Source organism: Candidatus Aquicultor sp. (assembly GCA_036504445.1).
In the GTDB taxonomy this organism is placed as follows: domain Bacteria; phylum Actinomycetota; class Aquicultoria; order Aquicultorales; family Aquicultoraceae; genus DASXVE01.
In genome coordinates this window covers 1-115343 of the sequence record DASXVE010000012.1, presented here as the reverse complement: position 1 = coordinate 115343, position 115343 = coordinate 1, and the positions used below count along the sequence as shown (strand labels likewise).

Below are 115343 nucleotides of genomic sequence, written 5' to 3'. Positions count from 1 at the left end.
TGACGATATCTTCGCTCTTTAGGTTAACCTCGGCCGGGCTACCGGCACCTTCGATAATAACCAGATCATATGTTGTCCGCAAGCGGTGTAACGATTCCTCAACGATGGCAATAAGGTCGGTCTTCTCCCGGTAATACTCGCGGGCGGATAGCGTTTTATATACCTTACCTCGAACAATCACCTGCGAGCGTTGTTTATCGGTTGGTTTTAGTAGAATCGGATTCATGTCGACGGTCGGCTCAATGCGCGCCGCGTCGGCTTGGAGGGCTTGAGCCCGCCCAATTTCATCCCCGTCGAGTGTCGCAAATGAGTTAAGCGCCATATTCTGGCTCTTAAACGGAGCGACCCGGACACCTTTGCCGGCAAAAATACGGCAGAGCGCAGCGACAAGCAAGCTCTTCCCGGAATCTGATGATGTTCCCTGAACCATCAATGTTTTCGCCAACATTTATACGGTCTCCTCTGTGGCGCTACGTAACCGCTTTGCTAGGTCATAAGCCTAACGGTTGATATATCGCCCTCTAAGCACCGGGCTCACGCACCGCGACTAAAAGCATCTACATAATAGCGCTCACTGCATTCTCTTATATAAGCACTTAGATAATAGGTGTTCGCAGCGACTTGATGTCTACCGGGATACCCGCAACGGTAAAGAGCACTTTGTCCGCCACTTCCGCGACTTGCTGATTCACTTTGCCGAGTAGATCGCGGTATCGCCTGCCGGATGGATACTCCGGTACAATTCCCATGCCGACTTCGTTGGTTACAATGACCACTGTCTTGCCTGATTCTTTCGCCATGTGCGCAACGTTCGCCGCCTCGTCAATTATTTCATCATCATTGGCGGTCTGAATCATGCGGCGCGCTACATACACCGTTAGACAGTCGATGATTACGGCCTCACTGTCTTTGAATGCGGCGGCTAAAGCCTGTTCGAGCAGTTCGTCGACTTCATACGTTACCCAGCCGCCGGACCGGGATTCACGGTGTTTGCGGATACGTTCAATCATTTCTGCATCAACCGCTTCAGCTGTAGCAACGTATGCAACCCTGCCGTATTGCCGTACTATTTCTTCGGCTAGAACGCTTTTTCCGCTTCGCGCTCCGCCCACGAATAAGATAAGCTTCGATGATGTTTGCCTTGCTGCTTTCTGCTGCTGCACCACGCCTCCACGCCTAAAACAAAAAAACCTTAGCCTACGCTAAGGTCGACGAACTCTTGATCCGCGAAGGCTCCATGTCAAGGCAGGTCTCCTGGCTTACGGTTCATAGCCCTCCCGCGCCTTCCCACATCGTCTGCGGTGGCATGAGCGGGCGGCTCCCCGTTTACAGTGGCGGGCCCGCGCCGGATTCGCACCGGCTTCCCTATTCTCCGCTAATAAAGCGGCACCCCGACTATATCTTTTATTCCCTTGATTATATGTTGAAACGTAAAGGCAACATATTGAATAAGGGTAATCCTACTAAGCTCATCATAACACGGTTTCGGAAGGCCACCAAGCTGAGGCAAATGCGCTATAATCAATAATTATGGAAGAACGTCTACAGAAATTTTTGGCTCGCGCGGGCGTAAGTTCGCGCAGACACGCCGAACAGCTAATCACAGACGGAAGAGTCAAGGTAAACGGGCACGTGGTAACAGAGCTCGGCACCAAAGTCGACCCGGTAAACGATGTCGTTGAGGTCGACAACAAGCGCATTCTTCCGAAAGAAGAAAAACTCTATATTATACTCAACAAACCGTCCGGCTTTATCACAAGCGTTACCGACCCGTACGGGCGCCCGACCGTTATCGAGCTTCTAGGCGGTATTCAAGATAGGGTGTTTCCTGTCGGTCGTCTTGACCTCGATACCGAAGGCTTGCTACTCCTAACAAACGACGGTGAGCTGGCATTCCGCTTGACCCACCCGCGCTACAAAGTTAAGAAAAAATACATAACCGAAGTCATGGGACATCCGCCGGATGACCTGCTCAATAATCTACGCAAGGGCATCATGCTCGAGGACGGCATGACCGCCCCCGCAGAAATCAAAGTCTTGCGAGAAACGAAATCCTCGACGCTGCTCGAGACAACCATATCCGAAGGTAAAAAACGCCAGATACGAAGAATGTTTGAAGCTATTGGCCATTCGGTAATCTTCTTAAAGCGCATCGCAGTCGACAATATTGTTTTAAACAAGCTCCCTCTTGGTGATTTCAGACATCTTACCGATAAAGAAATTGATATGTTATATAAATCCGTACGCTTGAAGTAATGAAAGGTATACGTACAGCAAGCGGATAGTGTATAATCGCAGCATTAGACATGGAATGAGGGGCTGTTTATGTACTTTCGGGTTGCCGACTGGCTAAAGGCGATCTTATTCGCAATAGCAATCGTACTTCTTTACATCTTAGCGGGAACAATCGCCCATACTATCCTATTGTTCGTAGCGGCCGGTTTTATCGTTTTTATTATTCATCCACTTGTCGCATTTCTTGCTAACCGGGGGATGAAACGAATTCTCGCAATTCTCATCACGTATCTCTTGTTCTTTGGGATTCTCGCTCTTATCAGCGTAATTCTCGCGCCGACCGTGGCGGCTGAGATAACAGCGTTCATTAGAAACTTCCCAGGTTACATCCGTATTCTTAGCCGGGAAACACAGTTTATTCAGTCTCAGCTTCGAGGCATTACGTTCCTGCGCCAGTTCGCCATAAACCCCGATACAATTTTAGGGCAGCTTTCGGGAATCGTGACGTCCCAGGTTAGAAACGTCTTCACTATAATTCCTTCGGTCATTACTTTTGTAACCGACGTAGTGCTCGTCTTTATCCTGTCACTCTATTTTCTAATCTACCTGCCTAATATGGATAAGTCATTAAGAGTACATCTTCATAAAGACCTGGTGCCCGTATATGATCGTTTCCTGGTCGCCATGGAAAGCGCGTTTGCGCGCTATCTCTTCGGACAGTTCATCTTTATGGCGACAATCGGTTTGTTTTTCGGAATAGGTATGTGGATCGTCGACTTGCCATACCCGGCGCTGTTCGGCGTATGGGCGGGCCTGACGGAAATCATTCCGGTCCTAGGACCGGTCTTAGGGGCAATACCTGCGATTATCGTCGCGCTTACTATCAAGCCTATCTTAGCCCTCTATGTGGCAATAGTTTTCATAATAATCCAGCAACTTGAAAACAATGTACTCGCGCCGGTAGTGCTCGGTGGCACGGTAGGCCTCAATCCTTTAATTATATTCTTTGGCATCATTGCGGGCGGCGAACTCGGCGGAATTGTCGGGATATTTCTGGCAGTGCCGGTTCTGGTGTTCGTCTCGAATATCTTGCGCTTCATACGCGACAACTTTAAGTACGAGCGCGTTCCCGATGGGCTGGATAGAATATCGATTAAGAAGTATCCTAAGGAACAATCCAAGCCGGCGGCAAAGGCTTAAGCGTTTTACTCTAAGACGGCGCTGGAGCGAAGGTTTTCCTCTATCTGCTTTCTGATCTCATCATCCGGGATAAACTCGTCGAGCGGCGGCAGCTCTGATATGCTGCGCATCCCAAACGATTCCAAGAAGCGAGCGGTTGTACCGTAGAGAATCGCCTGCCCGGGCCCTTCTTGCCGGCCCGTCTCTTTTATCAGGTCTCTATTGATCAACGTATTAACGACGCCGTCCGAGTTTACGCCTCGGATTGCGGCGATCTCGGCCCTGGTCACAGGCTGCTTATATGCAATAATCGAGAGACATTCGAGCGCCGCTTGCGTAAGACGCCGATGATCGTATGACAGGATAAGCTTTTCGACATAGGGCGCATATGCGGGATGGCTATAGAACCGATATCCACCGGCAACCTCGCGCAGCTGGAACCCGCGCTCGGCTCTGCGGTACTCTTTTGCCAGCTCGTCGACGATGTCCTTAACCTCTGCATCAGGTATATCAATGATGCTAGCCATTATTTCTATCGATAACGGTTGATCGCTTATGAATAGCATGGCCTCGACGATGCTTCTCAACCTTAGTTTCAAGTCGCTCACACTACCACCCCTGCTTTGTCGTTTACTATAATCACTATCTCGCCGAACGTCTCGTCTTGGCCAAGCGTAACGACGCCGCGCTTGTATAGCTCGAGGACGGCCAAAAACATTGTAATAAGCTCGACCTTTTCGCCGCACTCATTAGTGAGGTCTTTAAAGCTTTTCATCCGAACACCGGTGAGCCCCTTCTCGATTTTCTCGGCATATTCATCGACGCTCAGCGGCTTCGGCGTGATATGATCGGCCTGCATGAGGTTAATGACCTTGCGTTCGTTGATGGCCATAAACAGCTTTCGCATGCGCTCTTTCGATATGCCGGATAAGAAATCGGGGACGAGATTGTCGAACTGCTCTTCAAGACCGGCTTCCCGTATAAAATACTTGCTCTCGGCATCGTAGCGTGCCGCCAGCTCACCGGATACGTTTTTAAATTTCTTGTATTCGATAAGCCGTGCGATAAGAATCTCGCGCGCCTCCTGTGGTGTGTACTCGTTATCATCGAAGGAATCATCGTCTTTCTTGGGGAGAAGACTGGCTGCTTTTAGGTCGAGCAGCGTTGCCGCCATCAGGAGAAATTCCGTGCCCACCTCGAGGTCGAATTCTTGCATTTGATCGACATAATCAAGGTATTCCCTTGTTATGGCAGCAATAGATACCTCGTAGATATCGAGCTTTTGCCGTGATATTAGATTGAGCAGCAGATCAAAAGGGCCTTCAAATACTTCGAGTTTGACCTGATACGCCATAGGGTTCCCGTCCCTTACTACAATCGGTTCTTTAACTTATTAACCGCTAATCGTTCTCTACCGTGACTTTATCTTCATAAAGGTTGAGCATGGAGCGCACATCTCGTATGGTCGAGCGGCAGATCGGGCGTACCTGATGCAGGCCTTCCCGCAGCACCGCGTCAACGATGCCCGGTTCTTTTTCAATTTCCGCCCGGCGTTCTCTAAAGTCCGCGAGCGACTCGATGATTCTATCTGCCAGCTTGCGCTTGCAGGCCATGCAGCCCCAGGCTGCTTCGCGGCAGTTGGTCTCGATCTCCTCGAGCTCTGCCGGCCTCATATATACCTGTTCTGTCGGATAGACGACGAGGCAGTGCTCGGGACTGCCCGGGTCGGTCTTTTTTTGCCGTGCCGGGTCGGTGACCATCTGATTTACTTTATTGCGGATGACATCCGGTTCATCCGAGAGATAAATTGCGTTGTCGTAGCTCTTGCTCATCTTGCGACCGTCTATGCCGAGCAGGCGCTTTACCGGTGATAATAGTGACTGCGGCTCATCAAAGTATTCTCCGTAGAGATAATTGAACCTGCGGACGATTTCCCTGCCGAGCTCGAGATGCGGCAGCTGGTCTTCACCTACCGGTACGACATTGCCCTTCGGCAAAATAATATCGGCGGTCTGCAGTACCGGATAGCTCAGAAAGCCAGCGGTCGCTATATCTTTGCTGGTAATCTCGGCTAGCATCTCTTTATACGTTGGATTTCGCTCGAGCCACGAAGTCGGCGTGATCATTGTAAGGTACACGAAGAGTTCGGCTACTTCAGGGATATCCGACTGCTTATATATGTAACACTTCTTAGGGTCTAAGCCGACCGCAAGCCAGTCGATGACCATTTCACGAGTATCGGTAGCAATGCCGCCGACCTCATCATACTTGGTCGTAAGTGCGTGCCAATCGGCTACGAAGAACAGGCACTCGTATTCGTCCTGCAGTTTAACCCAGTTTTGTAATGTTCCAAAATAATGCCCGAGGTGCAACCTGCCGGTCGGCCGCTGCCCGCTTACTACTCGTTTAGCCAATGAACACCAAACTCCTTACCTTATATAGCTATAGGCCTGGCATGGCCAGGCCGTTTCTACTTTCTTCGCTAATTATACAGTAAAAAGTGAGCGCGGGGTATTATGAATCAGTCCTGCTATATGCCGACGTATGCAAAATTTACGGGTGTGTCTACGGGTTATCCAGTACCACGGTGTACCGATGACGGCAACTTCCTGATTACAAACCAACCTCGATTGTCTAGAAAATGCTGGGTACCGGTAACGGCGCGTACATGAACGGCATCAGATAGTTGATTGGCACATTGATAAAGGCAAGACTATTCGGGATCATAAATACCAGCACAAGCAAGATCAAAAAGCCGTACTGCTCGAACTTGTACCACCCTTGTTGCATACTCTCGGGCAACAGGTACGGAATGATCTTTGAGCCATCAAGCGGCGGAATCGGCAACAGATTAAATATGCCGAGCGCAACATTAATCATGACGATTACGTCTATCAGTGTCGCAACATATGGCGCCGTGAAAACTCCGCCGAGTAATAGCAGTTTGGCGACGATAAACGCGGCTATGAAGTTGGCGATAGGCCCCGCAACACCGACGATTACCATATCCCGGCGCGGATTTCTGAAACGGTACGGGTTGACCGGTACCGGTTTCGCCCATCCAAACGGTAAAAAGATGATGGCCAGGGTGCCAAAGGGGTCAAGGTGCTTGATCGGATTAAACGTAAGCCTCCCCTGCTCCTTCGCAGTCGTATCGCCGAGCCGGTACGCGACATACCCGTGCATGAACTCATGCACCGTAAGACACAGCAGAAGCGCAGGCAATTTATATAACAATGTGAATAACAGCATATTAGGATCTAACAACCCCAATTATTATTCCAACTCCTTAGAAAGCTGATTAATACGATTTACTACAAATTTCTTTTCTTCTTCCGGCGTTTCAACCTTACCGTCGAGCTTAGCCGCCAAAAGATCTTTCAATACGATATTATACATCGGCGAGGGCGCGAATCCCATCTCGCGAAGGACTCTTCCGTCTATGGATAATTTCACACCCCGCAAGCTCGATAGATAGTAGCGTATCCGCCTTTTTATCCTCTTATCGGCCGTTAAAGCGTATGTATAAGCCAGTGCATCTGCCGACAGCGGGTGCAATAGCCTGTAGAGTTCGCTGTTCTTTATACTTGCTCTCTGCTCCAGCGTACGCACCGCATTGGGAACATCGAGCGCAAGCTCGACTAAGCGTGTCTTATCAAGTTTCTTAAACTTCATGCGTTCGGACCACGCATTGAGCTGCCGATCATCGAGGTTCCTTAAGAGCGCGGCGAGATATAACATCGGTTTTTGCACTTTATGAGCGAAATAGTGATCGAGCTCTATTATGGCCTTCTCTATGCGTGTAAACAGTAGCTCTAGGCTGGCGTCGATGGTGATGTTGGTGTCGAGAATCTTCAACGCCCCAAGCTCGTTTAGCCTTTTAAGCACTCTAAAGGGTTGCTCTTCCGCGAGAATCAGCATCAGCTCGTAGCGAAGCCGTGTCTCGGACAGATGCCCGATAAGGTCCATCTCGATTGCTTTTTTGAGTAAATCCTCGGTCTCCGGGTCGAGCTTAAAGCCGAAGCGCTGCTCAAAACGCACTCCCCTGAATATGCGCGTCGGGTCTTCAACAAAACTCAGGTTGTGCAGGATACGGATTTTCGCGCTTTTCAGATCACGCTGGCCGTTGAAGAAATCGAGAAGCGTGCCGTAATCGTGCGCATTTAGGCTGACAGCCATGGCGTTAATGCTGAAATCGCGCCGTGCAAGGTCTTGTCTAATAGATGTCGGCTCAACCTGTGGCAGTGCCGCGGGCTTCTCGTAGAACTCCGCGCGCGCGGAAGCGAAGTCGATCTTAAACCCGTCTTCCATGACGGCGACAGCGGTGCCGAATTTCTGATGCGGCCGTATGCGCGCTTTAAAAGCATCGGCGATGATCTTGGCAAACTCTATTGCATCTCCCTCGACTACGATGTCTACATCAAGGTTGCGGTAATTGAGAAGTAAGTCGCGAACTATGCCGCCGACCAGGAAGATCGAGTACCCGGTTTCATCCGCCAGGTCGCCGATTTCGCGTAGCAGCGCCTGCACGTCGCCTGGTAAAAGGTCTTTGATGCGTTGCGCGATCTCGCCCCGCGTGTAATGGGGCTTCACCGCTGGAAACGCACTCGATTTGCTAAAATAATCCGACCCGCCGAGCGCTTTTAAAACATCGCTTCTGCTGATAATGCCGATGACTCGGCCATCATCCACAACCGGAACACGCCCCATATCTTCATCGCTAAGCAAGCGCTGCACATCGGGCAGCGGTGTCTCGGGTGATATCGGCTCGATTCTTCGAACCATAAACCCTTTAACCGGTGCATGGCTTAAGCCGTGGTGCGCCGCTTTATCAATTTCACGCCTGCCGATAAGCCCAACCAACTTGCCGCCCTCGACAACCGGAAGGCCGCTGACGCCGTAGCGCATCATTAGCTTATTCGCTTCTTTTATCGTAACGTCCGCATCCACGGTTCTAACCGGCGTCGACATGATCTCGCGTGCGACGGGCGGCTTTTCCACCTGCTCATGAATTGCATCGATAAGCATCCGTTCGACCGTCTCAAGGTCTTTGTCTTTCATGCTCGCCGAGGAAGCTTGGGCATGCCCGCCGCCCCCCATAGCTTCAAGGATAACCCCGACGTCAACGTTGTCGGTACGGCTGCGCCCGATTATGAATACTCGATCTTCCTGCTCGAGAAGGGCGAAAACCACATCGACGTTTTCGATATCAGCGACTTTACTGACAACGACCGAGCCACCCTCCACATATTCCGGAACTTCGGCGTTGGTAAGCATTACCGGCGTTCCGTAAACATCGATAATCCGCGCCGCGTGAATTAAGCGGTCGAAGAGCGCATGTTGCTCGGGGGTAAGCGCCGGGTTTAAGAAACGGTGGATTACCTCGACGCTTGCATGATTCGCCATCGCAAATGCGAGCTCCTCTGCGTCTTCATAGGTTGTGGTTTTAAAGGTGAGCGAGCCGGTATCCTCATGAATTCCCAGTGCAAACAAAGTCGCTTCAAACGGGGTAATCGGGATACCTTTATCCTTGATGATCTTTGTTAAGATTGTTGTCGTTGCGCCGACATTCTCGGAAAAGTCCCTGGTGATCGGCACGTCTTCGGGTGTCGGCGGGTGGTGGTCGAACGTAAATACCTCCACGCCGGGCTTGTATGCGATCTCCTGCAGCTCGCCGATTCTGCGGCCGATTTTCGTGTCGACAATAATCAACCGGGAGACGGCTTTTTTATCGATAAATCTGATATCGAAGGTTTCTATGATGTCGTCATGAAGAGCTAAAAACTCGCGGACGTTCCTATTCTGCGCCCCCGGCAGCACTATTTTAGCATCCGGGTATATCTTCTTTGCCGCTACCGCCGAAGCGAACGAATCGAAATCCGCGTTTACGTGACAGGTGATAATTTCCACGTTTACTTCTCTGCCCTGCACTCCGCGAGTTCTTGAGCGCTGCACTTGCGCCTATACGGGCAGGTAAAGAGATCGGTGCTGAGATATTTTTCACCGCCGTCGGCCAGAATGACCGCGATGGTTCCGCTATCCATAAGCCGCGCTTGATTGAGCGCCTCGGCCATGACCGCGCCTGATGATACGCCGCAGAGCAACCCCTCTTCCCTGGCGAGATCTTTGGTGGTATCGTACGCATCATCATCGCTGATGTTTACTTTTTCGTCGAGCATTTCCATGTCGAAGATCGGCGGTACATAGCCCTCGCTGAGATTCCTAAGCCCCTGGATCTTATGAACCGGGTACGGCTCAACGCCGATAATCTTAGTGCCCGGGCTGTCCTCCGTAAAGCGGCGGGAGAATCCCATAAGCGTTCCGCCGGTTCCTATCCCGGCAATAAACACATCGATCGGTTTGACCTGTTCGAGCAGCTCTTTTGCGGTGGTCTCATAGTGTGCAAGCGGGTTGTTGGGGTTCGCGAACTGGTTGATCATGAAATACTTTGGATCTTCGGCAAGCCTATTAGCCATCTCTATTGCGCCCGGCATCCCTTTGCACCCATCGGTTAAAAGCAACTCCGCTCCGAATGCGGTAAGGATTTGGCGCCGCTCCAGGCTCATCGTTTCAGGCATGACAATCTGCAGGTGATATCCCTTTATAGCACAAACCAGCGCGAGTCCAATGCCGGTATTACCGCTCGTTGCCTCGAGCACGATGCTTTTCGGGGTAAGTTTACCGCTTTCCTCCGCTTTTTCAATCATATACTTGGCGACACGATCTTTAATCGAGCCCCCGGGGTTAAAACTCTCAAGCTTGGCGTATATCTTTACATTTTTATTTTGATTAAGCCGTTTTATCTCTACAACGGGCGTGTTTCCAATTAGATCGAGAAGACCATTGCTCATTTATAACTCCTACTGCGTACCTGCGCCATTATATGTATTATCGTCAATTTAGCAGCACCTTTTACGTAATAATATCACAAATGGTCGAGGGAACCGCGTACGCTGTGGAGCCCAACTGAAATGCATTCTGGATTATTTCTCTCGCCTCGTTGAACTTTCGCGCATCGCTGCTATGCATTTGCGCTATCGGGTCGCCGGCATGCACGAAATCGCCGACCTTGTGCGTGATAATAATGCCTGCTCCGTAATCGATGTCGTCGCCGAGCTTCTCACGACCGGCTCCGAGTATGTGCGCGGCCTTCCCTATCATTTCGGCGTTTATACGGTGAACATACCCATCCCCCATCGCTTCTACATCTTCAACGAAGCGCGCGTGCGGCAACACGCCTCTCGGGTTCTCGATAACGCTCGCATCACCGCCTTGCACTTCGATAAGCTGCTCGAACTTCTGAAGAACCCTGCCGCTTTCAAGCGCGCCGCTCAAAATTCCAACAGCTTCCTTCGTTGATGATGCGGCACCCGCCCCAACCATAAGATACGAACCGAGCGTCACGGTTAAATCGAGCACATCGGCCGGGCCGAAGTCTCTCATAGCATCAATGGCTTCTTCGACTTCGAGCGAATTCCCCACCGTGCTTCCGAGCGGTTGGTCCATATTGCTAATAACGGCGACCACTTTCTTTCCGAACTTCCGCCCGATAGCGACAAGCTCCTCGGCAAGACGCTTAGCATCGGCGACCGTCTTCATGAAAGCCCCGGAGCCGGCTTTTACGTCGAGCACGATTACGTCGGCGCCGCCGGCGATTTTCTTGCACATGACACTGCTTGCTATGAGTGGGATGCTTGGCACCGTTGCGGTAACGTCTCGAAGCGCATACATCTTTTTATCGGCGGGGCAGATTTCTTTCGTCTGCCCGATAATCGCAACGCCGATGTTGTTGACCTGGTCGACGAATTGTTGCTCCGTAAGATTAACGTTAAACCCCGGAATCGACCCGAGCTTATCGAGCGTTCCGCCGGTGTGGCCGAGCGCGCGCCCCGACATCTTCGCCACTTTTAGACCGACGGCAGCCATCATCGGCGCCAGAATCAGGGTGACCTTGTCACCGACACCGCCGGTGCTGTGTTTATCGACTTTTATGCCTTGAATCGCACTCAAGTCGACCGTGTCGCCGCTTTTGACCATCGCCTGTGTTAGGTAGAATGTCTCGTCCGGCGTCATACCGTTGAGATATGCCGCCATCAGGAAAGCAGCCATCTGGTAATCAGCTACGTCACCCGCAGTAAATCCGTACACCAATTGGTCTATCTCAGCCGGCGAGAGCGAGCCGCCGTCACGTTTTTTCGCCAGAATATCTACGACTCTCATACCATCCTCCACATGCGTGCTGTGTTACCGGTCATCTCTGATTCACGCACTTATTCCACCGTCTTCGCCTACATTACTACGCATCTACCCGCAACTTATCCACTTCTACCAGCGAAGCCCACGCACTCCCGCCGCATTTCGTCTTCTATTTGTATTCTGTCTATCAGCCGTTTTTCCTCTCACGGATTAGAGCATATAAATACTAAGCGTTCTATAGCCGCCCATAATACTACATAAGCTTTATTGTAACCGCGGACGCATTCTGGTACGGTAAACGTGAGATATTATGGCTATTAATCTCTTTTCTTCCGCAAAATCGAAAATAGCTAACCCTGGAGGCGGATCTCAAGGCCCGAAGCGTGGTATAAACCGTGCGCTTATCGTCGTCATTGCCCTGGCTTTAACGCTGGCGCTTTTTGAAATCGTCGAGCGTACTGTCATTACGCCTGTCTCAAATCTTGCGGAAGACACCTCAACGGCGACAACCGTAGACGCAGCAACAAACACAAGTGCCAGTACCGGCACCCAGGCACAAAGCGGTAATAATCTTTCTAAGATTGTCGCCGCCACAAAATATGCCTCATTTAAGGCGCGAATTACCACCCAAACCGGGTTTAACGGGGTGTGGACGCAGAGCGGCGGAAGCTACCGTTTTGAAAACCCCTCAAAACAAAAGGTCATGATTTTTAGCGCTCCAAAGCACGTGATCTGGATTATCGACACACCGAGCAAATCGGCGGCACAAAGCATCGTCGCAACGGCAACCGCAACATCGTTCGCCGACTTGAGCGCGATGTTTTTTGTCGGTGCTTTTTCCGATACCGCCACGACGGGCACAAAACAGCTTGATGAGATGTTCCCGCCCGACGCGCCCGGCACCAGGCTGACGTTTAACAAACAAGGGCTGCCCACCCTTTGGGAAGGCGAGCGAGAGGGTCGCAAGAGCTTTATGCGCTGGGACTATGTCCAGACCGGTAACATTTCACCTTCCGAATTTGAACTTGGTAAAGGAATCATTGTAGCCGGAAGCGCAAAATAGAACGAGGATGAGATGCATGAGGAATTCGACGCAGTGCAGGATATAGAAATAGGTCGTGAGCTCTTCGGCTATAAGAGAGACGACGTGGATAAGCTGCTCGCCGTACTCTACCGCGACATGCGCCGTCTCACCGATGACCGTGCAAAAGCACGCGAAGAACTCGCTGAAACCCTCGACAAGCTTGCCTCATATGTTGAAATATCGGACGAGCTCGAGGAACAAATCAATTTAATCACGCAAAATTCGAGCGGCAATGGGCACATGGAAAACGGCGCGGCGGCAATCTCGAACGGCGCAAGCGTTATTATCCCGGAGAAGCTGGGTGAGCTTACCTCGATCGACGGTATTATCGCCGCTTGGGTGTTTAATGGTGACGGTAACGTTATCTCGAGCGTCGCAAATGTCGACATCGATCTTGCAACCGCAATGCGCCGGCTCATGGATAAAAACGGGTGGACATATACGATCGCACAACAGCTTGAGTGCGATGATTTGAAGTTCGCGCTCGTTGAGCTTAACGGTTACCTTATCTTACTCGATGTGCTCGATGAGTCGTTTTTTCTTGGGGCAATCGTCGCGACGGGCGTACCTCTCGGTATTGCGTTCGGCTCTATGCGGCGTATCGGCGCGGCTATAGCCGAAGAGATTTAAACGACCTAAACAGCGTCCCCCGCAACGAAAGTGAGTTAAATATCACCATCGCCGCACTCGCAGCCATGAATACCGCAGCGGCTTCCGGCCTAATAAACACTTGATAACTTGGATAGAACACCCCTGTTGCAACGATCAGTACTATGATGTTGTATACGACGGCCCAGTAGCTGTTTTCCCGTATCTTACTCTCAACCTTCTTACCGGTGAGGAATGTATCGCTCAACTGCACCAGGTCGTTGTTGATGATCTCGATATCGCCCGCTCTCATATCGGTAGCCGTGCCAACACCGGTAACAATACCGATATCAGCCTGTTTTAACGTCGATGAATCTTTTGTGCCGCGGGTTACTACGGCCACGAACTTGCCGCGCTGCTGAAGTTCTTTGATGGTCTGGGCTTTTGCCGAGGGCAGCACTTCTGCGTATACCTCATCCAGCGCGAGTCTCTCCGCTATCGACTGAGCGGTATGCTTGTCGTCGCCCGTCAGCAATACGATAGTCAAACCCATCGAATGAAGCTCCTTAACCGTGTCGCGTGCACGGGCTGCAAGCGTTTGCTCAATTCCTAATATCCCTTCGATGCGATCGTCTACGGCCACGTAGACGACGGTTTTGCCCTGCTCGGCGAATTCTCGTGCACGCTCCTCTACGGCAAATATATTGATGCCCCGGTCCACCATGAGACGCCTGTTCCCAAGCATTACTCTTCGCGTCTCGACTGTTCCCATCGCCCCGCAACCCGTAACAATAGCGAATTCTTCCGGGACAGGAATCGACCGCCCTACCCCTTGTTGCGCAGCGGTGATAATCGCGTCAGCATACGGGATCTGTCCGGCTTTAGCAAGACTGGCCGCCAACCTGATAAAGCCCGGCTCGGTTAGCTTCCCGACATGATAGACGTCGGACACCCGGGGCTCGCCTTCGATTAACGATGCAACCTCGTCGAAAACAACCGTCTTGGTATGAGTAAGCCGTTCAACGGTGGCGGCGTCTTTAATCAGGATACCGTGACGCGCGGCAAAACCGGTGCTGAGAGATACTACGAGCGGTATAGTGAGGCTGAGCGCTTCGGGGCTTGCCGCCACAAGAATCGCTACCGCAATAATAAGAGCGAACGATAAACCGCCTGCAAGCGCGGTGTCCCAGATGATAAATGCAAACACCGCCAGCACAATCACCATCAGGGTAAAATATGAGATTGCGGTTTCCATAAACTCCTGCTCTTGGGGTTGCGAGCGCTGCGCTGCATCGGCCGCATTAACCACACGTGCAAGGAGCGTGTCCTGGCCGACCCTAGTGGCTTCCATCCTGAATTCGCCGTCGATGCAACGGCTTCCGGCAAGCACCTCGTCACCGTTTTTAACAACCGCCGATCCGGTTTTTCCGGTTATCGGTAACCACTCGATCGCGGCTTCTCCCTCGGTTACAACACCGTCTACGGGTGCCCTTTCCCCGGCACGCACAAGCGCGACGTCACCCGGGTACACTTTCTGGGCAGGCTCGGTTACGATGTCCTCGCCCCTCACGACATCGGCCATTGCAGGAAGCTCGTCGAGCAGTGATATTGTTGAGCCGGTTATCTGTCTCCACGCCACAAATTTCATCCACTGTGCAAGGAGCGAAAACGTTAAAATGAGGGTCGCCGCGTAAAATAGATTTGCGCCGGCAAAGAAAAATATCGAGCCGATGCTGAACAGGTATAGGGTCGCTACCGCAAGCGACGTCAAAATCGACGCGTCGATTTTGCTTTTTGCCAGCGACTGCCAGGTTGTTCTAAAGAAGTAGATGCCCCCGAATATGAGCGCTATCGTCGCCAGTAACAGATGGACGTAGACATCGGGAATCGGCAGTCTAATTCTGAAACCGAGCATGCGCTCGCTTATCGGTGAGTCGAGAATAATCAGCATCGATGTTACAAGGGTCACCAGAAAAGCGTTTCGCAGTGTCTTAATTATCGCCGTAAGGTTTAACGCTCGATCGACCCGCAGTTCATACACCGATTCTAAAGTCGGGACCGATGAGTTGCCGGAGCCCTTTATGATGTAATTATCTTGTGCTTCTTCGATATATGACCGCTTTTTCTGCATAAACATCCCTGCAAACGATTATTACTATAACTGCACTAGCACTATAGTAATCCAGAGTTAATCCCACTTGCAATCGACATGCTATTTGCTGTTTTACTGGAGTTTTACCCTATTTTAAGACGGTCTAATTTGCCCTCCTGAGAGGCGCATATTTATGCACCTTCATAGTTTCTGTTTTCAGAATAAGGGTAAAACATTCTTACTAATGGGAAGGAGCTTTTATCCATCATGACGCGAGATGAATTTATAGATACTATCATGGAACAGGCGTCGCTGAGCAAGGAAGACGCACAGCGTATTACTGTCGCTATACTTCACACGCTTCGTTCCCAATTAAGTAAAAATGAAATCCGTGATGTTTACGATACGCTTCCCGAAGATATCGACCGTTTTTGGGAAGGCGGCTGGATGCAGCGGGTTATGTCTTGGTTGCAAGGCCTCCGGTATTTGGATAGAGAAGACTTTATTGAGCAGGTCCGCGAAGCTGCTGATGTGAAGACAAGCGCTGAAGCCCAGCGTCTTGCCGACGTAGTGTTTTCCACGCTGAAACGAGCGATCCCGTCAAAAGAGGTCGAGCACATATCGCACGATCTACCGGAAGATATACAGCAGCTCTGGAATGCCGCCTAAACAAGCTCGCCCTTAAAGCTGCTTCCATAAACGGGCGCATCGAAACCGAGCAGGTCGGCGACAGTTTTACCGATGTCGGCAAATGTTCGCCTGGTGTCGAGGCTTCGGGGGTTTTTCAGCATGCGCCCGTACACAAGCAGCGGCGCGTATTCCCTTGAATGATCGGTGCTCGGCGTCGTCGGGTCACAACCGTGATCGGCGGTAATTATAAGGATGTCACCATCCGAGAGCTGAGCCAATATCTCGGGTAACCGGGTATCAGCCGCTTCAAGCCCGTGCGCGTACCCTTCCGCATCGTTGCGGTGGCCCCACAGCGAATCAAAATCGACCAGGTTGGTAAAGATAATGCCCTGTTCTTGTTTATCCATAGCAATCAGCGTTTCATCAACGCCGTGCATGTTGTTCTCGGTGTGAACGGCTGCATTAATTCCTTGACCGGCGAATATCTCGCTGATCTTGCCGACACCGTAAACGGAATACCCTGCCTCTTGCGCGTAATCGAGCACCGTTTTCGAAGGCGGTTTCAACGAGAAATCTCTTCTGCGATGCGTTCGTTTAAAACCGCCCGGCTCGCCGATAAACGGCCTGGCGATAACACGACCGACCGCGTGCGGACCCTGTAGGATATCCCGGGCAATTTGGCACATGCGATACAGTTCTTCGACCGGAATGACCTCTTCATGCGCAGCAATTTGAAAGACGCTATCGGCTGAGGTGTAGACAATCGGTTTTCCCGTCTTCATATGCTCGGGACCCAGCTCCTCGATAATCGCGGTACCGGATGCCGGTTTATTTCCGAGGGTGCCCCGCCCTATCGTTTTCTCGAACGGTTCAAGAACGTCCGGCGGGAAACCGTGCGGATATGTTGGAAACGCACGCTCGAGCACTATGCCCATCATCTCCCAGTGACCGGTGGTTGTGTCTTTGCCCACCGACAGCTCGGCCATTTTGCCGAAATATGCATCCGGGTTTGTCGTGGGCGGCACGCCTTCAACGCCGATTATATTACCTAACCCCATACGACCGAGATTCGGAAGGCTAAGCCCGCCAACCGCGCGCGCCGTATTGCCAAGCGTATTGCTGCCCTCATCACCATAACAAGCGGCATCAGGCAGTTCTCCAACGCCCACGCTATCTAAAACAATAATTATCGCCCGTCGTATGTCCGGCATAATTTTCCCTTACCTTTTCAACCTCAACACGCCTGACTTCAGGTGCTTGTTTACATATTCTTACGCGCTTTCGGGTGCGTCGTCTCGTATACGGCCCGTAGCTTATCTTTTGTCACATGCGTGTAAATCTGTGTGGTTGATATATCGGCATGCCCGAGCAGTTCCTGAACGGCCCGCAGGTCAGCCCCGTTTGCAAGCATGTGCGTCGCAAATGAATGCCGGAGAATGTGCGGGTAAATCTCCTCGATTTGCGCCATTTTTGCGTACTTCTTGACGATCTTCCAGCAGCCGACCCTGCTCAATCGATTACCCTGCATATTCAGAAGCAATGCCGCAGGCCTAAAAGGCCCTGAAAGCTTTGACCGCGACTTATTGATATACTCAGTGAGCGCTTCAGACACGTAGCTGCCAAGCGGAATTATCCGCTCTTTCGACCCCTTCCCGAAGCACCGGACAAAGCCATGGCGCAGGCTCACGTCCTCGATATCAAGAGCGGTTAATTCCGATACACGCAAACCGCAGCTATACAGCAGCTCGAGGATCGCCCGGTCGCGAATCGCGCCCTCGCCCATCCCCTGGGGTTGCTCCAGTAATGTTCCTATTTGCTCAACCGAGAGCACTTCCGGGAGTTTTCTCGTAGTCTTCGGCGTTTTAATATCGGCGGTCGGCAGCTTGTCGGTTATACCCTCTCGTACCAGGTATTTGTGGAATGATTTTACCGACGCAAGCTTGCGGGCTACCGTAGCACCGCTGTATTCCGTACGAAGAGCGGTAAGGTATGTGAGCACATGCTCGTAGGTAACGAATTTCGGTGATGAAACGCCGACTTTGGTAACAAGGTAATCGACATAACCGTTGAGGTCATGGCTGTATGCCGCTTTCGTGTTATCCGAAAGCCCCTTTTCTATTGCTATGTAATCTAAAAATTCGGATACGAGTATATCCATAGAACTTCCACGTATTGTTCTGTTTATTTATCCGTAAAAATTAGTGCATACCGTATCGGGTGATCCAGGCGACTTGCTACTTACTGCGCAATACTGCCGACCCGTTGCGCCGCCATTAGAATCGCGGTCAACGTTTTGGCGTCACTTATTTCCCCCTGTGCGACCATCGACAAGGCATCTTTAAGCGGGATAACTTCGAGCTCCATGCCTTCCTCGCCGGGCTCACGCTCGTGCTCGCCCACTTCTATATCATCGCTAAAGTAGAGATAAAACTTCTCATTTGTAAAACCGGCGGAAGTATAAAACTCCGCTAGTTTTTCAATGCGCTTTGCCGTATAGCCTGTCTCTTCTTTTAGCTCCCGTATGGCGCACTCCACCGGGTTCTCAAGCTCTTTTAGCAAACCGGCCGGTATCTCCAGCAGCATATCTTCAATCGGATGGCGGTACTGGCGTACCAGGACAACCTCTTGCTGGTCGGTGAGCGCGACAACCCCGACGGCATCCAGGTGGCGTACCACTTCGCGTTCGTATTCTTGCCCGGTAGGCGTTTGTACCGTATCAACGTAAAGGCTGATAATATAGCCTTCGTAGATCAGTTTTGATTGAAGGACACTGAAACTATCTCCCATTATCATCCTCCGCTATACCGGCCGCATATATTGCCGCCGCACCTGCAGCCATAAAGAATTCCGGTTCATCTTCAACTGTCCGGCCCATGGTCGTAGGAGCTAAGCCGCGCTTTTTAAGTATATCAAGCGTGAGCCCCGCATCGATACGCTCAACCCGGTGCAGAGGCTCGAGACCCGATTCGCTTAATTGTCGTTGTATGGTTACTTCTCTTTCGCCTGTCATCGTAGGGATGGTGACCGCCGATGGCGACATCGCGGCAAGCGTGAGCGCGGTTATTGTATGGTGGCTGATCCCATAGTGCCGCTCACGCATGTCTTGAAAGCTTATTCTTGGTATCGCGACCGCTCTGCCCTTAAGGCTGTTGACCGCATTGATTATCTGCCCCTGTTCGATGCCGGTAAAACCAAGCCTGGTATTACTGCCGACGATACCGGGCCCCATAGCCACTATCGCCACATCAGCCCGTGCGGCATGCCGTGCCGCCGCCAGCGCGCTATAGATGTTTATAGCCTCGATATCGCCGCCGAACGCATGGCCGGCGGTTATTGTCATATCTATGAGTCTGCTTTGCTTAAGCTCGGCTACAATGTTGCTTAACGCAAGCGGCAGCGCAGCCCCGTCAGTCATGATATATGCAACCTTAAGCTCCGGCCGCAGCTCTTTTAGTACCGCGGCTGCCGCAGGTAACTGGCTGTGAAGAGTGCCGATAATGACGGGCATCTCGTCGATGCTTACAACCTGCTTAAGAGCATTATAGTAGGGGCTTGATTCTTCTTCGGCGGCGCGGCACTTAAGCTGCATAGGCGTGTAGCGCAGTTTCATTATGTGCCCGCCGGTGCCACTAACGAGAGACTCTTTGGCAAGATTCCATACGACGAAGTGATATCCGCCGGTGCCGAGGTCTAAATCAACCGCAGTCGTGTTAACAACCACCTCGTCGCCCGAATTTATGTCGCCTAAAAGTGATGTGTAGCAAATTGCTTTTGCTTTTAAGCCCTCAATATCAACGACAACCTCGGCATAACCGGGCCGCGTTCGTATAATTTCGGTAACCGTTCCCGTTCTAAACGTTATCATGTAAACCCCGCATTATTCAGGTCGCGCCAATTCAATAAGAAGCCTTGATAAGTTTACAAGCTCACTCACTGCAACGTGCTCCTGGTTGCTGTGCACGTTCATAAAACCGACGCCTAAATTAACGGCGTTAAGACCCTTCTTGCTAAACACGTTGGCATCACTTCCGCCACCGCTCTTTATGAGGTTCGGTGTGAGCCCTAGCCTCTCAACCGCTGCGACCGAGCGCTTAATGATCGGCGCTTCCGGTGCTGCATAATACCCGTCATACGGCCGGATACGCCTGATTTTTACGTCGGCGCCCACTTCCTCAGCGCCTTGTGCAAAGCACTGCACCATTGAATGTATCTGTGTCTCGAATTTCTTAAGATCGTTGCTGCGGCATTCGGCAAACATGCGACAGCGCTCCGGTACGATATTGCCCGCCCTGCCGCCTTCGATAGTGCCGACGTTTGCCGTCGTTTCATCATCAATACGCCCGAGCTTCAAGCAACTTATGGCTTTTGCGGCGGCGGCAATTGCATTGATGCCGTTCTCGGGGTCGACGCCGGCGTGAGCGGATTTACCGATAAACTCAACCTCGAACGATTCTTGATACGGCGCACTGAGAACTATCGTCCCGACCGAGCCGTTCGAATCGAGAACGTATGTGTAATTGATGTATTTATCACTAATGTCGAGCTCTTTTGCCCCTTGTAGACCGATTTCTTCGGCAATGGTGAAAACGAGATGAACCGGCCCGTGCGGAAACGCTTTCTCCGACATGAGCGTGAGAACTTCAAGCATTGCGGCGCACCCGGCCTTGTCGTCTGCGCCCAGAATGGTATCACCGCGGCTGCCGATAATGCCGTCTTCTACAACCGGTTCAATACCGTTGGACGGCTCGACGGTGTCCATGTGCGCTGAAAACATCACGCACGGTCCTTCCGCGGTTGCCGGCACTGTAACTATTAGGTTACCGGCGTCACCGCCTCTGCGCTCGCCGGCGTTATCCTCGAATACTATGTAGCCGAGTGATTCGGCATATCCTTTAATGTAATCGGCTACTTGTCGCTCTTGGTAGCTGGGGCTGTAGATCTTCACCAGATTCTCGAACAACCGCACTACGCGACCCTCATCAACCATTTCTATAGACCTCCAGCCGTCTTTGAAAGTAAAAGTGGAACCGTCAGGTTCCACTAGATTTCTTTATTCAAATAATTTATGTAAGGTACCGACACGTTCGCGCGCCAGGTTATACTCCAGCGCGGCATGTATAAAATCCCTGAACAGTGGGTGCGGCCTCGTCGGGCGCGATTTGAATTCGGGATGGAACTGTGTGCCGACGAACCACGAGTGGTCCTTTATTTCAACTATCTCAACGAGATGCCCGTTCGGCGAGCGTCCGCTTATCGTCAAGCCCGCTTTAACCAGCTGATCGACATAGTCGTTATTGACTTCGTAACGATGGCGGTGCCGCTCTTCGATCTCTTTGCATCCATACGCCTCTTTTGCAAACGTGCCGTCTTGCAGCTTACACGGGTATGCTCCAAGCCGCATTGTGCCGCCCATATCCTCGACGTCTTTTTGCTCGGGCAGTAAATCGATGACCGGATATGGGGTTTCGGGATCGAATTCGGAACTGTTGGCGTTCGCGAGACCGACCACATTGCGAGCGAACTCTACCACCGCGCATTGAAGACCTAAGCATACGCCAAAGAACGGGATATTATTCTCTCGGGCGACTTTTATCGCGTGTATCTTGCCTTCGATGCCCCGTATGCCAAATCCGCCGGGCACCAGAATGCCATCTACCCCTGCGAGCTGGCGTTCGACCTCTTCCTGGCTCACTGTCTCCGCGTCAACCCACACTATCTCAACATCGCTATTGTTATAGTAACCGCCGTGTTTCAGCGCCTCGACAACGCTTAAGTATGCGTCGGGCAGCTGCACGTATTTTCCGACAAGGCCGATCTTGATCTTGTTCTCGACCCGCCTGATGCGATCGACCAAACCGTGCCACTCGGTCAAATCGGTTTGACCGTTCTTCAGGTTTAAATGCTCGACAACGATATCATCAAGCCCTTCCTCGTGCATGTTCAATGGAATGATGTATAGATTAGCGGCGTCCAGCGCCGTGATAACGCTCGATGGTTCGATATCGCAGAACAGGCCTATCTTGCGCTTTACCGAGACATCAATCGGGCGGTCTGTTCGCGCTACGATAATATCCGGCTGAATGCCGATGCTTCGAAGCTCTTTAACGCTATGCTGCGTGGGCTTGGTCTTAAGCTCTGACGAGCTTGGTAAATATGGAATCAATGTGACGTGTATATAAAGGACATTCTCTTTGCCGACGTCTTTCTTGAATTGCCGAATTGCTTCGAGGAAGGGGAGGCTCTCGATATCGCCGACCGTGCCGCCGACTTCGGTAATGACGATGTGCTTCTCGTCATCGGTTGCTAAATTCAATATTCGTTGTATTATCTCGTTAGTAACGTGCGGAATGACCTGCACGGTACCGCCAAGGAACTCACCCCGGCGCTCTTTCGTAATGATCGACCAGTAAATTTGGCCCGCGGTTACGTTACTGTCGCGTCCTAGATTCTCGTCGATAAAGCGCTCATAATGGCCGAGGTCTAAATCGGTCTCGGTGCCATCGTCGGTAACGAAGACCTCTCCATGTTGAAATGGGCTCATCGTGCCCGGGTCAACGTTAAGGTACGGATCGAGCTTCTGAATCGTGACCTTGAAACCCCTGGCCTTCAATAACCGGCCGAGTGTGGCCGCCGTTATTCCTTTCCCCAGCGACGACACAACGCCGCCGGTAACAAATATGTGTTTAGCCAATCATCTCTCCCCTTTATGTCCCTTTACTTCCTTCAAAAGTCTACTATATTAAGCTATTGCTGTCATAAACATTTATGACAGCAAAACAGTTTACTTTGCCGTTAGCATGCGGCTCATCGAATTCATGCTCAAAAAGATCATGCCGTGATAAGAATTCAAAATCGCTCGCAAGCTCATCTTTGGTAAAAAAGTGCAAATACTTCTAAAGCTGTTCTATCTTCAGGCTTTAGCAAATGGCAGATATTCGATGCGAACGTAACATCAAAACCAGAGTTGTGCAGATCCTTGAAATCCTGGCACCGAAATACTGCTCGTGCGGTACCGGATGTGGCGCTGGCTGCTTCTTCAGCTATTGCAATAACTGTTTCAGAGGTATCAATCCCTACTACTTCATACCCAAGTTCATCTGCCAGATAAAACGAATCTCGGCCGTAACCACAGCCGATGTCCAAAAGATTTTGATATGCGGTTATTCTAGCGGTTCCAGCGTGTCGCTTAAATCGCGAAGCCGCTATCTTAGCAAGCTCGCTACGATCATCGCCCCATATAAGATTTTCGCTCTTATATGCTTCGTCCCAATCCATAAACCCGCCACGTTTTTATACAACTTTTGAATTTTAACACGGATCGAGCTGAAAAGCGATGCCGTTTCGCCAACCGAAGGCTATTCGACCATCAGCATGCATTACTAAACGCTATTCAACCCGCCGGCCTATGTTATCGAGCGCCCGCAGAAACCCCACACGCTCAACAATTGCGCTAATAGAGTATTTTTCAGTAAGCAGCTGCAGCAGAACGAGCACGACGATCAGCGGCAGTTTAACATTCCAATCGAATGCGGCGGCAGCACAAAAGCCGATCATAGCGCCTAAAATATTCGAGCCGGTATCGCCGAGCATAATCTCTTCTCTAAGATCGGCCGCTATAAGAACCAGGGCAACTCCGATCATCGCCGCCGATATGGTCCCAAGAGAACTTCCCCCCACGAACAGGATAAGCAGCTGCAGCGGAATATATGCCTTGAGCGCACGACCGGGGCGCAGATCAAGCAAGTTGAGAGCGTTAACAAAGAGCGAAATGAGAATAGCGTTGCCGAGTATGTTTACAATGCCGCCCGACAGAAGCGACGAAACCACAACCGCCGTCGCCGGTATTCCGATAGCCTTCAAGCCGCCCGTCGTCAGTTTGCCTTTAACAAGCGCACCGATATGCCCTTTAAAGCCGGACGATTCGCGGTTGCCAAACGCATCATCGATAAGCCCAAAAAAGCCGGCACCGATAATAAGAAGCGAAGTCATCACTGCAAACTCAGGACCTATAATAAACCCATCCGGCACGACAATGCCGAATTGCGATGCCAGTAGTGACGCGAATACAGCGATCACCATCAGGAACAGCCAGGACACGATAATAAGAAGCCCGAGCATATTCACCACTTCAACACCGCGAAAATTCGTCTTTACAGCACCCGCCCCCCGTAGCATTTCTTTGAGCGGCTTAAGCAGAACAATACTTATGATTGCGGCCGTTACCGCATGCAAAATTACCCAGAGGTAGAATAATACGGTCATCATTTGGAATGATACTGCTCCCATAACATAAGATAGATAACAGTTGGAATCATATATGACATCATTATCGCCGGTATGAGAATCCCCGAGTCTTCAAACGCAAAGCCGATAATGCCGCCTATAAGTGACGCGGTTATAGCGGCTGATATGCCCTTGTGGTCGGCGAGCAAACGCCGCAAGACGCCGACCGGTTTGAACCATAGAAACGTAATAACGCAAATTGTAATCAGCAAGAAGTACGACCACGTGCTGTACCGCAAAATCATTAAGTTTGTCGAGAGCTTTCGGTTCACCACGATAAAGAACGCGGCTGGGCCACCGTCCATTACCGATAGTACGAACTTGCCCATGTGCGTGATACCGCCGTTAAGCACGTCGTAGGCAAGAAAGCCGCCTAACGTTATAACGACTGCGGCCGCCGCAATGACAATGCTTCTCGCCTTTGCTTGAGACTTTAATGCGTGATAAATAATCACCGAGAAGGCAGCAACCGCAGCGATAATGCCTCCTGCGTTAGCACCGACCGTCGGGAACCCGATGATATATGTGAGCGCAAGCGATATCACCGCAATAATTCCTACCATCCATTTAGTCCATTCTTTCTCAAGCATCACGCCGAAGAGCAGCACCGCGTTTGCGATGAGTATCGGGTACGCTTCGTTTCCGATACCGAAGAAGCGATTGCCGCGAATCGTATCGTAGCCGAAAATACTGTTGATAAACGACGGTGAGCCCAGGCACACATCGATTGTGAGCACAATGAGCGTAAGCGCCGCTACGCCGATGATAGGCTGCAGTTTATTTCTCCTAAACAGAACCAGCAGCGTTGCAAACGCCGCCGACACAACCACCGTTAGCAATGTAACCAGCGGCCCCTGGCTTGCAAGGTGCTCGATTTTCGTCGTGTAAAACGAGAACAACGGGAAGCTCATAGTCGTAAATATAAGCACCTCAAGCACCGTCGCCGAAAGCTTGTTGAGGATTTTTCTATATGCGAGCACGAGCGCTGCAAGAACATACAATATAACCTGGATATAAATATATGCGAGAATCGCCGTGCGACGGGTATCTTTTACCCCGACCGAACTTTTATTGAAATCGTCAAGGCTCTGCGGCGTTACGGATTCCGACCCGGCCCTCATAACGGCACCCGCCATCTTTTCGGTCTTTTGCAGGCCGAGTACAGTAAGCACCGTGGGGGCGATATCAAGCGTCGTCACAAGGCTGGTACGCTTCGTCGTATCGCTTGTAAGGCTGCCTGCGCCAAAACCGGGACCGTGTACGATGATCGGCGTCATTTGCTCGAGCGAGCTTTTTAAGGGCAGCTTTGAGGAGCCCGGCGGCGAGAGAGCGGCGATAATAAACGTCGTATTCTCCCCTGCCGCTTCCATGGCTTGTTTGATAAACCTACCGCCCGTGTATATCGCGCGCATGCGCTGCAACCCTGCCTGCTTATCGAACGCGTAGTTACTATACCAATCGGCGCGAACAGTATCGCCCAAATCGACTACCACGAAATCAGCTTCCTTAAGCGCCGCACCAAAAAGCGTTAAGAGCTTTTTCTGATCGGTTCTCAACCCGAACGGGTATTTCTTATCTTTCTTTAGGATATCTTTTCCGACATCGCCGTAATCAACAATGCCGTTACTATCCATTGCGATCGTTACTGCTTCACGATTATAGCTGCCCGGCTCATATTGTAGTGAGGTGTCCGCATTACCGATAACTGCTGTCTTTTTGCCGGAAGTTTTAATCGCATCTCCAAGTTGACCGGCAAAAAAATCTTGCAGTCCGTTATCGTTATCCCGCACAATCGATGCTATGCCGACTTCAAGCACTTGCCCGGCTTTCGCAGTTTTGCCCGTGCGCAAGCGATAGGCGTCTTTCGCCTGCTCATCTCCGTACGCCTCGGTTGCATTAAACTCCTCGAAACTGGTCGATGCACCGTCCGCACGTATGCCCGCACCGACGCTTAATGCGTTTCGCGGGCGCGATGACGCTTTAAACGCGCGGTTATTTAACAGGCCGATTGCGCCGTTTTTTATAAGCCCATTTATAGTTGGGTCGTTCGCATTTATAATATCCGACCAGGTAATGTTATCCATTAGGATGAAAACTACTTTTCCATCGGATTGTTGCGGAGTTGCGGCGAGAATCATTTGAGGTGCTAGCAACACTGATAGCAATACTACGACAATAACTACTGCGAGCTTTCGCTGCATCGATAACCTCCGAGACATCACGCTCGATATGGGAACTGAGCACATGGATACATGATAAACGTGCTTCTCACTACAGTCAAACCGGCTCTATGCCCCCGCGCTAACTCTTGCTTTTTGCACAACAATAAAGACGAAGTTGGCCGCGCCTAACGCAAGAAGCGGCACTACCGGCATTATGTAGCGGAAAACCACGTGGGTAAGAAGCGGGACAGCCAACAGAGCCACTGCAAACCAGGCAACAAGTATACGGTCGTATCGCCTTCTCGACCCCATGAAAAGCCCGGCGATCCCGAGAACGGTAAGCGTCAGATAGCTTATCCCGATGAAGACTTGCGGGTCGCTTATATCGTCAAAATTTCTTGGAAAACCAAGGAGCTTGCGCGGGCGATTGCCGATCTTATAAAGGATCTCCGCCCTCGTCAGATGCAGCAAGTTATACTTGGCTTCTTGGGAACAAAGATGGCTTAGCTGTACCTCGTTCATGTTTGGGTGCTCATTCCTGAACTTTATCTGCAATAGGCTGAGCGAGTACCCCTTATCCTCAAGCGAACCCCACCACAGCGTCGCCGGCCCGGTTGTCGTACCGAACATTACCTCGTGAAATGTCACATAATTTCGGACGACCCACGGCCCCAAAATGAGCATGGTTCCCACCAGAAACATACCTACGGTTTTCGCCATCCACGAGTACCCGTTTTCCTTATAGCGAAGCCACCAGATAGGCAAGAGGATTACCGGGAGCACGAAGACCACCTGACGGCATAAGTAGGTGATACCGAACAACACGCCGGTGCCGGCCAGCGCCCACAATGACGGTTTGTCTTTCTTTAAAATCACGACAATCGCAATTAAAAGAAGCGCCTGAAGAAATATGTACAGCGTTTCCGACATTAATCGAAAACCGTAATAAATAAGCTGGGGCGATACTGCCACAATGAAAGCAGCCCCCGCACCCCGCAATCGGCCGTACATTCGCGAGCCAAGCATGAAGACAGCAATTGCCGTGAGTATTCCGAGGATCATATTTGAAGCCTGTGCAACCTCAACCGCAGAACCGAATACATAATGCACGGCAACCAGATAAAATGGGTACGTTGGGCCGTAAAACGCCGTTTGTTGGCCGGTTCGGGCGATCATGTGGTCGGTGCCGATATAGCCCTTACCGGCAAGCAGGTCTTTCGCCAAGTTCTCATACATTAGCGAATCGGTCGACGTCCCGAGGACATTCCTGCCTTCGCCCTGGTGCCAGGCGCCAATTCGTAGCAATGCACCGAATATCAATGCGACAATGACTATAATTGCCGCTGCATCAAGTTCCTTAAGCCGGTTTCTGATCCAATCCATAGTGTAAGGTTACGCCATTTCTCAATAATTTTGCTATATCATTCGGCTAGAGACACTTCTTTATTCCCTCGAGCGATTGTCATAGCTCATGATACCGATTTTTAACCGTATGATGTAGGATAATTATCCCATTTCCCGTATTGCTTAATCAAATTACCCATTTGTTATGTTATTTCGACCAATAATAGCAATAAAAAAGCCGGTTAACTAGATTCCATTTTCACTAGTTACCGGTTTATTCGGTTAGTTTCGATTGGTATTTTGCGCCTATCCAGCAACCTCAAGATAAAGTGACTGCGTCGGCTTGATCATATTCTCAACTGAAAATCTTCCTGAGATAAGCTTCTGGCCTGCACTCGCTTTTGCGTTTGCCTTGTCGGCGTCGGATAACAGGCCGCTAACGGCCTTTACGATTGCATCTGCATCCCCCGGCTTCACAAACTCAACACTATCCTCGGAAACGACTTCGCGCACGCCCGGCGTATCCGAGATAACAACCGGCTTTATGCTGGCAAGAGCTTCAAGCAGAGCGAGCGGCAATTCCGTTGAGATATTCGGTATAACCACAACGTTCAGGCTTTTCAAAATATGCGCTACGTCTCGCCTGAAACCTAAGAAGTGCGCGTTCTTAGCAATACCGAGAGATGCCGCTTTCTCTTTAAGATTATCGAGTTCATCGCCATCGCCTGCGACGATAAAATGCATTTCGGGATCATCTTTTTGCAGCTTGGCTGCCGCGTCTAAAAATACATCAATACCGCTTCCGGGCGTCAGCTCGGTTACCGTGCCGATCATCTTATGATCTTTAGTAACCTCAAGCTCCCTAAAGAGATGCTCGGTATCGAGTGTGTCGCCGAAACGCTCTATCTCGATACCATTATATATCAGCCTAACTTCGTTAAGCGGTTCGACTTGTTTTCTGATGTCCTCGGAGATTGCAATTATGCGGTCGGGCGTGGTTAAAACCTTGTCATGCTGAATTCCGAATAAACCCTTCTTTTTTGAAGTATCCTCTGCGGTATGAACGGTGGAAACATGTTTTACTTCCAACGCTTTCGCAAGGTGTGTACCAACAAAGCACGCCTGGTCGCCATGAGTGTGCACAAGATTTACCTTACGTTCTTCGAGGAATTGCTGGATCTGTTTGACAATACCTCCGACATTAAGTTTAGTCGCCGTTGAAATGCCGGGAATTACAATATACTCGACGTCGAGATCTTTAATATGCTCAGCGATGTACGTATCGTCTGAGGTAACCAGGTACGGTTTGTACCGAGCCCGGTTAAGGTACTTCAGGAGGACGAGGACATGTTGTTTTACGCTACTCATACTTGAATCAACAATGTATAGGACCCCTCGTTCGATCACTAGCATTACCCCCCCGTAACATTGCGAATTAAGCGCGTCATTATCATATTATGTATCGGCAACCGTCCTTCTAAAGATTACACGTAAAATATCTAAAAATTGCCGGCCACGGTGCATAAAACCTGCAAAATTGCGGCCGGTTTCACGATGCGTCATATTGACCGGCACTTCAACAACACGACAACCCTGTTTTAGGATATCGATGCTTAAGCCTACTTCGAGCCCATAGCCCGATTCAAACTCTAATCCTTTTAAATAACCGGTCTTAACCGCGCGCTGCCCGGATAGCGGCTCGGCCATTTCCACGCCGGTAAACCGCTTAATAGCCCACCGTCCGAGTCCTTTCGCCAGGCCGATGCCGCCCTTTGTTTGCGGCTTTGGAAAATCTGCAATCGCCATATCGGCGACACCGCGCACTACGGGGTCCAGAATTTTTTGCGCTTCGGCCGCGCATTCGCCAAGGTCACCGTCAAGAAATAAGGTTACGTCATCGGTTAGATCGGCAACCGCTTTCTGTAGAGCCTTTCCTTTACCGGCATTTTTCGATAAGCGCAGCACCTCCGCGCCTGCTTGCTGCGCTACCTGGCTCGTGGCATCCGCTGAACCGTCATCGACAACCAAAACCCTGGTTACCGACGGAATGGCGCGCGCCGCGCGCACCGTCGCGTCTATCCTGTCGGCCTCGTTATATGCTGCTATAACGGCTATTACGCTCGTATGATTCGTGGTTTCCATATGGTTTTGCTTCACCTCGAAAATAAAGGACCCAGAAGCTGGACCCTTTATCGTTTCGTTATTTATTCGTGTATCAGGCCTTTTAAGACGACGGCATAAGCTGCCCGGCGGTTTTCTTAGAGCCGAAGTTGCCATCGGTCCCTGCCAGCGTAAAGATCGTCGAGATAATTCCCATTGGCTGGTCGACATTATCTACGGTAGGAATACCGGCCGTCTGATAGGACTTCACGTACGATTTCTCGCAATCCGATGCCTCGACACCGCTAACCCGTATCTTTACAGCTTTAAGCTGCAGAATGATCGGCAGATCGATCTTCATCGGGTCGCGCGCCACGTCCGACCCACCAACCAGGACGGCCTTCGTGATCGGCTTCATCGGCGATACCACAACGAGGTCGCCGGTGATAAACCCGATTGTCTTTAGTTGCTGCAAATACGGCGCTCTCGGTTTAAGAGTCGTTGTGCTTGTAATAGATGTTGCCGTTGTCGTATTAACCGTAAGCTCATCAACCATTTTCTTAATAAGCAGGTCTTGGGCATTTTCTGCGTTTAAATCGGTAGAGAAATACGGCTTCATCTGAGTTATTATCTGGTCTGTGATTTTAAAATCCGGTACGAGCTTGATGCTGCTGGCCGTAGCCCCGGCTTTCCTAATGCTACTCAACATGCCGGACACCACTTCGTCTCCCGCCGAACCGGTCACGATAACCGCGACGTTGTCACCGGCTAACCTGTCTTTAACGGTGAGAGGAATAATCTGATCGGCAAATTGACGCTGGGTACTCACTTCATCCTTTAACGTTCTGTTTTCCGTTCTAAGCTCGTCAAAATTTTGTTCGATTTTTTTAACCAGCGCCTGCTGCTGGTCGATAAGCAAGCCTTTGTCAACTATAACCGTGCCGAGCAGAATACCGATTGCCAGTGCTAAAAACACTCCAACCAGTGACGCTATGTGATAGCGCATGTCAAACATAGATTTCTCCTAAAGTCCCAGACTGAGTTTTATTTGAACTATAAACAAACGGATAGACTGTCGTATCGGCGGAGCAGCCATCACTATCGCTATAATAGCGCTCATCGCGGCTAAAAGTAAAACGATTAGATGGCTGATTTTTACGGACGACCTGTAGAGTTTGTTTACACCTTTTGCATCGACAAGTTTGCTGCCGACCTTAAGACGTACGAGAAATGTACTCGACATGCCTTTGCGCCCTTTGTCCAGAAATTCTACAAGATTGGCGTGCGTACCCAGGGCGACGATGAGGTCCGCCCCTTTCTCATAGGCTAAAATCATTGCTATATCTTCGCTGGTACCGGCCGACTCGAAGACGAGCGACGGCAAGATCATCTTTTCGAGCCGCGACAACCCCGGAGCTTTCCCACCGGGATATGCGTGTACGATAAGCTCTGCGCCGCAGCGAAGCGTTTCGTCAACGACGCTGTCCATGTCGCCGATAATGATATCCGGCGTGTAACCCTCTTCTACGAGCGCGTCGGCGCCCCCGTCGACGCCGATAAGGATAGGCTTCATCTCGTGGATATAACCGCGAAGCGCCTTCAAATCGGCTTTGTAATCGTAGCCGCGAACGACGATGAGAACGTGACGGCCTTCAAAATTGATGCGCGTTCTGGGAACGTTTGAGCCGTCGAGAATAAGTTCCTTTTCTTTCTGTATATATTCGAGCGTGTTAACCGCGAACTTCTCAATTTCCACGCCTATGCGATCATTGGCTTTGGCCATCTCTTGCTGTAAGAACGCATGGGTGAGCTTTGTGCCGCTGCCGACCGTGCGGTCGCCTTCGTATATCTGGTCGCCTTTTACCGTGATCTGTTCGCCCTCTTTTACGATTTCGAATATCTCAGCGCCCACATTATCAACCAGGTGAATACCGGCGTCACAGAGAATTATCGGACCCGCGTTAGGATATGTGCCCGAAGTAAAGCAGCTTGCGTTTATTACCACCTCAACGCCGGTTTCGGCAAGCGCTTCGGCGGTTACGCGATCGAGGTCCTCATGATCAATAATTGCGATATCGCCTTGTTTAAGGCGTTTCACAAGTTTCTTGGTTCTCTTGTCAAGTTTAGCTTTGCCTTCGTAAAACATACTTCCAGCCTTCTTAACACGTTCCTCTTTGTTATTCTTGCGATCTTGGCGATATTTGTGACCCTTACGTAACAGCTTCGAGCGCTTCCCGCCCCGAAGTATATCCTCATCTACGCTGTCATCGAGGAGCCAAGGCCCAGCGCTATCGGTGTTTTTCTCTGTTCGCTCGCCCGTCATTGTTCCAGATCCTTTCACTACTACTATACACTACGTATCTGAAATCTTTGAGCCAGAGTTTCGCTTTGTTTACTGTTGTATCCTATCTCATCCACGGCAATTTGGCGAACCCAAAACTGCAATATTCACTATAAATTCACAATTAGTCTTGGATGTCGATGGATGTCGGATTTACTTGGATGTGTACGTGGTCTTCTGGTTCGGGTAAATATTTGATTACCTGGCTTTGTATCTCAGGCAACGGCCGCATTGAAGCTATCGGTGTTTTTCTATGAATTACTTTCTGGCCTGCCGCTACCGCTACATTCTTGATGTGTATTATCGCTACATGTAGGTTTGGGAAACCGTCGGGTTGAATTTCGACACGATAATCCGTGACTTTGCCATATAAACAATACGTGCAGACTTTTGTTACGACGCCATCCACCGGGCTTAAAACCTCCGCATTCGGCTTCAAGACTATGTCCATGGCCGATGTGGCCGAGCTTCCACGCGCCCGAGTGTTCATCACAAAAAGTACCGGTACCAGGGAATTAATAACCGCATTGCGCACGGTTGTCGTGCTTTCGTTATCGAAGAACTTAATTGCGGGATTAATCACTTCCGCGTCTTGGCGTTCCGCCTCATGAAACCCAACGGCAATAACATCGCCGATTTTAGCAGGCAGCGATAGGCTAAGGCCGGTATCGGCAACACTGGCAAAGCGCTCGTATATCCTTTGATTCTCATGCGCCGCCAGTTCGGACGCACTCGCGTTTTTACTATGATGTGATATCCACGGTATACTAAATTCACTAACCGCATAACAGGTAAGACCGATCGAGAACAGGAAGAGTATGACAAGGGCTGCGTGTTTCATTCTTAAAAGCCGTAGTGTTCGCTGTTGCTCGCGTTTTTCTCTGATCCGTTGAGCTGCAGTTGCTTCCGCCGAGGATATGCCGGGGCTTAGACCTTTTAATTCGAAATCTTTACCATGTGTCGATTCATGCTCGTTAGTTAACTGTTCCATGCACCGTCCCACGTTTGCTCTTACTTGCTTTACTCAGTAATTCTTCCGCATGTTTAAGGGAAACATCCGACTCAGCGTTTCCGCTTAAGAGCCGCGCCATTTCATCGATGCGGTCGCGATCGAGAAGCTCACCGATTTCGGTAACCGTACGGCTGCCTTTCTCGCTTTTTACGACATTAAAGTGCCGGTCCGCATAGCTTGCGATTTGAGGCAGGTGAGTTACGGCGATGACTTGATGTTTGCGCGCGAGCACAGCCATCTTCTGTCCGACGGCCATTGCCGTTTTTCCGCCGATCCCGACATCAACCTCATCGAATATCAGCGTTGATACCTCATCCGCATCGGCTAATACGATTTTTAGCGCCAGCATTATGCGGGAGATTTCCCCACCGGATGCGATCTTAATAAGCGGTTTAACAGGCTCGCCTTTGTTAGCCGAAACCATGAATTCTATCTTATCGATTCCGGTACTGTAGAGGCGGTACCACCCGCCATCGACAAGCAAGCCCTCGCTGTCCTGTTCCCTGATACATAATACCTCAAATTGCGCATTTGGCATATTCAATTCAGCAAGTTCTCTCTTAACTTCAGCCGAGAACGCTTTAGCGAATTGCTTCCTCGCATTACTCTGGCAAAATGCGATACGTGCAAGTTCTTTTTCTTTTTGGGATATTTCGGCCTGCAGTGCTTCTTTGCGCTCTTCCGATGTATCGCAGAGCGCCATTTCAGCCGCCGCTTGGTCCCTATAACGCAGAATATCTTCAATCGTCGCGCCGTATTTGCGTTTTAACAGCGATAGAAGCGCCAAGCAGTCCTCGACTTCCTGCAACCGGCCCGGTGGAAAATCAAGAGTGGTGCCGTAGTCTCGTAAACCCGCCACGCAGTCTTCAACTTCGATCAATAAACTATCCAGGCGCCCGGTTATTTCATCGAGCGGTGTATCGATTCCCGAGACATGTTTTAGTTCTGCGGCTGCCTGCGCTATCAGTTCGGTTGCGGACATGCTTTCGCCGGACTCATCGAGCGTAACGGCCGCACCGGCGACTGCCGTGTAAAGCTTCTCGGCGTTGCGCAGTATATCGCGTTCGTGCGTAAGCTCTTCATCCTCGTTCGGCGAAAGATCGGCGCTATCGATCTCACCAATCTGAAACTGTAGCAAGTCTTTTTTGCCGAGCAGCTCTCGCTCGGCGCCTTTCAGGTGCGCAAGACCATCTTTGAGCTGCTTGAACCGCTTGCTTTGATCTATAAATGCTTCTCTGAGCTGCAAAAGTTCGGCGCCGCCGTATTTATCGAGAAAATCAATGTGAGAGGATATTTTGAAAAGCGATTGATGCTCGTGCTGCCCGTGCAGGTCGATCAGGCGTTTCCCGATCTCCTGAACCTTTGCCAGCGTGACCATGCGGTCGTTAATGTAGCACTTGTTCTTGCCATCTGCGGAAATAATTCTGCGGATAATAATGTGCTCGTCTTCATCATCAAAGAGGTCGGCTACGGTCTCGTCTTCGCGCATTTTCTTAGGTACCGAGAATACGCCCTCGACTTCGGCCTTGGTGCAGTCCCGGCGAATGAGCGAGGTGCCGGCGCGTCCGCCGAGCAGTAGATTTACCGCCCCAACGACAACCGTCTTGCCGGCTCCGGTTTCGCCGGTCAAAACGTTTAAGCCGTCGCCAAAGACGGCTTTTGCTTTATCTATAAGCGCCAGATTGCTAATATACAGCTCTTGCAGCATCCCGTTCACCTAACGCAGCCATGTGTCCCACACGCGAAGTTTGTCTTTGAAAAGCGTGTAGAAGCTTCTCTCTTTAAGCCGTGCTAAAATTGCCTTTTGCGGAGCCTTGGCAATGGTAATTTCATCGATTATCGAATTAAAAACAGCAAACCCATCGACACCGACCTGTACCTCTACTTTTTTACCCAGCTCAATGCGTATCGTATCGGTGCTTCCTAAAACAAGCGTCCTGCCGAAAAGCGAGTGCGGGTTTATCGGTGCAAGCAGTATCAATTCCTGGCCCGGCGATACAATCGGTCCACCGGCGGAAAACGAAAATGCGGTCGAGCCTGTCGGTGTTGCAAATATGAGGCCGTCCGAGGTATACCTGCTGAAGAATTCTTCGTTAATGTATGTATCAATTTCGATCATGTGCTGGAAGCGGCCCCGTTCGATTGCGAGCTCATTGAGAGCGAGATATTCTAGCTGGTAATCGCCCGCCTTCAGCACACATTGAAGCATCATCCGTTCATCAAGCATGAAATCACCTGCAATGATGCGCTCCATCGCCGGGTACATCTCATTAAGTTCGACCTCAGATAAAAAGCCGACACGACCAAGATTGACGCCGATTACGGGGACTGCGGCGCCCCGAAGCAGGCGTACGCCTCGAAGAATCGTGCCGTCTCCACCGAGACAGACCACGATGTCGCTCTGTCGAAAAGCGCTCTCATCGACTCCCAAATCGGAGCGATCGAGCTTTATCGCGTCTTCGTCTTTCATAATGACGCGCACGCTTCGCTCGCCCAGCCACTGCGCCAACTCAAGCGCCACAACGGGTACATTAGGCTTCTCGATATTCGGAACGACCGCTATTGTTCGAACCGCTTTATTTGTCGAATTTTCCATATAGACCCAATCTGGCAAGTTACAACGTTTCTATTATACGGCAACTCATCACTTTTAATATACCCCGACCGTCACGCGAAACCATGGCGATATATTATAAGCGAATCGTGCCGTGCTTGGTATTTACGGTGCCGCATGTAACGCGGCATGCGCTTCGTCTACAACCCCGGAAATGGTCTCGGCTTTTTCTGATTCCGGGATGCCCTCCCCGGTGCCGCTCAGGTAAACCAAAAATTCTATATTTCCCTCCGGTCCTTTGACTGGTGAATACGTTAATCCTTTAACCACCAAGCTGTGTTTCGTGTAGTAATCCCATAGCTCGGCAAGCACATCTTTGTGGATATCCGGGTCTCGTACAACACCCTTTTTACCCACACGCTCACGCCCCGCCTCGAATTGCGGCTTTATCAAGGCGATAATTTCGCCTTCCGGTCGCAGCAGCTGCAAAACATTATCGAAGATCTTTTCATGGGAGATAAACGATACGTCAATAGTAATGATATCTGCAAGATAGGGTACATTTTCAGGGGTAACATGGCGTATATTCGTGCGCTCCATAACCGTAACGCGCGGGTCTTGCCGGAGCGACCAGGCAAGTTGCCCGTAGCCGACGTCGATTGCGGTGACCGCTTTGGTGCCGTGCCGTAACAAGCAATCGGTAAAACCGCCGGTAGAAGCACCGATGTCTATTGCGTGCTTTCCTTCGGTGGGAATATTAAACGAATGGAGAGCTTTCTCAAGTTTTAAGCCGCCTCGGGAGACATACGATGCAGCTTCGACAACATTGATGTGGCTGTGGTCGTCGACAAGGCTGGCGGGTTTTGTGATCGGCTTGCCATCCGCAAATACTTTACCCTCGCTTATCAGACGTTGTGCCTGCTCACGGCTGCTCGCTATACCGACTTCCACGAGGTATACATCGGCTCGTTTCCGTGTCATGTTATCGTTCGACCACAGACGCTTTTTTGCCCGGTGTACGTTTTTCGACAAGGCTTGGACGCGTTTTCGGTGGCCTGATGTCATCGAGCTTACGGTTAACACTGTAGGCGATGCCGTTAGAATCAAGGCCGACTTCTGCCAGGAGGCGTTTAATCGACCCGTGCGATATAAACCTATCGGGCAGACCAAGTCTTAGGACGGGTGTGCTCTCGCCCTGCTCGGCAGCAGCTTCAAGCACGGCAGACCCAAAACCGCCCATGAGTGAATTTTCCTCAACGGTTACAATAAGATAGTGGTTTTTCAGAGCCCACCGCAGTATCTCGGCGTCAAGCGGTTTAATATAGCGCATATTTACAACCGATGCTGAGATGCCGCGCTCTTCGAGCAGCTGGGCTGCGTCGAGCGATGATTGTACCATACGGCCTACGGCCAGCAGACAGACATCGGAACCCTTAACCAGTATTTCTGCTTGTCCTTCCGGGATGACCCGGTACTCACCGGACATATCAACGCCAAGCCCCTTGTCTCTCGGGTAGCGGATAGCGACCGGCTTTTTCATTGCAAGCGCGGTATGAAGCATGTGACGCAGCTCGTCTTCATCCTTCGGCGCCATCACGACCAGGCCTGGAATGCTACGTAGGTATGACAAATCAAAGGCACCGTGATGCGTCGGCCCATCTTCGCCAACGATACCGGCGCGGTCGATTGCGAAGACGACGGGTAAATCTTGCAGCACAACGTCTTGTATGATCTGATCAAACGCGCGCTGTAGGAACGTCGAATATATCGCAACTACCGGGCGATAGCCCTCAATCGCAAGGCCGGCGGCAAACGTAACCGCGTGCTGCTCGGCGATTCCCACATCATAAAAGCGCTCGGGGAATTCACTTGCAAATCCGTTGAGCCCGGTACCGCTCGACATTGCTGCTGTAATTGCTATTATCTTGTCGTTTTCCTTCGCAAGATCGACAAGGGTTCTGCCAAAAATCTCGGTATAGGTCGGAAGGGCACTCGATGCTTTCACTTCACCGGTATGCCGTACAAATGGCGCGATTCCGTGCCATTTTTCCGGGCGTTCAACCGCGGGCGCATACCCGAGACCTTTCTTGGTTACCACATGAAGCAAGACCGGGCCATCGACCTGTTTGGCAATCGTAAGGTTTTGCTCCAGCTCACGTATATCATGGCCATCGATTGGGCCCATATAAGTAAAACCGAGCTCTTCGAATAACATACCCGGCACAAGCAACGCTTTTACGCTTTCTTTTACGTGCATTCCTATGTCATACACCAGCTCGCCGATAGCGGGCAGTTTCTTAATTCTCTGTTCGATCTCTTTACGCAGCTTGGCGTGCCCTGGGTCGAGCCTGACCTGCGCGAGATAGGTCGACATAGCACCGACGTTAGGCGATATCGACATTTCGTTGTCATTGAGAACAACTATAAGGCGGGTGTTTAGATGCCCTGCCTGGTTAAGCGCTTCGTACGCAATCCCTCCGGTTAGCGAGCCGTCACCTATAACCGCGACGATATGCTCGTCGCCGCCCCGTATATTCCTCGCCTCCGCCATGCCGAGGGCAACGCTAATCGAGTTGCTGGCATGACCGGCATCGAAGAAATCATGCTCGCTTTCGCTCTTCTTTGGAAATCCCGCAAGGCCGCCATATTGCCTGAGCGTTGAGAGCGCCTCGTTCCTACCGGTTAAGATTTTATGGGTATATGCTTGATGGCCGACATCCCAGATTATCTTGTCCTTTGGGCTGTCCAGCAAGCGGTGGAGCGCTAGCGTAAGCTCGACCACACCGAGACTTGAAGCCAGATGCCCACCGGTTTCCGCTACGGTCTCGACCAGGCGGTTACGCAGTTCACCGGCCAGCTCGGCCAGCTCGCCATAGGATAACTGCTTTATATCGTTAGGACTTTTAACAGTATTTAATAACTTATACTCCATAGCGCTTACTTCCTTTGTTGCCTGCTGTTATAACCAATGTTACTCTGCTTCTCATCCCAAATACCAATGTTGCGATTTATCGCACACTTTTTCCATTCTACACGTTTCTAAAAAATTTATTAACAAACTTATGCGACTCAACCTTCCGCGGCTAAAACTGCCGCTCGCACACAAAATCGGCAAGATCCGCCAAGACGGACGTATCGCCGGATAGACCTTCAAGCGCCTTCTTTGCGCTGTTCACTGTCTCATTTGCCATCTCCCGTGCGACCTCTAGGCCGTAAATCTCGGGGAACGTCGCTTTCTCTTTGCGCTCGTCGCTCCCTACCGACTTACCCAAAACGGCTGTGTCCCCAACCACATCCAAAATGTCATCGGTTATCTGAAACGCCAAACCAAGATTACGAGCATAACGCGTCAGACTCTCAAGCTCAGCCTCGTTTGCCCCTCCAAGAATACCTCCGCAACGCACCGAAGCGGTAATAAGCTCACCGGTCTTCTTCTCGTGGATATAGCTGAGCGTATCGGTATCGATCGCCGCTCCTTCGGAGATTATATCGACGACCTGACCGCCGACCATGCCGGCCGCGCCGGCAGCCGAAGCCAGCTCACGAATTACACGCACGATTCTTTCTGCGGTATCGGCCCGTTGCGAACTACTGATAAGATTGAACGCCTCAGTGTTCAAAGCGTCTCCCGCCAGAATCGCCATATTCTCGCCGTACACTTTATGACATGTTGGTTTACTACGGCGCAAATCATCATTATCGAGAGCGGGTAAATCGTCGTGGATGAGTGAATAGGTGTGGATATATTCGAGCGCGCACGCTGTCGGCAATACATCCTCGGCCGCTAAGCCGAAAATACGAGCGCTCTCAATTACGAGAATACCCCGGAAGCGTTTTCCTCCTGAAAAAAGGCTGTAGCTCATCGGCTCAGACAATTGCGGTGGATAATTGGTGCCTGAAAAGTAGCGCTCAAGGCCGCCTTCAACGATTCTCCGGGTTTTTTCAGGATACCTACTCGGCACCTACATCGTCCCCTGATGCCTCATCATATTCCTGGGGAAGCCATGCGGTATAGTCGATTTGCTGGTTGCAGACAGATGCAAGACGGACGCTTTCCTCGAGCAGATCGAGTGAATCCTCAAGGCTTACGTCTTTTCTTCGCACTTGTTCTGCAATCTCTTCGAGGCGATTGAGTGCTTGATCAAACGATGCTGTTTCCAACCTTTACCACCTACTTATACTTCAACTATTGGCTCTGTTCTAATAGTAGTCGTGAGCTGTTTGCTACACTTCTTTCTCATGCCCAGCCTCTTTAAGCTCTGTAGCTATGCGACCGAGAATCCCGTTAACGAACTTGCTTGATTCTTCCATGCCATAGGTTTTTGCGAGTTCAACGGCTTCATTTATGGATACGCTAAACGGTATATCCTTTTTATACAGCAGCTCGAATAGGCCGATACGCATAATATTCCGGTCAACCAGCGGCATGCGCTCAAGTGCCCAATTATCCGTATGCTCGCTAATGAGCTTATCAATCCGTTCTTTGTGCACTTCAACGCCCTCGACAAGCTCCATAGTAAATTCACTCGGCTCTTCGCCTCGTGCGAGGCGCCTGTTTCGCACAATCTCGTCTATTGGGCGGCCGGTTATCTCATTTTCATATAGAATTTCAAGCGCGTCTTTCCGCGCTTTTCTGCGTTCCGACATCATCGGTTATTCGTTCAACACCCATCTAGAAATGAAGTTCGTGTATACTTCCCCTTTCTTAAAGAAGGCGTTATCAAGTACCTTCAAATGAAAGGGAATCGTCGTTGCCGGACCCATAATTACAAACTCTTCCAAAGCCCTTCTGCCCCTATTGATAGCTTCATCTCTATCTTTCCCTAATACAATCAATTTTGCGAGCAACGAGTCATAATAGTTAGGCACATCATAGCCTGTATAGAGGTGGCTGTCGACCCTGACACCGGGCCCGCCTGGGGGATTGAACAGTTCGACTTTACCGCCTGCGGGCATAAAATCCCGCGACGGATCTTCGGCATTGATTCTAAACTCAATCGCGTGCCCGAGCCGCTTTACATCATCTTGTGTAATATCAAGCTTTTCTCCGGCAGCGATACGGATTTGCTCTTTGATAATATCGATGCCGGTGACCATCTCGGTCACCGGGTGCTCAACCTGTACCCTGGTGTTCATTTCCATAAAGTAGTAGCGCCCGTCCGGCTCGACCAGAAATTCTATCGTTCCCGCATTGACGTAGCCGACCGATTTCGCGGCACGAACCGCAACCTCGCCCATTTCTTTACGCGTTTCTTCGCTTATTGACGGAGACGGCGATTCCTCTATGAGCTTCTGATGACGGCGCTGGATCGAGCAATCGCGGTCGCCCAGATGGATTACGTTGCCGTGCGCGTCGGCCAAAATCTGAAACTCGACGTGACGCGGTTCCTGTACGTATTTTTCCATGTATACATCGTCGTTTCCGAAAGCCGCTTTGGCTTCCGATTGTGCCATCTGCAAGAACTTTATGAGTTCTTTCTTGTTTTGCGCGATACGCATACCGCGCCCTCCGCCGCCGGCAGACGCCTTAATGATGACCGGATAACCGATTTCCTCGGCCGCCGCAAGCGCTTCTTTATGATCGGTTACCGAGCCGCTTGTGCCCGGCGTAACCGGCACATTTGCCGCCGTCATTCTGCGACGCGCCTCCGATTTATGGCCCATCGATTCAATCGCCTCGGCCGGAGGGCCGATGAACGTGATGTGGCACGATTTGCAGATATCGGCAAACTGCGGGTTTTCCGCTAAAAAGCCGTAGCCGGGATGAATGGCTTCAGCGCCGGTTACTTCCGCCGCGCTGATAATATTTGGGATATTTAGATAGCTGCGGTTGCTTTGCGCAGGACCGACGCATACCGCTTCATCGGCAAGTTTCGTATGCAGCGCTTCCGCATCAGCCTCCGAATATATCGCAACGGTCGCTATGTCGAGCTCTTTGCATGCCCTGATTACGCGAACCGCAATTTCGCCTCTGTTGGCTATCAAGACCTTCTTAAACAATGCGTTTCTCCTATAAAAGCTTGGATAACTGCTTATGCTGCCGGTTCGTATACAAACAAGAGCTGTCCGTATTCTACCGGATGACCGTTTTCGACGCAGATCTCACGAATAACGCCGCCTTCTTCGGCAGCAATTTCATTCATGAGCTTCATAGCCTCGACGATGCAGAGCGTCTGACCTTCGCTCACCTCATCGCCGACCTGAACAAACGGATCTGCATCCGGTGACGTCGAGCGATAGAACGTTCCGACCATCGGTGCGGTGACTTTCTTCCAGTGGGAAGGATAATTATCTTTTGGCGCGGCTTCAGCCTGCGTAGCTCCACCATTACCGGTAACCATTGCCGTTGACTCCGCTGCAAGAACGCCGCCTTTGCGAACGGATATCTTAACGCCCTCTTCCTCAACGGTTACTTCTGAAACACCGCTTTCTTCAACGAGCTTTATCAGCTCTCTAACTTGGTTCACATCCATATATCCGTCCTCCTTGACGGCCCGAATTTCTTCACTCATCATAAATACGGCTTTCTCTGCGCCTTCAATGTGGGCCTCCAAGTACTTGCGAGCTTCGTTCGGGAACAGCGCATATGTCAACACGTCTTCTTCGTTTCTTGCGAGATCGCCGATTTGTTTTGCGTAATCTTCGAACGTTTCAGTAATTAGATCGGCAGGCCTGCATGTAAGCGGCTTGTCACCGCCGAGTATTTTCGTCTGAATTTCCTTATCAATCGCGCCGGGAGCACGCCCGTAGAGACCTTTCACGTACTGCTTCATTTCATCGGGAATAATCGCCCAGCGCTTGCCTGTTAGAACGTTGAGCACGGCCTGGGTGCCGACAATCTGGCTCATCGGTGTGACCAGCGGCGGATAACCAACCTCGGCGCGCACACGCGGGATCTCCTCCAGCACTTCATTAAGACGGTCGAGCGCCTTCTGCTGCTCGAGCTGGCTGTGAAGGTTGGATATCATTCCTCCCGGTACCTGATGCGAAAAGACCCTCATATGGGTCAGGCTGGTAACGCCTCGCTGGAAGCCCCGCTCGGCGCGGACTTTCTCCCAATACTCGGCGATCTCATAGAGATCTTCCAGTTCAAATCCGGTATCGTACGGCGTCTCTTTAAGCGCCGCCACGATCATCTCGACCGCAGGTTGCGAATTACCGAATGCCAGTGGAACGGTCGCCGTATCGATGATATCAACACCCGCCTCAATCGCCTTGAGATAATTCATCGGGGCCATACCGCCGATGTAGTGGCAGTGTAGATCTATCGGCAGGTCGATCTCCTTACGGAATCGCTCGACCAGTTTAAACGTGCGATACGGGGTGAGCAAGGCCGCCATGTCCTTGATGCAAATTGAATCAACGCCCATTTCGACCATTTCAAGAGCGGTTTCCACATAGTGCTCAAGCGTGTGTACCGGGCTGATCGTATAGCAGACCGCGCCCTGAGCGTGGCCGCCCGCCTCTTTTACCGCCTCGATTGCTACTTTGACGTTCCTCGTATCGTTGAGCGCATCGAATATCCTGAAGACATGCATGCCGTTCTTTACCGAGGTGTGGACGAACCTGCGCACGATATCATCAGGGTACTGGCGGTAGCCGACAAGGTTTTGCCCGCGAAGCAGCATCTGCAACGGCGTACGCGGTGCGTGCTTCTTTATAACGCGCAACCGATCCCACGGGTTCTCATCGAGAAAACGCAGCGTGGCGTCAAATGTAGCACCGCCCCAGGTCTCGAGCGACCAATAGCCGATTTTATCGTGCTTTTCAAGGATTTTAAGCATATCATCCGTGCGCATTCGCGTCGCCCACAGCGACTGGTGCGCATCTCGTAACGTTGTATCGGTAACTTTTACTGGTCTAGCTTTCATATTTGCCTCTGCTCCTGCACTTGCTCTAAATTCTAGATTACCCCGTTTTCAAAACGGGGTAATCTTATTTATTATACTGTATTTGCGACCCTCAGTGAAGGTTTTTAATGCTTTGCTATACCCTGGTTAGGTATTCGCCGCTTCTGGTATCCACCTTAACCTTATCGCCGGTGTTGAGAAAAAGCGGCACCTGCACAATTAAGCCTGTCTCCAGCTTCGCCGGTTTTGTACCGCCGCTTGCCGTATCGCCTTTAAGTCCGGGGTCGGTTTCTATGACCTCGAGCTCGACCGCCGTCGGTAGCTCAACACCGAGCGCCTGCCCCTCATGAACTGCGATCAGGACGTTCATGTTTTCTTTGAGAAACTTCTGCTCGTACTCGAGATTCTCCGCCGGGATATTAATCTGCTCGTAGCTCTCCGTATCCATAAACACATAATCGCTACCGTCACTGTAGAGATACTGCATCGGACGCTTGTTAACGATAGCTTGCTCGAATTTCTCACCTGCTCGAAACGTCCTGTCGATAACGGCGCCTGTTTTGAAGTTCTTCAATTTCGTACGCACGAAAGCCCCACCCTTACCGGGTTTCACGTGCTGAAAATCGATAATCTGAAAGAGTGTTCCTTCCATATCCAGCGTAATGCCGTTCTTGAATTGTGCTGTCGTAATACTCATGTACTTTTAACCTCCGCTTAAAACTAAATATTATAAAACCGGGCTAAAGCGCCCGTTAAGTTAGGCTGCGTCGCCTATATTCTCGTGCATACTGAAACGCCGCTTTACTCTTGCATTGCTGCAAAACGGCGTCATAAGACACGCTTATATACATATTCTACAGTTCCAAGAGGTCTTTCGTCGAGTGGGATAATATTTTGCATCCGATTTCGGACACAATAACGAGGTCTTCAACGCGAACGCCGCCGAACCCGTTGATGTAAATCCCGGGCTCAATCGTGGTCACCATGTTGTTTTTTAAGACCATTTCGCTGTTTGGCGCCAGTGTCGGTATCTCATGAACTTCCAGACCGACGCCGTGGCCGAGACCGTGAACGAAGTTCTCTCCAAACCCTGCTTGGCTTATAATATTTCGAGCGACGGCGTCGATATCTTTGCATGCCATACCCGGGGATACCATATTAAGCGCCACGACTTGCGCCTCAAGCACTTTTGCATAGACTTCTTTTTGTCGCTCGCTCGCCTTACCGACAACCACCGTTCGCGACATATCTGAATGGTAGCCGTCCACGACCGCTCCGAAATCAAGCTTAACGAAGTCGCCCGGCTCTATTTTCTTATGCGTCGGCGTTGCATGCGGCACTGCCGAATGAACCCCCGATGCAACGATGGTTTCAAAACTCGACCGCTCAGCACCTATGCGCCGCATAAAGAAATCGAGCTCAATGGCAACCGCCATTTCGGTAACGCCCGGTTTTATGTATTCGAGAATATGATCGAACGCTCGATCACCGATCCGGGCTGCCTCCGCTATCTTTTGCAGCTCGTATTCGTCCTTTACCTCACGAATCGGCTCGACAAGGCCCGATATACCGATAAGCTCGATGCCCTCGATCTTATCGAAATCCTTTTTCAGGCGCTCGTGCTGGCGAACGGTTACATGCCCGGACTCAAACGATATTGCGGTGGCGTCTAGCTCTTGGACGACCTCGGCCAGGTGTTTGTATCCTGCTTCTGTCCAGGCAACCATTTTATCTGCAACGGCATTTTCTTCGGCTTCGGCTAGATACCTTTTATCGATTACAAGCACGCTCGTACCGGCGTCAACTATGAGGCATATACGTGCCCCCGTATACCCGCCGTTCGAACCGCACAGGTAGAAAATATTGTGCGGCTCGGTTATCAGAGCCGCATCGATGTTCCCCGCACCCATCCTGGCACGCAATTGTCTCAATCGATTATCATAATCGGGCTGCACGTTTTAGTTCTCCTACTGATTTCAACTTACTAACTCCGCATATACGAAAACGCTTAGTGTTAATATTTGCCCCGTCAATGCGTAGTGTTGACCTTTGCTTCTCCAACGCTTCCCAAGCTTCAACGCTATTATGCTCTGTGCCGGATTGCCACCGGGTCTCTACTTACTCTTGATTAACTCGGCGGCCGCCCGCATAGCGAGCACGTAGCTGTGCGAACCAAATCCGGCGATCTGACCGGTCGTTACCGATGCGATCACCGATTTATGCCGGAACTCTTCGCGCGTATAGATATTAGAGATGTGAACCTCAATTATGGGAACTCTAAGCGTTGCGAGAGCGTCGCGTACGGCAATACTATAATGTGTAAATGCTGCGGGATTGATGATGATGCAATCAAATTTACCTACTACCGCTGCCTGTATTGTATCGACAATATTTCCCTCATGGTTCGACTGGTAGAACTCGACATCCAACCCGTGCTGGTCGGCTTCCGCCTTGATCATTGCATTAATCTCATCAAGCGTGACGGTGCCGTACACCTCGACCTCACGCCTGCCAAGCAGATTTAAATTCGGGCCGTGTATTACAAGTATCTTCGCCATCGCCACCCCTTTATCTCTTTTCCAAGAACTCGCGCAGCGCCACGAGCACTACATCATCATCTATCTTCCTCAATACGGGGTTTCCAATCCCGTCGAGTAACACAAACACCAGCCCGCCCTTCTCCCGCTTCTTGTCCCGCTTCATCACCGAGTGAAGGTCTTCCGCGGTTACACCGGTAACCGCAGTTGGCAAATTATATGATTCTACCAGGCTCTCTTGTATTGATACATCATCTTCGCCCAGCATGTCTAAGCGCTGACCAAGACGCGCCGCAAACACCATGCCGACGGCAACCGCCTCGCCGTGTGAAAAACCGTACCCGGTCGTTGCTTCGATCGCATGCGCGAGCGTGTGCCCGTAGTTCAGATAGGCCCGCACGCCCCGATCGCGCTCATCGGTTTCGACTATCCGGGCTTTAATCGAACAGCAAGTGCTCACAATATCCGCAAGAACATCGTTATTCCGCGCGGTAATCTCATTTCCGCGCTCGCTTAGCATTGTAAGCAAGGGGTCGCCCGTGATGCAGGCATACTTAATAACCTCTGCCATGCCGCTCGCAAAATCGCGTTGTGTAAGTGAGGCCAGCGTCGATACATCGATATATACAAACGAGGGCTGGTAAAACGCCCCGATCATATTCTTACCCATGGAATGGTTAACGGCAACTTTACCGCCCACGCTACTGTCTACCTGGGCGAGGAGCGTAGTCGGTACCTGTATGAACGGCACCCCGCGCTGGTATGTCGCCGCAATGAAACCCGCAAGATCACCGATAACCCCGCCGCCAAGCGCGATTATTACATCGTTGCGCTCGAATCCCTCTTCAATAAGCTCGCCGTAAATACGGTTGGCGATTTCGAGCGATTTGGCCTCTTCGCCATCACGCACCAGCATGATCTCGTGCGTAATATCCTCAACCGTGAGCGACTCGCTTAACTGCTCACCATAAAAATCCCACACGGTTGCATTGGTGATTACGGCGGCTTTAACGCCGGAGAAGCGCTCCTCGAATCGCTCAACGAAACCGTGTAACGAGCGCTCACCTATATATATGGGATAGCTGCGATCCCCGAGGGAGACCTCCACAACATGTCGTATCATAGCTCTATCTCTTTACCGTGCAATTCCTCGATAATTTCCTCAACTATAGCTGCTTCACTTTTTCCGGCCGTGTCGATAACGATGTCGGCTAATTCCATATATAATGGCTCGCGCGCCTCAAGCAGTCGCTCGATTTCAGCAAGCGGGTCTTCTGCATCCAGAAGCGGACGCTGATGCCCTGTTCTGCCCACGCGCGCAAATACTTCATCCGCCGTGATTTTCAGGTATATCACAACGGCATGGTCTTTGAGCAACGCCCTGTTCTCATCTTTCAGAACCACACCGCCGCCGCACGACAAAACGATGTCGTCCTCGAACAGCGCGTTCTCGAGCGCGTGCGTTTCAATACGTCGAAACGCCTCTTCACCGCTCTCCATAAATATCTGCGACACAGTGGCGCCCGATATTCTTTCAATTAAGACATCCGTATCAACGTATGCGTATCCGAGCCGATTTGCGAGGACCGGCCCGGTGGTGCTCTTTCCCGAGCCCATAAATCCGATTAATGCTAGCCGTGCCAACCTTGTAACCTCTCAATATAGTGCTTGAAAGCAGCCTTTATATCATCAAAGGCATCGTTGCCGAATTTTTCTAGGAGTGCCGCAGCAAACTCAACCGCGACAACCGCCTCGGCGACAATGGCCGCCGCCGGAACAGCGCATACGTCGGAGCGTTCCTTTACCGCTTCAACCGGCTGTTTAGTAGCGATATCGATCGATCGAAGCGGCTGCATCAGGGTCGGAATCGGCTTCATGGCCGCCCGAATAACCACGGGCTCACCGTTTGTCATCCCGCCCTCAAGGCCGCCCGCACGATTCGTTTCGCGATAGTAACCCCGGCTCTCATTGTAAAATATCTCATCGTGGGCTTCCGAACCCGGCTTAAACGCCAACCCGAACCCCTCGCCGATTTCGACGCCTTTCATTGCCTGGATAGACATGACCGCCCTGGCGATCTTCCCATCAAGGCGGTCTTCCCACGTCGCATACCCGCCAAGTCCGGGTGGACATCCGTAAACGAGCACTTCAAACGTGCCCCCGAGCGTATCTTTTCTCTCAACGGCCTCATCGATGATCGCCATCATGCTGGCCTCGGCGTTATGGTCGAGCGTGCGAACCGGCGATGCGTCGATCGCCTCAGTATCTCCCGGCTTCGCTACGAATTCGGTATCCGCAACAACGCCGCCGATTGCCGTTACCTGGCTTACTACCTGTATCCCAAATTCTTTAAGAAGAACCTTCGCCAGCGCACCGGCGGTAACACGCGCCGCGGTCTCCCGCGCGCTTGTGCGCTCGAGGATATTTCGAACGTCATCCTGATCGGTTTTCAATACACCGCTCAAATCGGCATGACCCGGGCGCGGCTGGGTTACTTTTTCCACTTCACCCTCGGCCTCTTCTACCGACATTCTCCCGGTCCAATTCTGCCAATCACGATTTTCGATCATAACCGCCACCGGCGATCCGATCGTTTTGCCGAAACGCACGCCGCTTAGTATCTCTGCGGTGTCCTTTTCTATTTTCATGCGCCCGCCTCTGCCGTAGCCGAGCTGCCTACGTGCTAGCTCACGATTAACATCTTCAACATGTACCGTAAGCCCTGCAGGCATACCCGCAACTACCGCTATAAGCGCGCGACCATGTGATTCTCCTGCGGTTATATACCGTAACATTAACTCACCACTCCGCACTTCATAATATTTATAAAGTACCATACAGGCTTGTTTTTCGCGAATAGCCCGAGCTGCGAACGCCGGCTAAATAGTCCCGATAAGGACAAAGGCGCCTTATAAAAGGCGCCCGCTTTTACTACTAGATTAGCACTTTACAACCTTTTGCTTTGGCAAAAGTCTACTTAAGGATCTCTTCTCCCAGCTGCAGACTCAGCCTGTCGTCGCCAAAGAGCAATGTAACACTCGTATCGGCAACGTCGGTAACCTTATATGGGGATGTGCCAATTTGGTCACCGGCCTTAACCTCATATTGCGTCCCCAGATACACGACGTTCGCATAACGCGTACCGCCATGTTCCGTGATACTCTCGAGCGAGAGCACGTGAACCGTTTGCGGCACATCACCGTATACATTGCTGCCTGTTGATGTAGCGGCTCCACTACCGATTGCCGTACCGGTGTTCTCCGGAATGGGCGTAAACGGGTCGCGGTATTCGCCTACATCAATATCTTTTTGGGCGGTGCTGGTTTCAGCTGCGGCCGTATCGGTGGTTGTCACTGCCGTCTGTGTGCTCTGCTGCGATACCTGGGGTGCGGGCGCTTGTGCAACCGGCAAGGCCGTCGTTTGCTGAGGTTTCGGAAACGCGAACGTCGATACCACAACAATCACCAACAGCACGACCACCAGGATTAGTCCGGCCGCAAGCCCTTTACCTTTCGGACTTGCCAGCAACTCTTTAAATTGTTCTTTCGATGCATCCATCTTAAAATCCATCATTATCACCTGGTTAGTTGGTAACACCCGTTGCCGGCGGCGTACTGGCCTGGACATCAGAACCTGTTCCCGCTTGCCCCGGAGTGGTTGTGACCATTGCTGATGCGCTTTGCGCCGGCGGAGTAGCCGTTGAGCTGTCCGCCACTGACATTGTAAACGCCTGGACTTGCAACATTACATCTAGATTCGGATACTTGGTCGCATCGGTTTGCAACTGGATCGTATTTACCTTCATCGCCCGCGTTGCTTGCTCGATGCGGTGTAAGAAGTCTATGGTCGATGTATAGCTGCCGTTTAAAGCTAAGGCGACCTGCATTGTACTATACTCCCCGACTGAAACCGGCGGAGTTGGGTTAAGCGAAACGAGCTCGACGCCTGAGTCGTTCGCGATTCCCTGTAAATCAAGCACGAACGCCGGTAGTTCGGGCGTCGGCGGCATCGCCGTCGATATCTTTACCAGCTCAGCTTCCGCGCTTATCGCCTCATTCTTGATGCCGCTCAGCATAACCAACTGGCTTTTCGCCAGATCGATATTCTTCTCCGCCGCCACTCTTTGTTGCTCTAGATCGGCGAGCTGCACGTTTTGCGGGCTCCATGCCAGCAGGTAGAACCCTACGAGCATGAGCGCGAATGCTGCGGCCAAAACCATCATTTGCTGCTTCGTCGTAAATTTATCCATGCTTATCACTGTCCTGATCCGGTGGGCGGGTTAGGGCGCGCCGATGTTTGTGCTGTTGTCTGCGCTGCATCCTTTTTAAATGTCATCGTATTTGTAAATGTAATCCTGTTCTTATCCTTCTGCTTGCTGGACGACGTCAGCCATACCTCCGGTTGCGGCGTGATGTCAGCCAAACTGGTCAGCCACCTCGCAACGGGTTTATGACCGTCATCGGGCGAATCAAGCGTATCGGGAATCTCACCGGTAAACGTCACGCTTGCGGCATTACCGTTTAGCGATGTCAGGGTTATATCGTTCGGTGTTACAACCATGAGTTCTTCCAAAAACTTAGACCACTCGATTTTGTCGGCCAGCGCAGCCTGAGCGATCTGCTGTTTCTGCCTGATGAACTGCAGCCGTCCTTCGTATGCCCGCAGGCTTTGCGCGGCTGTGTTCATCCGCGACGCCTGGTCGTTAAGCATTGCAACCTGGTCTTGAACGGTATCGATTTGCCAGGAATAAAATGAGTAGACCGCCCCCAGCACACACGCGACTGCAATAATTGCAAGTGCTGCCAGAGCGAGATATTTTTCTTCCTTTTGCTTGGCCTTTATTTCCCTTGGTAGCAGGTTAATCGCAATATTCATCATTACTGCATCCCCCGCATTCCCAAACCAATACAGATGGCCATCGATAACTCGTCTTCCTTCACGTTTGCTATCCGCGTGCGTCGCTTAATCTGGACGCTTTTTAGCGGCTGTGCGAGTTCGACTTCCATCATCAGACTGGCCTTTAGCTGCTCAATAAAGTTGTTGAGCCTTACTCCGCCACCAGAGACAATTACTTTCTCTATTCGTCTTACGTTCGTTGATTGTGCAATATAGTAATCAAGCGAACGGCGAATCTCTGCGACAAATCGCTCCATCTCCAACTCGAGTATCCCTTGGACCTTGCTATAGTATTGTCTTATCTTCGGATCATCGCTTACCGGCTGTAACATTTTGTCGCCAACCTGTGGTAATCCTACAGCCATCTTCAGCTCTTCCGCCTCGTCAACAGATACACCAAGCTGCTCGACTATCGCGTCGGTAAAGACCCGACCGCCGGTACCGCTGATACGTGTAAAACGAGGCACGCCATCCTCAACGATGATGATGTCGGTTAATGTCGAACTTATGTTTACGAGAGCGGTTGCGCCTTTATCCTCGTCCGGTTCCCGCAAAACCCGTTCCGGTTCTGCTTCCAGAACCGCACGCGCGAATGCCAGCGATGAGATATCCACAATCACCGGTTTAAGCCCGGCGCCCTTTACTGCTGCAATAGCGTTTTCAATCATGTCCTTACGCGCTGCAGCAACGAGAACATCCATCTTCCCGCTTTGCTTGTTTGCTTCGTTATCAGTCAGAATTTGAAAATCGATAATCGCCTCTTCGACCGGGATCGGGATGTAGTCGCTGATTTGATACTGAAGAGCGCTTCTCAGCTCCGACTCGCTCATGTACGGCATCTCAATAACCCTAACAACGACCTTTTGGTTGGCAACGCCGATGACGACTCGCTTTTCAGGAATTTTGTACTCTCGCCAGAAAGCGGCAAGCGCTTTAGAGACGCCTTCAATATCGACGATTTCTCCCTCATCAATAAGGCCGTCAGCGGTTTTCATCCGCGCATAATTTACAAGGAGTGGTTTGTCGTCGGTCGGCTTTAGCTGAGCAAGTCGAAACGTGCTACTGCTAATATCGAGACCGACTGGGGCAGCCCCTCTGCCCAAAGTCAATGCGCCCACAACTAACCTCCTACATAATAAGCTTCGTATATTGCTTCGTCTTTTTGGGACGGGGCCTGGCTTGTCGAAAAATACGTAATCGACAGCCGTCTTTTTTTATCATCGGTAACTTGAGAACATACTTTAGGATTAGTTCGCTATGCTAAACCGGCAAATTTGAGGTAGCCCAACCAGAGCTGAGGGCCGATAAAAATCGTTACAATTGCGCCGGCCGCGAGGAACGGGCCGAACGGCATTGAGCTTTTAGATTCTGCCTTACCTCGGGCCATTAGCGCTGTGCCCGCCAGTGTTCCCAGGAATGTCCCGATGAATATGGCAAGAACCACGTAACCGCCCAAATAGAGCCCCATAAAGGCGGCAAGTTTGATGTCTCCCCCACCCATCGCCTCGCGCTTAAACACGAGCATTCCTAGTAACGCAACGATTAAGAGCAAGCCGCCTCCGGCAACAAAACCAAACATCGCTCGCAAGACGCCTGATCCGGCGATTAAGGGCAGCGCATCAATTTGTATGGGATAGAGGAGTAAGGCAAGTGCGCTTAAGCCGATTGACGGCAGCAAGAGCTTATCGGGAAGCGTTTTTGTGTCGTAATCGATAGCCGATAGCACCGTGAGCACCGTTACAAAAAACAGTGCGCCTGCAAGCTGCGAGCTAAGCCCAAACCGGTAGTAAACAGCCGCCCAGAGAGCGCCGGTAGTCAACTCCACCAATGGGTATCGGATGCCAATACGCCCGCGGCAGTGCCTGCACGTACCGCGAAGCAGTAAATAGCTTACAATCGGGATATTATCGTACGGCGCAATAGCGCCGCCACATGCCGGACAATGCGATCCGGGAAACATAATCGATTCACTTCTGGGGATCCTATAGGCGCAGACATTTAAAAAACTACCGATAATCGACCCGACCATGAAAAACAGAATCAACAGTATGTAGACCATAATTCTTACCTCGCCACCCGGCCCATACTGAGGTGGGCGCGCGCATCTTTATCACGCGGGTTAATCTCTCGGACGTCATCCCAGTATTTCTGCGCCAGGGGAGCCATACCCTCTTTACCGTAGAGTTCGGCCATCCTCTTATATGCAAGGATAAGCTTCGGTTCGCTATCAATCGCCGTTTCATAAAAGGAAATCGCCGTTTTTGGCTGCGATTTTTCCTCTGCCAGCTGGCCTAAAATAATACAAGCATAGTAGTTCTTGCTGTTCTCTTTGTAGGCTTTTTTAAAGTTTATCTCCGCGCTTTTCTTGTCCTTGAACTGATGCAGATATAAATATCCAAGGCCGAGATAATAATCGGCATTGTGCCTGTTTAGCGAAACCGCTCGTTTCATCAAGCGTAACGCTTCCTCGGGATTGTGACGGTCCCGGAAAATCGTGGCGAGCTGGTACGCCGCATCGGCATGCCACGGGTTGTAGCCTAGGGCCTGCTCATAACCACGTTGAGCCTCCAACAGCCTGCCCTCTTCCTGCTCATGGGTAGCCGCTAAGTATAGATTTGTAGCCGCCGTGTGGCAATAGATTGCCGTCGATAAGACTGAAATAACTATAATTGCTGCGATAAGCGCTGCTACTTTTACCCATAACATGTTATTTTTCATCCGCAACCAACCCTTTGTACGCGACTTGCGCCTTCTCGAACCCCGGAGCCAGCGAAAGAACATGCTTATATTCAGCTAACGCTTTATCCCGCTGCCCCGTCATCTCATAATATCGGCCCAGGCAAAACATGGCTTGAGAATCATTAGGGTTAATGTCGAGCGCTATATCTATCTGCGCTTTTGCCTCGGTTAAACGCCCGGTTTCCAGATAAACCGCCCCCAGCATGCCGTTTGCGATATACGAATTCGGCCGCAAGTACACCGCTTGCTTAAGATATCGTTCCGCATCTTTCAGATACATGCGGTCGAAAGCTTTACCACCATAAAGATACCCTTGTCCGAGTAGTATTAAATTCTGCTGGTCATTCGGCGACCGCTGGACGCCTCTCTCGAGATACTCGATACCTTCAAGCCAGGCCACGATATTCCCTTGCTGAGCGCCGGTATCGGTAAGCATTATCCCAAGCTCTCGATACGGTTTTGTGTCGTTCTTACTATGCGCTATTGCTGTTTTGTAGTATATTCTGGCTTGCTGCAAGTCGCCGTTTTGCTCCGCCATGCGCGCCTTCCCAAGCGCCATATCGCTTAAAAACGGGTGTACGGACGCCAACATGCCAACAATGCCCATAATGCAAACAGCGATTATAGCGGGATAACGCAGATAGCCGGACGCAGGCCTTACCGCAACCGAACCGGTTGCAAACGGCGCCGCAAGCGCCCCCAAAAAAAGCCAGAGAAACGCGGCCGGCATAATGCCGGTTACATTCGTTAAGCTCTGGATAATAAAACCGACGATACCTGCAAGCAACCCCGCCTCAACGGCCGTTCCCCCGACATTCAAAAGAATACGGTCTTTGCTTTTCAGGATAACAAACGCAACTATAAAAACGAACACCAGCAGTGCTGGAAAGCCGAGCGTTACTGCCATCTGCAGAAACGCGTTGTGCACATTATCTTGATTCTGGTCGGGAACCAGCTTTGCAAGCTCTTCGAGTTCATATTGTGGAAATACGATTCCAAGCGAATCCGGTCCAAAACCGGTTAACGGCCGATCAATAGCCATCCGGGCAGCGCTCTGCCACATCAGCAAACGTGTATTTATACTCGAAGCATCCGTAAGCGTTGTATGCATGTTAAACGCCGGTACCGCAACAGTGGTGGCGGCAAGCGCAAAAGTCAGCACGACCAACGCGACAAGCACCGGCGACAATCGCACCGCACGCGGTATTCTCAACAACGGAGCTTCTTTCGTAGGCTGCGACGCTCCTACTGAGGGCGATAATTGCACCTCACTTTGTGCCTGTCTAGCAGGCGCCAATCGTATCGCATTGGATTCTTCGCGGAAATCCGTTGTTCTGACTGCAAACACGTTCCGCTGCCGTGTTAAAACAATATACACGACCATCCCACAAAGAACGCCGATTAACGCCCCTCTACTCCCCGTTGCCAATAGGCATAGCCCAATTAAAATCGATGCCATACCGCAAAGATACCTTTCTACCTGTGACTTGCATTGCTTTACCAGTGATATTGCAACCGGCAGCATAATCGTTAGATATCCGCCAAGTGTAATGGGATTTCCAAGCGTTGCAAAGCTGCGACCGATGCCAAATGAAACATATCCCCACCGAACGGGATCGATTCCCGCCCGTTGCAATAACCCGTACAAGGACACGAGCGCCGCCGACCCAACGGCAAACGAAGCAAAACGCCGCAAATCATCCGCCGTCTTTATTACCTGACTGGCTAGAAACAACAGCGCCGCCATAATTAGATAGCTATAAAGCCCGTCATAGCGCAGATATGCGCCCTCAAGGCTTGTCGGCGTATTAATTGAAAGTGCGGTTGATATGGCGGCAAGCCCAAGAAATGCCAGGAACGGAACTTCCAGCCCGCTAAGCCTGAGCCGCCCGCCCCGGGCGAGCAGAGCTACTAAGTATACGCAGATCGCCGCTATGGTGATTGCTTTTAAAAGCAGATATTTAATGGCAAAGGCTTGATCGAGCGAGGATGGAAATACTATAAGGGGTACGATAGCTAAAACAACATACAGAAGTATCTTAAGCACCCGTTCCGCGAAACTTGACGTATTGGACGTGCCTCGCCTATTTTGATGGTGTCCTTCACTGTGCGCTTCTATAGCGGATTGCCTTATGCTCGCTTTGGTTGCCGTCACTTTATCTAACCCCTTATCTACCGTATGACTCCAACATTTCTTGTATCGGCGAATAAAGGCAAAACAAAAGGGCGACATTACTGTCGCCCTTTTGCCATAATCGGCATCCATGTGCCGGTTAGTTTACGGATAGCTGTGACCGTTCGGGCACGTGAATACTGGCGGAACTGAACCGCCACCACTCAATATCTTGTAAACGCCATTCTCGGTGGTCTTCTCCGGACAACTCGGCCACGCTTTTATATAGTCGGGCACTAAATCTGTCGTGGCCTCCGCAATCGTTGACGGATACGCATTGCCACCTGATGCTTTCCAAGTCTGGATAGCCCCGTCAAGGGTTCTCAGGTTAGCCTGGCATGTCCTTTGATAGGCACTCTGCCTTGCGGAATTAAAAACAGGAACCGCAATAGCAACCAAAATACCGATAATAAGGATAACAACCATCAACTCGATAAGGGTAAAACCCTTTTCGTTTCGGATGTTTCTCATTCTTTCACCTCCCTATTATTAGGTCCTATTCTGGTTCTGCCAACGAAAAAAGGCCCAAGCTGTGAACCTTAACGCCACAGCCTGCGCCTGCATAAGTTTTTGAAAGGATTTCTCAGTTTCACTTATACGGCAACCCGGCTGACTCCTGTGAGCCCCGTGGCTTTGCGTCCCCACCTCGCGATGGGTTTGCCTTTTTCGCTGTGAAAGACCAGTTGTAATATTAATATCGGTAGCTGGGCAAAAATCTTTAGCGCTAATATAGTAATTATTCCCAGTATATTACCAGTTATTAACTAACCTCATTGCCAAGCGAACTCGAATAATGCGACCTTTGGCCTGCACGTAGTTTTGCCTGCTTTTTACTTAATCAACGAGATAATCTGGAACATCGGCATATAGAGGCTGACGATGATGCCACCGATAAGAACACCCATGACCACGATCATGAGCGGCTCGATGATCGAGGTTAAAGCGTCAACGGTTGCCTCTACTTCACGGTCGTAGAAATCCGCGATCTTGCCGAGCATCTCGTCAAGAGCGCCGGTTTCCTCACCGATTGAGATCATCTGCACGACCATCGGCGGAAACACAGTGCCTTCCGAGAGCGGTTTGGCGATGGTTTCGCCATCCTTAATGCTCGAACGAGCGCCTCTGACGGTGTTGGCGATGACCGCATTGCCCGCGCTGTCGGCAACGATGTCGAGCGCCGAGAGAATCGGTACACCGCTCGACATAAGCGTACTTAAGGTACGGCTGAACCTTGATACGGCCATCTTCTTGGTTAACATGCCAAGAACCGGCAGGACAAGCTTAACGCTGTCTATTCTTTCCCTGCCGTTTGTGGTCTTGCCGTATAGCTTAAACAGGTAAAACAAGCCGAATAACGCCGGTATAATAATAAACCAGGCGCCATTTATAAAGTTGCTGAGCATCAGCAGTATTTTCGTGGGAAGCGGTAGCGAACCGCCCATCGTACTAAACATGTTGACGAAAATCGGCACGATAAAGGTAATAAGAACAAAGGTGATAAGAATCGAGAACGAAAACATCGCCATAGGATATGCCATCGCAGATTTAATCTTCGAACGTATGCCGGTTTCCTTCTCGAAATGCTCGGCAACACGCATCAGTACCTCGTCGAGTGCGCCGCCGGTCTCGCCCGCTTTCACCATGTTGATAAATATCGGCGGGAACGCCGCTTGGTGCTTGGCCATCGATTCGGATAACGACTTGCCCTGCTCCACGTCTTTGAGCAGCTCACCGATTATCTTGCTTAAGGCTTTGCTCTCGGTTTGATCGGATAGAACCGACAGGCACCTCGTAAGCGAGAGACCCGCGTTGATCATGGTTGCGAACTGACGGCTGAAGACGGTGAGGTCTTTTAACTTTACCCTATTGCCGAACGGCAGAGTGATTTCTTTTTGAGCGATACCCTGTTCTTTGAGGTCGATGACGATGTAGCCCATTTGGCGTAGTTTGGCGGACACCATGGTTGCATTATCGCCCTCGATTTTTCCGCTTAGCTGGTTACCTTTAAAATCCCGAACCCTGTATGTGTATGTGCTTGACATCTCTTACACCATCCGTTGGTAAAATGTTCTCTTCAATTACTATTACGCGGTTCGCCCGAGCATTTGCTCTACATCGCTCGGGTTCGACGATTTGTTAACAGCTGTTTCAAACGAGATCATGCCCCGTCGATACAGATCGCTCAGACATTGATCCATCGTTACCATGCCGTTTTTCTGACCTGTCTGCATAGCGTTATATATCTGGTGGGTTTTCGCCTCACGAATCATGGCGCGGACACCGGGTGTTGGCGCCAGAATCTCGTACGCGCAAACCCTGCCGTGGCCATCGGTAGTCGGTAAAAGTTGTTGGCAAACGATGCCTTGCAGCGTTCCTGCGAGCTGTATGCGGATTTGCTGCTGCTGATGCGGCGGGAATACGTCGATGACTCTGTCGATTGTCTGCGGCGCATCCTGGGTGTGAAGTGTCGCAAAGACCAGGTGGCCGGTTTCCGCCGCGGTAAGCGCCGCGGATATCGTTTCCATGTCGCGCATCTCGCCGACAAGAATCACGTCTGGGTCCTGGCGCAGCACGTATTTGAGCGCATTCGTGAAGGATTTGGTGTCTGAACCGACTTCCCTCTGGTTGACGATCGATTTCTTATGACGGTGCAGATACTCTATCGGGTCCTCAATCGTCATAATATGGAATGCCTTGCTTTCATTAATAATGTTGATAAGCGATGCCAGCGTAGTCGATTTACCACTACCGGTCGGGCCGGTAACAAGGATTAAACCCCTCGGCCTGCGCACCAGCATCTCAAGGGATGCCGGCAAACCCAGGTCCTCAAGCTTCTTAATATCCATAGGGATAATCCTGAAGGCCGCGCTTACACTGTTTCTCTGGTAATATGCGTTTACCCTAAAGCGTGCGTGACCGGGAAGCGAATACGAGAAATCATACTCCAAGTTTCGCTCAAGCTGCTCGCGCTGCTCTTGCGTCAGGATACTGTAGATAAGCTCCTTGGTATCCTGCGGTGTGAGCGGCGGATAATCGAGACGTACAAGCTCTCCATGAACTCGTACGGTTGGCGGCGTGGCGACCGTTATGTGCAAATCGGACGCTTTGCGCTCGAGTACTTGAATTAAAAGATCATTGATGTCCAGCACACTAAACCTCCAGTTAAACGCATAATATACTTATCTATCGGAACATTGACCTGCGAGCTTAAGGAAAAGTCGCTATACGATAACACGCATAACTTCTTCAAGCGAGGTGACGCCCTGGCGCACTTTTTCAAAGCCGTCCTGGCGCAGCGTAATCATGCCTTCCCCGATGGCGACGCGCTTGATCTCATCTGCCGTTGCTCTCTCCACGCACAGCTTTTTGAGCGTGTCGGTAAGCGGCATGATTTCGTAGATACCGACCCTTCCCTTATACCCGGTGTCGTTGCATTTTGGACAGCCGTTAGGCCGGTACAGCTTCGGCATTTTACCCTTGTCCAGCGGGAACCCGATGCGCTCGAGCCCTTCTCTGGCCGGGGTGTATTCTTCCCGGCAATCGGGACAAAGCCGGCGAGCCAGACGCTGTGCCTGCACGCACTCTATCGCCGAAGCGGTTAAAAATGGAGCGATGCCCATTTCGGTCAGCCTGCTCACCGCGCCCGGTGCGTCATTGGTGTGAAGTGTTGAGAGCACCAGGTGGCCGGTCAGTGCCGCCTCGATGGCTATCTGTGCTGTTTCTTTATCCCTCATCTCACCGACCATGACTATATCCGGCGATGAGCGGAGCATCGCTCTGAGGACGCGGGCGAATGTAAGACCCGACTTCGGATTTATCTGTACCTGGTTGATGCCGGGCAGGCGGTACTCGACCGGGTCCTCGACCGTGATAATGTTTTTCGAGCTGTTGTTGAGCACGTTAAGCGTGGCATACAGCGTTGTCGACTTACCGCTTCCGGTTGGGCCGGTAACAAGAATGGCGCCGTACGGTTTGGTAAACGCGTCTTTGAATCTATCAAAGTTATTTGGCGAAAACCCCAGGTCGTCAAGATCAAGCAAGATGCTCTCTTTGCGAAGGATCCTGAGGACGATCCGCTCGCCGTAAATCGTCGGCAAGCTGGAAACACGAAAGTCGATGACATTTCCACCGACTAAGAGATTGCAGTGCCCGTCCTGCGGCATTCTCGTCTCGGCGATATCGAGGCCGCCCATGATTTTAAAGCGCGAAACGATACCGGGTTGAATCTGTTTCGGTGAGCGCATGACCTCGTGAAGAACACCGTCGATGCGGTAGCGAATGCGCAAGTCTCGCTCTTGCGGTTCGATGTGGATATCACTTGCGCGCTCGTTGACAGCCCGCACCACGATCATGTTTACCAGCTTGATAACCGGCGCGTCTTCCGAAACTTCGCGGATATTGCCAATAGAGGCCAACTCTTTGTTATCCTTCTCAAGGCACGTCGAGGTGACCTCGTTTCTCATGACATCCGATGCTTTGTAGTAGCGATTAAGGCCCGTCTCGATATCGGAGCAGAGGGCGATTACCGGTTTTATCTCATAGCCGGTAATTATATGAAGATCGTCGAGCACGACAACGTTTGACGTATCTGATACCGCGACAACCAGCCGATTACGCTCGAAATCGATCGGCAGCACGTTATACCGGCGTGCGAAAGTCTCCGACAACACAGTTACGGCTGCCGGGTTGACCTGGTATTCGGCCAGATCAACGACATTGAAATCGCCGGCGTCGAGAAGTTCGGTGACGATTTCGGCGTCGATCATACCGTCTTCGATCAGCACTTCCGCAAGCGATTTATCACTATTTACTTTTTCTTGAGCTTCCGCCAGTTGCTCCTCCGACAGCATCCCCTTTTTATTGAGAAGCCCGGCAAGAATCTCGTCTGATTTTGCTAACATGCGATGCCTGCTGTCGTTACATCGTCACACGCGCGACCTCTTCAATTGACGTGAGGCCTATGCGTGCCTTTTCAAGCCCGTCGTCTCGAAGGCTTTTCATGCCTTCGCCACGGGCAATATTAGTTATGTCCTCGGCCGTTGACCCGGCAACGAGGAGCCGTTCGATGCTCTCAGACATCGACATAACCTCGTACAGGCCGATTCTGCCGCGATACCCTGTATTGCCGCAATGCTTACATCCGCGAGCCCTGAAAAGCTCGGTCGGCTCAGAACCATCAATCGTATAACCCGCTTCGATCAGCTGTTTTTCCGATGGAGTGAAGGCTTCGTGACAGCGAGTGCACAGTTTGCGGGCGAGCCGCTGTGCAACCACGCAATCTACAGCCGACGAAACCAAAAACGGTTCTATCCCCATCTCGACCAGGCGCGTAAGCGCAGACGGCGCGTTGTTGGTGTGAAGCGTTGAGAGAACTAAGTGGCCGGTAAGCGCCGATTCTACCGCTATAATCGCCGTTTCCTCGTCCCTTATCTCGCCGATCATGACGATATCGGGGTCCTGGCGAAGGATTGAGCGGAGCGCGCTTGCAAAACTTAAGCCGGTTTTCGTATTAACCTGGACCTGATTTATGTTCATTAACCGGTACTCTACCGGGTCTTCCACGGTAATGAGATTGCGATCGGCGCCATTTAGCATGTTAAGCACGGCATAGAGCGTCGTCGTCTTTCCGCTTCCGGTCGGGCCGGTAATGAGAATTGCCCCGTACGGTTTACTGAACGATTCTTTAAACCGCTCGAGCGATTCCGGTAGGAATCCCAGGTCGTCGAGGTTAAGCATTATGTTGTCTTTCTCTAAAACACGTAGGATGACCTGCTCGCCGTGAATGGTCGGCAACGTGGCGACACGGAAATCGATCGGTCGCTTATCGATGGTGAGGCCGAAACGACCGTCCTGAGGCAGGCGGCGCTCGGCGATATCGAGGCCGGCCATGATCTTTATCCTTGAAATCATGCCGGACTGTATTTGCTTTGGTGAGCGCATAAGCTCATGCAGAACGCCGTCGATACGGCAGCGAACCCGGATATCGTGCTCTTGCGGCTCGATGAAGATATCGCTGGAGCGGTCGCGTACGGCTTCGGTGATCAGCATGTTTACCAGCTTTACGACCGGCGCTTCTTCACCTTCGCTCTCTTCCACACGACTCACGTTCAGCCCATCCGTCTCTTCGCTTATGCTCTCGATTGCCCGCTCTACAATACTGTCATTGGTGCTGTATTTATTAATTGAGACTTGCAAATCGGTCTCGGTGATGACGACCGGTTCGATATTGTAGCCGGTCATAACATGGAGATCGTCGAGCGTGAACAGGTTTGTAGGGTCGGCCATCGCCACCACGAGGCGCTCGTTATTAAATCCTATTGGAAGGACGTTATAGCGGTGGATGTGTTCGTTGGAGAGCAACCCTACGGCTTGCATGTCGACTTCGTTCTCGGTGAGGTCGACGTAATCTAAATGCAGCTGTTTGGCGAGGTTTTTGGCTATATCTTGTTCGGAACAGTAGCCCAAATCGACAAGGCGCCGATCAACTGCACTACCTTCTGAGGTTTCTATTGCTTCAATTAGTTGGTCTTCTGTGATGATTCCCGCATCCAGCAGGAACTCACCGATCTTTCTCCGAAACATTATATGGCCGATCTCCGCTCTCTAGTTCTTCGAGCAGCGCCTGTCGCATATCTTCAACTGGGGCGGAAATCCCGGTCCAAACAAAAAAAGCAATCGCGGCCTGATGCAAAAGCATTCCGAGGCCGTTCGCTGTTCGTGCTCCTTTTTGTCGTGCTAGGCGTAATAGTGGTGTTTCTAGTGGTACATATATGAGGTCGTACACAAACTGCGATTCGTTAATAAACTCTAAAGGAACCGGTAGGAGATCTCCGCTTTCATTCATGCCTACAGGTGTTGCGTTAACGACTAGTTCTCCATGTTGAAAAATATCGGCCAGATTGTCGCTAAAAGTAAGCGTTTTAACATATATTTCCTTAATATTTGCCTGAATTTGCTCTGAAATCGCTTCCGCCTTGGCTTTTGAGCGCCCGATAATCGCGATTTCGTGCGCTCCGGCGCGCGCCAGAGCAATGGCAACAGCTTTCGCCGCGCCTCCTGTACCTAGAATAATTGCGCTTTTATCTTCCGGGCTGAACGATTCCTCTTCAAGGGATTTCAGAAACCCGTCACCGTCGGTATTGTAGCCGATCAAACGGCCTTCGCTGTTGAGAATTGTGTTGACTGCCCCCATGATGCGGGATTCTTCGGTAAGCTCATCAAGAAACGGGATAACCGTTTCTTTATGCGGCATGGTCACGTTAATGCCGTGAATATTCAGCGCTTTAACACCGGCGATTGCCGGGGCTAACTCTTCAACTCGGACGATAAACGGTAGATACCTGTAGTTTAAATCGAGCACGTCAAAGGCGCGGTTGTGCATGAGGGGCGATAGCGTGTATGTAAGCGGATAGCCGATTATGCCGGTGACGGCGGTAGTTCCGGTGATCTTGCGCATATTAGCCCACTCCCTGGCGATCCGGGCGTACGGTGCCCTCCTGCTCCATTAGGTTGCCGATGTGGTCGTTCCAGCGTTTGATGACCCGGCTCTCAAGGCGCCTGAGAAATCTGGTATGAAATGCCTCGTGGTTGCTTACCGGCACGACGAGAATCGTGCGCAGGCCAACGCGGTTTCCGCCAAAAATATCGGTAAATATCTGGTCGCCAATGACAACCGTATCGCTAATGGTAGTGCCGAGCGCTTCCATGGCCCGCCGGAAAGCCGCTTTCCGCGGTTTTGTAGCCCTCGCAACCAGCGGTAACCCTATCTGTTCGGCAATCGTTGATACGCGCTGTTTCCAGTTGTTTGAGACGATGCAGGCCTTAAAGCCTTCATTTTTAATGGTTTGCAGCCACGTCTTTAGCTCTTCGGTTGCAACCAAGCTATTGCGGGCGATGATCGTGTTGTCGAGATCAAGGATTAGGCCCTTGATACCGTGCGATTTCAGATGAGCTAAGTCAATCCTGTATATTGATTCGAAGTACTGGTCCGGATAAAGCTTCTTTAGCACGTAGTCACCTCAACATAGAGTTTAGCAATCAAGCGGCAATCAATCTACCCTTCGCCGCAGAATTGCAAATTCGGGCCACGGCGCTTCCGACGGGATACATACGCGATATCCTGCGTGCGAAACATCGACCGGCTCGAGCTGGCCCGCTTTTCCTATCTGGAACATCCCAGGTATATAATAGTCTTTTACCAGGCCGTTCGGGCTTAATATTTCTACTGGTTCGGAAATCCTGAGCCTGTTTCTAACCGATACCGTTACCATTTTCTTTTCCGCATCGTAGCCGTCCACAAGACCGACAAAATCGTGGGATTTTTCGTAACGGGCATAATCAAGTAATTCTTCTCCTTTATCTCCTTGGAAGAATCCTGTCGAATACTGCCGGTGGCTTACTTTTTCCATCTCTTCAAACCACTCCGGGTCGGGCTCGTAATTGTCCGGGTCGGCAAAGTAGCGGTCGATTGCCTGTCGATATATTTTAGTAATTGCGGCGACATAGTGCGTGCCCTTCATCCTGCCTTCAATCTTGAGGCTGCTCAGGCCGCAGCGCATAAGCTCGGGTATGCGGCCGATGAGCGCGAGATCCTTCGAGTTGAAAAAATATGTGCCGCGTTCGTCTTGCTGCACTTCGTGATATTCGCCGGGGCGCGTCTCCTCTACCAGGTGATACTTCCAGCGACAGGAGTGCGCGCAGTCGCCTCGGTTTGCGTCCCGGTCGGCAAAGAACTTACTCATCAGGCACCTGCCGGAATACGAAATACACATGGCTCCGTGGATAAACGCCTCAGTTTGAACGCCGGCGTTTTCTGATATCTCAGCCATCTCGGATGCGCTGAGCTCCCGTGCAAGCACGACGCGAGCTGCGCCCTGAGCCGCCCAGAACTCGGCGGCAGCGGTGTTGGTTGTATTCGCCTGCGTGCTGATGTGCACGCGCAAACCCGGCGCTACGCGCTTAATCGTATGCAGAACGCCTGGATCGGCGACTATAACCGCGTCGACCCCGCCATCCGCCAAATCGACGGTATACGGTTCCAGTTTTTCGAAATCGTCGTCGCGCGCAAAAATGTTGATGGTCACATAGAGCTTTTTCCCCGCTGCGTGCGTTACCGCGACCGCTTTCCGGATATCCTCGATTGAGAAATTGCTGGCTTTGGCGCGCAGGCTGAACTCACGACCGCCGATATAGACGGCATCGGCGCCGTAGGCCAGGGCGTATTCAAGCCGCTCCATGTTCCCTGCCGGGGACAAAATCTCCGGCTTTTTCATATTGTTTCGCTCCTACTTCAAAATATAAATCAGCAGCCGAGGCCTGCACCCCGGCTGCTTGCATTCTATAGCTCAAATTAGCTCGAATTCACTAATTACGGCTACTGGCTTTATTAACTCTACATAAAGGCGATGGATTACCCCATGACGGGCTGTACTGCCGTCACTCCGGGAACCATTTCCTTTAGAGTTTGCTCAACATAATGGGTCAATGTCATCTGCGACATTGGGCACCCGGCGCATGCACCCTGCAATCTGACTTGAACGATACCCTCGTCGGTAACGTCCACAAGCTCGATGTCACCACCGTCAGCCTGAAGAGCCGGCCGTATGCGTGCTAATGCTGCTTCAACTTGCTCGCGCAATCCACTCACCTCCCCGGTGACATTTTATCAGCACTATCCTATCACAGAAGACGCCATTAATACAGAATGTGTACTTTGGCTTTCGCCCATATAAAACGCTGTTACGCGACGGGCGCATACTTGCTATACTTAAACTATATATGCAAGCGTCCACCCACAAGCATAGTGCCCTCTCTAGCAAAATGCGCATATTTATGGCAATCTAGATATAGTTATAGTAATGGAAGAAGCAGCAATCATAGCATTCGGAGGCTGAACCTTGGCGCTATCTCGCGGAAAGAAATTCCTTATTGCATTCGCCGTATTTGTAGCAGTCATGGTCGGTGCGCTGGCCTGGTTTGTCAACGGCGTGACTCGCGATCTACCTAATATCGGTGATGTAAAAAGCGTGGTCAAAAACCAAACTTCCTACATTTATGCGGCCGATGGTACGCAGATAACAAAGCTTTACCATGAAAACCGTACTATTGTTCCGCTCGCGCAAATCTCACCAAACCTGCAAAAAGCGGTTATAGCAGTTGAGGATCAACGTTTTTACGAGCATAGCGGCATCGATTTGATTCGTATCGTCGGTGCGTTGGTTCGGGATATCCGCACCGGTGGAGCGTCGCAGGGCGGCTCTACCATCACCCAGCAATACGTTAAGAATGCGTACTTTAGCCCTGAAAAGACGATTGTTAGAAAGGTTCGCGAGGCTTTTTTAGCTATGGAACTCGAGCGCAATTATACGAAAGCGCAAATCCTCGAAAAGTATCTCAACACCATTTACTTTGGAAATCGTTCGTATGGAATCGAGGCGGCGAGCGAATCGTACTTCGGTGTTCCCGCAAGCAAACTCACTATCGAGCAGAGCGCTCTGCTCGCCGGCCTTATCAAGGGGCCGGAACTATACAACCCATACAAAGACCCGGTCGGTGCAATGCAGCGACGCAACCTGGTAATCGATCTCATGGCGCAACAGGGGTCGGTGAAAAAGCCGGAAGCGGAAACTATGAAAAAGCATCCGATCGTACTCGCATCGACAAAGCAGAGATATAACGGTATTGCCCCGTACTATGCCGAATGGATAAAGACCGAGCTCAAGAAACTCGGTTTTGACGAGAAAGACGTGTATTCGCAGGGGCTGAAGATTTACACGACGCTCGATACGAAACTCCAGGAATATGCGGATACATCCTGGAAGAAATATTTGCCGAGCCCGCGCGACCCGGATGTGGCGCTTGTCGCAATCGACCCGAAAACCGGTGCGGTTAAGGCGATGGTCGGCGGTAAGAACTTCAATAAGAGCAAGTTTAATAACGCGGCGCAGGGCTTAAGGCAGCCCGGGTCGTCATTTAAACCGATTACTCTAGCTGCGGGGCTAATGAACGGTGTTTCGCCGGACGACGGCTTCCAAGCGTCATCGCCGCTAACAATTCATGTGCCCGGCACGAAACCCTGGGTCGTGCACAATTACTCCGGTGAGTCCGGTTCCGGCTTTGTAAGCCTGCGAAGGGCGACGGCCATGTCGATTAACGTCGTATACGCAGGTCTCATAATGAAGGTCGGCGTGGAAAAAACCATCGAAGCTGCGAGAAAGCTTGGCATAACGAGCCCTATTAATCCGAATCCCTCCATCACGCTCGGCGGCTTGCGTCCGGGTCTTACCCCGCTGGAGATGGCATCGGCCTACTCGACGTTCGCGAATAACGGTGCACATAATCCGGCGTTCGGCGTCCAGAAAATTATTATGCCGAACGGGCAGGTAATTTACGATCATAAAGTGCAACCGAAACCGGGGGTCGATCAGGCGGTCGCCGCGCTGGTCAATGATATCCTCAAAGGTGTCGTGCAGAGCGGTACCGGCGCACGCGCCCGCATCGGCAGGCCGGTCGCCGGTAAAACCGGAACGACACAGGATTACAGAGATGCGTGGTTCGTCGGTTATACACCCGACCTTGTCGCGTCAGTCTGGGTCGGTTACCAGGCCAAGGAAGATCCGATGCGCAATGTTCACGGTATCAAGGTTGCCGGCGGTACCTTCCCGGCACAGATTTGGGCTGCTTTTATGAAGAAGGCGCTCAAAGGCGTGCCGGAGCATGACTTTCCCGACGCGCCGCCCGGCTCGTTAACGTATGTTTCGCTCTGCGACGAGAGTAACGGTATCGCAAATGAGTTCTGCCCGAAAGTAAGCAAACACGTATTCGTGCGTAAATATCGCCCGCGCAGCCTTAAAACGTGCACGCTTCATAAGGCTATTCAGGTTCCGAACCTGGTGGGTATGACGCAAGCCGATGCGATAGCCGCTCTAACCGCGGCTAAGCTTGGATCGGCAATATTTACGAAAATTGATGCAACAGTACCGCTGGCGCAGGTTATCGAGCAAAATCCTGCCGCTGAAACCGCTGTTAAAGAAGGCGCGATTATTTCGATAACGGTAAGCGGCACTACGAACAAACTACCGGCGCAAACTCCCGATACGGGCAATGGCGATGGCAATACGGCGCAGGTATCCGTACCGAATGTCGTCGGTATGACCGCGGATCAGGCTACAAATAATCTTCAGAACGAAGGATTCTTAGTATCGCAGGAATCGCAGGTAAGCGATGTGCCGGTGGGCCAGGTGATCAACCAAGACCCGTCCGGTGGATACCAAGCACAAAAAGGCGCTACCGTTAAGATTATCGTAAGCGGTACGAGTACAAGCAGTACCATTAGCAACACTACAGTTCCCAACGTTATTGGAAGAAGTGAAGCGGCCGCTCGAAATATGCTTGAATCCAGGGGTTTTATCGTTGTTATCTACAACGATACCAAGCGTCAGAGCATCCGGCGGTACGGTATGGGCATGGTTAGCAACCAGAATCCGGCAGCGCGAACGGATGCCGCTCCGGGGTCTAAAGTTATTATCTATGTGACGACACAGGGGTAAAATTGCGACGCTTGGGACTGGGATGAATAACCAAACGGTTGATAGGGCAACAGGCTAAATAGTCGTTCTTACATAGCCCTTGAAATGCCTGGATATATCTATCGTTATTTGGCCAGGACTACCTGCGCCAATCCGGTTTCCATCTACTTGCGTGAGCGGCATAATCTCCATGAGGGAATTCGTTAGGAAAAGCTCGTCAAAGCGAAACAGCTCATCCTTATGGATGCTGCGCTGGATTAATTCGTAGCCCGAATCCGCGATGACTTCGATTACAACTTCCCTGGTAACACCCGGTAGCAACCCATCTGCGACGCGAGGCGTAGAAATAACGCCATCGACTACCGCAAAGACGTTGCTGATTGAACCTTCCGTAATGTGACTGTGTTCGTTTGTGAGAAGCGCCTCGTCGCAACCAGTCGCAACCGCTTCTTTTCTTGCTAGTACCGATGCGAAATAACTCGTAGATTTGACTGTGGCGAGCAGGGTGTTCGAGCAGCGATAACCGGGCAGGGTAATCGCCGACATGCCGTTTTCGTATAGCTCCCTTTCGTAGCCGCTATACGGTGAAGCGCTAATTGCTACGGTCGCATGGTCATAAGCCGATTCGCCCCAGGACACGGTGAGTCGCACTCGTGCATCTGATAGCTTATTTACCGTAATTACTTCATTGCATACGCCTTGCAGCTCAGCCGCAGACGGAATCGAAGGAAACTCAAGGATCCGGGCGGCTGTTGTAAGCCGGTCTAAATGGCGATCTAACGCAAATATAGTACCATTGTAAGCACGCATCGTTTCAAAGAGGCCTGCGCCGTACAGAAACCCGGCGTCAAATATGCTTACCTTTGCTTCGTTGGCATCTACAAAATCGCCGTTGAGGTATATCTTCATGCATGCGCCTCTCTAATCGTCTACATCCATCCCGAGTGCTTCAAAAATCGCACGCCCTTTATCCAGCGTTTCAATATATTCCGCATCGGGGTCTGAGTCGGCCACGATACCGCCGCCAACCTGAAAATATGCTTTGTCCCCCAGAGCGGTTAACGTACGGATTACTATGTTGGTATCCATTTTACCATTTGTGCTGATATAACCGATTGAACCGGTATAGAGATTTCTGCGATGCGGCTCGAGCCCTTCGATTATCTCCATAGCCCGAATCTTCGGCGCACCGCTTATCGATCCTCCAGGAAAGCTCGCTCGCAACAGGTCCATGGCCCCGACATCCGCGCGCAGCTGCCCGACGATGGTTGAGACCAGATGGTGTACCGATTTATAGCTCTCCAAAACCATTAGCTCGGGTACACAAACGCTTCCCGTCACGCATACGCGCCCGAGGTCGTTCCGTTTTACATCGACTATCATTACATGCTCTGCGGCGTCCTTTTCACTATCTTTGAGCTCTTGTATTGATGCTTTGTTGCTGGCGGCGTCGGCGAAGCGCGGGCGGGTACCTTTTATCGGCCGCGTTTCAACATGGCGGCCGTCTACAAACATGAATCGCTCAGGTGACGAGCTTAATATGGAGAACTCTCCATATCCCAAAAATGCCGCAAACGGTGCGGGGTTGGCCGCGCGAAGGCATTTGTAAAGAGGCCAGTGGCCGGTGTGGAGGTCAACAGTAAAACGCTGGGACAGATTGACCTGGAAGATATCTCCCTCGTAGATATAGCGCTTGGCCGCCTCAATCATTTGGCGGTACTCGGTACGGGTGAAATTTGAAGAAAGGTTGGAAGCGACAGCATCAGAATTTGTGGATTGTAGCTTCCCTGTTACGCGTAGCCGTAACTCACCGTTTTCACTTGCGCCAAGAGGAATTTTTTCAATTAAGCACTGTAGCCGTGTCTTGGCCTCGCATAGGCCCTTCTTGGTACTCTTCGGTACATATGCCACGGCATAGCCTTTATGCTCAGCGTGATCGACGACAATCGCCTCTCGATAGAGTCCCAGATAGATATCCGGTATTTGCTGGTCGTCTACAGCAATATTCGGCATGCGCTCTATCTGCCGGTTCAGATCGTATCCAAAATAGCCTACGGCCCCGCCGGTGAACGGCAACGATAAACCTTCAGTATCTTCGAGGTTTTTAAGGTGACCGAACCGCTCGGTTTCTTCATCGATTACCTTGAGCGGACCATCCTTATATATCTCAGTCGTGTTTCCCCTCGTTACTTCGGTCATTCCGTTCTTCGAGCGAATAATTACGTCGGGGTTGCTTCCCATAATCGAATACCTGCCGTATCGCTCCATAACGAGCGCGCTTTCGAGCAAAAACGGCATGATATCGTTAATAAGTGCCTCAAACGTGGTGGTCGGGTCCTCTATATAATCGAGCTCTTCTACGATAATGCAGGGGGCGTATCGTCCCATCGGTTCTCCAGAAATAAAAAAGCGGGCATCCATTGGCTGGATGCCCGCGTATCGCGGCCTAGTAACATGCCAATTACCGTTCCATTAAGTTACATACACATTTACACTAATTGTGCCTGCAATACAAGTCCTAACACAGACTTAGTAATCTAGATACCTCTATTATAAAAGACTTTGCAAACTTGACTGCCAAGCATACAGAGGTTCACAATCGTCCTGCTCAGGCGTTGACTCGCTTACCTAATGATCTTCGAGATTCCCAATTCTAGGATATCTTCCGCGCCCATCGATTTGAGCTGCGGGATAAGGATATTGACGCCCGATTTCTCGACAACGGTTTCGATTGCGAGGTAATCGGTGTTGTAGAGTTGCGATACGGTCGGCTTTTTAAGAGCCGGCAGCACCGACACAACGTCATCGAGCCTTGCTTCTGGGACGTTCATGCTGATGAGAACCTTGCCGCGGGCTTCGATGACGCCGAGAAGCAAAGTCTTTATCTCTTCTATTCCCTGGCGTTTTTCCGGGTCTTCCCATGCGGCCTTATTCGCCATAAGCCTGGTCGTCGAGGTCAGTATGGTGCCGATTATTTTAAGACGATTGCGGCGAAGCGTCGAACCTGTCTCGGTCAGATCGACGACAACATCGACGAGCTCCGGCACTTTTGCCTCGGTGGCGCCGTATGAGAACAGTATCTTCACCGGTATGCCGAGCTTCTCAAAATATTGCTTGGTGACGTTGGGCAGCTCGGTACTTACGCGGCTTCCGGCTGGGATGTCCTCCGGGCGCGTAATCGGTGAGTCCTCCGGTACGGCAACGACAAGCTTGATGACGCCGGTCCCGGTTTTTGCGTACGGCATATCGGCAACCTCGATAACGTCGGCCCCTGTCTCAGTTATCCAGTCGTGGCCTGCAATTCCTAAATCAAAATATCCGTCCGCAACATATATCGGTATCTCTTGCGGGCGCAGGATCTTGACCTTGCTGATCCTCGGGTCTTTTATTGTCGGATTGTATCCGCGAGATTCTTTTTTTACCTCGAGATCGGCTTGCGCGAAGAGGAGTAACGTCTGCTCTTCGAGACTTCCTTTTGGTAAAGCGATACTTAACATGGTGCTCCCTTGTCCTTTTTGCCAGTTTCTAACGGCATAATAATTAAGCTTTCGGCAGACCTGCTGATAAGAGGCCTGAACCTAGCTATAATTGCCCGATGATTTATCAGTTTACCACATTAAAGTAACAGAGCGCTAGCCCTAAACGCGAAATGCTACCGTGCTTTCCGCCAGCGCCTTTTCTTTCTCAAGAAGCGGCTTCAAGAACATGCCCGTATATGACTTCTTGACATCCGCCACGTATTCGGGTGAACCGGCGGCGATAATCTCCCCACCGCCCTCGCCGCCTTCCGGGCCGAGATCGATAAGCCAATCGCATGTCTTGATAACGTCCAAGTTGTGCTCGATTACGAGCACGGTGTTGCCCTGGGCTACCAGCCTGTCGAGCACCATGAGCAGCTTCTCGATGTCGGCAAAATGCAGGCCGGTCGTCGGCTCATCCAGGATATAGAAGGTGCGCCCGGTTGCAATCTTACACAACTCGGCTGCAAGCTTGACGCGCTGCGCCTCGCCGCCCGAAAGCGTCGGCGCGGGTTGTCCCAGCTTAACGTAACCCAATCCCACATCGAACAACGTTTGCAGTTTGCGCTTTATCTTCGGTATATTTTCGAAATACCCTAGTGCCTCTTCGACACTCATATCGAGCACGTCGGCGATGGTTTTGCCTTTATACTTAACTTCGAGCGTCTCATTATTGTACCGCTTACCTTTGCACACCTCGCACGGGATATAGATATCCGGCAGGAAGTGCATCTCTATCTTAATCGTGCCATCGCCGTTACAGGCCTCACAGCGACCGCCTCTGATATTAAAGCTAAACCGCCCCGGCTTGTAACCGCGAACCTGCGCTTCGGGCACCTGGCTGAACAGGTTGCGGATGTCGTCGAAGAGCTTCACGTAGGTGGCCGGGTTCGACCTTGGTGTGCGCCCGATCGGCGACTGGTCGATCTCGATTGCTTTATCGAGGTATTCCAACCCCTCGATACCCTTATGCCTACCAGGCAATTCTCGTGAGCGGTAGAACTTGCGATTGAGCGCCTTCGACAGGATATCCGTTACGAGCGTGCTCTTGCCCGAGCCCGACACGCCGGTTATGCCTACAAAGAGGCCGATCGGTATCTCGGCGTCGATACCCTTCAAGTTATGTTCGGTTGCACCCTTAATCGTAAGCCATTTGCCGTTGGGTGTGCGGCGCTCGCGCGGCACTTCAATTTTCCTCTTGCCGCTTAAGAACTGACCGGTTATCGAGTGTTTGTTACGCATGATGTCTTTTATGGTACCTGTGGCGATAATCTTACCGCCGTGCTCGCCGGCATGCGGCCCGATATCGACGATATGGTCGGCCTCAAGCATCGTTTCTTCGTCGTGCTCGACAACGATAAGTGTATTGCCCAAATCGCGCAAGCGCTTCAGCGTCTGGATCAGCCTGCGATTATCACGCTGGTGCAGGCCGATACTGGGCTCGTCCAGAACGTATAGCACGCCTACCAGGCCGCTTCCGATCTGAGTCGCCAGGCGAATACGTTGCGCCTCGCCACCGGAAAGTGTCGCTGACGCCCTATTAATCGTCAGGTAATCGAGACCTACGTCGATTAAGAACTGCAGACGCTCGCGCACCTCTTTGAGGACGCGGTCGGCAATCATATGCTCGCGGTCGGTAAGCTTGACGGTTTGGATAAATTCGAGGGCCCGCTTCGATGATTTCTCACACAGCTCGTGTATGTTCAGCCCGCCGATAGTAACGCCAAGGCTCTCGGGTTTCAAGCGCGCGCCGTGGCACGCGGGGCACGGCTGCATCGACATGTACTGCTCGATTTGTGCGCGCGAATAGTCGCTCTCTGTTTCGCGATACCTGCGTGCGAGGTTGCGCAGAACGCCCTCGAACACCGCATGATACGACCTCGTTCGCCCGGTCATGCTGCGATACTTCACGTAGACCGCACGTCCATCGGTGCCCAGCAATATGGTGCGCTGGGCTTCATCCGATAGGTCCTTCCAGGGTGTATCCATATCGATGCCGAATTCCTCACAGACCGCGCGGATCATCTTGGGATAGAAATCCATGCGCGTGGAGAAAAACGGGTGAATCGCGCCTTCGTTAATGCTTAAGTTTTCATCAGGAATGACAAGCTCCGGGTCGACAACCATCATCGAGCCTAAACCTGAACACTCACGGCATGCGCCGTACGGGTTGTTAAACGAGAACATCCTCGGCTCGAGCTCCTCAAAGCTGATGCCGCAGTCGATGCAGGCAAAATGGGTGCTGAAGTCATGGCGCTCGTCTATGCCTTCGCCGGTTTCTTCGTCTATTCGGGCTCCGACGATCTGGATTGCCACAATACCATCGGAGAGCTTTACCGCCGTTTCCATAGAATCGGCGAGCCTCCGCTGAATGGTGTCTTTTATCACGAGGCGGTCGACTATGACATCGATATTGTGCCACTCTTGCTTGTCGAGTTTTATATCTTCTTCAAGGCCGTATACTTTTCCGTCAACCTGAACACGGGCGAAACCATCCTTGCGCAGACGCTCGAACAGCTCACGGTATTCACCCTTACGACGACGGACAACCGGGCTTAAGACCTGGAACTTCGTACCTTCCGGATACTTTAATACCTGCTCGACGATTTGCTGCGATGTCTGCTGGGCAATCGCTTTGCCGCACTGCGGACAATGCGGAATGCCGATTCGCGCATAGAGCAAACGCAGGTAGTCGTAGATTTCGGTGATAGTACCGACCGTCGACCTCGGGTTCTTCGATGTCGATTTCTGGTCGATACAAATGGAAGGCGAAAGCCCGTCGATGTGATCGACGTCCGGTTTGTCCATCTGACCCAAGAATTGCCTCGCGTATGCGGACAGCGACTCAACATAGCGGCGTTGGCCTTCGGCGTAGATCGTATCGATTGCCAACGATGATTTGCCCGAACCGCTCAGCCCCGTCATAACGATAATTTTGTTTCTCGGTAGCTCAAGGTTGATGTTTTTTAAGTTGTGCTCTCTAGCTCCACGTATAATGATTTTATCTTCGTGCATGTGTAGTATTTCCTGCCCTGCTTCCTAAATGTTAAATTATGTCTCTCGTTCTATATTATATCAGTTGAGGCAAATTTAGGGCACAGGTGTTCGGTTATTTTGCGCGCTGTGCCGGGCTTGCTCCCCTCTTTTAGCTAGATATGCCAACGATTCATTATATGCTAAATCAACCGGCCGCCGGGTGATGCGGTTTCAGTATCGGAATGGGGATTATGCTTGCGGTTAAGCTCTGCAGCGCCTTTGATAAGCTCATTATCCTTGGGTTGCAAGTACAGCTTCCGCGGCTTACCGGTATCGCCGATTTTTATTTTCGGATATGTTATTGTTACTTCACCGGTGCCGGTATCAATTCTGAGCTCGCCCGCTTTCTTATAGCCTTTTTTATACCAGCGAAGCGTGTATATCTTGTCTATCCATTGAGTATGACGGCCGGGGTCTGCGGTTGCAGAGAGAACGGCCTGGGTGACGCTCCAGTACATGCGCTCGCTGATATCATAGACGCTCAGCGGAACCTGCTCGTTATCATCCGGCAGAGCGGTATCCGTTGCGGTTTGAATAAATATAACACGCTCGGCAGGTTTGATGGCTTTGAAAAACTGGTCCATCTCGCGCGTCGGCGTAATCCGCCCTTCTTCGTGCTTGGCGTTAACCGTGGTTGTCGTGCTTCCGTTCGACCCATGGGGCTTGGGCACGGAAAACAGGCGGCAACCCGGGAGCACGACGAGTGCGGCAATTAAGGCAGCTAAAAGCCATAATGTTGCCTTGCGTCCATTTGTTTTCACAGTAAAATGGTTTGCATTCCACATAGAGTTCACCAATATTTCGCGCCGGCCTTATTGTTTCTTCTTTATACCCGCATTTTTGATATAGCAAGCTTATTTTTGCACAGCGAACCTATCTATAACCTTCAAGCGGTTTTCTGGTATATACACTCGTTCCCCAGGCGGCTTACTGAAGCGTTTGCCCTTAATATAGTTAACCATTACTATGCCCGATTTGCTATGGACAAAGGCTTCCGCGGCAAGAGCTCCTAGCTACAAAGCATCACATTCCTATGCTGAGTATATATATCCGGTCGTATCCTGCTGGTATTTTACCCGTCATACCAGTACAATTGTAGGCATGGACAGTCTATTTTCAACCGTAAACACCTCGCATACCCCGCTTGCCGAACGAATGCGACCGCGAACCATTAGCGAGTTTGTCGGGCAGGAACACCTGTTGGGGGAAAACGGTCTGCTCAAGAAGCTTATCGAGAGCGACCGCCTTAACTCGATCATCCTCTGGGGGCCGCCGGGGACCGGCAAAACGACAATCGCCCGCATTATTGCGACTGCGACAAAGGCATATTTTATAGAATTCTCCGCGGTAACCAGCGGTGTTGCCGATATCCGCAAAGTGGTCAAGGAGGCTACGGAGCGCAAGCAGCTCACAGGCCAGCAGACGATATTGTTTGTCGATGAGATTCACCGGTTCAACAAAGCGCAGCAAGACGCCTTTTTGCCGCATATCGAGGCAGGCACGATCATTTTGATCGGTGCCACCACCGAAAACCCTGGGTTCGAGGTAAATGCGCCTATCCTCTCGCGCTCCAGGCTTTTCAGGCTGGAACAGCTCACCGACCAGGATATAATTGAGATTCTGAAGCGAACGCTCACCGACGAAGATCGGGGTTTAGGTAAACTCGGTGTTCAAACCGACGATGGTGCGCTCGAACATATCGCAAAGAACTCTAACGGCGATGCCAGGGTTGCCCTGACTGCATTGGAAATTGCGGCAAACAGCATTGCCGGTGCAATTGAGGCTGATGTAAAAAGCGATACTGTACCTGGTGCTGGAGACAGTAAGAGCAAAGGCCCTAAAGTTACAAAGGGTAAGAAAGACGCTGTAGGTGTAAGCGCCGAAAAGACAACAGGTGCGAGCAACGGTATTGAGGATGGCGCGAGTCAACAAGCTGTACCACGAATAACGCTTGCGATAGCTGAAGACGCAATTAATAGGAAGCAACTTCAGTATGACAGGGCCGGTGATGCTCATTATGATATTATCAGCGCTTTTATTAAAAGCTTGCGCGGGAGCGACCCGGATGCCGCGGTTTATTACCTTGCGCGGATGCTTGAAAGCGGCGAAGATCCCAAATTTATCGCACGCCGCATGGTGATTTTTGCATCTGAAGATATTGGAAACGCCGATGTTCATGCGCTTCTTATAGCAATTGCTACGGTCGATGCCATTAACTTCGTCGGCATGCCCGAGGCGCGCATCAATCTCGCGCAGTGTGCAACATACCTTGCCAGCGCCCCTAAATCTAACGCTTCCTATGCGGCAATCAACGAGGCGATGCGCGATGTGCAAACCGAGCGCGTGGCCCCCGTCCCCAATCACTTGCGAAACGCACCGACGAAGCTTGCGAAAAAGCTCGGCCACGGCAAAGATTATAAGTATCCGCATAACTTCCCTGAGCACTACGTTGAGGAGAACTATCTGCCCGACAACCTAAAAGACAAGGTGTACTACCGCCCGAGCAATAATGGGTATGAAAAAACAATCAGGGAACGTTTGAACCGGCTTAGGAAGAAGCAGGTGTAGGTAAAATTAAAAGGCCCGTTGGAAAACGGGCCTTTTTTGTGTGTGATGTTCGTAATTAGCTTTGGAGCTCCCAAGCTATTACGGTAAGCCTCTGGTAAGAAGCTCATCGTTGTGGTTGTCGTACGAATTAGTATCGATTGGTCTACCAAAGCTATCAGTACCCCGTACAACTACATCCGTGTAATTACCTGCTGACGTAGCTCTCCATACAGTTGGGTTGTGGCAGTCTAAGCAGACGCTATCGAGATCATGTACGGCGAAGGCTGTCACCGGTTTTGGCCCAGTAGGTCCATCAGGATCTATTGATCTTGTTCCGCCAATACCGACCGGTGTACCGTCAAAGTTCAGACCAAAGAGGTCGTCTTTGAGCATCTTCCACCCCAACGTCCTGTGCGGCCAACTGAAGCCATCATCACCACATGTTGAGCCTGTACCAACCGATGTGAGGGTGCCGCTTGCATCATAGGTCATGGTAGCTGCAGCTGCGCTTTCCCGCCAGTTAGAATACCAGGCAATTGTGCGAGACCTCTTAAACATAAAGCTTGAATCATCGGTCAAGTCTCCAGGAACGTGCATATTATTGGGATCACCATCAATAAGCATGTTCAACGCGCCCATGGTTGTCTGCGTTTCCGCATACGTGGTTTGGCCTTGGACACCCGGGAACGTAAGATCATAACTGAGCCTATCGTGGGCGTTATCCGCGGCAAATCCGAGATTTGTGGTATATATTGCCGTTGATTTCCCACCGAGAGCTGTTGAGAAAAACGCGTAACTATGGCACCTACCACAACCGCTCGATCCCTTGTGGCAGTTTCTGCAGTGCGGTCCGAATACGTTTACATCCTCCGGATTGAACTGCATCTGCCTGCCGCAGTGGCGAGGGTTCTCATCGTGGCCGTAGCCTACATCGTAGCTGCCCTTCCAGTTGGTAGTATCGCCGACAACGTTATGGCCCTGGTTGTCACCAGATTGCATCTGGGCACGAAGCGCACGATCCTCACTGAAGAGCGGGGCTGGAACCGTCGATATACCGGTATTACCATCATGGCAGTCGGCACAGAACTCAGAGACTGTCCATACACCTGTGTGAGATGGTAATGACGCAAGGTAGGTGCGAGTGGTATATGCGGCTGTTCCGGTAGCTTCTTTAGCAATACCCATTGGGCTATTCCAATCGATAGGAATTTTATTGACAGGATACCCGTTGGTTCTATCATACTGGTGAAGCATACCCCCGGTAATCTGCCGAGTAGCCGGATCGGTATAGCCAAATACCATATCGCTGATTTCTTGACCGGCTACTATATCGGTGGTAACAATTGATCCTACTTGCCCTTCTGCATCGCCGACCTTGTAATAGTTAACCGTTTCACTATGTTCAGCGATTTCGCGGTCCGGGTTTTTAAGCAGCAACCAGCTACCCGACATGTAGAGAGGAACCGCTGATAGGTAACCGCTGGTCCATTGTCCAGTATCAATGTCCATACCCTTCTTATGGCAATCGACGCATATGACTTTGTGCCCGGGTTGGTCGCTTACGCTGTTATGTCCCGGGTTGATAATGCTGTAGTACCGTGTCTCTCCATTGTAGGCGAGCGTACTACTATAATTACCATTATCCGCCCATGCCATACCTTTTATGTTGCCTTGATTATCAAAACCCATCAGCCTTGCCGGGTTAGCATGCGGGCTATGACAGTCAAAGCACGAGAAACCACCCATGTAATAGTTAGGCGAAAACGCCGGGTAGGTATCATCAGGCGCTCTCCACTTGCCGTTGTCAATGCCGTAGCCCATAGTGTGGCCGACGTTATATTCAGTGGTATATAAATCATTGTTGTCCATCTGGATATTAAAGCCTGAGCCGGCACCGGTACCATGGCACCAGTCGCACGACTCAAACCTGGTATCGGAACGCAAGAGTTTGAATTTGCCGGCTGCACGGTGGACTGCATGGCACTCACGGCAACGGTGTGTTGAGGTGAGGTAGCCGCCGTGTGGACCCGAAATGAAGGTGTCTGGTAGATGCGTTGCGTCAACAGCATGCCCGTCTTTGCGGATTTGAGCACTGTCCACCACGTAATCCTGGGGATCATTGTAGTTATAGCCATCCACACCGTACGTATATGGGCTGTTCCAGGTACCGTATACATGTGTGCTTAAGCCATAACCATCCGAATAGACAAGGGAATCTACCTGCATACCTTGCACGTAGTCCTTGTAATCGCCGTTACCGTTCAGGTTAACCGTGCCTGATACTTTGTTGTATGTGTTGGCAACGATATTACCTTTCGTAGGATTCGGTGGATTACCGGGTAGTGTGTTGGGCTCAATCCGTGCAAAAGCGGTGCTCGACAAAGCAAGCAAGACTGCCAAAGCAACTAAAGCTATTAAGAGCTTCTTTGTCATCTGTTTCACCCCCTTTGCTGACAAACAAATTGCATCCTCTTTTTTTATGGGACAGTGCTTATAAACGATGGCATGCTAAAGCATTAACATCTACGATTTGTAACTTTTACGCATCTACTGAGCTTTCTGTTTCTTAAGGTTCGCATAACGGTTGGTGGATATTACTAAGATTATTGCGATTTGGTGCTTTGAGCCTTTTTAGCCTGCTTATACTTACTATTATCATCGTAATATTACTTTATTGTCAAGCTTTTGTAAACATTTTAGGCGCTGTATCTTGCTATGACATGTCTCTTATTCGCAAAGTAGTTTGTAACAGAACCAGGTATTGCTTATACCCTATTTTACATATTGCTAACTTGTTCTACTATGCGTCTTTGCCCTAAATATTACGAGCGGATTACCCCGGGTGGTACACCTGCAGGTCAAGGCACTCAAGATAGTGAAAGCTTTCACGATAAAATGTTTAAAATATTTCTCGTATGGTTGGCCCATCGTTATATTTTCGTGGCTCCGGTAATACATTTGCATAGTGATGCCATAAGAATTAAGGTACTATTCAGAGCAGTCGCCTAGTATATTCAAAAGAGGCTGCCGGTTATCAAATAGGCTTGAGTTTCTTTGGAGGTTAGGTTTTGAAAAAGCTTTAAGGTGGTATATATCCTTTTAAGTGCTTGGCAACCGACCGCCCGGTTGATGATCGTGATATAAAAACATATGGCACTCTGTGTAAGTATTTGAAGGAGGAATTTAATGGACGGAAAAACACTCGAAAATCTAAAACAGGCTTTTGCCGGTGAATCCCAGGCGAATAGACGTTACTTGGCGTTTGCACATAAAGCCGACGATGAGGGCTACGCCCAAGCGGCAAAGCTCTTCCGCGCGGCGGCCGATAGCGAGACAGTCCACGCGCTTAAGCACCTCAATGCAACCGGCTCTATCGGGGAAACAACGACGAACTTAAAGACGGCAATTGCCGGAGAAACATACGAGTTCGAGCAAATGTATCCGCCGATGATCGATGAAGCCGAAGCAGAAGGACAAACGGCGGCCAAGATAAGTTTTAGAAACGCAAACGTCGTCGAGAAAGAACATGCGTTGCTCTACCAGGCAATGCTTGATAATATGGAAAACCCGGAATTTGTCGATTACTATGTCTGCCAGGTATGCGGCCATGTTCACATTAACGAGGCGCCTGATAAATGCCCTGTTTGTGGTGCTGCAAAGAAAATGTTCAAGAAGATCGATTAGTAAAAGCGCAATCATAATCGGCAGCATAGCTGACCGGTTGAAGCATCCAGAGGGGGCCGTAATCGGCCCCTTTTCTTTTTAGTTTTTTTATCCGCAGTAATAGCGCGATGCATGCAATCCCAGCCCGTCTTGCATGCATACTTTCGTATCTTTCTTGCGTGCCGGAGTTTTCGATTTGAAATATCATGCCTACTGTGCGACAGTAGGCATCGATGAACGTTGAACATTACCGGCAGCTTGAATATGAGATAATTAACCTGGTTAGCACGCGCGGCCTAACCAATGCTGCGCTCGATCTCTTTCGCGAGTGCATTTGGGCATATTTTGCGGAGCACGGACGGGTGCTTCCGTGGCGCGAGACGGATGACCCTTATAAGGTTCTGGTTTCCGAGGTTATGCTGCAGCAGACGCAGGTACCGCGAGTACTCACCAAATACCGCGAATTCATCACCGCTTTCCCCGGTTTTGCCGAACTAGCCGCTGCCCCGCTTCGCGATGTGCTGCAAATCTGGCAGGGTTTGGGGTATAACCGCCGGGCAATAGCGCTCAAATCAGCCGCTGAGGCCGTAATGGAGAAGTTTAACGGCCATTTGCCCTCTGATTTTGATGCGCTCCGTTCGCTGCCCGGCATCGGCCCGGCAACCGCCGCTCAAGTCTTGGCGTTTGCCTTTAATAAAGCGGTACCCTATATCGAAACCAACATCCGGGCTGTGTATATCCACTTTTTCTTTAATGATAGAACCGACGTTAAAGACAAAGAGCTGATGCCGTTGATCGAGCACACGCTTGATACGGAGAACCCCCGTGACTGGTACTACGCGATTCTTGATTACGGGTCTATGCTTAAGAAAACGCGCGTAAATCCCAGTAGAAAAAGCGTCCATCATACCCGGCAATCCCCGTATGAGGGTTCGCACCGGCAGCTTCGTGCGAAGGCTCTGCGGGCGGTACTCGACCGCGGCAACGCGTCCTCGGCGAACGTTGCCAAGCAGCTTAAAATCGATAAGGAAAAGGCTCGACACGTGCTCGATGAGCTGGTTAAGGAAGGGTTTATTAAAGAATCAGGCGGCACGTATTCCGTAGAGTAATTAATATAGACATTCCCCTATCATTTGCGGCCGAAACTAACGCTTAGCTTGCTAATACTGCTGCTACCGGCAACACAATATTTCGACAACAAGCCATCAAATTATCTTTACTATTTTTGCATGAATTGCCTGAAAACAAAGATGCTTTGCTATACTTAAACTTATGAACGAACTTGCTGAAATGTTGCAAACTTCAAATTTCGCTGTGGCGTTTACCGGCGCCGGTATCTCTACGCTCTCGGGCATCAAAGACTTCCGAGGTAAAGACGGGCTGTACAAAGAAAAGAATGCCGACAAAATCTTCGACATCGATTATTTTTATGAAAATCCGGCATTTTACTACGGAGAGACCAAAGATATGATCTATAACCTCGACGCTAAGGAGCCGAGCCTCGTTCACACCGAACTTGCGCGGTTGGAAGCTAAGGGGATTATTAAAGCGGTCGTCACCCAAAACATAGACCTTCTACACCAGAAGGCCGGTTCGCAAAAGGTTATCGAGCTGCACGGCTCGCCGCAGGTTCATTTCTGCATATCATGCCAGCGCGAGTACGATTTTTGCGCGGTTGTTGGTAAGCTCGCCGCAGCAGATGTTCCGCTTTGCGATTCCTGCAACGGCGTGCTTAAACCCAAGATTGTCTTCTATGGTGAATCATTGCCATTCGAGGCCATAGAGGATGCCGTATCGTATATGTCGAGGGCCGATTTGGTGCTCGTTCTTGGCTCTTCCCTGGTCGTACAGCCGGCTGCATCTATGCCGCTATACGCGCTTGAAAGCGACGGCCGGCTCGTAATCGTAAACGATTTACCGACACCGCTTGATCCGTACGCCTCGCTTCGCTATGATGACCTGGCAGAAACCTTCACATTCATCAGCGAAAACATGTAATACTTTGCTGCATTACGCTGCCTCTAGGTGCTGGGCTTGCTACTTAATCACCTTGAGCTTCGGCCGTTTCACGGCGCTTATGGCATCGAGGTCTTTACGAAGCTCGAAAATCTCATCCCTCAGAAGCGCCGCTTGCTCGAAATCAAGCCGCTCTGCAGCAGAGCGCATCTCCTCTTCGATAGCCTGTATGATCGCCTCCAGCTCGCTCGGCGGCATCTTCTGAATGGTATCGCTATCATGGTGTGTCTTATACAACTTCCCGCTCTCTGCGACCGCCATTTGGATGATATCGGTAACAGCCTTACGGATTGACTGTGGCTCGATACCATGCTCGCGGTTGTACTCCATCTGCAGTTTACGGCGCCTGTTCGTTTCGTTTATCGCCCGCTTCATCGAATCGGTATAGGTATCGGCATACATGATAACTTGGCCGCTCACGTTACGAGCGGCACGCCCGATTGTCTGGATAAGCGAACGCTCGGAACGCAGGAATCCTTCCTTATCCGCATCGAGAATTGCAACCAGTGAGACCTCGGGCAGGTCAAGGCCCTCGCGCAACAGATTGATGCCGACTAGCACGTCGAACTCGCCAAGCCTCAGATCGGTTAATATCTTCACCCGCTCAAGCGTATTGATATCCGAGTGCAAGTACCGCACCTTAACGCCCATTTCCAGCAGATAATCGGTCAGGTCTTCGGACATTTTCTTGGTAAGTGTCGTAACAAGCGTTCGATCGCCTCGCTGCACGCGGTCGCGGATCTTGTCCAACAGATCGTCGATTTGCCCTTTCGTCGGCTGCACGATAACTTGAGGGTCGATAAGCCCGGTCGGTCGAATAATCTGCTCCGCTATGCGTTTTGAGTTTTCCATCTCAAAAGGACCCGGGGTCGCGCTTACAAAAACAATCTGGGGTACCTTAGCAATAAACTCTTCAAATTTTAGCGGCCGGTTATCCACCGCCGACGGCAAGCGAAAACCGAAATCGACCAGTGTCTGCTTGCGCGACCGGTCGCCGTTATACATGCCATTGAGCTGCGGTACCGTGATATGCGACTCGTCGATGAGTACTAGCAAGTTTTTCGGGAAGTAATCGATAAGCGTATCCGGCGCCTCACCCGGCGCTTTGCCTGAAAAGTGGCGCGAATAGTTCTCGATGCCGTTGCAGTAGCCGACTTCTCGAATCATCTCGAGGTCGTATTTCGTACGCTGTTCCAGACGCTGTGCCTCGAGCAATTTGCCCTGGTCGCGAAGCTCAAATAACCGTTCGTCCAGCTCGTCGGCAATAGAAATCAGTGCCCGCTCGATCTTCTCTTCGATAGTTACGAAGTGGGTCGCCGGGTATACCGACATATGATCGTGCTCGCTCAACAACTCGCCGGTCAGCGGGTCGATTGTAATAATTCGCTCGACAGTATCCCCGAAAAACTCGATACGGATCGCTATCTCATCGTATGCCGGAAAAACCTCGAGGACATCGCCCCGTACCCTGAACGTGCCGCGCGAAAAGTTGATGTCATTGCGCTGGTATTTGATCTTAACCAGTTTCTTGAGTATCTCGTCGATGTTGTAGTCCTCGCCCACCGTTAAGAATACGGTGGTCGACTTGTAATCCTCCGGAGAACCCAAGCCGTAAATGCACGAGACGGACGCTACGATTATTGCGTCTCGCCTCGTGAAAAGCGAACTCGTCGCGGCATGCCTAAGCTTATCGATCTCCTCATTGATAGAGGAATCCTTCTCGATATACGTATCAGTATGCGGGAGGTATGCTTCAGGCTGGTAGTAATCGTAGTAGCTCACGAAGTATTCGACCGCGTTAGTCGGGAAGAAATACTTAAACTCGTTGCAGAGCTGCGCGGCAAGCGTCTTGTTCGGCGCAATTATAAGCGACGGCCTGCCGATATTTTCTATAATTTTTGCCATTGTATATGTCTTGCCCGAGCCGGTAACGCCAAGCAGCGTTTGATAATCGATGCCGGCAGATACACCGTCAACGAGGGTTTTGATTGCGTTTGGCTGGTCGCCTTTAGGCTCGTAGGGGGCTTCAATCTTAAAACTACTCATAACAGTGTATTTTACGGGATTTTGCGCAAATTTGCACTTAGTAAGAGGTTGTGTGGTAGGTGATAACCTACTTTATGTGAAATGAGGGGTAAAACTAGCTGGCTCGTGAACCGCTACCACCGGGTTTAGCAGGACCTTTAGTAACTGGCTTATTGCGAGCGCTCTTGCGCTCTTTGGCCCGTTTGCGGGCTTGCTCTTCCAGCTGCTCGCGTTGTTGGCACTGCTTTTCGTGTGCTTCATAGCGATGCTGCTCTTCGGCCACGAACTTCACCAGTTTTTGCTGATCTTCCGAGCTTATCTGGCTAAATTTGATTCCAAGCTGATACTCGCGCGAAGTTGCATTTCTGACCGTACAATGGACGACTTTGCCGGCCGCGATGATTTTGTTTTGACGGCTTAACAGCTCAATCTCAATTTGTACGGTGTTTCCGAGGTGTATGGGGTTTTTCGCGTATACATTGACACCAATGCCGCTGCCGCTTATATCGTACACCTGCATGCACTTATAGCGGCTGTTACAGCGGTCGAACTGCAATCTAAGTACTATGCCGCTATCGATCTTAACCCTGGGGAAGATTCTTCGCTCGGCTTTTTGGATAGGGCCGCTTGGTGATGCCGCAACTATCTCGCCTTTCTCGCTTATGCCGATAATGCGGGCAGGGATAAGGCAGCTTCCTTCTTCGTTGGCAAGCACTATGCTGATCGGCAGGCCGACTTCACAGTTTTCGGTCAGGGGTTGGTCAATAGCCTTACAGATGATGGTCTTATCGGCCATCGCCATTGAAATCCTGTAAAGAGCGCTCGTGCCGCCAGACTCTATTTTGACCACAGTGCCGGGCCTCACGAGCTCGGCAAATTCCGGTCATATTTTACTTTCGTGCATATTGGAAGCTGCATTTGATGCTAAAGCCATAGTAATATATCCATCGTCACCTTGGCGGTTATGCTTAAGCATTAACATGTATGCTTTAACGGTTTGTTTACTATTTATCGAGGCGATTTGCGCGGGAAGACAGGTTATCAAACTCTCCGGGGTAGAGTTTTTCGTACATTTTTTGCGCGCTCTTTACTCTTACGATAAATGCGCGGGTTTCCTCGAAGGGAATATTTGCTACCATGTCGTCTATATTGCCGGTACCTCGCTCTTTCAGCCACCGATCTACGTTCTTATAACCCGAATTGTATGCTGCCAAAGCCAGTTTCTCGTTATTATATTTCGTGCTCAAGTACCTGAAATACCAGGTGCCCATGTCTATACTGGTGATCGGATCGTCTAGAGTGATTTGAGCATCCGCCTTGCCCTGCTTATTTGCAATCCACTTACCTGTCGCCGGCATGATCTGCATAAGGCCGATAGCGCCTGCACCCGATTCAGACGATGGGTTGAATTTGCTTTCGACATAAATAATGCCGCATACGAGGTACGGATCGATGGAGTACTTTTGACTCGCCTCCATTATCGATGTTTCATATTCAAGCGGATAGAGTACGCGGTCCCAGTCCAGAGGAAATGCCTTCTGAAACCAGACCAGACCTACCGTTACTAATATAATGACAATCGCAATAGCGCGTAGTAATCTCATTGCTACTTCCTAAGCCACGATGAATTCTAGTTTAATGGCAGTCTTATATCTGCCTCCACATATTACTCGCAGTGTGTGCTTGTAATGCGGCGCCATAAAGCATCAACCGCCGTCTTTAAGGTTTCGAGCGATCCATTGTTCTCAATAATAACATCCGCCTCGTGCTGAAGCGCCTCTTTATTCCCCTGCGCCTCGATTCTTGCCTCGGCCTCTTCTTTTGACAAGCCTTTTTGTAGAAGACGCTCGCACCTGATATGCCTGGTTGCCGTAACTATAACGACGAGAACACAGCGGGCATGATATCCCACCTCGATAAGAAGCGGCACATCAAGGACTACAACCTGGTCGTCACCGTATTCGGCCTCCATGCGTTGAAGCCGCCGGTCGATCTCGGTCATAACCGCCGGGTGAACGATTTTGTTAAGAGCCTCACGCTTTTGGGGATCTTCAAATACTATCTTCCCCAGTTGGCGCCGCTTTATGGCGCCGCTTTTATCAACGATGTCCTCGCCGAACCGCTCGACGATTTCACTAAAAGCGGGTTGACCGCGCTCAACCACCTCGCGGGCGATGTTATCGGCGTCGATAAGCAACGCACCCTTGTCTCTAAGAAGTGCGGCTACCGTTGATTTGCCCGATCCTATTGATCCTGTTACGCCAATGATCTTCATACTAATCAATCCGTCCATACTACCTAAACAATGGGTCCGTTAACGTAAAAGATGGGCTCTGTCTTACAGAGCCCATCTTAAAGAATACCGTAAATGGCAAAGGTTTTCACCATGCCGGCCGTAATCGGCTGTAAATTTTACGCGCTTTTTGCGCCTATTCTGCTGCTGGAGCTTTCTTTGAATGCTTCACTTTCATTTGCTGCAGAACCACTTCGAGCGAGTCCGGATCGGCGGCAACTCCATGCTCGACGATTTCAGCATCCTCTGCCACGGCTTCCTCAGCTTCCACTTCAGTGGCTTCCCCGGCAGCAGCTACTTCGGCGATATCTTCGATTGCGTCCGCAGTAGCGGCTTCTTGCTCTTCAGCTGCCACAACTAGCTCAACTGCTTCCGCCACTTCTACTGTTTCGGCTACTTCGGGCTCTTCGACTTCAGCTTCGACGAGCACCTCAGTTTCAACCTCAATGGTCACTTCGACTATTTCCTCTGCAGATACTTCTTCAACAACTTCGGCTTCAATTTTTTCCTCAACCGGAGCGTCCTGCGTCTGCTTAATGCTTAAGCTAATTCTTCTCTTATCGAGGTCGATGCCGACGATCTTGCTGTCGACCAGCTCGCCGGCCTTAACAACCTCTTCCGGCATTTCGACGTGACGATGCGAAAGCTCGGAGATATGGATAAGGCCTTCGAGGCCTTCCTCAAGCTCGATAAACGCACCAAACGGCACGATTTTGGTTACTTTGCCGTTAACAATCTTGCCGACCTCATACTTGCCTGCTTTTTCTTTCCACGGGTCTTCCTGTGTTTGGCGTAGGCCAAGTGAGATACGCTCGCGATCTAATTCAACGCTCAAAACCTGAACGTTAACATCGTCGCCGACCGCTACGACTTCAGATGGATGGTCGATGTGATTCCAGCTCAACTCGGAGATATGGATAAGACCGTCGATCCCGCCAAGGTCGACAAAGGCACCGAAATCGACGATGCTTGAAATCTTACCTGAGAGAACTGCGCCTTGAACGATTTTCTCGAGAATTTTGCCCTTCTCGTGCTTCTTCTCTTCTTCGAGAACGGCGCGGCGGGAAAGTACGACGTTGTTCCTGTTGCGGTCCATCTCGATAATCTTACACTCGAGATCTTGGCCCATAAACTGGTGAAGGTCTTTAGTGCGCTTGGTATCTACGAGAGATGCCGGTAAGAAACCCCTAAGACCGATGTCAAGAATTAAACCGCCCTTGACGACTTCAATAACGATACCTGAGATCTTTTCGCCGGATTTCGAAATTCCGTCGATTCTCTCCCAAGATTTCTCGTAATCCGCTCTCTTCTTAGAAAGAATCAGGCGTCCGTCCTTGTCTTCTTTTTGAAGGACGAGCGCCTCGATGTGGTCACCCACTTTTACAATATCATGCGGATTGGCGTCTGCCCTGATCGATAGCTCGCGTACAGGAATCGCGCCTTCCGATTTGTAGCCGATATCGACGAGCACCTCGTCTCGATCAACTTTCACGACCTCGCCGGTGACGATGTCTCCATCATCAAAGACCTTAATGGTCATGTCGTAATCTGGTACGAGCATCCCGTCCTCATTAATGGTCATGTAGCTCTCGTGCACTTCAACTGATTCTTTTTCGGACATTAATAGAAAACCTCCCAATTAGAGCGCCTCATAAAAACAAAAAATCCACCGGAGGTGGTTGCTAGTGAGCCTTTATGTGACTATGGATTCGCTCTCTCGAGCTGCGGAAAAGTCCTCCTTGGCTATCGTGCCTGCAAATTACGCTTTTCCTTTCTATCCATGCGACCGGGGCCGCTTGACTAGCAACTATGCCTCTAGATGAAACGCTCTATACTTTAATTGCTCTTATAGCTTAAGTGAAATCCTGCGATTTGGCAATGTGCATTTGCGAATTAATACTATTAGTTTACTAATTTACTTCGCATTTTTCCAGTTTATACCCATCGCAACATCAATTTTCAACTTAACATCGAGCGGATAGGCGTTTTCCATGAGTAGTCTGATGAGCTTTTCGGCGCGTTCGCGCTCGTTCTCCGGCACCTCAAAGATGAGTTCATCGTGCACCTGGAGCACCATTTTTGTCTGCAATTCTTGTTCGGCGAGCTGTTTGTCGATGCGCACCATGGCGAGCTTGATTATATCTGCCGCAGTTCCTTGCAGCGGTGCGTTAACCGCAAAGCGCTCACCCAGACTACGTAAATTATTATTAGTGCTCTTGAGCTCCGGGATGTACCTACGGCGCCCGAGAAGCGTCTCGACATAGCCGCATTTGCTCGCCTCGGCGATGGTTTTTTGAATAAATTCTTCCACTTTCGGCAAGCGCTCGAAGTAGCGGCTTATGAACTTGCGGGCATCGCCGACCGACATACCGAGGCGCTCGGAGAGGCCGAATGGGCTCATGCCGTAAAGCACGCCGAAGTTGACCACCTTTGCTATGCGGCGCATCTGCGAGGTAACCTGCTCCGGTTGAACGCCGAATACTTCAACGGCCGTGGCCTCATGGATATCGCGGTCTTCCTGAAATGCCTTTATAAGCACCGGTTCGCCGGAATAATGCGCCAAAAGCCTGAGCTCGATCTGCGAGTAATCGGCGGAAAGAAATACATCGCCCCGGTTCGTAGGGATAAACGCCTCGCGAATGCGCTGCCCCAGTTCGGTTCGCACCGGGATGTTTTGCAGGTTGGGGTTGCTGCTTGAGAGGCGTCCGGTGGTTGTTACCGTCTGGTTGAACGATGTATGAAGCCTGCCGTCATCCGGGCTGATAATCTTCGGCAAAGCATCGATATAGGTTGATTTCAGTTTGGCGAGTTCACGATAGGCGATAATCTTCTCGACGATCGGGTGCACGGTGAGGAGCCTGTTGAGCACGTTGGCGTCGGTCGAGTAGCCGGTCTTGGTTTTCTTCGACTTCGGCAACCCGAGCTTTTCAAACAGGATAAAACCCAGCTGCTGCGGTGAGTTTATATTAAACTCCTGCTCAGCGAGCGAGTATATTTCATTCTCTATGTTTTCGAGGAATAGGTCGACTTCTTTGGCAAGGTCTTCGAGGTAGTCGATATCCAGACCGACACCCTGGTGCTCCATCGTTGCAAGCACGGGAACGAGCGGCATCTCTACCTCTTCGAATAGCTTGATCTGCCTTTTCTCTTTGAGCTGCTCTTCGAGCTTGTCTTTAAGCTTGTAGCTGGCGATTGCTTCATGAGCGAAGCGGGCGCGTATATCGTCATCGGGAATGGATGCACCTAGGTGAATAGCTGCAAGCTCGGCTATCGGATAGTCAGACCGCTCAGGGTTGAGTAGATAGGCGGCGATCATCGTATCAAACGAGAAGCCTTCGGGTTTTATGCCTTCATTCCAAAATGTAAGCAGGAGCGTTTTCACATCGTGCGCGATCTTTGTTACGGCTCTGTTTTCCAGATACGGTTTGAGGGTTGATAGTGCATGGTCGAGCGCTATACCGCTCTCGTTTTGTGGTTCTAAGTCGAAAAGGCGACCTTCATTACCGGCGCTTTCATTCCTTGTGATAACGTATGCTTTATCATCAACAGCTACTGCAAAAGCTTCGATGCGCTTGTCGATGTTGCCGGTGCCGCTCGTAAGAATCGATACGGCGAACGATGTAGCGACATCAAGTTCGGCGGTAAGCTTATCGAGCGCAGCCTGATTGGTTATATCTACCGGTTCGCTCGCAAGCTGAACGCTGCTTTTTACCTCGATCTCTGGTATGCCGCGAGAGTCGGCTGATGAGCCCGTGTTACCGCACACCGCACCTTTTATACCCTTGTTTACCTGCTTTAAAAAGCGGTCAAGAAGGCTGAAGAACTCCAGATCGGAAAAGACCGCACGGATTTCCTCTTCATTCCAGTTACCGAGCAAGCACTCGTCATAATTGACTTCAATTGGAACGTCACGCTCCATCGTCGCCAGGCGTTTCGAGAGTCGCGCCTCGTCGATGTGCTCCGAGAGCATTTCGCGCCAGCGTTTGTTTTCTATTGAATCGAGGTTATCCAGGATGTTCTCAAGGTTTCCGTACTGCTGTATGAGTTTGGCCGCAGTTTTTTCGCCGATACCGGGCACGCCCGGGATGTTATCCGACGGATCTCCTTTAAGCGCAAGATAGTCGACGACCTGCTCGGGTGTGACGCCGTACTTCTCTTCGACCTTCTCGCGATCGTAAACAACGATATCGGATATACCTTTGCGGGTGGTCATGATCTTGATGTGGTCGTCGACGAGCTGGAACGCATCCCGGTCGCCGGTCACCACAAAGACTGTGTCGTCTTCCGCTTCGGCTCTTGAGGCGAGGGTGGCCAGGATATCATCCGCCTCAAATCCGTCCATCTCGAAGATGGGGATGTTAAGCGCCTTTAGGATGGACTTGACCACCGGGAACTGGCTGATAAGCTCGTTCGGAGCGGGGGCGCGGTGCGCTTTGTATTCTTCAAACTCTTCATGGCGGAACGTGGGAGCGGCCCTATCGAACGCCGCAATAACGACGTCGGGTTTTTCATCTTTTAGAAGCTTAATAAGCATACTGGTAAAGCCGTACGCTGCGTTTGTGACCTGGCCTTTTGAGTTGGTAAGCGTCGTAGGCAAGGCGAAAAAAGCCCTGTACACCAAGCTATTGCCGTCAATTAGGATAATTTTCTTTTTCAAGCGCGAGTCTGTCCTTTTCTGCGTATTATAACTAATTTTACTGTTTATCAAGGGTGAGGGCAAATTTTCAGTGGGGATGGAGTGTCCGATTCAACGGCGTTATGTGCTGGCACTGCACTCTACCTAGCATAAAATATGACTCTTATTAAAACGATCTGCTGTATTACATTGCGCGTAGTCGCTAACTTGTGTAACATGGACGTAACATTGCCGTAACTTGTTTGTAACATGCCGGAAACATGTATGTAACATATAGTCACAGAAGCCCCTTAATAAAACATACAAAGGAGTGTAAAGAATGAATCTTCAACGTCCGAATTCTAACGACGCTACGATGACGTCTAACAGGTCACGAAGCGTTGTTCCCGGTTCAGGCCTGTGTACTCGATGCGAGGATGGCTGCCGGGGAAACTGCGAGGTTTTCAAGTCCTCGTTCCGCGGTAGAGAGGTAATCTACCCGGGCCCGTACGGTATGATTACCGCCGGTGGCGACAAAGAGTATCCGGTCGATTACTCGCATCTCAATATCATGGGATACGCGTTCGGTGCCAAAGGCCTTCCTGAAGGACAAATCGGCGATCCTGACAACACGCTCTTCCCTATGGTTAACACCGAGACACAGTACGGCGTAACCAACAAAGTGAAGATGCGCATGCCGATCTTTACCGGAGCCCTTGGCTCGACCGATATCGCCCGCGTCAACTGGGAGCACTTTGCTGCTGGAACAGCTATTTCCGGAATCTCCCTCGTCTGCGGTGAGAATGTTTGCGGTATCGACCCAAATGCGGAGTTTAAAAACGGTAAAGTTGTTGAGTCTCCGGAGATGCGTCGTCGTGTGGAAATCTATAAGAAATGGAACGAAGGTTACGGTGACCTTATCGTTCAAATGAACGTTGAAGATACGCGCTTTGGTGTAGCTGAGTATGTTATGGATAAGCTCGGCGTTGAGACGATTGAGCTCAAGTGGGGACAGGGCGCCAAGTGTATCGGCGGCGAGATTAAGATCAACTCGCTTGAAAGAGCACTTGAGTTGCAGAAACGCGGCTATCTTATAACCCCCGACCCATCGATTGAGGCAAATCAGAAGGCATTTAAAGACGGGGCGATCAAACAATTTGAGCGTCACTCACGCCTCGGCTTTATCGACCAGGAAGCGTTCATGCGTGAGGTCGACCGCCTGCGTGAACTCGGTGCAAAGCGTGTCAGCTTAAAGACCGGCGCATATCCTATGCGCGAGCTTGCTATGGCGCTTAAATGGGCATCGGACGCCAAACTTGACCTCGTTACGATCGACGGCGCTCCCGGCGGTACCGGCATGAGCCCGTGGCGTATGATGGAAGAGTGGGGCGTTCCAACGTTCTACCTGCAAGCAATGACCTATGAACTCGTCGAGCGTCTCCGTGAAAACGGTGCGTTTGTTCCTGATTTAGCTATGGGCGGCGGCTTCTCAGCCGAGGACCACATATTTAAAGTCCTTGCAATGGGCGCGCCGTACTTCAAAGCGGTCTGCATGGGCCGCGCGCTTATGATTCCCGGTATGGTCGGCAAGAACATCGGCCTCTGGCTCCAGGAAGGCGCCGCAAGCCTGCCTAAGTCGGTCGCACAGTTCGGCTCGACAATGGAGGAAATTTTCGTAAGCTACGAAGAGCTTGTTGCAAAATACGGAAAAGACACGGTTAACAAGATGCCATCCGGCGCAATCGCAATCTATACTTTTGCCGACAAGCTTAAAGTCGGCTTACAGCAGCTCATGGCCGGTACCAGAAACTATTCGATACCGTCCGTCAGCCGCAGGGACCTCATGTCGCTCACCGAAGAAGCTGCGCAGATATCCGGTATACCGTACGTCATGGATGCATATCGCGAGGAAGCATTCAGAATTATCGACGGTCAGGCGTATTCCGAGATTATTGCCGATTTAGACCTCATGCTGTAGACTAGGGGTTGATCGCAGGTTCTCTTAGCGGTTCTTGGGCAACAATAAAAAAGGCACCGGATATCCGGTGCCTTTTTGTTATCTGCATAACCGTATGTTGACGTGCTTAGAGTATCTCTAAATAACGCTTTAGCTCATACTCCGTGACCTGCGCCTTATAGCTATCCCACTCAGATCTCTTATTGCGGAGCAGGTACTCGAAGACGTGCTCGCCAAGCGCTTTATGCATAAGTTCGCTCTTCTCCGCGAGCTTTATTGCTTCGTTAAGATCCTCAGGTAATGTAGTAATACCTGCGGCGCTACGCTCTTTTTCGGTCATTTCGTAGATGTTATCGCTCGCTTCGGGCGGTAGCTCGTATCCTTTCTCGATACCCTCGAGACCGGCTGCAAGCATGACCGAAAACGCGAGATACGGGTTACACGCCGGGTCGGGACTTCTCAATTCAACCCTGGTTGCAGATTCCTTGCCCGGCTTATACATCGGAACGCGCACAAGCGCGCTCCGGTTGCGGCGGCTCCAGCACAAATAAACCGGCGCTTCATAACCGGGAACCAGGCGTTTATAGCTGTTTACCCATTGGTTGAGAACAAGCGTGATCTCCGCTGCGTGCTTCAGGATACCGGCGATATACGCTTTGCCGACATCGGATAAGTGCGCCGGGTCGTGCTCGTCATAGAACGCGTTCGAATCACCCTTGAAGAGCGACTGGTGAACGTGCATACCGCTGCCGTTTTCCCCAAAGATCGGTTTCGGCATAAAGGTTGCATAGACTCCGTTTACCTGGGCGATTTCTTTTACCGCCAGACGATATGCCATTACGTTATCGGCCATAGCCAAAGCATCGGTATAGCGAAGATCGATCTCATGTTGGCTCGGGGCGACCTCATGGTGTGAATACTCGACCGTGATCCCCATACTCTCGAGCGCGAATATCGTTTCACGCCTGTACGGCGTCGCGAGATCGAGCGGTGTGAGATCGAAGTACCCGCCTTTATCAACCACCTCGGTGCCGTTTGAATCCTTAAAATAGAAGAATTCGAGCTCGGGGCCGACATACATGGTATAGCCCATAGCTGCGGCTCTATCGAGGTTCTTCTTCAATACATGGCGCGGGTCGCCATCGAACGGCGAACCGTCCGGTTGCTGTATATCGCAGATCATTCGCGCCACGTTGGTCTCCCCCGACCACGGAAGCAGGGTAAATGTGTTTGGATCCGGTTTCGCAACCATATCCGACTCTTCGATGCGGGCAAATCCTTCAATAGATGATCCGTCAAAGCCCATGCCCTCTTCAAACGCCGTTTCAAGTTCAGCCGGACTTACCGCAAAACTCTTTAGGAAGCCTAGAACATCGGTAAACCAGAACCTGATAAACTTAACGTCCTTTTCCTTTACTTGCCTCAATACATACTCTTGATCTGTTCTCACGCCCACATAACACCTCAATCACTAAGTAGTGGAAACTAGGCAACTTCTATTATGCAAGATAATCAATAGCGGGTCAAAATACTTTGAATTCTCCGTGGGCTATTTAAAGTCTGACTACTGTCCGTCGAGGATTTGTAGCTCTAAACCACTACGACTCGTGTCTTTAAAACCACAGCTTTTATAGAACTCAATCGCCGGGGCCTCGCTTTTATCCACGATCAACGTCACCTGCTTGAGCCCCTTTTCTGCTGCTATGGCTTTGATGTGCGATGTTACTTGCCGTCCGCTTCTTGGGTTTCTGTACTCGGGGGGAATATAGAGGCTTTCTATGCACCCGCACCTGCCTCCTTGAACGGCGCTAATTAACAGATGCATGATTAACATTCCTATCGTTTGCTCGCCGTCACGGATCACATAGAGAGTCGCAATATCGGGGTTCCACATTATAGATATAAGCGCTTTAGCTCGGCATTCATAGCCAAACTCTTGTTCGTTTTCAGCGTTGCTTCGCTTACTTATTATGCTAACCAAATTTCGTAAATCGTTCTTTTCCGCGGTGTCTAATCGGATGTCTGGCTGCATCTCGTATTTCCAATCGTTATGTTGCCGTGCATTGCCTTTATCTGTCTCTGCTCTAATTATGTTGCGGTGTTTAACCACATACTGTTGGTACCCCCGACGTAGTAACTTTAGTCAACAAACTGCATTTTATTATAGCATAGCGTTTGGTTTTCATACGAGTATATAGTATTAGGTTTTGCTATTAAAGCAACTTTTTGCTTCCATTTTAAGGCAAAAAGATTGGTCGACAAGTAATTATAAGTGCCTCTTATTTACCGGTTTGCAGCTATTATAAGAATCTACTATTTGTCACTCGTTTATCTTATAAGCATAGTTTATAGTATGCTTCCTCTTAATATAATATATGCTTATACTACCGGATATTAAAGCATGTAACAATAAGTAATACTAATGCAAAGAGATATTCGTGATGGGTGTTTAGATATAATACCTGGTCGCGAGAGCATCAATTTTCTTGCGGGCATCCTTTAGCTCGAAAAACAGTTCGTCTCGAGAGCCGAATTCGAAGAAGCGGGCGGTAACGTCGGCTAGTTCGGAGTTGGGTTTGAGCACATGCTCGTCGTTAATCCTTCGCAACGTGTCGATTGTCCGCATAAACGCATACGTATGGCTGAGGTAACGTTTTGCGTCGGCGTTGATTATGCCGTGTTCTGTGAGCCGATTCAGCGCAGTGGTCGTACGATGCGTTATAATATCCGGATGCTGGGAGGCATGTTTGAGCTGAAGATATTGGATTAGAAACTCGATCTCCTCAACCCCACCGGGGCCGAGCTTTATGTCGTAACCGGACGATTCTCTCGATACTTCCTGTATAATTCTACGGCGCATGGCCCGCATATCGGCACCGTTATTCTCCCCACCCCTGAGCGTTATAGCCTGCTTCTTTAATTTATTGAACGCGCGTATGAGGCTTCTGTCGCCGGCGATCGAGCGGGCTCTTAGAAGCGCCTGTATCTCCCACGGGTGAGCCGCTTTAAGGTAGTAGTTCCTGTACCCTTCAATAGTATTCACGAGAATGCCTTTTGAGCCATCGGGCCTGAGCCGCATATCGATCTCATAGACGATGCCGCGATCGGTGTATTCAGCGAGGAATTTTATGAGTTCTTCGGCTAATCGCTCGGCCTCAGGATTATCGGCGATAAATATAAGGTCGAGGTCGGAGCCGATATTCATCTCGGCGGCGCCAAATTTTCCGAGCCCGATAACAGCAAAGCCATTGTTGCCACCCAAGTGCTGCAAAACTGTGCGCACAATTGTTGATGCCTGTATGCTGAGCTTATCGGAAAGACCGTCTATGTCGAGGATCCCTTTCAGGAAGAGTAACCCCGCGCGCAACTCCTCGATTGTTTTAAACTCGCGCACTGAGGCCATGGGGTCACGGCTGTACTCGAGCATACCGGCGAGACGTTCTTTTACGGCTGCGTAGTCCATGCGGATGTCGGGATATTCGAAGATGCTCTCGAGATTATCCAAACTGAGCAGGGCGCGAGAGAAATACTTGCTGTCGGAGAAGGTTCGTATGATGATTTCTACTGTGTCCGGACGTGTGGAGAACAGGTCGATATATGACTCATGCTCGCCGACCTTTTGAATAAAAGTGGTAAACATGCTAAGCGCCCGGTCTTTGTTTTCGACTCGCAGGCTTTCATCAAGGAACATAGGGATCGATTTTCTGAGAAGCGTGCGCTCTCTGATGGTTTTCTCAAATTGCACCTGCTCGTTGAGCGCCTTGATATTATTAAGCGCCTGATCGGGATTTTTAAAGCCCTTGAACGCAAGATAGTCCCGGATCTCATTGTCGGCAAGCTCGTCCTCCAGAAATACGTCTGTTTCATGCTTGATCTCGGGGCCGCCGAGCAGCGAGTTATACATGTCGCGCACCATAAGGCGCTTGAGCTTAAGCTCGGACAAGAATTCTTTCTGACCGCCGAAGTTGAGTTTGCGAGCAACAATATCAAGCTCATCCGGTTGCGCGGGAAGCGTATGCGTTTGCAGATTATCTCTCATTTGGAGCACGTGCTCTACATGCCGCAAGAACAGATAACTCTGGGCAAGCGTGTCTACGTCCTCGTCTATGAGGAATCGTTCTTGAAGCAGCTCTTTAAGCGCGATATGGAGCTGATGCGTGCGCAAACGTTCGCGCTCTCCCCCGTAGAGAAGCTGGAATGTTTGTATGAAAAACTCGATCTCGCGGATACCGCCGTAGCCACGCTTGATATCGTTTGCGTCAAACACGGTATCGATCTTCTTTTTAAGCTCTCGGATCTCTTCTATCTCATAGAAATCCGAGGAACGGTGCCAGATAAACGGTGTGATCGCTTCGATTAAATTCCGGCCGAGAGTAATGTCGCCGGCTATAGGGCGGGCGCGTAAAAGCGCCATGCGCTCCCAGGTTTGTCCCCACGATTCGTAATACATAGCATACGCATCTTCTGAAAGCGCGAGCTCCCCTTTGCGCCCGTTCGGACGCAGGCGCAGATCTACGCGATACGCAAAGCCATTCTCGGTTTGGGCTTGCAGCAGATTGGTAAGCGTTTCGGTGAGCCGGCAATAATACTCGTGCGGCTCGATTCTGTTTACAAGCAGGCCGTTTGCCGAGATGGTGCCGGTCGAGAGACCGTCGCTTGATTTATAGACGGCCATAATGTCGATGTCGGAGCTGTAATTGAGCTCTCCGGCGCCGAGTTTGCCGAGTGCCAGTATGCAGTACGAATTGTCGTCAAGCATACCAAAGCGCTCGCGAATCATTGCGTGCGAGAGATCGAGTGCGATTTGGGCGATAGCCTCCGCAAGCTCGCTGAGCTCGAACATGCACAGACTGATATCCGTCAAGCCCATGATGTCGCGAAGTGTTATTCGCAGAAGATAGCGGTACTTGATATCGCGCACGAACTTAAGTGCGTTCTGTTTGAAGCTGTGCGGTAATGGCGTAGCGGCTTTAGGCATGCTCCCGGTGCCGGTTTGGGTGCTGCTGTTATTAACAAATCTTGGTGCGTCAGTTTTAGTGCCGCTGCCGTTTGGTGAGCCAACAAGTCGCATGATGGGTTCTGACCGCGATGATGACATGATATAGTCTCTTAGAACCGGTTGGTTCATTGCGAGCAGCGCTTCTACAAGATCGTTTGGATGTGTAAACGAATATTCGGCGAGAAACTGGCTGTACGCAAACAGCCTGGCGATGGCGCCAATACTGGATGAGTTCCTTTCAAGAACGTCAGGCGCGGATACCGCAAACCGCTCCAGGTTTTTAAACGCCCGCTCGGGGTCAGGTGTTAATTCAGCTGCTTGTTTAAGTGCTGCATCCATAATCATTTCTATCGGCACCTTAAGATAGTTGCAGAAGTATCACCTCGATATTATAGACTATGTAAGCTGGTGGTTGCGAATTGCGCATGTGAATCATCGAGTGCAATTCCGGTTATTCCATTACCGGCAGCATCATTACCGATTACTGCCTGATTTCTTATTGCCGGTTACTTCTTATCGAGCATACGAACGACCATATATGCGGCTTCGCTGCGGGTCGCAAGATTGCTCGGCCTGAACGAGCGATCTGTGTAACCGGTGATAATGCCGCCCGATGCGCATGAGTTGATGTACTCTCGTGCCCAATGCCCGTCAATGTCGGTAAGTTCGCTGGTGCCCCGCTTGAGGCTGAGAATAAGCGCAACGATTTTTGCGATTTCGGCTCTTGTTATGGTGTATTTCGGCCTGAATGTGCCGTCCGGGTAACCGGTGAGCACTCCGTGCGCTTTGGCGGTCCCGATGTAACGGAAGGCCCAGTTATCGCTGGTGCAATCTGAAAACGACGCGTGTGATGTGTCTTCGAGAGCCCAACCCATTGCAAGAACAACCATTTTTGCAAATTCGGCGCGCGTAATGTTTTGATTGGGCTTGAATGTGCCGTCGGTATAGCCGCTAATCGCCCCAATCGCTACCAGGCGTGTTGCGGCTTGTTCACATGCCGAACCGGGTGTAACATCGCGAAAAATTCTCTCACCCTTGACTGCTGTAAGCGACCCGTCCACCTGAGCTGATGTGCCGCTGTGGTCACCGCCCTTGCTCACGGCGGTGACAGTATAGGTGTATACCACACCGGCTTTTGCTGAGGCATCCTGGTATTCGGCTACAGGCAGTAGGACAGTATTGAGCCTGGCAAAGCTGGTGCTTCCCTTTAGGGCTCGGTATACGATATACCCGGCCAGATTTGCTTCGGTGTTATCATCCCACTCAAGCGATATAAGTAAATCGGTTGATGACGCCCTTAAGTTTTTTGGGGCCGCAGGCGCACTATCGAGATTGCCGGCGCTGCTACCGCCGCCACCGTTATTACCGCCTCCGTTCCCCGATGGGGGCGTTACGGGCTGTTTTCCGGTTTTAAACGTAAAGGTGTAAATGCCCCACGTCTCGTCCTGTTCATTAAGAAGCCCGCGGTAGGTGCGGCCGGCAACGTCAGCTACGGCGTTGACCGGGATAGATATAGTGTACGTGGTTTCTTCTGCGAGGTTTGCATTAGGATCGATTGCCAGTATTGCCGGATTACTTGTATCTACGGTTTTACTCGCGGACACGGCCGCCGGCTTTCCATCTGCGCCGTAATATGCAAGCGTTATCCCATTAAAGCCCCTGCCCGGAACGATTCCCTCACTGAATGTCACCCTGATCGTCGTATCAACAGCGACGCTTAAGGCTCCATTGTTTGGGCTGGTCGACATAATGTCGGGATATTTAAGGTCGACTATAAACGGGATGTTTTTTACTGTTTCGTTCCCTGCTGCGTCGGATGCAGCAAGCACAAGAGTGTGCTCTCCGTCGCTTAGCGGCCGGCCGTCAGCTGTGATGAACCCCGTATCAGGGGCAATATCACATATCCCATCAAGCGTGATCCTTGGAGTAATGAATTTTATTCCTTCGCCATCCTCATCGGTAGCTGTGTAGCTAAGCGCCGGAGAATCACTCTCCATTATGCTGCCCGATACGGGCGCCGAAACGGTAACTATGGGTGCGACTGTATCTTTCTTGATGGGCTTTTCATACGTGAAATCTTCTTCTGGGATGAGATTCCAGTTGCTGTCGGTACCGAAACCGGCCACCCCGTCGGCGGTAATCGTTCCGTCTGCCAACGATGAGACGTCGAAAATCATCGAGAACTCGCCGTTATTGGCAGTGGTGGTCTCCAGTAACGCATAACCGCTCGTGTCGCCGGCTTGATCGAACGTTTTGTCGTAAAGCGCAACATCGACGATTTCACCGGCTTCGGCTGTGCCAGTTACCTCAACCGCATTTTTGTTATTGAGATTAATCCAAGCGGGAATCGACGCAATCGCGAAGCACTGCTCTTTTGTGACATTGACGGGGCCATATACCCCACTGAAGGTCCCGAATACAGATTGGACAGATACCTGTACCGTACCCTTCTTAAGCGTGGCTGTGTTTATTGGATACGCCGTATATGTACCGTTAATATCCGCTTGAGTGGATACTTCAACGTTATGCTGAACGTTATCCACTAAAGTGATTCTTACCAGAGACATCGGCGTTGCGGTGCCCGTTACCGCAACCAAAGCCTGGGTGCTCGCGGTTATCGGATTTGTTACATAGTCGATCGTTGGATTTACCAGGAATCCGCTATCACCCATTCCAATACCAACCGGTTGGGGTGTTCCGGCCGCCATTGCGACGCCACCCAGGGCTAGCGCAAGCAATAGAAACACCCCTAGTAGAGTTAAGCGCCAAAGACCAAAGCGTCTCAACCTTACTTTCTCAATTTCTTTACCAACCAATTTTAACCCTCCTCATATGTACGGTTTACTGTGCTAAACCAGATTTGCCACCGCCATTCTTAGGCGCTTGGCCTCATGCCGTCTTTCTTGTGGCATCAGCGTTACTATCTCTTTTCTATTCCTGGTATGAATACGTAATAAACGTTTGAATATCCGGCAGAGGCAATGCTCATAGGGCGACAGAGCACTTGACGAGGAGAAAAACGTAGGAACAAATATCGCTGCGTAAGATATTTCTTGGAGCATACAAGCGGCTGAATGTAGAGTAGAGAACTTCTTGCAAAGTATTTGTTACTATAAGATTGAGCCCTATTCAAACAGCACTAAGCGACGATTGAATCATTCGCTTTTTTGCTTTAACATTCTAACTCCAAGTACTGTTGCTGTGGATGAGGTAGCCCGGATGAAAATGGTTGTAGTGATAGTTAAGAGCTTCAAACTTGATTCAGTAAAAGAGGCGCTTATCAACGCTAATATTTCAGGCCTAACCGTAAAAGAAGTTACCGGTTTTGGCAGGCAGAAAGGTCACATAGAAACCTCCCGCGGGGCGTCGAGCGAAGTCCGATTTATCCCTAAAGTGAAGATCGAACTCGCCGTGCCTGACGAGCGCGTTGATGAGGTCGTCTCGATAGTAGAAACGATAGCCCACACCGGCGAGCTCGGCGACGGCAAAATCTTTGTAAATCCTCTTGAAGAAGTCGTGCGCATCAGAACCGGTGAGCGTGGTGAGGACGCACTCTAAAGTGCTAACCTACTTCGCGGCCTGATGACATTTCTGGCAGTAAGCGGCTGTGTGGCACTCATAGCAACCTCGACCGTCTTGCTGTGCCCGCGCTATATGATTCGCCCGCCAATTGCTATCATGTGAAACCGGCTTTTTCTTATGGCAATCTTTGCAGTATTTGTCCTCGTGACAATTCATGCAGTAGTCTTTATTAAACAAAGCGGCGGTTCCGTGGTTGGTGGCGGCCCATTGCTCGTTATGTGACGTGGGCTCTTTATGGCATACAGCACACCAAGTCGGCGCGGGTTCCGTGTAATCTTTATAGCGCGAGGCGATGGTTACATGCGTTACGCCCAATCCCGAGCCAAGGATTAATACGGCCGCTATTGCTATAAGGATAGTTGTGGTACGCCGAGATAATACGCTTTTCTTATCCTTAGACGGTTTCTTTGTGTGCTTCCCCGATTGCCCTTTTGTTTGATCTTTTGATTGTTTTTGACCTTTCATTGCCAACCTTTCTAGCGCTTTAATACTGTTAACCCTAAGCCTTATTTGAAGACAAAATAAAGCCTAACAAGCATTATACGAAATTCCATGCCAAGCTTACAGATTATAGGACAAAAGCGGTCTTCTTTGACGGCTACAAAGGCGCTTTAATATGATAGTATGGTGGTTGGCGTTGACATATGGTTCAATGCACGCACTAAAACTAGATGTGCTCGCGTGAGAACCCCCTGTACGCCATACGTTTTTTACATCTTGCTGCTTGGCGGTATATATAACTATGGAACCAAAGAGTAACAATCCGATTAACGGCCTCACCGAAGCCGAAGTTAGAGAACGCATGCAACGTGGCAAGGTTAACGCCGTCAAGGAGACGACGAGCCGCTCTTACGCCGAGATTATTCGTTCTAATGTCTTTACGCTGTTTAATGCGATTCTTGGTGCACTGCTTGTTGTAATCCTTCTATTTGGCTCGATCAGAGATGCTTTGTTCGGCCTTGTTCTCGTCGCTAACACGTTGATCGGCACTATACAAGAAGTGCGGGCAAAATGGACGCTCGACCGGCTCTCGCTACTTAGCGCCCCAAAAGCCCGCGTTATCCGTGATGGGAAAAGCTTTGAGATCGCCATGAGCGATGTAGTGCTCGACGATGTGCTTGAACTAAGACCGGGCGATCAGATTGTGGTTGACGGGATAGTCTTACACTCCCAAAATCTTGAGGTTGATGAATCGCTTCTTACCGGTGAATCGCTGCCGGTTACTAAAGCCCCCGGTGATACCGTGCTATCGGGAAGTTTCGTGGTTGCCGGGACCGGCTTAATCAAGGCAAACAGAGTAGGCACCGATGCGTATGCACGAAAGCTAGCGGCCGAGGCGCGTTACTTCAGCCCGGTGCGCTCGGAGCTGCAAAACGGTATTAACACTATCCTGCGCTATGTAACGTGGATAATTATTCCTACATCGCTCGTCCTGCTGGTGAGCCAACTTCAAGCGCATATATCGTTTAGCGCCGCTGTCACTGGGTCGGCCGCCGGCATTATCGGGATGATTCCTCAGGGGCTGGTTCTTCTTACCAGCGCGGCATTTGCGGTAAGCATTATATCGCTTGGACACAGGAACGTCCTGGTACAGCAGCTACCGGCGGTCGAGGTGCTGGCGAGAGTCGATGTGTTGTGCCTTGATAAGACCGGGACAATTACCGAAGGCATCCTGTCTTTTAGTCGCTTAGAGCTATTAGATAACGGCAACGATGAAGCATGCCAAGCCCTTGGCGCTTTGGCTGCAGAAGCGGCTTATCAAAATCCTACACTGGGGGCAATTGCTGCAGCCATACCGGCACCCGGGGGCTGGCAGGAGGTGGGTTCCGTCTCCTTTTCATCCGCACGGAAATGGAGCGGTGCGAGCTTTACCGGGCACGGAACCTGGCTTCTCGGAGCTCCCGAGGTGCTGCTAAGTGGTGCTAATGTAGATGAATCCGTGCTCAACCGTGTCAACGCTCTCGCCGGAACCGGTTTGCGGGTCCTCTTGCTTGCCAAAAGCAGTGAAGCTCTTGAAGATGAGAAACTGCCGGATAATATTAAGCCGGTTGCCCTCGTTGTCCTTGAAGAAAAAGTACGCCCGGATGCTGCAGCCACCCTGCGCTATTTCGATGATCAGGGTGTCGCTATAAAGATAATCTCTGGAGATAATCCCAGCACGGTCGCTACGGTAGCCTCACGAGCAGGGCTAAACAACATTGGCGAACCGGTTGATGCCCGGCAACTCCCCTCGGATATTGCAGAGCTCGCTAGGGTATTGAATGAGCGTGTGATTTTCGGCCGCGTAACCCCTCAACAGAAGCAGCAGATGGTCAAAGCGCTTCAATCTAAGGGTCACGTGGTCGGCATGACGGGAGACGGAGTAAACGACGTGCTGGCGCTCAAAGATGCGGACCTTGGGATCGCTATGGGGTCTGGCGCACCGGCAACGAAATCGGTTGCCGAGATCGTTTTGCTTGACGGCAAATTCTCGACGCTTCCCGGCGTTGTTGCCGAGGGGCGGCGCGTTATCGCAAATATCGAGCGGGTCGCCAACCTTTTCTTGACCAAAACCGTCTACGTTACGCTCATAACTATTGCTATCGCATTGTTACTTTGGCCGTTTCCGTTTCTACCGCGACAGCTTACTTTGATCGACGCGATAACCATCGGTATTCCTGCATTTGTGCTGTCATTTGCCCCGAGCAAACAACGCTACCGGCCAGGCTTTATTAACCGTGTGCTTCATTTCGCCATACCCATAGGTCTAACGGTTGGCCTTACGGCGCTTATTTCTTACACATTGGCACGATTGTCCCCTGGCCTGAGCACCGCTCAAATGCAAACCGCCGCGACGTTAACGCTTATTATTCTCGGTCTTTGGGTGCTTACGATTGTAGTGCGGCCGCTTACCTTCTGGCGGGCTATGCTGGTTGCGTCGATGGTAGCCGCGCTCGCCGTAGTGCTCATCGTTCCAGCTATCCGCACTTTCTTAGCCCTCGAGTTTCCGTCGACGCAAGTGCTGTATCAGATATCGGCCGGGATTATAGCTGCGGGCTTTCTTATGGAGGTTGAATGGCGGTTGGTAGGCGAGTGGATAAAACAGAAAAGCCCGTCTTAGATAAGTAGCTAAGAATAGTAAAGCCGTCTTGAAACAAAAAAGGGCCGCTGCCAGCGGCCCTTTGAAGCGTCCTTTGTCATGCTTATCGCACTGAATCCTAGATATCGTAGTACATATAGAACTCATACGGATGCGGGCGGAGCCTGAGTGCATCGACTTCGTTTTCCCTCTTGTATGCGATCCATGCTTTGATAACATCTTCGCTGAAGACATTGCCCTTGAGCAGGAATTGGTAATCGGCTTCGAGTGCGTCGAGCGCCTCATCAAGACTACCCGGCATTTGCGGGATCTTTGCAAGCTCTTCCGCTGGAAGCTCGTAGAGGTCTTTCTCCATCGGCTCGCCCGGATGGATACGGTTTTCGATACCGTCAAGACCGGCCATCAGCATTGCTGAAAACGCCATGTACGGGTTGCAGCTCGGGTCTGGGAAACGAATCTCAACACGTTTCGCCTTCGGTGACGGTGAGTACATCGGGATGCGGATTGACGCCGAGCGGTTTCTTGCTGAATACGCAAGGTTAACCGGTGCCTCAAAACCCGGGACCAGCCTCTTGTATGAGTTAGTGGTCGGGTTGGTGAGCGCAGCGAGTGCTTTCGCATGTTTAACAATACCGCCGATATAGAAGAGCGCCATTTCGCTGATGCCGGCGTATTCGTTTCCGGCGAAGAGCGGTTTGCCGTCTTTCCAGAGGCTCTGGTGGGTATGCATACCACTACCGTTATCACCAAAAAGCGGCTTTGGCATAAATGTTGCGGTTCTGCCGTTCATATACGCCACGTTCTTAACGATGTACTTGAAGAGCATAAGGTCATCAGCTGTTTTCAAGAGCTCGCCGAAGCGCATGTCGATCTCGCCCTGGCCCGCCGTTGCAACTTCGTGGTGCTGTGCCTCGACATAGATGCCGCATGCTTGCATAACGGTAACCATCTCAGCACGTAGATCGTCCTGGCTATCGGTCGGTGGTACCGGGAAATATCCTTCTTTGTGGCGCGGTTTGTAGCCGAGGTTCGGCTCTTCATATGCACCGGTATTCCATGTACCCTCAATGGAATCAATCTCGTAGTAGCCCTCGTGTGAGTTCTGATCGAAACGAACGTTGTCGAAGATGAAGAACTCGGCTTCAGGGCCGACGAAACAGGTGTCGGCAACGCCGGTCGACTTCATGTAATTGACCGCTTTTCTCGCTATGTAGCGCGGGTCGCGATCGTAAGGCTCTTTGGTGATCGGGTCTGCGATATCGCAGATAAGGCTCATGGTCGGATACTTTTTGAACGGATCCATCATCGCGGTATCCGGATCGGGCAGGATGATCATGTCTGAGGCATTGATTGCTTTCCATCCCCTGATGGATGAGCCGTCAATTCCAAAGCCCGCCTCAAAGCTGTCTCCGTCGAGCTCGGCAATCGGAACCACAAAATGCTGCCAAACGCCCGGCAAGTCGATGAACTTCAGGTCCACAAAGAGAACTTCGTTCTTCTTTGCGAACTCCAATACATCTTTCGGTGTTCTACTCATGCTATTCCTCCTTAAGGACTTATATACAATTCGCCCACCCCTAATACTAAAAGTAGGCGAGCGTGCACAGCGTATATTAAGGAATATACAGGTACAATGTTACGGTTATGTTACGGATATATTAATTTCTGGGGATTTTATGAAATATTACCGCTTAAACCGGTAGCCTACGTTGCGCACCGTCTCGATGAGGGATTCATGACCGCCGAGTTTAGAGCGTAAACGCCGGACGTGGACATCGACCGTGCGCGCTCCGCCATAGTAATCGTAACCCCAGATGATACTCAAGAGCTGGTCGCGCGTGTAGACACGGCCGCGGTTTGTAATGAGGCATTTAAGGAGTTCGTATTCTTTAAATGTGAGATCAAGCGGCTCGCCGTCGATCGAAACTTCGTAGCTGTCGAAGTTGACCGTCATTCCGTCAACGGTGAGTACCTTCTCGGCTAACTCATCGACTTCTTTGGTTTCATAGCCTCCGTGCTTAATAAGCGCGAGTTTGATGCGTAGTTCGAGCTCTATTGCCGTATAAGGATTAAACATAACATCGTCTACGCGCTCCAGAACGCCGCTGCTGTCGAAGTCGCCGCCATCGATAACGACAAGAACGACCTTTTTTAGATCATCGTTGCCTAGCGTTGTCAATTCGGGGTAATCGGTGACGATGATTTCGGGGCTCTCATCATTAGTGATAAGGATGCGGTATCCAAGTGTCGCCAAATCGACTAGAAGTTTTTCTTTTAATGCGAAGTTTTTGGTTTTTACAAATACTGATTTCATCTAGCCTACCTTGCCCTTTTCGGGCTTAACCGCTATCAACATAGCAGCTTCTCTAGATTTGCGATACAGTAACCCTGCGCCGCTTCAAGTAGTGGAAACTCACTACTTTGGCCTCCCCTTTGCTTGACCGTCGCACTCGGACTGTGTCGATACTGTATTGTAACAGACTCGCATATCTAGAATAAATATCGGCAACTGTTAGTAAAGCAGAAAGACCTGTTACTAGTGTGCAGCGAGCCTTTTCTCGTTATTCTAATATGTTAGCGCCACACTTTTAATATGCGTACAAGTTGCCGTACGGGCGCTTCGACACCGCTTTAATCTTGATAAACTCGCCGGCCAGTATCTCGTCTGCATTAAGACCTACGTCTTCTGCAAACTCGGTAACGTACTTTTTGATGAGCGCGCGATCTCTGTCGTCGAGCTCGAGCACCGCTACTTCTTTGCCGAGCTTGTATTGCTCGAGTTGGCCGCGTACATAGATAACACCGTTGTGCATGCCGGTGCCGAAATAGTTACCGGCAATCTCGTCTTTACCGTTGTTGCCGGTAGGTAGGCCGAGCAGTATCAAGGTGCCGCCGGCCATGTACTCGCCGAAGAAATCCCCTGCGGTTCCGCCGATAACGACAACCGGTATTTTTTCATGATATTCCTTCATGTGGATACCGACGCGGTAGCCGACATCGCCCTTGATAAAGAGCTTGCCGCCGCGCATGCCGTATCCGAGAACATCACCGGCGTCGCCGTGGATGATGATCTTGCCCTCGTTCATCGTGTTGGCCACGTGGTCCTGAGCGTTTGCATAAACATTAATCATCGGGCCGTTCATGAAAGCGCCGAGATCGGCACCCGGAATTCCCTCGACTATTATGTTAACCGGGATATCGATTGCATCGCCGATATAGCGCTGCCCGTTTACGTTAACCAGCTTGATCTCGGTCTCGCCGTTTCTTACGGCCTCGCGGATCTTCTCGTTAAGGTCGCGGTAGTGCAATCCCTTTGCATCAATTACGAATTCTTGTGTACTGACCGGCATTACGACACACCCAACCTTTCTTTGCGCAGTTCAATTGGGAAATCGATGTAGCCGAAATCATCGGCAAGCAAGCGGTCGCGCATGTCGCTGACGTCGATTTGGTCGCGGATAAGGCCGGTAACCATGCCTGCCCTTTCAACCTTGCCGGCAAATACCGCGCCGACAACCGTGCTTCCCCTCAAGACGATCTTGCGGTAGCTGTTCTCTTCCACTTTGGTGAGGACTTCGAGATCGTCCGATTCGACATTTGACAGACCGACGGTGATGACCGGCACGCCGAAGAGCTCGATTGAGTTCATCGCCAGGCCTCCGCCGAACTCGCGGTCGACACCGGCCATGTTAAAGCCGGCGATTTTGCCCTGGATGTAGGCGTTGGGCCAAATCGGCATCACGCGCACACCGCCGTTTAGATAATCGGGGCCTTCTGCGACATCGCCTGCGGCGTAGATATCTGTGAGGTTCGTGCGCATATGGTCGTCGACGATAATTCCGCGATTTGCCTCAACGCCGCTCTCCTTAGCAAAGCCCGCGTTCGGGATAACGCCGATGGCGACAACGACCGCGTCGCAGTCGAGCGCCTTGCCGCTTTTTAGTTTTACACCGTTCGCCATCCCGGCGCTGTCGCCAATGATTTCGGCAACGGTATCTTCAGTGATAATAGTGATTCCGGCTTGCTCGAGCGCCTTCTGGACGATATTGCCCGCCTCGACATCGAGAACGGTTGCCATAACGCGATTGGCCAGCTCAACGACTGTGACTTTTACACCACGATGATGCAGACTCTCCGCTGCTTTCAAGCCGATCAAACCGGCGCCGATCACGATGACGTGCTTGAGCTCGGGTACCATTGCGTCAAGCTTCTTAGCATCATCCATTTTAATAAACGTCATAACCCCGCCGAGCCCTAACCCCTTCATCGGCGGGATGAACGGGCTTCCCCCGGTCGCAATCAGCAGCTTGCTGTAGGCGACCTCTTCACCGTTGTCGAGCTTGACCGATTTCCTGGCCCGCTCGATCTCGGTGATTTTCCTGCCAAGCATCGTGGTAACGCCGTTTCGTTCGTAGAAATCGGGCGCACGATAGCCCATCATATCTTCTTTTACCTGACCGGCGAGGTACTCCGAGATAAGCGGGCGAGAATACACTGCATACGGTTCGTCGGAGATAACGGTTATGTTGATCTCTTTATCCACTTTTCGTATGGCTTCGATAGCGCCGACGGCTGCTACCGAGTTGCCGATAATAACGTAACTCATTCCTACCTACCTCTCCTCGTAAATTAGCGCCCCGTTGGGGCAAAAATCGACGCACGCGGGCGTCTCGCGGTCAGGGCATAAATCGCACTTGGCGATTTTTCTTCTCTCAAGGTCGCGCTGGGGGGCGCCGTGGGGGCACACCAGCACACACGTCCAGCAACCGACACATTTATCTACGTTGTACACTACTGCGCCGCTCTCGTCTTTGGTGAGCGCACCGGTGATGCAGCTCTCGACGCATTCCGGCTCGTCGCAATGACGGCACTGGACGGCGAATGAGACCGGGCGCAGCTCTTCGACGAGCACCCGCGCGACCGGGCGCGGCGTCTCTTTCTTGTGCGCTTTGATTATGTTCTTAGATTTGGAATGCTCGGTCCGGCAATATACTTCACACAGCCTGCAGCCGATGCATACCTCTTCTTTCGCGTAAACTCGTTTCATATCTCCTCCACCTTTTCCTATGCCATCGGCGCGCCGGCGATCTGAATCCCAAGAACGTCCATCTCTTCCTTGGATAGACCGACTGCACGCAGGTGTAGTCTGTTTCCACGCAGTGACTCGACCGCGTTGACGCCCATGCCGCCGAGCATCTCGCTGATTTCGTGCGACCAGCCTCTGACCAAATTGTAGAGGCGCTCGGCTGCGACTTCGGGGTTGAGCCGTTTCTCGAGATACGGATCTTGCGTCGCGATACCCCAGTTGCATTTGCCGGTGTAGCACTTCTGGCAAACATGGCAGCCCATCGCAACGAGCGCCGCCGTACCGAGGTACACAGCGTCCGCGCCGAGCGCGATCGCTTTGATAACGTCGGCCGAGTTTCTGAAACCGCCCGCCGCTACGACGGATGCTCTATTGCGGATGCCTTCTTCACGCAGGCGGGTGTCGACCGCCGCAATCGCGAGCTCGATGGGGATACCAACGTTGTCCCTGATCATCGTCGGTGCGGCGCCGGTGCCGCCGCGAAAGCCGTCAATTGCGATAATGTCTGCGCCGGCGCGGGCGATACCGCTTGCGATAGCCGCAACGTTATGAACCGCCGAAATCTTGACCGATATCGGTTTCGTATATTCTGTCGCCTCTTTCAAACTGTAAATCAGCTGGCTGAGGTCTTCAATCGAGTAAATGTCGTGATGCGGAGCCGGTGAAATGGCATCCGAGCCGACCGGAATCATTCGGGTAACGGAAACCCGCTCGCCGACTTTCTCGCCCGGCAAGTGACCGCCGATACCGGGCTTTGCGCCCTGGCCGATTTTGATCTCAATCGCCGCAGCGGTATCGAGATACTCGCTGTGTACGCCGAAACGACCCGACGCGACTTGGACGATCGTGTTCGGACCATACTTATATAGGCTCTTGTTCAAGCCGCCCTCGCCGGTATTCCAGAAGGTGCCGAGCTCTTTCGATGCCATCGCAAGCGCGAGCACCACGTTGTGGCTGACCGCGCCGAACGACATCGCCGAAAAGAGAATCGGCGTCTTTAGGCGAAGGGTCGGGCGCATCTCGGTTTTAAGAACCGGCTCGCCGTTTATCCACTCCACTTCGAGACTATCCGGCTTGCTGCCGAGATAGGTGCGAAGCTCCATCGGCTCGCGGAGCGGGTCGATGGACGGGTTGGTAACCTGGCTTGCGTTGAGCAGCATGTGGTCCCAGTAAATCGGATACGGCTTCGGGTTACCCATACCGGTGAGCAAAACACCGCCGGTTTCAGCCTGTTTCCAGATGTATTTCAAGGTTTCATCCGTCCAGTTGGCGTTGCCTTTTACGTCGTGGTTGTTCTTCTTTAAGGAAAGCGCCTTGGTCGGGCACAGCGTTACGCAGCGCTGGCAGCCCGCGCAGTTCTCTTCGTTGGGCGTGTAAACTTCGCCCTCTTCGTCGAATGCATGGCACTCGAACGCGCACTGGCGGACGCACACACCGCAATCGATGCATTTATCCTTGTCGCGCTCTATCGTTATCTCGGATAGCTGGTATGTTTTAAGCGCCATTTACGCCACCGTCCCCTCTAGCTGCCGTACGGCAGCGCTATCTTTTTTTACCGGGTTTTTTAGCGTACCGATAACCGGCTCGCCGGCTTTCGGGTTCCAAATCTTATCAAGTTCCGGCGAAATCTCGCGGATGGCCGCCTCCTCGCTTGCGACATAGAGCATGTCGTCTTTGCGCGCGGCAATCATCGGGCGAAGCTTCACGCGGTCTGCCAGGGCAATCATGCCGTTGGTGTGGCCGACGATAAACGCGAACGGCCCGTTCAGCAAGATGCCGCCGTAAACCACTCGGAGCGCCTCGTAGACGTCGGCTGCCGGGTCGCCTTTTTCTTTCATGCGGTCGATCTCGTCCCAAAACGGGGCCGAGAGAACCTTGCAGGCAACTTCAACCGGCAGTTTATGTTTTCTCAAGAGAAGGTCGAACGCATAGGCGCCGACTTCGGTGTCGGTGAGCATCGTGCACTTGTAGCCGAAGCTCTCAAGGTAGCGCTTGTTGATGCCGTAGGACGAAATCTCGCCGTTGTGGACGAGCGCCCAGTCCAAAATGGTAAACGGGTGCGCGCCGCCCCACCAGCCGGGTGTGTTGGTCGGGAACCTGCCGTGACCGATCCACGTGTACGCTTCGTACTCGTCGAGACGGTAGAACCGGCCGACATCCTCAGGGTAACCAACAGCTTTGAACGCGCCCATATTCTTGCCCGACGAGAAGATAAACGCGCCCGGGATAATCGTATTGATGCGCATGACCGACTCGATGACAAAGTCTTCCTCATCGGTACAACCGTCGAGCTTGCTTGGTTTTGGTAGCACGAAGTAGCGCCAGAGGAGCGGAGCTTTGCCGACCCCGGGAACCTTCTTTGTAGGGATTTCTTCTTCGGTTTCGACATGGAACCACTCGCCGAGCAGCTCTTCCGCCTGGCTCTGTGCGTAGACATCATCATACATGATGTGGAACGCATAATAATCCTTTTTATCCGGGTAGATGCCGTATGCGGCAAAACCGCCGCCAAGGCCGTTCGAGCGATCGTGCAGGATTTCCATCGAGCGGATGATTGCTTCACCGCTCATGAGCCTGCCGTCCTCGCTCATCATGCCGGCCAAACCGCATCCGGAAATGTTTCTGCGATGTATCCGACCTTTCACACTTACCTCCTAAATTTACTCGTAAACGGCGATGTGCCAACGATATGCTTAAGCTAGCTGCGCTATCGCGATAAAGTCAGGTCGCCATTATTGCCAGTAATAAAAAACGCCAATATCCGATGTGGATATTGGCGCCATTGCCATAGTATTTAACTGTTTATTTATTATATTAAGATTGTGTTACGGTGTCAAATTTCAAACTAGACGCTCTCCACGCAAAGATACCTCACGGATGAAGCTGGCGATTATTAGTTGTTAGGCTGATAACGCACCCTTAATTTCGGTTTTTGGGCTTGAGCAACCGACTAAGACAGCACACATTGATAAGGCAATTAAAGAACTTAGTAATAGTTTTTTCACACCAGTATCCTTTCATGTTATTAAAACATCTTATCGCGTCCTACTGTTCCTTCCATTGGTTGCATTTTGTGGGATTTGCCCATAACCCGAGCCCCCGTTGACCCCGTAGGAGTTATAACTAAAAGTTGTGGATTGGCTTTTTAAGCAAAAAAGCGTACCCTTCCTTTTGAGACCAATCAAACGAAAGGAGCACGCTTTTATGTTGCATCTTACAACGAATGGATCTGATTGGCTAGAGGAAAAGAGCTTAGCAGAGATGACGCTGGATGAACTCGCACGGGAGGGCGCAAAACGAATGATCAAAGAAGCCATGAAGCTGGAGGTCGCCGAATACATCGAAGCCCTCAAGCACTTGCGCGATAGCCAAGGATGTGCGCTCGTAGTGCGAAACGGTTGCGGCAGGCCCCGTAAGGTAACAGTTGGCTCCGGTACCATAGAAGTATCGGCGCCCAGGGTGAATGACCGCAGGGAGGGCAAGAAGTTTACAAGCTCAATCCTGCCGCCGTATATGCGCCGATCCCCAAAAGTCACCGAACTGCTCCCCCTTCTCTATCTTAAGGGGCTTTCAACCGGGGACTTTACCGAGGCACTGGGCTCTCTACTTGGCGAAGATGCCGCCGGGCTCTCAGCCACCAGTATCACCAGGCTTAAAAGTATCTGGACTGAGGAGTACCGTGAGTTTAAGAAACGCGATCTCTCTGAGAAAGACTACGTCTACATCTGGGCGGACGGCGTTCACCTCTCAATTCGCTTAGATGATGAGAGGCTGTGCTTGCTTGTTATCATCGGGGTTGCCCTCGACGGCAAAAAAGAAGTCATCGCAATAGAGGACGGCTACCGCGAATCGAAGGAATCCTGGGCAAGTCTGCTTCGCGATCTTTCCCGTCACGGGATGAAACCACCGGTCTTGGCTACCGGCGACGGGGCCTTAGGGTTCTGGACGGCCATGCGCGATATATGGCCCGAAACTAAAGAGGAGCGCTGCTGGGTGCACAAAATCGCAAACGTACTCGACAAGCTCCCCAAAGGATTACAGCCAAAGGCCAAAGCAGCACTTCACGAGATGATGTATGCGCCGACCAAGGATTACTGCCTGCATGAGATGGGGCTTTTTGAGCAAGACTATGGGACAAAATATCCTAAGGCGGTCGAGTGCCTTCTCAAGGACGTGGATACGCTCACCACGCACTTTGAGTTTCCCGGTGAGCACTGGGTGCATATCCGCACCACCAACCCGATCGAGTCGACCTTTGCCACAGTGAAGCTAAGAACGAGAGTCACCAAAGGAGCCGGCTCCCGAGAGGCCGGGCTTACTATGGCGTTTAAGTTGCTCGAATCTGCCGAGAAGCGATGGTACCGTATTAGGGCACCGCATTTGGTCGCAAAAGTACGGGAGGGCG

At 51.1% G+C, this 115343-nt stretch carries 94 protein-coding genes and 2 riboswitches (1 of these 96 running past the window's edge); of the genes, 14 read left to right on the top strand and 80 right to left on the bottom strand.

Annotation, left to right across the window (positions count from 1 at the left end):
- Positions 1-448: the beginning of a cobyric acid synthase gene (locus VGK02_02410; GenBank protein ID HEY3373900.1), read on the bottom strand. 1094 nt of this gene lie to the left of the window's left edge; 448 of the gene's 1542 nt are visible here — the first part of the coding sequence; its start codon is at positions 446-448; the stop codon falls past the left edge of the window.
- Positions 449-596: 148 nt separating this feature from the next.
- The gene (gene cobU / locus VGK02_02405) at positions 597-1163 is read right to left on the bottom strand and encodes a bifunctional adenosylcobinamide kinase/adenosylcobinamide-phosphate guanylyltransferase (GenBank protein HEY3373899.1); all 567 of its coding nucleotides are present in this window, start codon (positions 1161-1163) and stop codon (positions 597-599) included.
- A gap of 63 nt (positions 1164-1226) precedes the next feature.
- A riboswitch (cobalamin riboswitch) is annotated at positions 1227-1409 on the bottom strand.
- Positions 1410-1530: 121 nt separating this feature from the next.
- On the opposite strand from cobU, the gene VGK02_02400 reads away from it, so the two are divergent.
- Together VGK02_02400 and VGK02_02395 are read left to right on the top strand one after the other, a co-directional pair.
- Positions 1531-2256: a pseudouridine synthase gene (locus VGK02_02400; protein ID HEY3373898.1), complete on the top strand. Its 726-nt coding sequence runs from the start codon at positions 1531-1533 to the stop codon at positions 2254-2256.
- A gap of 69 nt (positions 2257-2325) precedes the next feature.
- The gene (locus VGK02_02395; GenBank protein HEY3373897.1) at positions 2326-3435 is read left to right on the top strand and encodes an AI-2E family transporter; all 1110 of its coding nucleotides are present in this window, start codon (positions 2326-2328) and stop codon (positions 3433-3435) included.
- 5 nt (positions 3436-3440) lie between these two features.
- Here the strand turns inward: VGK02_02395 and scpB are convergent, their stop codons facing one another.
- From scpB to VGK02_02360, 7 genes are all read right to left on the bottom strand, one after another.
- Positions 3441-4022, bottom strand: a complete 582-nt coding sequence (gene scpB / locus VGK02_02390; protein ID HEY3373896.1) for an SMC-Scp complex subunit ScpB — start codon at positions 4020-4022, stop codon at positions 3441-3443.
- Positions 4019-4768: a segregation/condensation protein A gene (locus tag VGK02_02385; protein ID HEY3373895.1), complete on the bottom strand. Its 750-nt coding sequence runs from the start codon at positions 4766-4768 to the stop codon at positions 4019-4021. Before VGK02_02385 ends, scpB begins: the two co-directional genes overlap by 4 nt.
- Positions 4769-4814: 46 nt before the next feature.
- Positions 4815-5828, bottom strand: coding sequence for a tryptophan--tRNA ligase (gene trpS / locus VGK02_02380; protein ID HEY3373894.1), 1014 nt, complete (start codon positions 5826-5828; stop codon positions 4815-4817).
- Positions 5829-6048: 220 nt separating this feature from the next.
- A complete protein-coding gene (locus tag VGK02_02375; GenBank protein ID HEY3373893.1) occupies positions 6049-6666 on the bottom strand; it encodes a site-2 protease family protein in 618 nt (205 codons plus the stop codon).
- A 24-nt stretch (positions 6667-6690) separates the two neighbouring features.
- Positions 6691-9324 carry a CBS domain-containing protein gene (locus VGK02_02370; GenBank protein HEY3373892.1) on the bottom strand — a complete coding sequence of 878 codons (2634 nt, stop codon included), beginning with the start codon at positions 9322-9324 and terminating at the stop codon, positions 6691-6693.
- Positions 9325-9326: 2 nt separating this feature from the next.
- Positions 9327-10265, bottom strand: coding sequence for a cysteine synthase family protein (locus tag VGK02_02365; GenBank protein ID HEY3373891.1), 939 nt, complete (start codon positions 10263-10265; stop codon positions 9327-9329).
- A gap of 61 nt (positions 10266-10326) precedes the next feature.
- A complete protein-coding gene (locus VGK02_02360; GenBank protein ID HEY3373890.1) occupies positions 10327-11634 on the bottom strand; it encodes a thymidine phosphorylase in 1308 nt (435 codons plus the stop codon).
- A 286-nt stretch (positions 11635-11920) separates the two neighbouring features.
- On the opposite strand from VGK02_02360, the gene VGK02_02355 reads away from it, so the two are divergent.
- Both VGK02_02355 and VGK02_02350 read left to right on the top strand, forming a co-directional pair.
- Positions 11921-12673 carry a hypothetical protein gene (locus tag VGK02_02355; GenBank protein HEY3373889.1) on the top strand — a complete coding sequence of 251 codons (753 nt, stop codon included), beginning with the start codon at positions 11921-11923 and terminating at the stop codon, positions 12671-12673.
- A 12-nt stretch (positions 12674-12685) separates the two neighbouring features.
- Positions 12686-13324: a DivIVA domain-containing protein gene (locus VGK02_02350; GenBank protein ID HEY3373888.1), complete on the top strand. Its 639-nt coding sequence runs from the start codon at positions 12686-12688 to the stop codon at positions 13322-13324.
- Here the strand turns inward: VGK02_02350 and VGK02_02345 are convergent.
- On the bottom strand, positions 13305-15413 hold the full coding sequence (locus VGK02_02345) for a heavy metal translocating P-type ATPase (protein HEY3373887.1): 2109 nt from the start codon (positions 15411-15413) through the stop codon (positions 13305-13307). The genes VGK02_02350 and VGK02_02345 overlap by 20 nt on opposite strands.
- A gap of 228 nt (positions 15414-15641) precedes the next feature.
- Between VGK02_02345 and VGK02_02340 the strand changes: the two genes are divergently transcribed.
- Positions 15642-16043, top strand: coding sequence for a DUF2267 domain-containing protein (locus VGK02_02340; GenBank protein ID HEY3373886.1), 402 nt, complete (start codon positions 15642-15644; stop codon positions 16041-16043).
- Here the strand turns inward: VGK02_02340 and VGK02_02335 are convergent.
- The 46 genes from VGK02_02335 to VGK02_02110 all read right to left on the bottom strand — a co-directional run bounded on the left by VGK02_02335 (position 16040) and on the right by VGK02_02110 (position 65632).
- On the bottom strand, positions 16040-17215 hold the full coding sequence (locus tag VGK02_02335) for a phosphopentomutase (GenBank protein ID HEY3373885.1): 1176 nt from the start codon (positions 17213-17215) through the stop codon (positions 16040-16042). The genes VGK02_02340 and VGK02_02335 overlap by 4 nt on opposite strands.
- A gap of 50 nt (positions 17216-17265) precedes the next feature.
- Positions 17266-18162, bottom strand: coding sequence for a site-specific tyrosine recombinase XerD (gene xerD / locus VGK02_02330; GenBank protein ID HEY3373884.1), 897 nt, complete (start codon positions 18160-18162; stop codon positions 17266-17268).
- An 80-nt stretch (positions 18163-18242) separates the two neighbouring features.
- Positions 18243-18791 carry an NUDIX hydrolase gene (locus VGK02_02325; GenBank protein ID HEY3373883.1) on the bottom strand — a complete coding sequence of 183 codons (549 nt, stop codon included), beginning with the start codon at positions 18789-18791 and terminating at the stop codon, positions 18243-18245.
- Positions 18781-19869, bottom strand: coding sequence for a DUF3866 family protein (locus tag VGK02_02320; GenBank protein HEY3373882.1), 1089 nt, complete (start codon positions 19867-19869; stop codon positions 18781-18783). The genes VGK02_02325 and VGK02_02320 overlap by 11 nt, the downstream gene beginning before the upstream one ends.
- Positions 19870-19881: 12 nt before the next feature.
- Entirely contained in the window at positions 19882-20991 is a 1110-nt protein-coding gene (locus tag VGK02_02315; protein ID HEY3373881.1) for a M20/M25/M40 family metallo-hydrolase, read from the bottom strand.
- A gap of 63 nt (positions 20992-21054) precedes the next feature.
- Positions 21055-22695 (bottom strand): CTP synthase, encoded by a 1641-nt coding sequence (locus VGK02_02310; GenBank protein HEY3373880.1) that lies wholly within the window; start codon positions 22693-22695, stop codon positions 21055-21057.
- Positions 22696-22868: 173 nt separating this feature from the next.
- Positions 22869-23279 carry a methyltransferase domain-containing protein gene (locus VGK02_02305; GenBank protein ID HEY3373879.1) on the bottom strand — a complete coding sequence of 137 codons (411 nt, stop codon included), beginning with the start codon at positions 23277-23279 and terminating at the stop codon, positions 22869-22871.
- Positions 23280-23390: 111 nt separating this feature from the next.
- Complete coding sequence (locus VGK02_02300) at positions 23391-24269, bottom strand: hypothetical protein (protein ID HEY3373878.1); 879 nt, start codon at positions 24267-24269, stop codon at positions 23391-23393.
- Positions 24266-26488 carry a hypothetical protein gene (locus tag VGK02_02295; protein ID HEY3373877.1) on the bottom strand — a complete coding sequence of 741 codons (2223 nt, stop codon included), beginning with the start codon at positions 26486-26488 and terminating at the stop codon, positions 24266-24268. Before VGK02_02295 ends, VGK02_02300 begins: the two co-directional genes overlap by 4 nt.
- Positions 26489-26575: 87 nt before the next feature.
- On the bottom strand, positions 26576-27832 hold the full coding sequence (locus tag VGK02_02290; GenBank protein HEY3373876.1) for a glycosyltransferase family 39 protein: 1257 nt from the start codon (positions 27830-27832) through the stop codon (positions 26576-26578).
- Positions 27833-28099: 267 nt separating this feature from the next.
- The gene (locus VGK02_02285; GenBank protein ID HEY3373875.1) at positions 28100-29206 is read right to left on the bottom strand and encodes a glycosyltransferase family 4 protein; all 1107 of its coding nucleotides are present in this window, start codon (positions 29204-29206) and stop codon (positions 28100-28102) included.
- 42 nt (positions 29207-29248) lie between these two features.
- Complete coding sequence (locus VGK02_02280) at positions 29249-29935, bottom strand: glycosyltransferase family 2 protein (GenBank protein ID HEY3373874.1); 687 nt, start codon at positions 29933-29935, stop codon at positions 29249-29251.
- A gap of 82 nt (positions 29936-30017) precedes the next feature.
- Complete coding sequence (locus tag VGK02_02275; protein HEY3373873.1) at positions 30018-30908, bottom strand: copper transporter; 891 nt, start codon at positions 30906-30908, stop codon at positions 30018-30020.
- Between the two features lie 9 nt (positions 30909-30917).
- The gene (steA, locus tag VGK02_02270) at positions 30918-32216 is read right to left on the bottom strand and encodes a putative cytokinetic ring protein SteA (GenBank protein HEY3373872.1); all 1299 of its coding nucleotides are present in this window, start codon (positions 32214-32216) and stop codon (positions 30918-30920) included.
- A 142-nt stretch (positions 32217-32358) separates the two neighbouring features.
- Complete coding sequence (locus VGK02_02265) at positions 32359-33225, bottom strand: M23 family metallopeptidase (protein ID HEY3373871.1); 867 nt, start codon at positions 33223-33225, stop codon at positions 32359-32361.
- The gene (gene recN, locus VGK02_02260) at positions 33209-34954 is read right to left on the bottom strand and encodes a DNA repair protein RecN (GenBank protein HEY3373870.1); all 1746 of its coding nucleotides are present in this window, start codon (positions 34952-34954) and stop codon (positions 33209-33211) included. The genes VGK02_02265 and recN overlap by 17 nt, the downstream gene beginning before the upstream one ends.
- 9 nt (positions 34955-34963) lie before the next feature.
- Positions 34964-35842 carry an NAD(+)/NADH kinase gene (locus VGK02_02255; GenBank protein ID HEY3373869.1) on the bottom strand — a complete coding sequence of 293 codons (879 nt, stop codon included), beginning with the start codon at positions 35840-35842 and terminating at the stop codon, positions 34964-34966.
- A gap of 123 nt (positions 35843-35965) precedes the next feature.
- A complete protein-coding gene (locus tag VGK02_02250) occupies positions 35966-36781 on the bottom strand; it encodes a TlyA family RNA methyltransferase (GenBank protein ID HEY3373868.1) in 816 nt (271 codons plus the stop codon).
- A gap of 1 nt (position 36782) precedes the next feature.
- Positions 36783-38732, bottom strand: coding sequence for a 1-deoxy-D-xylulose-5-phosphate synthase (gene dxs, locus VGK02_02245; protein ID HEY3373867.1), 1950 nt, complete (start codon positions 38730-38732; stop codon positions 36783-36785).
- Positions 38733-38883: 151 nt separating this feature from the next.
- Entirely contained in the window at positions 38884-39762 is an 879-nt protein-coding gene (locus tag VGK02_02240; protein HEY3373866.1) for a farnesyl diphosphate synthase, read from the bottom strand.
- Entirely contained in the window at positions 39752-39961 is a 210-nt protein-coding gene (gene xseB, locus VGK02_02235; protein HEY3373865.1) for an exodeoxyribonuclease VII small subunit, read from the bottom strand. Before xseB ends, VGK02_02240 begins: the two co-directional genes overlap by 11 nt.
- A 63-nt stretch (positions 39962-40024) precedes the next feature.
- The gene (nusB, locus tag VGK02_02230) at positions 40025-40450 is read right to left on the bottom strand and encodes a transcription antitermination factor NusB (GenBank protein HEY3373864.1); all 426 of its coding nucleotides are present in this window, start codon (positions 40448-40450) and stop codon (positions 40025-40027) included.
- A 3-nt stretch (positions 40451-40453) separates the two neighbouring features.
- Positions 40454-41800 (bottom strand): acetyl-CoA carboxylase biotin carboxylase subunit, encoded by a 1347-nt coding sequence (gene accC / locus VGK02_02225; GenBank protein ID HEY3373863.1) that lies wholly within the window; start codon positions 41798-41800, stop codon positions 40454-40456.
- Between the two features lie 32 nt (positions 41801-41832).
- Positions 41833-43671, bottom strand: a complete 1839-nt coding sequence (accB, locus tag VGK02_02220; GenBank protein HEY3373862.1) for an acetyl-CoA carboxylase biotin carboxyl carrier protein — start codon at positions 43669-43671, stop codon at positions 41833-41835.
- 115 nt (positions 43672-43786) lie between these two features.
- A complete protein-coding gene (gene efp, locus VGK02_02215) occupies positions 43787-44347 on the bottom strand; it encodes an elongation factor P (protein HEY3373861.1) in 561 nt (186 codons plus the stop codon).
- 157 nt (positions 44348-44504) lie between these two features.
- Positions 44505-45605: a Xaa-Pro peptidase family protein gene (locus VGK02_02210; GenBank protein ID HEY3373860.1), complete on the bottom strand. Its 1101-nt coding sequence runs from the start codon at positions 45603-45605 to the stop codon at positions 44505-44507.
- A 159-nt stretch (positions 45606-45764) separates the two neighbouring features.
- Positions 45765-46208 carry a type II 3-dehydroquinate dehydratase gene (gene aroQ / locus VGK02_02205; GenBank protein ID HEY3373859.1) on the bottom strand — a complete coding sequence of 148 codons (444 nt, stop codon included), beginning with the start codon at positions 46206-46208 and terminating at the stop codon, positions 45765-45767.
- Between the two features lie 10 nt (positions 46209-46218).
- On the bottom strand, positions 46219-47310 hold the full coding sequence (gene aroB / locus VGK02_02200; protein ID HEY3373858.1) for a 3-dehydroquinate synthase: 1092 nt from the start codon (positions 47308-47310) through the stop codon (positions 46219-46221).
- Entirely contained in the window at positions 47307-47831 is a 525-nt protein-coding gene (locus tag VGK02_02195; GenBank protein ID HEY3373857.1) for a shikimate kinase, read from the bottom strand. Before VGK02_02195 ends, aroB begins: the two co-directional genes overlap by 4 nt.
- Entirely contained in the window at positions 47819-48982 is a 1164-nt protein-coding gene (aroC, locus tag VGK02_02190) for a chorismate synthase (protein HEY3373856.1), read from the bottom strand. Before aroC ends, VGK02_02195 begins: the two co-directional genes overlap by 13 nt.
- Before the next feature lie 178 nt (positions 48983-49160).
- The gene (locus VGK02_02185) at positions 49161-49757 is read right to left on the bottom strand and encodes a hypothetical protein (protein HEY3373855.1); all 597 of its coding nucleotides are present in this window, start codon (positions 49755-49757) and stop codon (positions 49161-49163) included.
- 13 nt (positions 49758-49770) lie between these two features.
- Positions 49771-50436: a type 4a pilus biogenesis protein PilO gene (gene pilO / locus VGK02_02180; GenBank protein HEY3373854.1), complete on the bottom strand. Its 666-nt coding sequence runs from the start codon at positions 50434-50436 to the stop codon at positions 49771-49773.
- A gap of 5 nt (positions 50437-50441) precedes the next feature.
- Positions 50442-51065 carry a hypothetical protein gene (locus VGK02_02175; GenBank protein ID HEY3373853.1) on the bottom strand — a complete coding sequence of 208 codons (624 nt, stop codon included), beginning with the start codon at positions 51063-51065 and terminating at the stop codon, positions 50442-50444.
- Positions 51065-52201, bottom strand: a complete 1137-nt coding sequence (gene pilM, locus VGK02_02170; protein ID HEY3373852.1) for a type IV pilus assembly protein PilM — start codon at positions 52199-52201, stop codon at positions 51065-51067. The genes VGK02_02175 and pilM overlap by 1 nt, the downstream gene beginning before the upstream one ends.
- 137 nt (positions 52202-52338) lie before the next feature.
- Positions 52339-53142, bottom strand: a complete 804-nt coding sequence (locus VGK02_02165; protein HEY3373851.1) for a prepilin peptidase — start codon at positions 53140-53142, stop codon at positions 52339-52341.
- Positions 53143-53147: 5 nt separating this feature from the next.
- Positions 53148-53801, bottom strand: coding sequence for a tetratricopeptide repeat protein (locus VGK02_02160; GenBank protein ID HEY3373850.1), 654 nt, complete (start codon positions 53799-53801; stop codon positions 53148-53150).
- A complete protein-coding gene (locus VGK02_02155; protein HEY3373849.1) occupies positions 53791-55977 on the bottom strand; it encodes an O-antigen ligase family protein in 2187 nt (728 codons plus the stop codon). Before VGK02_02155 ends, VGK02_02160 begins: the two co-directional genes overlap by 11 nt.
- A gap of 123 nt (positions 55978-56100) precedes the next feature.
- The gene (locus VGK02_02150) at positions 56101-56466 is read right to left on the bottom strand and encodes a type II secretion system protein (protein ID HEY3373848.1); all 366 of its coding nucleotides are present in this window, start codon (positions 56464-56466) and stop codon (positions 56101-56103) included.
- 125 nt (positions 56467-56591) lie between these two features.
- Positions 56592-56667, bottom strand: a riboswitch (cyclic di-GMP riboswitch).
- 158 nt (positions 56668-56825) lie between these two features.
- The gene (locus VGK02_02145) at positions 56826-58037 is read right to left on the bottom strand and encodes a type II secretion system F family protein (protein ID HEY3373847.1); all 1212 of its coding nucleotides are present in this window, start codon (positions 58035-58037) and stop codon (positions 56826-56828) included.
- Positions 58038-58079: 42 nt separating this feature from the next.
- Positions 58080-59144, bottom strand: coding sequence for a type IV pilus twitching motility protein PilT (locus tag VGK02_02140; GenBank protein HEY3373846.1), 1065 nt, complete (start codon positions 59142-59144; stop codon positions 58080-58082).
- A 72-nt stretch (positions 59145-59216) separates the two neighbouring features.
- Positions 59217-60896 carry an ATPase, T2SS/T4P/T4SS family gene (locus tag VGK02_02135; protein HEY3373845.1) on the bottom strand — a complete coding sequence of 560 codons (1680 nt, stop codon included), beginning with the start codon at positions 60894-60896 and terminating at the stop codon, positions 59217-59219.
- Positions 60897-60912: 16 nt separating this feature from the next.
- Positions 60913-62577, bottom strand: a complete 1665-nt coding sequence (locus VGK02_02130; protein HEY3373844.1) for an ATPase, T2SS/T4P/T4SS family — start codon at positions 62575-62577, stop codon at positions 60913-60915.
- Positions 62555-63451, bottom strand: a complete 897-nt coding sequence (locus tag VGK02_02125; protein HEY3373843.1) for a shikimate dehydrogenase — start codon at positions 63449-63451, stop codon at positions 62555-62557. The genes VGK02_02130 and VGK02_02125 overlap by 23 nt, the downstream gene beginning before the upstream one ends.
- Position 63452: 1 nt before the next feature.
- Positions 63453-64004: a YqeG family HAD IIIA-type phosphatase gene (locus tag VGK02_02120; GenBank protein ID HEY3373842.1), complete on the bottom strand. Its 552-nt coding sequence runs from the start codon at positions 64002-64004 to the stop codon at positions 63453-63455.
- Between the two features lie 39 nt (positions 64005-64043).
- Positions 64044-65267: a U32 family peptidase gene (locus tag VGK02_02115; GenBank protein HEY3373841.1), complete on the bottom strand. Its 1224-nt coding sequence runs from the start codon at positions 65265-65267 to the stop codon at positions 64044-64046.
- 137 nt (positions 65268-65404) lie between these two features.
- Positions 65405-65632 carry a NifU family protein gene (locus VGK02_02110; GenBank protein ID HEY3373840.1) on the bottom strand — a complete coding sequence of 76 codons (228 nt, stop codon included), beginning with the start codon at positions 65630-65632 and terminating at the stop codon, positions 65405-65407.
- A gap of 259 nt (positions 65633-65891) precedes the next feature.
- Here VGK02_02110 and VGK02_02105 point away from each other — a divergent pair, with 259 nt between their 5' ends.
- A complete protein-coding gene (locus VGK02_02105; GenBank protein ID HEY3373839.1) occupies positions 65892-68543 on the top strand; it encodes a PBP1A family penicillin-binding protein in 2652 nt (883 codons plus the stop codon).
- Between the two features lie 54 nt (positions 68544-68597).
- Here VGK02_02105 and VGK02_02100 read toward each other — a convergent pair whose 3' ends face one another.
- The 5 genes from VGK02_02100 to VGK02_02080 all read right to left on the bottom strand — a co-directional run bounded on the left by VGK02_02100 (position 68598) and on the right by VGK02_02080 (position 75861).
- A complete protein-coding gene (locus tag VGK02_02100) occupies positions 68598-69431 on the bottom strand; it encodes an aminotransferase class IV (GenBank protein ID HEY3373838.1) in 834 nt (277 codons plus the stop codon).
- A 12-nt stretch (positions 69432-69443) separates the two neighbouring features.
- Positions 69444-70910, bottom strand: coding sequence for an aminodeoxychorismate synthase component I (pabB, locus tag VGK02_02095; GenBank protein ID HEY3373837.1), 1467 nt, complete (start codon positions 70908-70910; stop codon positions 69444-69446).
- Between the two features lie 236 nt (positions 70911-71146).
- A complete protein-coding gene (gene hisG, locus VGK02_02090) occupies positions 71147-72019 on the bottom strand; it encodes an ATP phosphoribosyltransferase (GenBank protein ID HEY3373836.1) in 873 nt (290 codons plus the stop codon).
- A gap of 141 nt (positions 72020-72160) precedes the next feature.
- The gene (uvrA, locus tag VGK02_02085; GenBank protein ID HEY3373835.1) at positions 72161-75055 is read right to left on the bottom strand and encodes an excinuclease ABC subunit UvrA; all 2895 of its coding nucleotides are present in this window, start codon (positions 75053-75055) and stop codon (positions 72161-72163) included.
- Between the two features lie 161 nt (positions 75056-75216).
- Positions 75217-75861 carry a hypothetical protein gene (locus VGK02_02080; GenBank protein HEY3373834.1) on the bottom strand — a complete coding sequence of 215 codons (645 nt, stop codon included), beginning with the start codon at positions 75859-75861 and terminating at the stop codon, positions 75217-75219.
- Positions 75862-76177: 316 nt separating this feature from the next.
- On the opposite strand from VGK02_02080, the gene VGK02_02075 reads away from it, so the two are divergent.
- Positions 76178-77644: a replication-associated recombination protein A gene (locus tag VGK02_02075; GenBank protein HEY3373833.1), complete on the top strand. Its 1467-nt coding sequence runs from the start codon at positions 76178-76180 to the stop codon at positions 77642-77644.
- Between the two features lie 78 nt (positions 77645-77722).
- On the opposite strand, the gene VGK02_02070 is transcribed toward VGK02_02075, so the two are convergent.
- Positions 77723-80056 carry a hypothetical protein gene (locus VGK02_02070; GenBank protein ID HEY3373832.1) on the bottom strand — a complete coding sequence of 778 codons (2334 nt, stop codon included), beginning with the start codon at positions 80054-80056 and terminating at the stop codon, positions 77723-77725.
- Positions 80057-80809: 753 nt separating this feature from the next.
- On the opposite strand from VGK02_02070, the gene VGK02_02065 reads away from it, so the two are divergent.
- The 3 genes from VGK02_02065 to VGK02_02055 all read left to right on the top strand — a co-directional run bounded on the left by VGK02_02065 (position 80810) and on the right by VGK02_02055 (position 83284).
- On the top strand, positions 80810-81307 hold the full coding sequence (locus tag VGK02_02065) for a rubrerythrin family protein (protein HEY3373831.1): 498 nt from the start codon (positions 80810-80812) through the stop codon (positions 81305-81307).
- 212 nt (positions 81308-81519) lie between these two features.
- Positions 81520-82395 (top strand): hypothetical protein, encoded by an 876-nt coding sequence (locus VGK02_02060; GenBank protein ID HEY3373830.1) that lies wholly within the window; start codon positions 81520-81522, stop codon positions 82393-82395.
- 181 nt (positions 82396-82576) lie between these two features.
- Positions 82577-83284, top strand: coding sequence for a Sir2 family NAD-dependent protein deacetylase (locus VGK02_02055; protein ID HEY3373829.1), 708 nt, complete (start codon positions 82577-82579; stop codon positions 83282-83284).
- 39 nt (positions 83285-83323) lie between these two features.
- Here VGK02_02055 and uvrB read toward each other — a convergent pair whose 3' ends face one another.
- The 6 genes from uvrB to polA all read right to left on the bottom strand — a co-directional run bounded on the left by uvrB (position 83324) and on the right by polA (position 92277).
- Positions 83324-85348, bottom strand: a complete 2025-nt coding sequence (gene uvrB / locus VGK02_02050) for an excinuclease ABC subunit UvrB (GenBank protein ID HEY3373828.1) — start codon at positions 85346-85348, stop codon at positions 83324-83326.
- A 94-nt stretch (positions 85349-85442) separates the two neighbouring features.
- A complete protein-coding gene (locus VGK02_02045; protein ID HEY3373827.1) occupies positions 85443-86177 on the bottom strand; it encodes a PilZ domain-containing protein in 735 nt (244 codons plus the stop codon).
- Between the two features lie 154 nt (positions 86178-86331).
- Positions 86332-86931 (bottom strand): lytic transglycosylase domain-containing protein, encoded by a 600-nt coding sequence (locus VGK02_02040; protein HEY3373826.1) that lies wholly within the window; start codon positions 86929-86931, stop codon positions 86332-86334.
- A gap of 62 nt (positions 86932-86993) precedes the next feature.
- A complete protein-coding gene (gene coaE, locus VGK02_02035) occupies positions 86994-87602 on the bottom strand; it encodes a dephospho-CoA kinase (protein ID HEY3373825.1) in 609 nt (202 codons plus the stop codon).
- A 154-nt stretch (positions 87603-87756) separates the two neighbouring features.
- Positions 87757-89241, bottom strand: coding sequence for a 30S ribosomal protein S1 (gene rpsA, locus VGK02_02030; GenBank protein HEY3373824.1), 1485 nt, complete (start codon positions 89239-89241; stop codon positions 87757-87759).
- 294 nt (positions 89242-89535) lie between these two features.
- A complete protein-coding gene (gene polA / locus VGK02_02025) occupies positions 89536-92277 on the bottom strand; it encodes a DNA polymerase I (GenBank protein ID HEY3373823.1) in 2742 nt (913 codons plus the stop codon).
- Between the two features lie 298 nt (positions 92278-92575).
- On the opposite strand from polA, the gene VGK02_02020 reads away from it, so the two are divergent.
- Positions 92576-94213, top strand: a complete 1638-nt coding sequence (locus tag VGK02_02020; protein ID HEY3373822.1) for an FMN-binding glutamate synthase family protein — start codon at positions 92576-92578, stop codon at positions 94211-94213.
- A 106-nt stretch (positions 94214-94319) separates the two neighbouring features.
- Here VGK02_02020 and VGK02_02015 read toward each other — a convergent pair whose 3' ends face one another.
- The 4 genes from VGK02_02015 to VGK02_02000 all read right to left on the bottom strand — a co-directional run bounded on the left by VGK02_02015 (position 94320) and on the right by VGK02_02000 (position 102007).
- Positions 94320-95642, bottom strand: coding sequence for a glutamine synthetase family protein (locus VGK02_02015; GenBank protein HEY3373821.1), 1323 nt, complete (start codon positions 95640-95642; stop codon positions 94320-94322).
- Between the two features lie 114 nt (positions 95643-95756).
- A complete protein-coding gene (locus tag VGK02_02010; GenBank protein HEY3373820.1) occupies positions 95757-96302 on the bottom strand; it encodes a GNAT family N-acetyltransferase in 546 nt (181 codons plus the stop codon).
- Positions 96303-96641: 339 nt separating this feature from the next.
- Positions 96642-99536, bottom strand: coding sequence for a hypothetical protein (locus VGK02_02005; GenBank protein ID HEY3373819.1), 2895 nt, complete (start codon positions 99534-99536; stop codon positions 96642-96644).
- 161 nt (positions 99537-99697) lie between these two features.
- Positions 99698-102007, bottom strand: coding sequence for an S-layer homology domain-containing protein (locus VGK02_02000; GenBank protein ID HEY3373818.1), 2310 nt, complete (start codon positions 102005-102007; stop codon positions 99698-99700).
- A gap of 403 nt (positions 102008-102410) precedes the next feature.
- Between VGK02_02000 and VGK02_01995 the strand changes: the two genes are divergently transcribed.
- Positions 102411-102749, top strand: coding sequence for a P-II family nitrogen regulator (locus VGK02_01995; GenBank protein ID HEY3373817.1), 339 nt, complete (start codon positions 102411-102413; stop codon positions 102747-102749).
- A 9-nt stretch (positions 102750-102758) separates the two neighbouring features.
- Here the strand turns inward: VGK02_01995 and VGK02_01990 are convergent, their stop codons facing one another.
- Positions 102759-103238, bottom strand: coding sequence for a hypothetical protein (locus VGK02_01990; GenBank protein ID HEY3373816.1), 480 nt, complete (start codon positions 103236-103238; stop codon positions 102759-102761).
- A gap of 277 nt (positions 103239-103515) precedes the next feature.
- Between VGK02_01990 and VGK02_01985 the strand changes: the two genes are divergently transcribed.
- Entirely contained in the window at positions 103516-105873 is a 2358-nt protein-coding gene (locus VGK02_01985; protein HEY3373815.1) for an HAD-IC family P-type ATPase, read from the top strand.
- Between the two features lie 97 nt (positions 105874-105970).
- Here the strand turns inward: VGK02_01985 and glnA are convergent, their stop codons facing one another.
- The 7 genes from glnA to VGK02_01950 all read right to left on the bottom strand — a co-directional run bounded on the left by glnA (position 105971) and on the right by VGK02_01950 (position 113583).
- Entirely contained in the window at positions 105971-107389 is a 1419-nt protein-coding gene (gene glnA / locus VGK02_01980) for a type I glutamate--ammonia ligase (protein ID HEY3373814.1), read from the bottom strand.
- Between the two features lie 147 nt (positions 107390-107536).
- The gene (locus VGK02_01975) at positions 107537-108166 is read right to left on the bottom strand and encodes a response regulator transcription factor (GenBank protein HEY3373813.1); all 630 of its coding nucleotides are present in this window, start codon (positions 108164-108166) and stop codon (positions 107537-107539) included.
- A gap of 274 nt (positions 108167-108440) precedes the next feature.
- Positions 108441-109202: a hypothetical protein gene (locus VGK02_01970; GenBank protein ID HEY3373812.1), complete on the bottom strand. Its 762-nt coding sequence runs from the start codon at positions 109200-109202 to the stop codon at positions 108441-108443.
- On the bottom strand, positions 109202-110458 hold the full coding sequence (locus VGK02_01965; GenBank protein ID HEY3373811.1) for an FAD-dependent oxidoreductase: 1257 nt from the start codon (positions 110456-110458) through the stop codon (positions 109202-109204). Before VGK02_01965 ends, VGK02_01970 begins: the two co-directional genes overlap by 1 nt.
- 6 nt (positions 110459-110464) lie before the next feature.
- Complete coding sequence (locus VGK02_01960; protein ID HEY3373810.1) at positions 110465-110899, bottom strand: 4Fe-4S dicluster domain-containing protein; 435 nt, start codon at positions 110897-110899, stop codon at positions 110465-110467.
- Positions 110900-110916: 17 nt separating this feature from the next.
- On the bottom strand, positions 110917-112443 hold the full coding sequence (locus tag VGK02_01955; GenBank protein ID HEY3373809.1) for a glutamate synthase-related protein: 1527 nt from the start codon (positions 112441-112443) through the stop codon (positions 110917-110919).
- Positions 112444-113583 carry a glutamine amidotransferase family protein gene (locus tag VGK02_01950; protein HEY3373808.1) on the bottom strand — a complete coding sequence of 380 codons (1140 nt, stop codon included), beginning with the start codon at positions 113581-113583 and terminating at the stop codon, positions 112444-112446.
- 559 nt (positions 113584-114142) lie between these two features.
- On the opposite strand from VGK02_01950, the gene VGK02_01945 reads away from it, so the two are divergent.
- Positions 114143-115343, top strand: a 1201-nt coding sequence (locus VGK02_01945; protein HEY3373807.1) for an IS256 family transposase, incomplete at its 3' end; no start/stop codon positions are given.

What these genes read in the sequence shown, in the direction of transcription:
- VGK02_02400 (HEY3373898.1), top strand. Translation starts at nt 1,531, where the DNA reads ATGGAAGAACGTCTACAGAAATTTTTGGCTCGCGCGGGCGTAAGTTCG.
- VGK02_02395 (HEY3373897.1), top strand. Translation starts at nt 2,326, where the DNA reads ATGTACTTTCGGGTTGCCGACTGGCTAAAGGCGATCTTATTCGCAATA.
- VGK02_02385 (HEY3373895.1), bottom strand. Translation starts at nt 4,768, where the DNA reads ATGGCGTATCAGGTCAAACTCGAAGTATTTGAAGGCCCTTTTGATCTG.
- VGK02_02375 (HEY3373893.1), bottom strand. Translation starts at nt 6,666, where the DNA reads ATGCTGTTATTCACATTGTTATATAAATTGCCTGCGCTTCTGCTGTGT.
- VGK02_02365 (HEY3373891.1), bottom strand. Translation starts at nt 10,265, where the DNA reads ATGAGCAATGGTCTTCTCGATCTAATTGGAAACACGCCCGTTGTAGAG.
- VGK02_02360 (HEY3373890.1), bottom strand. Translation starts at nt 11,634, where the DNA reads ATGAGAGTCGTAGATATTCTGGCGAAAAAACGTGACGGCGGCTCGCTC.
- VGK02_02355 (HEY3373889.1), top strand. Translation starts at nt 11,921, where the DNA reads ATGGCTATTAATCTCTTTTCTTCCGCAAAATCGAAAATAGCTAACCCT.
- VGK02_02350 (HEY3373888.1), top strand. Translation starts at nt 12,686, where the DNA reads ATGCATGAGGAATTCGACGCAGTGCAGGATATAGAAATAGGTCGTGAG.
- VGK02_02345 (HEY3373887.1), bottom strand. Translation starts at nt 15,413, where the DNA reads ATGCAGAAAAAGCGGTCATATATCGAAGAAGCACAAGATAATTACATC.
- VGK02_02340 (HEY3373886.1), top strand. Translation starts at nt 15,642, where the DNA reads ATGACGCGAGATGAATTTATAGATACTATCATGGAACAGGCGTCGCTG.
- VGK02_02335 (HEY3373885.1), bottom strand. Translation starts at nt 17,215, where the DNA reads ATGCCGGACATACGACGGGCGATAATTATTGTTTTAGATAGCGTGGGC.
- xerD (HEY3373884.1), bottom strand. Translation starts at nt 18,162, where the DNA reads ATGGATATACTCGTATCCGAATTTTTAGATTACATAGCAATAGAAAAG.
- VGK02_02325 (HEY3373883.1), bottom strand. Translation starts at nt 18,791, where the DNA reads ATGGGAGATAGTTTCAGTGTCCTTCAATCAAAACTGATCTACGAAGGC.
- VGK02_02320 (HEY3373882.1), bottom strand. Translation starts at nt 19,869, where the DNA reads ATGATAACGTTTAGAACGGGAACGGTTACCGAAATTATACGAACGCGG.
- VGK02_02315 (HEY3373881.1), bottom strand. Translation starts at nt 20,991, where the DNA reads ATGGTTGATGAGGGTCGCGTAGTGCGGTTGTTCGAGAATCTGGTGAAG.
- VGK02_02305 (HEY3373879.1), bottom strand. Translation starts at nt 23,279, where the DNA reads ATGGATTGGGACGAAGCATATAAGAGCGAAAATCTTATATGGGGCGAT.
- VGK02_02300 (HEY3373878.1), bottom strand. Translation starts at nt 24,269, where the DNA reads ATGATGACCGTATTATTCTACCTCTGGGTAATTTTGCATGCGGTAACG.
- VGK02_02295 (HEY3373877.1), bottom strand. Translation starts at nt 26,488, where the DNA reads ATGCAGCGAAAGCTCGCAGTAGTTATTGTCGTAGTATTGCTATCAGTG.
- VGK02_02290 (HEY3373876.1), bottom strand. Translation starts at nt 27,832, where the DNA reads ATGGATTGGATCAGAAACCGGCTTAAGGAACTTGATGCAGCGGCAATT.
- VGK02_02285 (HEY3373875.1), bottom strand. Translation starts at nt 29,206, where the DNA reads ATGCTAGTGATCGAACGAGGGGTCCTATACATTGTTGATTCAAGTATG.
- VGK02_02280 (HEY3373874.1), bottom strand. Translation starts at nt 29,935, where the DNA reads ATGGAAACCACGAATCATACGAGCGTAATAGCCGTTATAGCAGCATAT.
- VGK02_02275 (HEY3373873.1), bottom strand. Translation starts at nt 30,908, where the DNA reads ATGTTTGACATGCGCTATCACATAGCGTCACTGGTTGGAGTGTTTTTA.
- steA (HEY3373872.1), bottom strand. Translation starts at nt 32,216, where the DNA reads ATGACGGGCGAGCGAACAGAGAAAAACACCGATAGCGCTGGGCCTTGG.
- VGK02_02265 (HEY3373871.1), bottom strand. Translation starts at nt 33,225, where the DNA reads ATGGAACAGTTAACTAACGAGCATGAATCGACACATGGTAAAGATTTC.
- recN (HEY3373870.1), bottom strand. Translation starts at nt 34,954, where the DNA reads ATGCTGCAAGAGCTGTATATTAGCAATCTGGCGCTTATAGATAAAGCA.
- VGK02_02255 (HEY3373869.1), bottom strand. Translation starts at nt 35,842, where the DNA reads ATGGAAAATTCGACAAATAAAGCGGTTCGAACAATAGCGGTCGTTCCG.
- VGK02_02250 (HEY3373868.1), bottom strand. Translation starts at nt 36,781, where the DNA reads ATGACACGGAAACGAGCCGATGTATACCTCGTGGAAGTCGGTATAGCG.
- dxs (HEY3373867.1), bottom strand. Translation starts at nt 38,732, where the DNA reads ATGGAGTATAAGTTATTAAATACTGTTAAAAGTCCTAACGATATAAAG.
- nusB (HEY3373864.1), bottom strand. Translation starts at nt 40,450, where the DNA reads ATGATGTCGGAACGCAGAAAAGCGCGGAAAGACGCGCTTGAAATTCTA.
- accB (HEY3373862.1), bottom strand. Translation starts at nt 43,671, where the DNA reads ATGAAAGCTAGACCAGTAAAAGTTACCGATACAACGTTACGAGATGCG.
- efp (HEY3373861.1), bottom strand. Translation starts at nt 44,347, where the DNA reads ATGAGTATTACGACAGCACAATTCAAGAACGGCATTACGCTGGATATG.
- aroQ (HEY3373859.1), bottom strand. Translation starts at nt 46,208, where the DNA reads ATGGCGAAGATACTTGTAATACACGGCCCGAATTTAAATCTGCTTGGC.
- aroB (HEY3373858.1), bottom strand. Translation starts at nt 47,310, where the DNA reads ATGATACGACATGTTGTGGAGGTCTCCCTCGGGGATCGCAGCTATCCC.
- aroC (HEY3373856.1), bottom strand. Translation starts at nt 48,982, where the DNA reads ATGTTACGGTATATAACCGCAGGAGAATCACATGGTCGCGCGCTTATA.
- VGK02_02185 (HEY3373855.1), bottom strand. Translation starts at nt 49,757, where the DNA reads ATGGATTTTAAGATGGATGCATCGAAAGAACAATTTAAAGAGTTGCTG.
- pilO (HEY3373854.1), bottom strand. Translation starts at nt 50,436, where the DNA reads ATGGATAAATTTACGACGAAGCAGCAAATGATGGTTTTGGCCGCAGCA.
- VGK02_02175 (HEY3373853.1), bottom strand. Translation starts at nt 51,065, where the DNA reads ATGATGAATATTGCGATTAACCTGCTACCAAGGGAAATAAAGGCCAAG.
- VGK02_02165 (HEY3373851.1), bottom strand. Translation starts at nt 53,142, where the DNA reads ATGGTCTACATACTGTTGATTCTGTTTTTCATGGTCGGGTCGATTATC.
- VGK02_02160 (HEY3373850.1), bottom strand. Translation starts at nt 53,801, where the DNA reads ATGAAAAATAACATGTTATGGGTAAAAGTAGCAGCGCTTATCGCAGCA.
- VGK02_02150 (HEY3373848.1), bottom strand. Translation starts at nt 56,466, where the DNA reads ATGAGAAACATCCGAAACGAAAAGGGTTTTACCCTTATCGAGTTGATG.
- VGK02_02145 (HEY3373847.1), bottom strand. Translation starts at nt 58,037, where the DNA reads ATGTCAAGCACATACACATACAGGGTTCGGGATTTTAAAGGTAACCAG.
- VGK02_02135 (HEY3373845.1), bottom strand. Translation starts at nt 60,896, where the DNA reads ATGTTAGCAAAATCAGACGAGATTCTTGCCGGGCTTCTCAATAAAAAG.
- VGK02_02130 (HEY3373844.1), bottom strand. Translation starts at nt 62,577, where the DNA reads ATGTTTCGGAGAAAGATCGGTGAGTTCCTGCTGGATGCGGGAATCATC.
- VGK02_02125 (HEY3373843.1), bottom strand. Translation starts at nt 63,451, where the DNA reads ATGCGCAAGATCACCGGAACTACCGCCGTCACCGGCATAATCGGCTAT.
- VGK02_02115 (HEY3373841.1), bottom strand. Translation starts at nt 65,267, where the DNA reads ATGAAAAAGCCGGAGATTTTGTCCCCGGCAGGGAACATGGAGCGGCTT.
- VGK02_02100 (HEY3373838.1), bottom strand. Translation starts at nt 69,431, where the DNA reads ATGAAGATATACCTCAACGGCGATTTTGTAGATGCCAACGAAGCAAAG.
- pabB (HEY3373837.1), bottom strand. Translation starts at nt 70,910, where the DNA reads ATGGGACGATACGCCCCCTGCATTATCGTAGAAGAGCTCGATTATATA.
- hisG (HEY3373836.1), bottom strand. Translation starts at nt 72,019, where the DNA reads ATGTTAAGTATCGCTTTACCAAAAGGAAGTCTCGAAGAGCAGACGTTA.
- uvrA (HEY3373835.1), bottom strand. Translation starts at nt 75,055, where the DNA reads ATGCACGAAGATAAAATCATTATACGTGGAGCTAGAGAGCACAACTTA.
- VGK02_02080 (HEY3373834.1), bottom strand. Translation starts at nt 75,861, where the DNA reads ATGTGGAATGCAAACCATTTTACTGTGAAAACAAATGGACGCAAGGCA.
- VGK02_02075 (HEY3373833.1), top strand. Translation starts at nt 76,178, where the DNA reads ATGGACAGTCTATTTTCAACCGTAAACACCTCGCATACCCCGCTTGCC.
- VGK02_02070 (HEY3373832.1), bottom strand. Translation starts at nt 80,056, where the DNA reads ATGACAAAGAAGCTCTTAATAGCTTTAGTTGCTTTGGCAGTCTTGCTT.
- VGK02_02065 (HEY3373831.1), top strand. Translation starts at nt 80,810, where the DNA reads ATGGACGGAAAAACACTCGAAAATCTAAAACAGGCTTTTGCCGGTGAA.
- VGK02_02060 (HEY3373830.1), top strand. Translation starts at nt 81,520, where the DNA reads ATGAACGTTGAACATTACCGGCAGCTTGAATATGAGATAATTAACCTG.
- VGK02_02055 (HEY3373829.1), top strand. Translation starts at nt 82,577, where the DNA reads ATGTTGCAAACTTCAAATTTCGCTGTGGCGTTTACCGGCGCCGGTATC.
- uvrB (HEY3373828.1), bottom strand. Translation starts at nt 85,348, where the DNA reads ATGAGTAGTTTTAAGATTGAAGCCCCCTACGAGCCTAAAGGCGACCAG.
- VGK02_02040 (HEY3373826.1), bottom strand. Translation starts at nt 86,931, where the DNA reads ATGAGATTACTACGCGCTATTGCGATTGTCATTATATTAGTAACGGTA.
- coaE (HEY3373825.1), bottom strand. Translation starts at nt 87,602, where the DNA reads ATGAAGATCATTGGCGTAACAGGATCAATAGGATCGGGCAAATCAACG.
- rpsA (HEY3373824.1), bottom strand. Translation starts at nt 89,241, where the DNA reads ATGTCCGAAAAAGAATCAGTTGAAGTGCACGAGAGCTACATGACCATT.
- VGK02_02020 (HEY3373822.1), top strand. Translation starts at nt 92,576, where the DNA reads ATGAATCTTCAACGTCCGAATTCTAACGACGCTACGATGACGTCTAAC.
- VGK02_02005 (HEY3373819.1), bottom strand. Translation starts at nt 99,536, where the DNA reads ATGATTATGGATGCAGCACTTAAACAAGCAGCTGAATTAACACCTGAC.
- VGK02_01995 (HEY3373817.1), top strand. Translation starts at nt 102,411, where the DNA reads ATGAAAATGGTTGTAGTGATAGTTAAGAGCTTCAAACTTGATTCAGTA.
- VGK02_01990 (HEY3373816.1), bottom strand. Translation starts at nt 103,238, where the DNA reads ATGAAAGGTCAAAAACAATCAAAAGATCAAACAAAAGGGCAATCGGGG.
- VGK02_01985 (HEY3373815.1), top strand. Translation starts at nt 103,516, where the DNA reads ATGGAACCAAAGAGTAACAATCCGATTAACGGCCTCACCGAAGCCGAA.
- glnA (HEY3373814.1), bottom strand. Translation starts at nt 107,389, where the DNA reads ATGAGTAGAACACCGAAAGATGTATTGGAGTTCGCAAAGAAGAACGAA.
- VGK02_01975 (HEY3373813.1), bottom strand. Translation starts at nt 108,166, where the DNA reads ATGAAATCAGTATTTGTAAAAACCAAAAACTTCGCATTAAAAGAAAAA.
- VGK02_01970 (HEY3373812.1), bottom strand. Translation starts at nt 109,202, where the DNA reads ATGCCGGTCAGTACACAAGAATTCGTAATTGATGCAAAGGGATTGCAC.
- VGK02_01965 (HEY3373811.1), bottom strand. Translation starts at nt 110,458, where the DNA reads ATGAGTTACGTTATTATCGGCAACTCGGTAGCAGCCGTCGGCGCTATC.
- VGK02_01960 (HEY3373810.1), bottom strand. Translation starts at nt 110,899, where the DNA reads ATGAAACGAGTTTACGCGAAAGAAGAGGTATGCATCGGCTGCAGGCTG.
- VGK02_01955 (HEY3373809.1), bottom strand. Translation starts at nt 112,443, where the DNA reads ATGGCGCTTAAAACATACCAGCTATCCGAGATAACGATAGAGCGCGAC.